The sequence below is a fragment of the Flavobacterium flevense genome (genome assembly GCF_900142775.1).
Taxonomy (GTDB): Bacteria; Bacteroidota; Bacteroidia; order Flavobacteriales; family Flavobacteriaceae; genus Flavobacterium; species Flavobacterium flevense.
In genome coordinates, this window is sequence record NZ_FRCC01000002.1 from 576,713 (window position 1) to 692,055 (window position 115,343).

Consider the following 115,343-nt stretch of genomic DNA (forward strand, 5'->3'; position numbering starts at 1 on the left):
ACTAAATGGTTCGGATTATAAAGTTTTGTTATAGTTTGATAGTCATTTTAGAAACTATAAATAGCGTCCCGATTTGAATAATGCTTTTATAAAAAGCCTTTTAGGACATTTTAGAATGACTTTGATATCTTCGAAGAGAGTGGTTTCTTCGTCCAGAAATTTAAAAATTAAAGCAGGATTTCCATTTTTAAACATCGAAGAAAAAATGCGGGAACCCAATTCGTTTTGTCGGTCCAGAATATCCAACAAGAGCAAGTCGTAGAACCAGAATTTCGTTTTACGGTGGAATTTTCTAAAATCGGTTTCCTTTTGCAGCAAGGCAATCAATCGGGTCGAATGCTTGTCAGAATTTTTAAAAGTATAACCCGTGCTGGCTTTTGTCCATCCGCCCGCTGTACCAATGTTGAGTACGCGTTTGCTATTTTTTTTCCAAAAAGGATAGCAAGTCATAGGGATGCTGCCTTGTTCTTTTTCGATAATTTCATATTGGCTAATGCCAAGTTTCCGAATGTAATTTTCAATTTCGCTTTCGTATTCTTCGTGTTTCAAAAGTTCAGCTGAAAAAAGCGTGTATTCTAACAGCGCTTCGTTTTTAGAAACGGGTAAGATATACATGAATCTTGTATTTCCTTTTTGTTCAACCGAAAAATCCATAAAAACCGCCTGTTCCGGATTGAAAACGGCTTCTGCTGATTTTATGCTCCAGCCAATAAAATGCTGTTGTAAAACAGGAAATTTTGTTTGTTGGACTAATGCTGCTTTATTAAATATACTATTGAAAACCTGATTGCAAGTAAATTGATTATTTTCAGAAGCGACATAAACGTGATTTTCCAGTTCGTTTATATCCGTTACTTTTTCTTTTAAAAAAGTGATGTTTTCTTGTTTCGAAAGCAATTCGAAAACAAAATTGTAAAAATCCAATCCCTGAATTTTATAATACTGATACGGTTGTAAGTCTAAATTTCGATTAAAATCCGAATTGGCAAACAACGCAGAATTCCATTTTTTTGAAACGATAGAATCCCAAACGGAATTTTCTTTTTCCCAAAAACACCAGGTTCTATCGTTTGTTTTTTTCGAATTGTCATCCAACAACAAGATGCTTTTATCTTTAAATTTTCCGGATTGTACCATTTTATACACCGTCATTAAAGCGGCTAAACCGGAACCGGTAAAAATATAATCGAAGTGTTTCATAGGGTGGGAAGCGAATTCTTCTCAAAAGTAACCAATTATTTTATTTTTTGGAGAATGAGAAGTAAGTCCTTCGCATTTAGCAACGAATGCTTTTGGAAAACAATTGAAAAATCAGATTCTAAAATGGTAAGCGTGGGGTAAATTACTTCAGAATCGATAGTTGCCAAGGCTGAGGCGAGTTCATGAACTCCTGTGTTTGGACCTTGTGGTTTGAATTTGAAGCTGTGATTGTTGAAAAAAATGTCTTTTTTGCTTTCTGCGTCTAATGAAATAAAGTAAAAATCAGTGTTTAGAACCTTGATGATTTCAGGGTTTTTAAAAGTCGAATTTTCCATCATTTTGCAGATTTTGCACCAGGAAGTATGGGTAAAAACGACAAAGGGTTTAGGGTTTTTTACGGCTAATTGTTCGGCTTCTTCAAAGGTATGGATTTTCAATTGGGCAAAACCGGAGGGAATCGCCCAAAAGAAAATCAATACTATGTAAAACCATTTTTTCATTATTTCAAAGTATAACGTAATCCAAAAAAGCTTCGAATACCTTGGTTAGGACCATAAACATAACCTGGATCGAAAGTTAAAGCATACGGGTTGTATTTTGGGTCATTGGGATTAGTATTTTGCTGAACATTTCCATTACTGTCATATTCCACATTTTTATCAAAAGGATCGTTTGCTCTTGCAATAATAAACGGATTTCCTTTATTTGGTGTCCAGTTCAACAGGTTTTTTACACCAGCATAAATTTCGATGTTTTTAAATTTATTAAACGTAAACTGAATGTTCTGAATGCTCCATGTAGGCGAATACTCTTTTCTTGGATCTAAGCTGCCTAAAACAGGAAGTCGCATCGGTCCATAGAGGTTTCCGGTATAGTCAACATCAAGGAATAGTTTATTGATTCGGTACGAAATGGCCCAGGTTCCGGTGAATTTTTCCGTTAACATTTGGCGGGTTTTTATTCCGTTTTCGGTTTTGGATACATCCATATAAGTTGCTCCTACAATGACTTTTAGACCGTTTTGAAAAACCATGTCGATATTGGTACTAATTCCTTTAGTAACTGCATATCCATCTAAATTTTTATAAATAATCTGATTTGGATTGGTATCATAATCCGGTATAATCGAATTGGTAAAATGCGTGTACCAAGCCGAAGTTTCCAACCCGATAAAGTTGCCGTTGTTAGTATAAATTTTCTTTAGATAATTCAAATTGGCGTTATAAGAGCGCTCCGGTTTCAATTCTTCCAGCACAATCACATCGCGCGAACCGGTCAATGCAGCGTGTTCTTCGGTAAAGAGATTGACAATCCTGAAACCCGTTCCGGTATTGAATCGCAGAATATTATTATCGTTAATTTTACATTTATAAGCTAACCTCGGAGTAAAGATGGAACCGTGGTTTTTGTTGTAATCATAACGGGCACCCAGCAGCACTTTGTGGTTTTCATGCAATGTTATTTCGTCCTGAACAAACAAACTCGGAATCCAGTTGACATCTTCTTTTACCGTTGCAGGAGTGTTGTCGTTATAATATTGATAACGAAGTGCGGTTCCAAAAAGCAAATCATGAGTATTTATTTTTTTGTCCAAAGTCAGTTGTCCAAAACCAATACGCTGTTTAGCCAGATAAGGCATATTTCCATAAACCGAATTTTGGTCGTGGTCAGTATAAGAAAAGGAGAACAACATTTTTTCTTTTACAGGCAATTCATAAGCACCCAATAATTCCCAGCGTTTGGTATAAATACTTTCGCCATAGACTTCACTGCCGCCACGGTATTTTTTCTCCCATTGCATTTCGCCGCCCCATCGGTCTTCATAGAAAAAACGTCCCGCCATCGAGAGCAGTTTGTTGCTTTTTCGATTAAAATTCCATTTTTGGAAAACCGAAATGCGATCCTGTAAAGTTACATCGGTAAAATTATCGTTGTTATTATCAATTGGGTTGCTGTAATTGAAATAATTAACTCCGGTGAGTACCGAGGCGGTTTTGCTGACGTTTCCTTTGAAACCCAAATCAATATTCATTTCGCCCCAATCAGTAGTAAAGGCATCAGCCGAGAAAAGAGGAGCGTTCTTTGGGTTTTTAGTGATAATATTGATTAAACCACCCACAGCTTCACTTCCATATAAAGAAGAAGCCGGTCCTTTTACAATTTCTATTCGTTCTAATAAAGAATTCGGAATCCCGGATAATCCGTAAACGGTCGAAAGTCCGCTTACAATGGGCATTCCGTCAATTAAAACCAACGTATAAGGACCTTCTAATCCGTTGATATGAATATCTCCGGTGTTGCAGACATTACAGTTCAATTGTGGACGCACGCCGTTGACGTTTTGCAGAGCTTCGAAAATGTTGGCTGTTGGATTTTTTTTGAAGAAAGCAGGCTTGTAAACTTCTACAGGGACAGGACTCTCCAGACGACTCACCGGTTTTAAGGTTCCTGTTACCACCACTTCATCCAGTGTATTGTTTTCTTTTAAATTAAAATCAACGATAATTTCGGTCGAATCAGTTAGCGTAATTTTTCTTGTCTCGCTTTTATAGCCCGTGTACGAAGCTGAAATTTCATATTCACCTAAGGCAATATTTTTCAAAGTGTAAAAGCCATCAGTATCACTCGTGGTAGCTTTTTTGGCTTTTTTTAAACTAATATTAGCCAGTTGTAATGGGTTTCCATCCGACGTAATCTTACCTTTAATGCTTGCTTGAGCGAATAAAAGAGTGGGTAAAAGAAACGAAAAAGATGAAATTAGAACTAAACAAATATATTTTTTCACAACCTTTAAATTAAATTTAGGTAAATCTAAAAATAATATTTGATTAATAAAATGTATTTTTTAAAATAATTCAGAAAAACAATTATTGGAGTGGAAAGAAGCGTAGGATATGAAAAAAGGCATACAAAAATTGTACGCCTTTTTTTTCTTATTTATAGTTATGCATTAATGTCCAGCACTATTTTCATGACCAAAAATGGTAATACGATATGGCGTAGCAGAAGTTTTTATTTTGGTAATAGCCAATGTAGAAAGGCTAACCTGAAGTAATTCTCCGGTAGCTGGAGAAGTGATGTAAGCAAATCGTTCTGTTAATTCCAATTGTGGTTTTTGCGTAGCATCTTCGGCTGTTGCTGAAATAATATTGGCAGTTTTGTCTAATGATAAACTACTTAAATCATAAACTCTCATTTCACCTGAATGTAGCAATACACCCAATTTTTTATGATTATAACTTACTTTGCATTGCATAATTTTAGTGTTTTCAATGATGGGAGTGACACTATTATTAACCACATCAATAAGGAAAGCACCTTTGGCAGCAGTGTATCCTACAAACTTTCCAGCATAAGCAGTTTCTAAAATACTACCAAACCAGGCTGTTCCAAAATCAGCAGGATGCGGAATCAGTTTTTGATTGCCGTTGCTTTCTACCACAAGGATTCCACTTGCTGAACCAAAAACAGCATAAGTTCCGTCAGTTGCATTTCCGTGAATTCCCTGAGTTGCGAGTTTTGCAGCATGAACAGTTTTTCCGGTATGGTCTATAATTTTTACTTTTTCAGGAAGTGTTCCTGCAATAGAATTATCTTTTTCAGTAATAGCATAAGTCCCATTTGAAAAAGTGGCCATTGCACCGTGATGTGCTTTAAGTCCGGCATTGATGGTTGTAAACGCAGCCCCTGGACTATGTACATCTGATTCTTTAGCTACAGATAAAGTACCATCGCCATCATTAAAAGTTACTATTTCGCCTAATTTGCTTTTGAAATGGGTTGGCGAAAGTGATATTCCTGTCAAAGCTCCAAATTTTGGTGTTCCTTTTGTATCCACATGATCGCCGTGGAATTCAAATCCACTGTCGAAAGTTTCGACTGTGTTATCAGCTCTGTGAATAATTCCGGCAAATCGTCCGGATTCTGTTGTGTAAAGTGCCGATTTTGGAAACTTAGCATCAAAAAATGTTGTCGTTCCATCTACTGGATTTACAAGTGAAAGTTCGGTCGTTTTTTCATCCGAAACTAATATTCTCACATATTTGTATTCTTGATTTGTTTCTTCTGAATGGTCATCGTGGTCGTGATCATCATCATTGCTACATGACACGGCAAAAGCAGATAAAGCGAATAAAAATAATAGTTTGTTGAATTTGTTTTTCATAGGTAATGGTTTAAAAATTAATTATTTATTTTGAAAATGGGGCATAAGAAACCCTCAAGACCTTAAAAAAGGCCTTGTAGGGAATAATCGAAATCAGTTGTTTTTTATCGCTATATTCTAAAATAAACAGCTTTATTTTTAAACATATAAGTCACATAAGTCAAAATAAAAACACACTTTGACAAGTTAACAAAAGTGCAAATAAGTTGAAATTATCTTTATAAGTCTATTCCCTTTTACTTAAATGAACTTTTTGTTTTACTTATTTCATTTTTAAACCTACAGCTTATATGACTTATATGTTTTAATAAAGTAATCGACAGAATGCTGTTATTTATAGAATTGAGTCTTTTTATAAAACTGAAATAGAGAAAGTAACCTCGGCATCGGTTGAACCGGCTGCATTAGTAATGTCTCCAGTGGCAACGTTTGCTGCTGATTTATTTGGTTCGTGTCTCAAAGTAATGGTTAAAGTTCCGGAAGCCGCTCCGGTAGTTGCAAAAACAGATTGTAAACCAACAGGTTTTCCGTTTTTATCAAAATTACTAGTCGCAGTTCCGTAAGTAAAAGGATTTAATGTGCCTGTTGTTTGGTAAAAAAGTTGGTGTTCATCTCCTTCTTCTACAATTTCCGGGGTAATATCTTCGGCAGGATTAGCCAGTTCATTTTTAAAAGTGACCGTGCCATTATAGGTTTTGTTTTTTTCGAAAGGACTGGAAACTGTAATTACAGGAGCATTGGCGCCTTCGCCATCTAAATCTTTGTATTGTAAAGTTACAGCCGTTCCACCGCCTACAGGAGTGTAAATTGCCGTAACAGTAGTAATTAATTCTTCTTCATTTACCGGTGGAGGCGGAGTGTCATCATCGTTGCTACAAGAAGAAAAAGTGAGTGCCGCCACAAGTGCAAGAGCGTAAAATTTGAATTGTTTTGAGTGCTGATTTGTTTTCATTTTGTTTGAATTTAAATTAATGATATTGAGGTTTAATAATTGAATTTGAGTTGAATTTGAAAGCTTCGCCCTATTTCATCGGCAAAAAAGCGTTGTCGGTTTAAGTAATCCCGATACGAAACATTGAAAATATTCTGAACAGAAAAGGCAACAGTTGTATTCATTTTTTTGAAAGTATTGAATTTCATTTCCGAATAAAAATGCAACAAATGATAAGCTGGAGGAGGCGTGCTGATATCCACTAAAACCGATTCAAATTCGTTGTCTTTGATGATATTGGTATAAAAATTATTGTCAGGATATCGGTTTTGTTGCAGGACAATTTCACTTTTTAATTCCAGAATAAGTTGGTTCCATTCTTTTTTAGAAAAACGAATCTTGTTGTTTAAATTCAATGGCGGCATATCAATTAAAGGCTCCTTTTTGCTGTTGTCTTTTCCGTTTACATACGCCAATGAAAACGAATGTTGCCAATGATTTGTAATATTCCAATGCGTTTGAACATCAATTCCTAAAAGTAGTGCATCAGTTTGCTGATATTCCCATACAGGAAAAGCACCGCGAATGGTCGTTTCAAAACCAACAGGCTTCAAAAAAATATAATCGTGAATGTGATTGCTATAAGGATTGATTTCGAAAGAAAATTGGTCGAACTTTTTCCGGATGGTTACTGACAATTTAGTTGATTGTTCTTTTTTTAAATTTAAATCACCCAATTCAATTACGCCAGTAGAATGATGCAATCCGTCACTAAAAAACTCTGAAGGATTGGGGTTTCTCGAAGCAAAACTTACATTGGTAAAAATATCCCAACTCTTTTCCAGTTTTTTATGAAAACCGGCACTAGCCGAGATATTATGAAAAGTAAAATTAGGCTTGGTAAGCCATTGCGTTCCATAATCGCCAGCGATAAATTCAGGAAATGTTTCGTTGTAACCTCTTTCGTCCCATCTTGATTTTTGGTAATATTTGGTCGCATCCATTTTCGAAAAATCATAGCGTAAGCCACCATCTACAGAAAAACTATCCGAAAAATTATAGCTGGAAATTGCATAAGCACCAAAATCAATTTTGTCATAATTAGGAATCAACGGGCGAATTCCTGTTGCCGGATTGGCATAATTCTTTTGCGTAGCAGCACTCAATCCTGATTCAAAATTCCAGTCGTGTCCTGATTTTTTGAAATCAATATTCAGCGTATTGGTTTTTAAATCCAAATCTAAAGCCGCAGTATTTTTATAATCGCCTCTTCGTACATCATATTCTAATCTTTTGTTGAATTGAAAAGCATATTGAAACGCTATAAATGCCGATTCGTTGAGATAATAATCGAAATTGAATTTGGCAATATGATGTTGCACATCCTGTTTTGGATTTTGGATAATATACGTAAAATCATTGATTACAGACGGTACTTTATTATTAATTGATTGGTACAAATCATTCACGTTTCCGGTATGCGAAGCACTCAAAATCCCAATTACCGATTTGTAATAACTGTAAAAAGCAGTAGCATTGAATTTTTTTGCAGCATATTTTAAATCTCCCGAAAAATTAGCTTCCCGATTTCCTGTATTGGATAAAACATATGCTGCGGCTTGCTTGTCACCCATGTATTTCAGAGTCGCTAAAGCATTCCAACTCCAGCCCAAATCATTTCCTTTATGAACACTGGAACTTAGCGAGCCACCTTTTCCATTAGCATCATAGTTTACAATAGTTTTCCCAAATAGCGTGTCTTTTTTCACATTTATCGGTTCAATAATCACCAAACCACCAATAGCATCGCCGCCATATTGCAATCCCGAAGCCCCTTTTATCACGGTGATTTTGCCGGCAGCATTCACATCAAAATTGGGTGCGTGTTCCGTTCCCCATTGTTGATCTTCCAGTTTTACATTGTTGTTAATTACAGGAACTCTGCTTCCGTACAATCCGTTTATAATGGGTTTTACTACGGCATTTCCGGTTTTTAAACTCGAAATTCCCGCTACTTCTTTCAGTACATCGCCTAAAGATTTATTGCTGTATTTTTCAATAGTTTCTAACTTGATTTGCTGTTCAGCAACTGATTTAGAATTAGCATTATTTTTTTGCTGAATAACTACTTCGTGCAGTTTAGTTGTGTTTCGCTTCAGTTTAAAATCAATTTCTAAATTGCCTTGTAAATTAATAACGGTGTCAATGGATTGGTATCCAATATGTGAAATATAGATTTTTGTAATTCCATCAGGCAAATTAGTGACACGATAATTTCCTGAAGTATCGCTACTGCTGATTTTTTGACCAATATGGATATGAATATCTGAGAAGCTCACAGGCTCCTGACTTATTATTTTTCCGCTTATGGTGTTTTGCGAATAAAGGCTATTGACAAACAACATAAGCCAGAAAAAAACGAAATTTTTCTTCGACATTATCTTATTTTAAAATATGGAAAAGCGGCTCATTATGGGTCTAATACCGTTTGTTATTTCAAATTAGTCCAATAAAAATTGTTCTAAATGAAATATACAACGGCATTATACCGGAACGATTGAACTAAAAGAGAATCATTTTTTTAGGTATAAAATGAGTAGTTCTTTGAATATTTTAAAATAATGGCGGTGCCCGAAGCGCGAAAAGGCTTCCGGTAAAAAAGGAAAGATGTTGTTTAGTAAATAATGAAGTAAAAGCCTTTATTATGCTGTTTTTACAGAAAGAAAACACATAAAAATCAGTGGTAGTAAAGGAACTGAAACTAAAATCACAAGTGGCACATTTTTCAAAAATGCTGTGATTTTGATTTATTTCGTCTTTGTTATCCGAATGATGATGAGCAATTTTTTCAGCAATTTCTTCAGAATGATGTCCATAAGCATGTACCGCCTGAAACAGTATTGAGAACAATACTGCCATAGACAGAAAAACATTGATTAGGATATATTTTTTTTTCATTCTTGAAAAAGCGATAATTGATGATTTTAAAGAAAAGACAGTTTACTTCCTATTGGCTTTTCTTGTATCTTTGTTTAATGCAATTCAGTTGCAAATATAAAGATCTTATTTTTTTAAATGCAACCTTGTTGCGTTTTATTTTGTAAAAAAATGAAAACTACCCGAAATACCACCGCTAAATCGGCTATTCTGGAATTGATAAAAAATTCAGAAGTAGCGTTGTCGCATGCTGAAATTCAAAAAATGAATCAGGAATTGTGTGACAGAGTAACCATTTACAGGATTTTAGATCGTTTGGTCAATGAAGATGTCATTCATAAAATCGCTACTCCTGACGGAACCATTAAATATGCTGCCTGTAATCATAATCCTCATGAGCATCATCAGCATATTCATAATCATGTACATTTTAGTTGTGAAAAATGCCATTCGGTTACTTGTTTAGATGCTGTGAAACCATCTTATACCATTCCTGAAAATTATTTGGTTAAGGAAGTAAATTTTACGCTATCCGGTTTGTGTCCGGCGTGTGTTGAAAGCATCAGTAAATAAAATTATCGTCAATAAGTTCTTTATTAAGTGCAGCGCCAGCAAAAGAACCTGTTGCGACAGCCATTGCCACAGATCTGGCAGGTGTGTGATTATCACCGCTTGCATAAACTCCGGGCACGGTTGTTTTTTGCATAAAATCTACTTTTAACAAACCTTGTTCGTTGAGTTCACAACCCAGGATTTCAGGCAAAGGACAATGTTGTTCAAAAGCCGGTCGATGGTAAATGGCTTTTACAGCTGTTTTTTCGGAATTTTTAAAAACAATATTTTTGACATTGCCATTTTCATGTTCGAAAGATGCAATTTCGTTTTCAATTATTTCTATGTTGTTTTTTTTCAGTGTTTGCTTTTGTTCCGGTGTTAAAGTCGATTTTCCATTGGTACAAATTTTTAAATCTTTTGTCCAGTTGTAAATTAATTTTGCGTACTCAAAAGCGATTTCTCCATTAGCAATAATAACTGTTCTTTCATTTTTTACTTCATAACCATGACAATAAGGACAATGTAGTATTGAAATTCCCCAGCAATCAGTAAATCCATCTGTTTCCGGAAGTAAATCCTTAACTCCAGTGGCAAACAGGATTTTTTCAGAACTAAAAATTTTTCCTGATTTTGTGGTAATTTTAAATCCCGCATTGCTTTTTTGGGCGGCTGTTGCTAAATCATTATAAAGCTGAACGGTTTTATAAATAGCTAACTGTTTTTTGGCTTTCGCCAAAATTACAGCTGGTTTTTCGCCATCCTGAGTGATAAAATTATGGGAGTGTGGAGTTTGACTGTTGCATGGATAACCACTGTCAATAACTAAAACCTGTCGTAAAGAACGGCCTAAACTCATAGCTGCCGAAAGTCCGCTAAAACTGCCGCCAACAATAATTACTTCAAAATGGGTTTGTTCTGTCATACAATTTTTTTTAGGCTGTAAATATAAACATTTTTTTCTTAAATGCAACATTGTTGCATTTAAGAAAAATTAAAATGTCGTTTGTGTTCCGAAACGATTTGATTTAATTCGAAATTTAGACTTGGCTAAAAAAAAGATTTGATTAATGCGATTTTTCTATATATTTGCGTAATTAGTTTATAATACGATGGGAAAATCACTTGAAGAAGTACATCAGTCCGTTTCGACACAGAATAAAAAATCCGTTTTTAGAAAGATACTTGCCTTTTTTGGCCCTGCCTATCTGGTAAGTGTAGGTTATATGGATCCGGGCAACTGGGCAACGGATATTGCCGGAGGAAGCCAGTTTGGTTATTCCTTGCTTTGGGTTTTATTGATGAGTAATTTAATGGCGCTGCTTTTGCAAAGTTTAAGTGCCCGACTCGGAATTGTTACTCAACGTGATTTGGCACAGGCTTCAAGGGAAACTTATTCTAAACCGGTTAATTATATCCTTTATTTTTTAGCCGAAATTGCCATCGCAGCCTGTGATCTTGCAGAAGTATTAGGAATGGCAATCGGAATTAATTTATTGTTTGATATTCCGTTAATCGAAGGGGTTTTAATCACCGTTTTAGATACTTTTTTATTACTCTTTTTAATCAATAAAGGTATCCGAAAAATGGAAGCTTTTATTATTGTATTGGTGGCTATTATTGGTTTTTCTTTTGTTTTCGAAATGATTTTTGCCCAGCCGGAGCTTGACAAAGTGGTTTATGGATTGATTCCTTCGTTACCCACTGAGGCAGCGTTGTACATTGCTATCGGAATCATTGGAGCTACGGTTATGCCGCACAATTTGTATTTGCATTCCTCATTAGTACAAACCAGAAATTTTGACAGAAGCCCTGCCGGAATCAAGCAGGCATTGAAATACAATTTTATCGATTCTACTATTGCCTTGAATTTGGCTTTTCTGGTAAATGCGGCCATTTTAATTTTGGCAGCAGCCACATTTTACAGGAACGGAATGTTTGAAGTAGCTGAAATTCAGGATGCCCATAAATTTTTACAACCGCTTTTAGGGACTAAATGGGCACCTATTTTATTTGCTGTAGCCTTGATTGCTGCGGGACAAAGTTCGACCATAACAGGAACTTTGGCTGGGCAAATTGTAATGGAAGGTTATTTGAATTTAAGAATCCAACCATGGGTACGAAGAATCATTACCCGATTAATTGCCATTGTTCCCGCCGTAATTGTGATTTTGATTTATGGCGAAAGCGTCACCGGAAAATTACTGATTTTAAGTCAGGTGATTTTGAGTTTACAGCTTGGTTTTGCTATTATTCCGTTGATTCATTTTGTGAGTGATAAAACAAAAATGAAAGGATTTCAGGTTTCCAGAATCACTCAAATTGCTGCCTGGATTATCGCTACGATTATTGTTTCGTTGAATGCTAAATTAGTTTACAACGAAATTACCGGATGGCTTGAAATTTCAGAAAACCCAATTGTACTTTGGCTTACTGTTGTTCCATTGGCTTTTTTCTTTTTAGGATTGTTACTCTATATTGTCTTTAAACCTTTTATTACCAAAGCAAAAACCGATATTCAAAATCACTCGCCACACCATTTGAAACTGCATTTTTCAAAATCAGAAAGTTACTCTAAAAAGAATATTGCGGTTTCAGTTGATTTTTCTTCTGCTGATGAAATTGCATTGAGCAGTGCTTTTGAATTGGGAGGAATGGATGCCAAATATACTTTGATTCACGTGGTGGAAACTGTAGGAGCCATGGTTTATGGTGAAAATATTGATGATCATGAAACTTTAATCGACGAGAAATTGTTGCTGCAATACAAAGAAATGCTTTCGAAAAAAGGATTTAATGTAATGACCGAACTGGGATTTGGTAAGCCTAATAAAGTAATCCCGGAAATTGTAAATAAGGGAGCATTTGATGTTTTAGTAATGGGAACCCATGGTCATACAGGACTCAAAGATTTGATTTTTGGTACAACCGTAGATAAACTCCGTCATAAAATTTCGATACCTTTGTTGATTGTTAAATAAAGTGGCGGAGATACTGAGTTGCTAAGTTTCTGAGGTTTTGTCCTTAGCTTCTTAGCAACTCAGAACCTTAGTAACTTAGAACCTCAAAAAAAATGACTTTTTCAGAAGAAAATTATCTTAAATCCATCTACCATCTTACTGTAGTTTCCAGTTCGGGAGTAAGTACGAATGCTATTGCCGAAGTAATGGAAACCAAAGCTTCGTCAGTTACTGATATGCTTAAAAAGCTGGCCGAGAAAGATCTGGTTCATTATAAAAAATACCAAGGTGTAAGTCTTACCGAAAAAGGAAAACTGGAAGCTAAAATGATTGTTAGAAAACATCGTTTATGGGAAGTTTTTTTAGTAGAGAAGCTTGATTTTTCCTGGGATGAGGTTCATGATATTGCAGAGCAGTTAGAGCATATAAAATCAGAGAAACTGATTAATAAACTGGATGATTTTCTGGGAAATCCTACCGAAGATCCGCATGGTGATCCTATTCCTAATGCACAGGGACTGCTGCCTAAAATAGAAAAACAATTACTTTCAGATTTGGTCGAAAGCCAAAAAGGAATTTGTGTTGGTGTAAAAGATACTTCTTCGGAGTTTTTAAAATATCTGGACAAACAACAAATTGCTCTGGGTTCTACAATCGAAATTATTTCCAAAGAAACTTTCGATCTTTCCCTTCGCATAAAAGTGGATGACAAGCCATTGAATATTTCGAATAAAATAGCCAGTAATCTTTATGTGAAGTTGTTTTAACTAATAATTTTTTAATTTGCGAATTTGCGGTAAAATAATTTTAATGGCAGCCACAGTCATCACCACCGCAGTTTTTATCCTTTTTTTTCTTCTTTAAAAAGAATTTTTTAATGAGGTACATAACGGCTATGCCAAGTGTTATAAAAGCTATAATTTCTTGAAAATCCATATTTTAGATGTTTTAAGATGCTATTTTTTCTAAGGCAATGTAGTTTTGAAAATCTCCATTTTTATCAAACATTGGATAGGCCTCAATTTCACACCAATAGGTTTCGCCATTTTTTTTGTAATTTAAAATCACTTCTTTGAAAGGTTTTAAGTCGTTTATGGCTGCTTTTATTTTTTGTTTCGTTGCATCTGAAGTGGCTTTACCTTGAAATACTACAGGTGATTTTCCAACTATTTCCTGAGGTTGATAACCATTTATTCGTGAAATGTTTTTTGATGCAAATACAATTTTAAAATTGATATCGGTAATTATGAGTTCTCGATTTTCTTTTTGAGATTGTTTGAGGTAGTCTTTTTTAATGTTCCAATTGGATTGAATTTTTTTAAATAGCAAAGCATCAGAAAAATAATCTTTCCTAAATTCAAAAGAATTCATTTGGAATGGTTGTAATTTTAGATTACTGTAAAATTTGGCACAAGCATTTTCGTAATTTCTCATAATACTGTTGTTTTTTGAAAATTCTTTTGAAAGAGAAACTTAGAATAAAGGTACTTTTTATTTTAAGATCTGAAAAGCAATCAAAGCAACTAAATAAGCAAAGGTACTCATGAATATTAATTGTCCTAAAGGCCATTTCCAGCTATTAGTTTCTTTTTTAGTAATGGCAATGGTACTGGCACATTGCATTGCAAAAGCATAAAAGAGCAACAACGAAATTCCGGTAGCAAAGTTAAATACTTTTAAACCTGTCTCGGGATGAATTTCGGCTTGCATTTTGTTTTTAATAGTAGTTTCATTGTCTGATCCTCCTACGCTGTAAATGGTGGCTAATGTACCCACAAATACTTCTCTTGCTGCAAATGAACTAATGATGGCAATCCCTATTTTCCAATCGTATCCTAAAGGGGCAATGACCGGTTCGATACTTTTACCCATGATTCCAATATACGAATTCTCCAGTTTAAAAGAGGCGATTTTGTTTTCAAGTTCTGTGTTTGAAACAGTGTTGTTTTTTTCCTGAGCCGTAATAATACTTTCGGCATTTTGGAACTTTTCTCCCGGACCATAAGAGGCTAAAAACCATAATACAATGGAAATTGCCAAAATAATCTTTCCTGCACCTAGAATAAATGCTTTCGTTTTTTCGATTACATTGATAGCTACATTTTTAAATAATGGCAATTTATAGTTGGGCATTTCGACTACAAAAAACGTTTTACCGCTTATTTTCATCACTTTGTTTAAAACATAGGCCGAAAATATTGCCATCCCAAAACCTAGTAAATACAATAGCATTAAGGTCAAACCCTGAAGGTTCAGGAATCCTAACACACGGTGATTAGGGATTACTAATGCAATAATTATGGCATAAACAGGCAATCGGGCAGAACAGGTTGTGAACGGTGTTACCAGAATGGTTATTAAGCGTTCTTTCCAGTTTTCGATATTTCGGGTGGCCATGATAGCAGGGATTGCACATGCTGTTCCTGAAATTAGTGGCACCACACTTTTTCCTGATAAGCCAAAACGACGCATGATTTTGTCCATAATAAAGACCACACGACTCATATAACCACTTTCTTCCAGTATAGAAATAAAGAGGAATAAGAAAGCAATTTGAGGGATAAAAATCAGAATTCCTCCAATTCCGGGAATAATTCCCTGCGAAATTAAATCGGTTAAAATACCTGCAGGTAAATGCTCCGCTGCCATGGCGCTTAAGGTAGCAAAGCTGCTGTCAATAAAATCCATTGGAATGGAAGACCAGTCAAATATGGATTGGAAAATAACAAAAAGGATCACAAAGAAAATAATGTATCCCCAGAATTTGTGTGTTAAAACACGATCCAGTTTAGAGCGAAAATCTCTGGCTACGCTACTGTCAATACTCAGCCCTTCTTTTAAAACATCATTAATAAACTGATAGCGTTTAATAGTTTCTTTTTGTTGTAAGCGCTTTAATTCAGTATGTGATTTAGTAAACGAACTCTGTATTTCTTTTCGTTCTAAATTTAAAAAGTTCACATCCTGAGTGATGACCAGCCAAAGTTTGTATAATAATTGATCCGGAAACGCATTTTGTAAATTGTTGAAATACTCTTTGTCAATCACTGATGCGTTTAAGCAAGGCTCTGCCGATATGGATTTATAGGTAACAATGAGTTCTTTTAATTCCTCAATTCCTAATGATTTTCTGGAACTTACTAAGGCAATTTTTGTTTTTAATTGTTCTTCAAGAAAAGGGATGTCAAGCGAAATTCCTTTGGATTCCATTCGATCAGCCATATTAATGACTAAAATAGTCGGGATTTCAAGATCTTTAATCTGGGTAAAAAGCAATAAATTTCTCTTTAGATTTTCAACATCAGTAACCACTAATGCAACATCAGGATATAATTTATCGTTTTTATTTAATAATAATTCTATAACTACATTTTCATCAATAGAGCTGGCATTGAGGCTGTAAGTTCCTGGTAAATCCAGAATGTTAGCCTTGATATTATGGGGTAATTTGCAAAAACCAATCTTCTTTTCCACTGTAATTCCAGGGTAGTTTCCTACTTGCTGGTTCAGCCCGGTAAGCTGATTAAAGACAGAAGTTTTACCTACATTAGGATTTCCAATTAATGCTACGTTAATATTTTGAGGAACCATTAAAGTACGATTTTAATAAGTTCTACTTCAATTTCTTTAGCAGTTTCTACTCGAATAGCTACATGAGAACCATTTACATCTAAATATAACGGATCTCCAAAAGGAGCAATTTGAAGTAATTGTACGGTATTGCCCGGCAAGCACCCCATTTCAAGTAACTTTAAAGGAATAATGTCAATATCAAAATCTTTGATAATTGCTTTTTCGTTTTTTCGTAATGAACTTATTGTGGTACGCAAGGCTTATTTAGATTGAATTAATATTGCAAAAATACATAATTATAATACTAAATGGACTTCTAATGATCAGTTTTATGATTTAATTAGAATTTATTTTAAGTAAAAAATATATTTCTGTGTTTTGGGTTTTTGTTATTTAATTTAATTTTCACAAAGAAAGTTAATATCTTCAATTAATCGCTCCATATCTTCTTTTTTAGTGCCGTCATAAAAACCGCGAACACGTTTTTTAGCATCTACTAAAACAAAGTTTTCGGTATGAACCATATCGTATAATTCGCTTGGTTTACCCAGTTTTACAGCTAAATATGATTTTCTGGCCATGGTATAAATTTCTTTTTTATCTCCTGTCACCAGATTCCATTTGCTGTCAACGACACCATGTTCCAGAGCATACGCTTTTAAGGCTGCTACCGTATCCACTTCGGGAAAAACGGTATGTGATAACAACATGACTTTTGGGTTATTGATAATGGCTTTTTGAACATCTACTAAATTGGCTGTCATTTTTGGACAAATAGTACCGCAGGTAGTAAAGAAAAAATCGGCAACATATATTTTTCCTTCATAATCTTTTTGTGTAATGGTTTTTCCATTTTGATTGGTAAACGAAAAATCAGCAATAGTATGGTATTTGCTCACATATTGTATGGTGCTGTCAACTAATTCCGGATTTACATCGGCGGGATTATAAATAGGAAGTGTTTTTTTAGGTTTTAAAGCACCATAAAAAAGAAAAAGAGTAATTGCTGAAAAAACAATAAAGATACCAATGAATATGCGGTATTTGTATAAAACAGATTTCATGAATTTTTTTTGCAAAAATACAAAAACTGTCTTGGAAATCAGGAAGCTTTACTTAATTAATATATTTGTTTTTTTACGGCTTTGTCTTAATGATTTATTGACTAAATACAAGCCAAACAAGGTTACCAGTCCGCCCAATGCAATGGAGATACTAAGTGATTCTCCAAAAATGGCCGACCCTAAAAGTACCGCTACAACAGGATTCATATAAGCATAGATACTGCTCACTTCGGGTGGAAGATGTTGCAGCGAATAAATAAAAACAGTAAAAGTAATTAGGGAACCCACAACCACAAGATATGCTATGGCAAGCCAGGTTTCCAGAGGGATCTCACTTAAACTCACCGAAATGCCTGTAGCACCATTATAAGCAAATAAAAGAATACTGGAAATAAACATTTGGAATCCTAAACTAAAATAAGGATTGTAAGAAGCTGCTTTTTTCTTGGTGTATAAAGTACCAAATGCCCAGGTAATGGTGGCTAAAACGGAGAGGAAAATTCCAAATCTAAAATCGGGAATTAAAAAATCAGCCAGGTATTCATAAAAGATAATGCACACTCCGCCAAAGCTGACAAACACCCCTATTGCTGCTAACTAAGCAATTCTTTCGCCTCTGAAAAAAGAAATAAGCACAATCCAGATAGGGAAAATGGCAGCAATGATAGCACCCAGTCCGCTACTGATATACTTTACACCGGCTGTACTCAAACCGTTGCTCAAAGTAAAATTAAGAATGGCCAGAATAACAATTGTTCTCCATTGTTTTCCCTTAGGCCAGGCCACTTTTGTAAACATAAAAATAAGAATGTAAAGCAATCCCGCAATAAACTGACGAATGGCAGCCATTTGAATTCCGGGAATATAACGAACCCCTTCTTTAGAAGCAATCCAGGTGGTTCCCCAGAAAAAACCAACCCAAATAAGAGCCAGAATGGGTAATCCCACAGCGTTTATTCTGGTTGAAACAGCGGTTTTAAATTTGGTAATCACTATAAATCGAGTTGAGTGAAATGATAATCTAACAGTCTGATTAATTTATCGGATAAAATGGTTTTCCCCACAGATGGAATTTCGTCATTGAATTGTGGCGGAACCAAATTTTCGACAATTGCTTTTTGGGTGTAATACTTTTTTCGGCTGGGATGAAACGGTGCTACTGCATTAAGCGTAGTATCCCAGGTTTGTGTTGCTATAATTTTTTGGATAATTCCAATACAATCCTCCAGATGAATTAAATTAATGGGTGCATCCGGATTAGGAACATTCTCTTTACCGGCTAAAAAGCGGGCAGGATTACGGTCTTCCCCTATTAATCCGCCAAAACGCAGGATGGTAGTTTTGAAATGCGGATTAGCTAACAGTAATTGTTCAATTTCAAGCAATTGTTTGCCGCTTTCGGTAACAGGAGAGGGAGCGGTGTTTTCGTCAACCACCTCATTAGCTTCTCCGTAAACCGCAGTCGAACTGATGAACAGCACATTTTCTACCGTTGATTGTTGGATATAAGGCAGTAGGTTTTCTATTTTTTTAACAAATGAATTGTTGGCTGCATCTGAGTAATCTTTATTTTTTCCTCTTAATTTAGGCGGAATAGCGATGATAAGCGTTTCGCTTCCGTCTAAAAACGGAGTTACGGGAGAGGTAAAGTTTTCCACTTCGAGTGCAATAGGGAAATGGTTAATTCCGGCATTTTCCAGCATTTCTTTTTTACCTGCCGTTGTAGTTGAACCTTTAATTGAGAAACCTTCTTTCAGTAAGGCTTTCGCCAAAGGAAATCCCAGCCATCCGCAACCTAAAATGCTAATTTGTGTCATTTTGCTTTCAATTATTTCAGAGTGCAAAGGTCTATATAATAATTTGGATTTTAGGGGCAAAGAAGCGAGTATTTTTTAAGACACAGATGCTATAAAAAATTATTGGATACAAAAAAACCGCCTCAGTTTTGAGACGGTTTACAGATAATAAAGCTTATCATTCTTATTGTTTTACGAGTGTGAGTTTCATTTCGGCACTTTCCAGTATCACTTTATCATCTGTAATATCACTTTCAAAAGGGAATGGAGTACCATTATCATCTTTAATTACCAGGCTTTTTCCTTTTTTTGTTAAAGCATACGTACCATCATTTATATCGGTTTCTATGTGTCCTGTAACATGTCCGTCTTTAGTAAATGTTAGTTTTCCATTAGCGATGATGTCACCTTTCACAGAATCTACATGAGGTGTTTTTGCTTCAACTTCAGTAATTTTCCAGGAATCAATTAAATCATTTCGTTTTTGATTGCACGAAATGATGAATACAGTTAATAATAAAATGCCAATAAATAGTTTGAATTTTTTCATGATTTTAAATTATTAAGTTATATAATACAAGTTACAAAAAATATTAATTCAAAACTCTTAAAATCAATTATTTGTAATGTGAAAAATATAATTAGAAAAGCAAATATCACTAAAAGAAGGTATTGTTTATGGTAAATGTAAATGATATGTTTGTTAACTATTCTAATATAGTTTTAAATGAAGACAACTATTCTAATTGCCTTTTTAATAATTTCATTAACAGGCTTTTCTCAGCAGCTTACTTATGGCAGTGGAGGTACAGTGTATAATTCTGAAAACACAAAAGTAACATCGGATGGAGTAAGACAACGGTTAAAAAACAATAAAGAGGCTTTATCACTGTATAATTCGGGAAGGAGTAAAAAAACATGGGGGAATATTCTTTTTTATAGCGGTTTAGGACTTATGGCTACAAATGTTATTGTGGGAATGAATACCGATAATACAACTACATCTTATCCGGGGAATGGAAATTATCCATCTGTGAAATCAGAGCGTACTGATATGACTGCTGCAATAATTGGTGGTGCTATGATTGTTGCTTCAATTCCAGTCAAAATAGGGTATCCTAAAAAGATTAAATCAGCATTGGGTTTGTATAACAATAGTTTAACGGATCACTATAAATCACAACCAAGAACAATATTGTTAGCAAGTGTTAATCAAATTGGTTTTAAAATCGAATTTTAAATTTAAAGCAAAATGAAAATACAAAAAATCCTGAAAGTTGTATATGTAAGTATACTGTTTTTGGTTACTGTTTTTATTTGGGAGCAAATGTACTCAGCTCAATTTTTAGAATATGATAAAAATTATGGTGTCCTTTTATCCGTTTTTCTGATTTCTGTTGTTGCGTTCGTTATTTTAACAATTATGTGGTTTAAGGTAAGAGCTTTTATAGAACAAAATTCCTTTGTAACTATTTTATTTGTAGTTATGACTTCGCCGTTAACACTTTTATTTATTATTTATTTTTATCAGGATATATTTGGCAAACTAAAAGTTTGAATGCCAGCATAAAAAAAAACCACGCAATTCGCGTGGTTTTCTATTACTATTTTCTGAAAAATATTAGAATTTGTATCCTACAGAAGCCTGGATTCCAAAACGGTTATTTCCTTCTGGTCCGTAAGCTAAATCCAAGAAGTTATAAATGTATCTTGCCTGAATAAATGCTCCTGAATTAAAGTCATAAGCTAATCCTGAAACAGACGCCACATTGTATTTTCTTAGATTAGTGTTCGCATACATTCCATTTGCTTTAGAGTCAATTATAGCACTTGCCTGAGGACCCACTTCAATTGACAAACCTTTAGTAAGATAGAACTTGGCTAAAACAGGTATAGCAATTTCGCTAATTTCTAAATCGCTGCCGCTTGTGTTTCCGTTTCCATCAAACTTAAAGCTGGAATGAGAATACAAAGCCTCAGCCTGGAATGAAAATTCGTCACACATTTTGAATTCAGCCACTAAACCGGCATGGTATCCTACTTCCGGACGTAAGTCGTGCACTGATGATGCTCCTGTTGCTAACCAATCGTAATTAGCTCCTGCTTTGATTCCTAATTTTACATTTTTTGCTTCCTGAGCATTTGCAAATCCAAATGCAAAAACTGCTGCTAATGATAAAATGATTTTTTTCATGTTTAATTTTTTTTTGACTACACAAAATTAGATAAAACCTTTTGGAGCCCCAGTGTTTTCGGGCTTTTTAACGTTTTCTATAGCTTGTTGGCTCTCAGTGATTTATATAGTCTGCAGAAAAAAAAGTAAACTTCATTTATTGTTTTTTAGTTCATACTAGGCGGTTCAGGAATTTTTATTTTTACTTTCATCTTTTTTAAAACCAATAAATAAGCCGAAAGACAACCTAAAATAATAAACAAACCAATTTCCAACTTAGTGAAAATTTGGTTTCCATTGTGCAGGGTATTGGCTGTTGTAAGTGCTGTTTTTCCTTCGTCAATTTGGATTTGGGCTAATATTTCTAAGGTTTGTAAACTTTTGGTACTCCATTCTGTTATTTTTTGCCTATCCTTATTTTGATTTAGAGTTTCAATTGCTGAACATTGATTCCGGAAAAAAGCGAATTGTCTTTTTTCCTCAGCAGTCAAAACGGTTGCTAAGTACTTCTGGTCTAAAGTTCGGATGCTTTGCAAGCGATCCGTAATCAACTTTTGTTCTTCGGTAGTAAGAGGATCGCTTGCAGCTGCTGATTTTATTTGATGAATAGCATTGGTATACTGAAAAATATAATGACTTACCATTAACCTGTCGTTGTAAATAGCCTGAATGCTTTCATTGGTTTTTTTAGAATTCAGGGCAATGAAATAATTACTTATCAAAAGTAAAATGGTAACAAAAATCAATACGGCTGCCGCTTTTGTTTTTCGATTAATAGTATTTATATCTCTCATAATCAGTTAATTTAATCCCGAAAGATAAACCTTTCTTTCTGATTTAAAAAGAGAATTAAGTAAACAACATAAAAGGAGTTTCTTCCCTTACTTTGTAGTATCAATAACAGTTTCTACGGGAATTGGTTTCTTTCTGTAAACTTTAGGTTCGGCTATTACTGAGGGTGACTGAATGGCAACCGGAGTAGGCTTTATCGTTTTTTTGATCGCTACTGCGTCATTTAGTACAAAAGGGGTTGGCATCATCCAGTCGGCTCTTTGTTCCATAGTAAATAATGGATTTTCCATTAAATCAAAAGAGCTTTCTAATAATTGCATATTAAAAACGGTAGCAGTACTGATATTAAATTCTAAAACCAGCGGCTCATTATCCACCACATAATAACTCAGTAACTTTTTGCCTTCGCGTTTAAATATTTTACTTTTTTGTTCTAAATGGGAAACACCATTGGCTTTAATATTATAAAGTTGCATTTTTTCATTGGCAAAAATATCATAGCGGTTGACTTTTCGATTAGGCGAAATACGAATTTTTAAATAACGCTGATTTTCTGCGATGCTATCGGTAAGAAAATCGATTGTGGGTTGGGCTATATTTTTTAAAGGAGCTGCTGCCGCAAAGGTGAATTGGGAATTGTATTTACTAAAAAGCGGAATGTCTTCAAGACCTTCCAGCAAACCGGGATTTTGACCTAAATATTTTTTAGTCCATACATCTAAATTTTTATCATAGGTAATCCATTGCGCTTTATTAGTATCGGCATTATAAAGATAAACCAGGCTGTTTGATTTTGCTTTTCCTTTTTCATAATTCGAATCAGCGTCTGCTTTAATAAAAAAACCGATAGAAGCTACCAAAAATAGGATGGACCAACTGCCTTTTTGGACAAAATTACCCAGAGTAGGCAAGAGCAGTCCAAAACATAAAGCAGTTAGAATGGCGCTTCCAAATAGTATTTTTAATCCAAGGCCTATTGGAAACATTTGGATAAAAGGAGCAATAATTAATAAGGTTGGAACAGCTAAGATTAAGTTTAAAACCGGAATGTATTTTTGGGTAAGGATATAGAATCCAAACATAAATGTCCCAAAATAAACCGGAATGATTAAAAAACCGGCACCCTCTAAACTAAAAGCAATTGCCATATTGATAAGTAACCAGATAAAAATGGGAGCTACAAAGTCATTAGCACTAATCTTGTTTGGGTAAAAAAAGTGATAAAAGGCAAAGCAAACCGCAATGCTTAAGAGTACAAAAGCGGCAATATAACTATGGCCATTGTAGGTGAAACCGTTTAGTAAATCACTGTATTGCGGATAAATTTGTAACACAATTTTCCAGCCAAAAAAAGTAAGGACTCCAGCCGAAATCAATGCTCCCAGAAAAGGAATGAATCCCTGAAGCATTTTTTGAACGCTTAGAATCCTTTTAGCAATTCCTAAGAAAATAAAAAATATAAAAAGTACAAAAGCAATAATTAACATGGGTATCACCCAGCTAAACGGATAGCTGATAAAACTAAACGGAATGGAGAAATACACATAATCTTCAACAGACTGAGTGGTATTTAAATCGGCATTCGAAAAATAATTCAGTAAGGGCATTAAATAAGATCCCTGATGTGCTAAGGAATTAATATTTAAATGCTCCATATCGTCCTGAGCGGTGTGGTAATTGTAATGGTCGTCAATAAAAGCAAAATTAAAGCCCTGAATATTACCCTGTTCTCTAAAAACAGTTAAATCGGTATCGTTAGGCAACATTTTGTAAATGCTGTACATCAGTGAGTTGGATACCGGAAAAGTAGGGTTTGCAGCGGCAAAATTTTTGACCATTCCTGCATTTCCCTCATTGGTTTCCATTAACATATAACTAGGTCCGGATGTTCCTCTTGCTTCAAAGTTTAAGGCTAAACCAATTTCTTTTGCCCATTTGTGCTGTGTTACAAAAAGCGAGGCGCCATTTAACCCCAGTTCTTCGGCATCCGTAAACAGAATGATAATGTCATTTTTATGTGTTTTTTTATGATGTAAAAAGGCTCGCACACTTTCCAGAATGGTAGCCACACCGGAAGCATCGTCACTGGCTCCGTGTGATGCCGAATGCGGAGCACTGTCATAATGGGAAAGTAATAAAAGTGCTTTTCCCTGCTGACTTCCTTTTATTCGGGCGATTATATTTTTTGATTTGGTTAAATTTCCCCAATCGGTTAAGGTGTAACCATCCTGAAATTGCGTTTCCAGTCCGAGTTTTATTAATTCATAACGCAAATAATTAGCTACTTTGGTATGATTTTCTGAACCTGTATAATGCGGTTGCCGGCTAATTGTTTTTATATGTGCTAAAGCTCTTTTAGTCGAAAACTCTGAGAGCGGTTTATCACTACTTACAGTCCATTGCGGCATAATACTGCAATATATAAAAGCCAGTACGGCTATAAAAAAGAGGACTGAAACAATGGAGGATAAATCTTTTTTCATTTTAGGGTTGATTTGGGATTTGGTGGTTAATTGTCTTTTTTGACAAGGATATACAGATCATTTTCTAATAACATATATCCTTGATCATACAGAAAGTAGTAGGTGTTTCCTGTTTTGGTTTTTAATATATTGGTAAAAAAATCAAAATCAAAACCTTTGCTTAATAGTTTGGTTCGTGTCGTTTTTGATTTTCCATCGGTATTGAGTTCTGTCAGAATGCGATAATTTTTGCGCAATTTATTATTAATATTACGCATAATATTATTACTGTCTTTGTTCATCTTGTTGTTAAAGGCATTGCGACAGCCGTCGCTGCAAAACTTTTTGTCTTCCCGACCAATGATTTTTTCGCCACATTCTAAACAGTTTTTCATATATGTGAAATTTATTTTTGCAGTCTTAAATACCTTAGTTTTTTATTGCTATTTGCATCGATTTCATATTTAACTTCTTCCTTTTTTAATTCGATACAAATCATGACGACGGTCTTTTAAAATTTTGACACTTCCATGTTCGTGCAATTCTTTTAATAAATCTAAATCGACATCCACAATCAAAGTCATTTCGGTATTAGGGGTTGTTTCGGCTTTAACTCCATTACTTGGAAAAGCAAAATCAGAGGGTGTGAACACCGCCGATTGCGCATATTGAATATCCATGTTGTTTACTTTGGGTAAATTCCCCACACAACCCGCAATGGCTACATAGCATTCGTTTTCAATAGCTCTGGCTTGCGCACAATGTTTGACTCTGGTATAGGCATTTTGGGTATCGGTCAAGAAAGGAACAAACAAAATATTCATGCCTTCATCGGCCATTAATCGGGATAATTCCGGAAACTCTACATCATAACAAATAATAACGCCTATTTTTCCGCAATCGGTGTCAAAGGTCTGAATGGCATTTCCTCCTGTTATTCCCCAATGAAAAACTTCGTTTGGCGTAATATGAATTTTTGTGTAGGTTTCATACGTTCCATCTCTTTTGCATAAAAAACCAGAATTATATAAAGTTCCATCAATTAAATGTGGCATACTTCCGGTAATGATATTGATGTTGTACGAAATGGCTAATTCCTGAAATCTTTTTCGAATGGGCTCCGCATATTTTGCTAATTCCCGAATAGCATCTGCCTCCGATAAATGATTGTAATCGGCCATTAAAGGCGCAATAAACAACTCAGGAAAAACAGCAAAATCGCTTCCATAACCCGAAACGGCATCAATAAAAAATTCCGATTGTTCGAATAAAGCTTCTAAATTCCCCAGCGGACGCATTTGCCATTGAATTAATCCTAATCGAATGACACTTTTTGTGGTGTTAATAATTTGCGGACTTTCATCGTAATAAATGTTATTCCACTCTAATAAAACGGCAAATTCTTTGGACTTTTTATCGCCTTCGAGATAATTTTTCATGATACGCATCACGTGAAACTCATTGCTCAGTTGAAACGACAATACGGGATCATGAATTTCCTTTCTTTTTACCTTATCGATATAGCCTTTAGGCGTGAGTTCTTGAGCATATTGACTGTAATTTGGAATTCGTCCTGCAAATACAATGGATTTTAGATTCAATTGTTCGCAAATTTCTTTTCGCGCATCATACAACCTACGCCCTAATCGCAAACCTCTGTATTTGGGTACCACAAAAACATCTATTCCATATAAAACTTCCCCTTTTGGAGTATGTGTCGAAAAGGTATAATTGCCCGTGATTTTTGCATAATCATGGTTTTTTTCGACCAAATCCTCATCTACAATTAAGGACAAAGCCGATCCCACCACGATATCATCCACTAGGATAACCAGCTGACCTTCGGGAAAGATTTTGAGCAATTTTTTAATATCGGTTTCTTTCCAATAATCGTCTACCATTTCCGGATAGGATTCAATCATCGAATTTTTTAATTCTTTGTAGTCTTCTATTTTTAAATTTCGTAGTTCAACTTTATTGATTTCAGCTTGCATAAATGTATTGATTTTCTGCAATGTACAAAAAATACTATCCGTTTACAAACGTTTACAATTATTTACAACCGAAAGTAATTAGATAGCAACCGAATAATTAATAGCAACAGTTGCAACTTTGTACTATCGGAAAGAAACAAACAACTTTCGATACTATATGCCTAAAATCTGAAACGAGTTCAGATACTAATAATTAAATAATTATACGCCATGAATGCATTAAGAAACAAAGTACAGTTGATCGGACATTTAGGAAATGATCCTGAAATCAAAAATTTTGACGGAGGAAAAAAATTAGCCAATTTTACTCTGGCGACAAATGAAAGTTACAAAAATGACAAAGGAGAAAAAGTAGAAGAAACCCAATGGCATCGTTTAGTAGCCTGGGGTAAAACTGCTGAGATTATTGAAAAATATGTAACCAAAGGAAAAGAAATTGCTATTGAAGGCAAGTTAACGCATCGTACTTATGATGATAAAAACGGTGAAAAACGTTATGTAACGGAAGTAGTGGTTACCGAATTACTTTTATTGGGAAGTAAGTAAAACAAAAAGAGTTTAGCTTATTTAAAAGAATGGAATGCTATAAAAAGCAGAAAACCCATCTTGTTTTCAGAACGAGATGGGTTTTTGTATATATAAAATCAGGCAACTTTTTGAATCAAATCAAACAAAGGACAACGTTTGCAACGCTTGCTTTCTGATTTTTTGAATTTTTCACAACAAGAAGATTTGCAGTTTTCCACTTTTTTGATGACAACAAGAGCTTCTTTTTTCTTTTTGTCTTTCTTTTTTTTCTTCTTATCCTTTTCTTTCTCTTTCTTGCCCACTTTGTATCGGTTTAATAACGAGACAAATATAAAACAAAAAATATTATTTTTATATATTCTAAATAAACTTTAACTTTTTTATTTTGGATTTATAGCAACAGAGCTAGTCACTGTTATTTGCTGAATGTCGCGGTCAAATAAGTACAAACCACCTTTATCATCACCAATCAGGTTAATTTTATCCAAAATTGTTTTAGCTGTAGCTTCTTCTTCTATTTGTTCCGAAACATACCATTGTAAGAAATTATGTGTTGCATAATCTTTTTCAGAAAAAGTAATGTGTACCAATTCGTTAATGGAATTTGAAACAAAAATTTCATGTTCGTACAAGGCTTCAAACATTTCTTTGAAAGTAGTGTAAGATGTTTTAGGCGCTTTTAAGTCGGTAATTTGAGCGTGTCCGCCACGTTCATTTACATATTTGATCAATTTAAGCATGTGAGCACGTTCTTCATCAGATTGTGCATACATAAATTGCGAAATCCCTTCTAAACCGCTTACTTCTGCCCAGCAAGCCATGGATAAATACGTTTGAGAGGATTCTGCTTCAATACGGATTTGCTTATTTAATGCTGCTTCTATATTTTTTGATAACATAATGATAAGTTTTTATTTAACGTGACGTAAAGGTACTGAAAAGGCTGTGAAAAATCTTTCAGAGAATCAATTTCATTTCTATTTAATAATAGTTTTAATCTATTTTGTGTCTTCCAAAACTAAAATGAAAACGTACTTTTTTAGAAATCAAAACCATCTGTGAATTTTCGCATCACATATTTTTTTGCTTTTGCATCATAATAGCCTAAAACACAATCGTCTTTAAGCTTAAAGCTGTTGCTTAAAACTATTTTTTTGTTTTTACTTAAAAAATAAGACAATTTATCAAGTGCAAGTGGTGATCGATCACGAGCAACAAGCTCGAGATTTTGATCCAGAATACTCTCAAAATAAGCATATTTAAAATGAAAAATTGGCTCGAAATCTATATCCGAAAATTCGTCATCAAGAAAGCTGTTATAAGATGTATGAGCCTGAAAAAGATTTTCTTTATTTGCTGCCATTGGAATTCCCCCTATAGAAATATAAGTTTTTCTTTTCGTATTATAAACGGTCAGTCCTACATCTAAGTCATTCAGATGCTGTAAAAATCGTTTGGGTTTTTTGATGTCTTTTGGTTTTCTGGAATCTTTTTGAATGAAAAGAGGAATGTTTTTAAAGTCTTGATCACTTTCATTTAAAACACGACTGTTTTTAAGTGTTTCTCCCGAATTAAAATCTTTTATGTCCAATGAAAGTTCAGATTCGCTTGCATTAATCTGATACAGTTTTCCCCGGTGATAAAAGGAATTACTCTTTTTCTTTGCATCCTGAAGAACGGATTGGGGGAAATTCTTTTCAGTTAAATGACCATTTTCCAAATTAAGATCAAATGCCTGCGTATTTTTAGGGGTATAATCTAAGGTGAGAACAATGTGATTATTCTGGATATAAACTTTGCTTTTTTGAGCCGTTTTATCCAATAGATTATAGTCATTAACGTCCATTTTTTCAATTGGATAAGCCTTTGTAAGGCTGTTAAAGTTTTGCATTTTACCATTTTTATCCTGAAAAGTAAAAGAGGATAAATCAAAAACTTTCTTAGCGACTTTAGGTTCCTCAAAACTGTAGACAATCAATGCCTGCATCATGCGATGCTGTGCTAGAATATGAAAAGAATTATTCATTTGGAAAGTTGTTACAACAACATCGGTAGCAGGTAGTTTAGTGCTGTAAAGTGTATGCGTTTTATTTTCTAAATCAAATTTTAAAGTTAAAATAAAAGCTAATGGAGCTTTATTGCCAGGTAAATTAGGCGATAGATAAAGGTTTGGATTTCCATTTTTGCTAAAACTGCATCCGGTTAATTGTACGTCTTCTAAATTTTGCAGCGGAAATACATATTCACTATTTAAAAATAAGGCCCGATTGTATTTTAAAATTGTAATCTTCTCACTGTCCTTGATAAACACAAATACTTCGTGAGTATCTTCATTTTCAACATGTAGAATTTGATTGTTTTTACTGGAGTTTTTATTAGTTGTTGCAGAGACAACGATTTCATCTAGTGATCTTAGACGCTCAAAATTTAATTTATTATCATTTCCTTTAGGATTGTTTAAACTGATGGAATGCGAATTCAATATTGTTTGACAAAACAACATGGATGAGCCAAACAACAACAAAAAAAGGAATAGTTTTTTCATGAGTTTTTACTTTCAAAAATCATTCCAGTTTTTTAGTGTTCTATTTTTTTTAAAATATCCGTAATTTTTTCAATGGCACTAAAGTTTTCGTGTCTCACCTCATGGTCAATTTTTTCATGTGCCCAAGTGGTATGAAAAGGAACATGAGCTGCGTGTCCGCCAATAGCTAATACCGGTAAAACATCTGATTTCAGGGAATTTCCAATCATATAAAATTCGGTTGATTCAATTTCCAGACGCTTAATCAAATCCAGATAATCCTGTTCCTGCTTGTCAGACATGACCTCGATATGATGAAAATATTTTCCTAATCCGGAATTGTGCAATTTACGTCTTTGGTCTAGCAAATCGCCTTTGGTGGCAACCACTAATTTATATTTTCCATACAAAGCTTCCAGCGTTTCTTCGACTCCGTCTAAAAGAACAATTGGTTTGTCTAGTAATTCTTTTCCATATTGAATAATTTTTCCAACAACCTCAACCGGAATCGTATTGTTTGAAATGGTCATAGCCGCTTCAATCATCGAAAGGATATAGGCTTTAATTCCGTAACCATAGATGGCCAGGTTTTTTATTTCAATTCTGAAAAGTTCCTGAGAAATACTTTTGTGCGATAGGTAATCGCTCATTAATTCACAAAATTTTTCTTCTGTTTCCAGAAAATAAGTTTCGTTAACAAATAAGGTATCGTCGGCGTCGAAAGCAATAACTTTAAAAGGCATATAGTTTATTTTAATTTTTTAAACCAAAGAGTTTGATTGTAAAAAGTGATTCGTATTCCTAAAAGTAAAAAAATACCGCCAATAATCATGTGCCAATTTATTTTTTCGTCTAAAAATAACCAAGCCAGGAATGTCGCTAAAACAGCCTGACCTAATAAACTGATAGAAATTCGGGTTGCTCTTAAATGCTGTGTCGCATAACTAATGAGTAACCAGGCGGTAAGTTGGCACACAGCTCCCTGAATAAATAAGACCAGCCAGGCAGTAGTAGAAAAACCGGTAAAAGTTTCCTGGAAAATCCAGCAAATGAATCCCAGAAATAAACTTGCTGCAATTAAAACAATAGTCATAAAGGACAATACCTCTATTTTAGACAAAATATTTTTACTAATTAAGAGATAGTTAGCATATAAAACACCAGATAAAACAGCCAGAAAAAAGGCGGTGTCAAAATGGAACAGGCTAATGGTTTCAAATCCCATAAAAACCACCATTCCAAAAAGTGCTACCACGGTTCCAATCCAAAAATTTACCGCAGCCTTATTTTTTAAAAATAAAAAAGAACCTATTCCTAACCAAACAGGTGATAAATTAGACAATAAAGTGGCTTGTGTAGCAGTCGATTCCTGAATGGCAATATTCCATACAGCAATATCCGTTGCAAAAACAATTCCGCAAATAACAGCCAGAATGAGGTTTTTAAGGCTAGGTAGCTTAAATTTTTTGAAAATAATTACATAAGGAAGCAATAACAATGTTGCTATGAACATTCGATAAAATGCAGAAATCAATCCATTGGTTAAATGCAAACGAACCAGAACCGGAAAGATTGAAATACAGACAATACCTAAAACTAAAGCTAATTGCGGTTTGTTAATTTTCATTTTTTACAGAAAATAGTTTTTGCTAACAATTAGTAGTTCATTCATCTCACTGGTAAAATTATTATTTGTTTAACCGCAGATTCACCGATTATTTTTATTAATCTGTGAATCTGTGGTTAATTTTTTTAATTTATTGTCTCCCCATTCCCAACACCATCGGCATCCGGATTTACAAAAACCAGTTTTCCTTCGGCATTATTTGTCATCAAAATCATTCCCTGACTTTCTACACCGCGGAGGTTTCTTGGAGCCAAATTCACTAAAACAGTAACTCTTTTCCCAATGATATCTTCCGGTTTAAAACTTTCGGCAATTCCTGAAACAATCGTGCGAACATCAATTCCGGTATCTACTTTTAAAATCAAAAGCTTGTTTGCTTTTGGCATTTTTTCTGCTTCCAGAATCGTTCCTACACGCAAATCCATTTTAGCAAAATCCTCAAACTGAATCAACTCTTTTTGCGGTTCTGCTTTTTTGTTTTCGGCAAGGTTAGCTGTTTTGGTCGCTTCCAGTTTGTCTATTTGTTTCTGAATTTCTTCGTCTTCAATTTTTGCAAAAAGCAATTCGGCCTGACCAATTTGGTGACCTGCAGGAAGTAAATCTGAATTATCAGTAACGGTATTCCAGTCAATCTTGTCTTCAATTTTAAGAATACGAGACAATTTAGTTGCTGTAAAAGGTAAGAAAGGCTCACAAAGCGAACTCAAAGCAGCCGCAATTTGCAAAGCCACATACATTTGCGTTTGTACACGTTCCGGATTTTCCTTAATCACTTTCCAAGGCTCTTCATCGGCTAAATACTTATTTCCTAAACGAGCCGCATTCATCATTTCTCCTAAAGCTTCTCTGAATCTATATCTTTCCAGTGAACTAGAAATCACCGCCGGATATGCTTTTAATTCGGCTAAAGTTTGTTCGTCTACTTCCGAAAATTCGTTTGGAGCAGGAACAATTCCTTCGTAATATTTATTGGTTAAAACCACCACACGATTGATGAAATTCCCAAAAATCGCCACTAATTCATTATTGTTTCTGGCTTGAAAATCTTTCCATGTAAAATCATTATCCTTTGTCTCCGGAGCATTTGATGTCAAAGCATAACGCAAAACATCCTGTTGATTTGGGAATTCTTCCAGATATTCATGCAGCCAGACTGCCCAGTTTTTAGAAGTCGATAATTTATTTCCTTCTAAGTTCAGGAACTCATTTGCAGGCACATTATCAGGCAAAATATAACTTCCTTCGGCTTTTAACATCGCCGGGAAAATCACGCAGTGAAAAACAATATTATCTTTCCCGATAAAGTGAACCAATTTTGTTTTTTCGTCTTTCCAATACGGTTCCCAATCTTTTCCTTCTCTCGCAGCCCATTCTTTGGTTGACGAAATGTAACCAATAGGTGCATCAAACCACACATATAATTTTTTTCCTTCGGCACCTTCTACAGGAACATCAATTCCCCAATCCAGGTCACGCGTTACCGCACGAGGCTCCAGTCCGCCATCAATCCAGGATTTTACCTGGCCAAAAACATTTGGTTTCCAGTCGTTTTTATGACCTTCCAGAATCCATTCTCTCAGGAAAGCATCGTATCTGTCCAAAGGTAAAAACCAGTGTTTTGTAGATTTTAAAACAGGAGTTTCTCCCGTAATAGTCGATTTTGGATTAATCAAATCAGTAGCATTCAAAGTCGAACCGCATTTTTCGCATTGGTCGCCATACGCTTCTTCATTACCACATTTTGGACAAGTTCCAATTACGAAACGGTCTGCTAAAAATTGATCTGCTTTGGCATCATACAATTGTTCAGTAACTTCTTCGATAAAATCATCTTTATCATATAATTTTTTAAAGAATTCCGAAGCCGTTTCATGATGAATCTTTGCCGAAGTTCTGGAATAATTATCAAATGCAATTCCAAAATCCAAGAACGATTTACGGATAATTCCATCGTATTTATCGATAACTTCCTGAGGCGTAATGCCTTCTTTTTTAGCTTTCATCGAAATAGCAACGCCGTGTTCATCGCTTCCGCAAACAAACAAAACATCTCTTCCCTGCAAACGCAAATAACGCGAATAAATATCCGCAGGAACATAAACTCCCGCCAAATGCCCAATATGGATGGGTCCGTTAGTATAAGGCAAAGCCGCCGTAATGGTATATCTTTCTGGATTCTGTAGCATAATTCAAATTAATTGGCTGCAAAAATAAGGAATAGAATTTTATTTGGAGCTATTTACAGACAATCTTGTCATTCGACGAAGGAGGAATCTCAACAAGTAACTAACACTACTTAAATTCCTTCTTCGTCGGACTGATAAAATCAATAGTTATCGAAACTTCTCTGTAAGATTATTTTTTATATTTGAAAAGCAAAAAACCGCTATATGAAAGAAACATATTCTGTATTTAGAAAATACCCAACAATATTTCAAGCTAAAGAATTAGAAGATTTATTGAATCAAAACAATATTAGCACCCAACTAACAGACAATATTGCACCTGTTGATGCATCCTTTTCAGGTAGTACTTTACTAAATGAATATGAAATAAAAATCCAATTTGAGGATTTTAAAAAAGCGGAACTAATTCTTGAAAATGAAGCCGAAAATTTAATTGACCAGGTTGATAGTAATCATTATCTATTTGATTTTACAGATGATGAATTGTATGATATTCTTTTAAAAGCAGATGAATGGAGTGAATTTGATTATAAATTAGCTCAAAAAATATTGACTACAAGAGGGAAGTCGATTGACAAGGATTTGCTTAAAGCGTTAAAAAATAAGCGTATAGAAATATTAGCAAAACCCGAAGGCAATCAAAAACCATGGATAATATCCGGCTATATTCTGGCAATACTTGGAGGTTTTCTAGGAATCATAATAGGCTATTCCTTATGGTCTTCAAAAAAATCATTACCAAACGGTCAAGTGGTATTTTCTTATTCGGAACAAGACAGAGCACATGGAAAAATTATTTTTTATACGGGAGTAATAATTCTTCCATTTTATATTTTTTTTAAAATTATAAATTTAATCTAAAACTCGAGTAATATTGACTTTTTAGAGTAAAGCAAAGCATTTTAATGCGGAACTTTTATTTTACTGTACCTTCCCAATTACGTCCGCACTGCGGACGCAATTCAATTTCATAATAAATTTCAGTATGTTTGTAACACATCAATAATTCATTTCAAATGCTTCAAAATCAAACCATAATTCCTGATATAAAAGCAATTATTGCTACTGCTCAAGACAAAGCAATTAGAGCAGTGGACAATGAGCGAACGCTAATGTACTGGACAATAGGTAAACGAATTTTTGGAAGAACAACAAGGAAAAGACCGCGCTGATTATGGAACCTATTTAATCAAATTCCTTGCAGAACAATTGCAACCTGAATATGGCAGTGGTTTTTCATACCGTCAATTAAATCGGTATCGCCAGTTTTACCGCAGCTTCCCAATTGTGTCCGCACTGCGGACACAATTGAGTTGGACTCAATATAAGTTGTTACTTTCGCTAGATAATGAAGATAAAAGAGAATTTTATATTGCCGAAAGTGTAAAGAACAATTGGACATCAAGACAATTGGAACGCCAGATAAATAGTAGTCTTTGGGAGCGTCTTTTGATGAGTAGTGATAGAAAAGATGTTTTGGCTGTAGCTAGAAACGAAAAATTACCATCGGATGCCAGACATATTATAAAAGACCCAATGGTTTTGGAATTTCTGGAGTTAAAACGAGAAGCTTCTTATTATGAAAGAGATTTAGAAACAGCTATTATTACTCATTTACAAGAATTTTTATTGGAGTTGGGAAATGGTTTTGCCTTTATCGCCAGACAAAAACGAATTCATATTGATAGCGATGATTTCTTTGTGGATTTGGTTTTTTACAATCGTTTATTGCAATGTTTTGTAATCATCGAAATCAAAACCGAAAAATTAAACCATCAGGATATTGGTCAGTTGCAAATGTATGTCAACTATTACGACCGAATTGAGAAAAATAATAACGAAAATCCAACAATCGGAATTTTGCTTTGCGCCAATAAAAATGATAGTGTGGTTAAATTTTCATTACCTGAAAACAATAAAAATATCATAGCCAGCCAATACAATTTATACTTACCAACCGAAAAACAATTGTTAGAAGAGGTGAAAAAAGAATTGAAAAATTTTGAAGAAGATAAGAGTCTGGAATAAAAATAGCTTCATTATTTTAAACAAATATCCCATCTGGCTTGTTTGTAGCGAGAACCTAAAAAACAAAGAGTTTACAACCCTTAATATTTACCAAAATTTAGATTTGCTTTATTATTAGGTTATTTTTCTGGCTTGTGTCAAAATAAGACAAAATAGTTGTTTATTTGTTAAAAGTTAATTCTTGTTAAAATGAATAAATTTATTTTGTTTGCGTTGATTTTCAGTGGTGTAATTTTTAAAATACAGGCACAAGAAAAAACAAATCCTATAATTTATTTAGATGGAAATCTGGGTTTTGCCGGAGGTAATTCCAGTGGATTCGTGATTGGAGCCTCTTTGAATTACCAAAAAAAGGAAAATCTATTTACCTTGAGAACTACACAATTTTCAAATTCAAAATTCACATACGTTTCTCCATACTTTCCACTTCCTTATTTAGACACCAAAGAAATCATTACTGAATATGGAGTTCTGGCAGGTAAAAGGTATGTTCATAATAACAAAGCCTGGAGTTTTTCAGTTGGATTAGCATCTGTAGAAAGAGAAATTAAAAAAACAGATGAAAACAATACTTATTATTTTGACAGTACTCATGCACTTGGATTTCCTTTCCAAATAGATATCAATTGGTTTAAAAGAAATAAAGAACCGTATAGAATTTATGGAGTTATACCTGTTACAAAAAACACTAGTTTTGGGAATAGCATTGGGTTTAAGCTTATTGGAAATGTTTCCAAAACTACTTTTATTGGTTTAGGGGTTTCTTTCGGAATCGGATATCATAAAGAATATTAAAACTTTAAATCAAAGCTATTTTGTAGCATCCGTACCTTTATATTTTTGGATAATCTCTTTTATCACTTCCGAGTTGAGTCTAAATCCATTCAATAAAGGATAACCTTCCCAGCGAACAATACCATTAGGATCAATCAAAATACAATGTGGAATTCCTTTAACTTCTAAAGAATTGTACATGTTTCTCTGGGTATCAATAGCACTGTAGTATTCTATTTTTGGAGCAACCAATTCAGCTACTTTTTCTTTGGGCTCATCGCTGATGCCAATAACAACCAAATCATTCTCAAACTCCGTTTTAAAACGATTTAATTCCGGAATAGCTACTTTGCAAGGTCCGCACCAGGTAGCCCAAAAATCAATTAGGACAAATTTGCCTTTTGTCTTAGGTTTTTCTGAAAGCCAATTTTCTACTACTAGTTTGGGAGCTTTTTGATTGATGATTGATTTTGCCCACATTTTTTTCTCTTGCGAAAAAGCATTCACAGCTACTAAAAAGCAAAATGCTAGTACTGATTTTTTCATTATTGGTTTGTTGGTTTATAGTTGTCTTTCAAATATATTGTTTTTTTTCTTACAAATAACACTTTCGGTTGTTCATCTGAAAGTTATTATTTGTTCTAAGGTTTGTTTATCTTTACAACCAGATTTAAATAAAATAAATCATGGCTAAAGGACCTGAAAAAAACACCAAAAACAAGGCTTTGCATACCAAATTATTGAACCGTAAAAAAGCCAAACTTCAAGAAGAAAAAGCGGCAAAAGCAGCACGATTAAAAGCTTTAGTTACCAAAATGAATCAGCAAAAGAAAAAGGATGAATCTAATCCTGAATGATTTTAGCATTGAAAAATCTGCGTTAATTTGCGTAATTTGCGGTTAAAAATAAACGCAACCTCAATTATTTCCCCGAAATTTGCAACCAATCCTTTAAAAACTCAAGAATGGAATTCGGAAGCATCATTATCTCAGAAAACGCAGCCAATAGCGAAAATCCTCAGGACATTATCAACTCAAATATTTCGGTAATTAACCTGATGCGTGAGGAGAAAATTGATGATGATTTGATTCACGAAGACGCTTTAATGAGTTATTATCTGGATTATTACTACTCTCAATATGTGTCGGGAAATTTTGCGCAATTTGTGTATAATTCAGGTTGGAACAAAGAACTGAACGAGTTAATCGAAGAAGGCTTGGAGTTAATTGGTGCCGAAAAACATTTAGAATTATTTCAGGAGAATGCTAAAAAAGTTCGTTTGATGAGCAGTGTCAAAAGAGAAAAATTCTTAAAAGGCAAACTCGAAGGAGTAAATCCTATTCGTGATTTACTGAATAATGACCTCTTTTTCGAATTAGAAGAAAATTTAGCACAATTAAATGCTGATTTTTTGAAAAACCATCCCGATACACAGGTACTTTCGGTAGATGCGATGTTTGAACTTTTAGAAGAATTTGTAGGTCGCGAGATTAAACGGGAATAATTTCGAAATAATTTAACTTTAAACTCAAATAGTTTCCTGCTTTTTAAGAATACTATTAAAATAAGTATATTTTTGTCTCAACTAGAAACAGATAAATAGTCAGAAGAAAAGCCTGAGATAGTTATGGAGACCCTGAATCAATTTTTTAAATTATTTGTGTTGGATATTCGCAACACAATGGGATTATTGTTTTGGGGTAATTTTGCTTTAGCTACGCTGGTTTTTACTTTTCGTTTTGCACTTTTTAGCAAGGAAAATAAAACCCATTTGTTAGTATTTGGTTTTTCTAAAATTTTTCAATCTTTTGCGTGGCTGGCTTTTTTTCTAAGAACAGATACAGTTACGTTTAATCCGGTTAATATTTTAATTACAAACACTTTAGTTTTTACCAGTTATTATCTTGAATCTGTCGCAATGTTAATGATGGTTAAAGACAGTTCTAAAAAAGCTTACCAAATACAGTTCCTGTTATTCATTATTACACTGTTGAGTTTTTATGGCGCTGTGTTTGTTGAAGCCGCAGCTAATATTCGTGTTTCATTAGCATCGATTATTATTTTTACGTTGCTAATTCTTCCTTCTTTACAATTTTTAATGGCAACGCGAAGCAGTTTGTTTAAAAAAATATTAGGTTTTAATTACGTCATATTATTGATAGTGTTAGTTTTCAGAACTTTTTATCCCCTTTTTAAAACTTCAACAACGCTGTATTCAGTTGATCCGACACAAAAAATCATTTTCTTGATTATATTTTTAATGATGATTATCAGTGGAGTGGGTTATTTACTTTTATTACAGGAAGAAAAAGAGATGCAAGTCAAAAAACTGTTAGATGATAAAGACAAATTTTTCTCCATCATTGCCCACGATTTGAGAGGTCCGTTTAATGGGATTATTGGATTGTCAGAATTGTTATTGGAAAATGATAATCAATTGAAGCCGAAAGAAACGAACGAATTTATCCAACTCATTCACCAATCCTCAAAAAATGTCTATTCCTTGTTAGAGAATCTTTTAACCTGGGCACAATCTCAAACGGGGAGTCTTGAATTTAGTCCTAAAAAAATAGAAATCAGTCCAATTATCAACAAAACGATAAGTCTTTTGGACAATATTGCTAAAAGTAAAAATATCCGTATAGAATCTAAAATTAAAAACGAAGAATATGCTTTTGCCGATAAGGATATGCTGGAAACAATTTTTCGCAATCTTATTTCGAATGCTATAAAATTCACCGAAAATAATGGAGAAGTACAACTTTCGATAACAAGAGAAAACAATCAAATTGTATTTTCCGTACAAGATAACGGCATTGGAATTCCGCCCGAAAAAATTACCAATCTATTTGCCATCAACCACAGGAACACCACATCAGGAACCAATGACGAAACAGGAACTGGTTTAGGATTGATGTTGTGTAAGGATTTTGTTAAAAAACATGGTGGCAAAATTTGGGTTGAAAGCGAGATAGGCAAAGGAAGTAATTTCAAGTTTAGTATTCCTGATTCTGTTTAATTTTTGCCTTGGTAATATCCTTTTATTACACAAAGTAACTTAACGAATTTTAAATTAAACTTTGTGAATCTCTGTGTTAATTTCGCGCTACTTTGTGAAATATTTTTTTCCTTAAAACTTTACCCTGTAAGTCTCAAACATTTCCTTAAATTTGCTACCGTTATTAGAAATTTTTATAGTTATAAAAAACAAACTATGTTACAAATTGCATTTATTAGAGAGAATCAGGAAAAAGTAATCCAGGCTTTAGCCAAAAGGAATCTGGACGCTAAATCTACGGTGGAAGAAGTAGTAGAACTTGATGAGCGTCGTCGTGCTACGCAAGTAGAATTAGACAACATCTTAGCTGAATCTAATAAATTATCCAAAGACATTGGTGAAATGATGAAAGCGGGCGAAAAAGCCAAAGCCGCTATTTTAAAAGAAAAAACAGTTAGTAACAAAGAAAAAAGTAAGAAACTGGCAGAAACTGCCGAAGCAATTGCTGCGGAATTAACTGAAAAACTATATACTTTACCTAACCTGCCGGCTGATATTGTTCCGGAAGGAAAATCGGCTGATGACAACCAGAATGTTTTTGAAGCGGGAGAAGTACCTGTTTTACACGAAGGAGCACAACCACACTGGGAGTTGGTAAAAAAATACGACATCATTGATTTCGAATTAGGAAATAAAATCACGGGAGCCGGATTTCCGGTTTACAAAGGAAAAGGAGCGCGTTTACAACGGGCTTTAATCAATTATTTTTTAGATAAAAATACCGCTGCCGGTTACAATGAAGTGCAGGTCCCTCATTTTGTTAACGAAGCTTCGGCTTACGGAACAGGACAATTGCCGGACAAAGAAGGGCAGATGTACCATGACGCTACGGATAATTTATATTTAATCCCAACGGCTGAGGTTCCTGTAACCAACTTGTTTAGAGATGTGATTTTAAACGAAAGTGAATTCCCAATTCTAACTACAGCTTATACACCATGTTTCCGTCGTGAGGCAGGTTCTTATGGAGCACACGTTCGCGGATTGAACCGTTTGCACCAGTTTGACAAAGTGGAAATTGTACGCATCGAGCATCCTGAAAAATCGTATGAAGCTCTGGACGGAATGGTAGAACACGTAAAAGAAATCCTTAACGAGTTGAAATTACCATACCGAATTTTACGTCTTTGTGGTGGTGATATGGGTTTCACATCCGCTTTGACTTATGATTTTGAAGTATTTTCTACCGCTCAGGATCGCTGGTTAGAAATTTCTTCTGTATCTAATTTTGAAACTTTTCAGGCTAATCGTTTGAAATTGCGTTTTAAAGACAAAGAAGGAAAAAACCAATTAGCACATACCTTAAACGGAAGTTCATTGGCCTTGCCAAGAGTTTTAGCTGGAATTATTGAAAACTACCAAACTCCGGAAGGTATTGTAATCCCTGAGGTTTTACGTCCGTATTGCGGATTTGATATTATAAACTAACTTTCGTTTGTTTTCATTTACCGCAAATTCGCAAATTATTTTTTTAAGTTAAGTAAAAATAAAATTTGCGAATTTGCGGTTAAATAATTTTGAACTAAATTGTGTTCGGCGAAAAAAAATCGAATAATGAAAAAACTCTTTTTACATATTTTTCTGTTTTTTTCATTGATTTGTTTTTCGCAAAACGAACAATTAGCGCAGTATTATTACGATAAAGGAGATTTTGAAAAAGCCAAAATCAGTTACGAGGAATTATTAGAGAATGTTCCTCAAAATTTGCAATATTTTCTTAGAACCATTGACTGTTACCAGCAATTACAACAATTTGATGTTGCCGAAAAAGCCATTCAAAACCGACTCGCCAAATACAATCAGGGCAGTCTTTTAGTCGAATTAGGATATAATTTCCAATTGCAAAAAAACGATCTGAAAGCTAAAAGTTATTATGATCAGGCGATAGAACGCATTCGTAAAAATCCCAATGAAGTATATGGAATTGCTAATTCTTTGGAACGGAAAGTACAATTAGAATATGCTTTAAAAGCTTATCAGACAGCAACAGAAATCCAGCCCAATTATAATTTTAATTACCAGCAGGGTTTGTTGTACGGGCAATTAGGCAATTTTGAAAAAATGATTGAAACGTTTTTGGAGGAGGCTTATGCCAATCCTCAGAATTCCATTATTATTCAAAATCAGTTGTCCCGTTTTATGACCGATGAAGCCGATGCAAGTTTTAGTAATGCTTTGCGGAAAGCACTTATTTTAAGAGTTCAGAAAGCTCAGGATTTATTCTGGAATCACTATTTAAGTTGGTTTTATGTACAACAAAAGGAGTTTTCGAAAGCCTTTATTCAGGAAAAAGCCATTTATAAACGCAATCCTGAGTCGCTTTCTACTATTTTGAATTTGGCCAACTTAGCCATTGAAGAGGAAGACCAGGAAGTAGCAAGAGAAATTTTGACTTTTGTAATTGAAAACACCAAAGATTTAGGATTATTAGTTCAGGCACATTCCTATTTGACCGAACTTAAAATTAAAAATGCTGCTGAAAAAGATTATGCAACCATCAATGCCGAAATTGAGGCATTATTGAAAGAGTATGAAATCAGTCCTTTTACCTTATCTTTGCAGCTGATTCAGGCGCATTTTGTGGCTTTTAATCTCAAGAAACCAGAGCAGGGAAGAGCGATTGTAAAAAAAGCTCTGGAGTTGCAACTCAATAATTATGAAGTGGCTCAGGCCAAAATGGAACTGGCGGATATTTTGCTTTTCGAACAAAAATTTAATCAGGCATTGTTGTATTATTCCCAAATTGAAACGGATTTAAAGAATGATGCCGTAGCTCATGAAGCCAGTTTAAAAGCTGCCAAAACCAGCTATTTCAAAGGTGATTTTGCTTGGGCATTGAAACAATTTAAAGAATTGAAATCGGCAAACACACAGTTGATTGCTAATGATGCTTTAGAATATTTTTTATTAATAAATGATAACACGGTAGCTGATTCTACCCAAACCGCTTTGAAGGCTTTTGCAAAGGGCGATTATCTGTTGTATCAAAACAGGAATCAGGAAGCTATTACGCAATTTCAGTTGGTTTTAAACACCTTTAAAGGAGATGAAATTGAAGCCGTTACGCAATTGCGACTGGGGAAAACTTATGAAAAAACAGCCGAATATAATTTGGCTTTAAGCCAATACCAATCAATAATTGACCATCACAGCGATGGAATTTATATAGATGAAGCTCTGTTTTTTTCGGCAGAAATTTATAGCAAAAGATTAAACGAACCTGAAAAGGCAAAAGCGCTGTACGAGAAGATTATTTTTAATCATCAGGACAGTATTTATTTTGTAGAAGCCAGAAAGAAATTTAGGGAATTAAGAGGAGATAAGAATCTTTAGAATGGCAATATCAATGACAATAACAATTGCAAAAAGGTTAGATTTTTATAATAATTGACAATATTAATTCTATTCCAGCTCCCTTTGGAGAGGGTTGGGGTGAGGAAAACTTTTAAAAATGATAATATACAACATAACTACTAACATACACGAAAGCGTTCACGACCAATGGATGATCTGGATGCAACACAAGCACATCCCGGAAATGCTGGCAACAGGTAAATTTACATCAGCCCGAATGGTTCGTGTTTTGATTGAAGAAGAAATGGGAGGAACTACGTATTCCATTCAATATACTACAGACAGTAAAACAACTTTAGAAAAATATTATAAGGAAGATCAGGCACGTTTTCAGGCAGAAGCAATGAAGTTATTTGCCGATAAAATGTTGTCTTTCAGAACAGAATTAGAATTAGTTTCCGAGTTTTTTCAGAATAATTAAAACCAATACTTCTGATTTGTAAGCAGAAAGGTTCACTTTTAAGACTGAACCGAAAGTTATTTCTGATTATTAGTTCAAAAAAGGAGTGGGTTAATGAACTGTTCTAATTACTAAAAAGCAATTTGTTATTAATTAATGGTTTTTTTTAATACCTTTGTACTAACAGTACACACCACGCTACAGTTTTTAGTGATAAAGACAGCGTCCCAGGGTGTGTCTTTTGCTTTAAAGATGTTTCTGTTTTTAATTTTTTGATTTCATTATGTTCGAAAAAATGCCTTTTACTATTCAAGAACAAATTGAAAGATTAGAAACAAGAGGTTTATTAATCACTTCTGAGGATAACGCCACACATTATTTATCTCATATCAGCTATTATAGACTTGGAGAATATTGGCACTCCATGCAATCTGACAAAAATAATCATCTTTTTAAAGAGAATAGTAAATTTAAAGATGTTATAGCTCTTTATCAATTTGATAGTGAACTTAGAATGTTATTATTTGATATTATCGAAAAAATTGAAATAAGTTTACGAACAAAACTGATTTATCATTTATCTCATGAATTCAGTCCTTGGTGGTTTCAAAATTTTGATTTATTTATAGATAGTAAAGCCTTAGTAAAAACACTTTCGAGTTTAGAAGAGGAATTGGAAAGAACAAAAGAAACGACCATAAAAAATCATTTTAAAAACCACAAAGATGATTTACGATTTCCTCCTGCCTGGAAATCTTTGGAGCAAACAAGTTTTGGTTCTTTATCAAAGTTATATGGTAATTTAAAAAATACCGTAAAATCGAAAGATATAATTGCCAAAGAATTTGGAGTAGTCAATCATACATTTTTGCCAAGTTGGCTACAATCTATTGCGCAAATTAGAAATTATTGTGCACATCATTCCAGATTATGGAATAAAAATTTACCGGGAAATCCAAAACTACTGCCTAATCCACCATTCAATTGGGTTGAGGACGTACCCAAACAGAATGAGAAATTATATGTTCATCTTTGCATTATGAAATATTTATTAGATAGAATTCAACCTGAAAATAATTTTAGAAAAAGATTATCGAAGCTTTTCATAAAATATCCAAATATTGATTCTAATGCTTTGGGAATGAAACCCAACTGGGAAGAAGAAAATCTTTGGAAATAATTTTCAGTTTTTGAATTCTCAACATAAACTTAAAAATACGAGATCGCTTCGTGCCTCGCAACAACAACATGGATAAAGTAAAAGCTAAAAAACACCTCGGACAACATTTCTTAAAAGACGAAAGTATTGCTAAAGCCATTGCTGATACACTCAGTTTAGAAGGCTATCAGGATGTATTGGAAATAGGGCCGGGAATGGGAGTTTTGACTAAATATATGCTGGATAAAGCCATCACAACTTATGTGATTGAAATTGATACCGAATCAGTGACTTATTTAGAGGCAAATTATCCAAAATTACATGGAAAAATCATTTCTCAGGATTTTTTGAAATACAATGTCAATGAAGTTTTCGAAAACAAGCAATTTGCTATCATTGGAAATTTTCCATACAACATTTCGACCCAAATTGTATTTAGAGTTTTAGAAATGAGAGACCAAATTCCGGAGTTTTCGGGCATGTTTCAAAAAGAAGTGGCAGAACGTATTTGCGAGAAAAAAGGAAGTAAGGCGTACGGAATATTATCTGTCTTAGCGCAGGCTTTTTATGATACGGAATATTTATTTACTGTTGATGAAAACGTATTTAATCCGCCACCAAAGGTGAAATCGGGTGTGATGCGCATGCGTCGAAAAGAAGATTACAGCTTGCCTTGTAGTGTGAAATTGTTTTTTACCGTGGTAAAAACTGCTTTTCAACAACGCCGTAAAACGTTACGTAACAGTTTAAAAACACTCAATTTATCGGATAATTTAAGAGAAGATAGTATCTTTGACCTCCGTCCGGAACAGTTGGACGTGGCACAATTTATCGAACTTACTCAAAAAATAGAAGCCGATGGAGTTTAAAATCAGCAAGGAATTAATACAAGAAGTTAAGGAACTTATTGAGGTAAAAAACGACCATAAACTGGAAGTTATCCTCAATGATATCCACCATGCTGATATTGCGGAAATTCTGGACGAACTTGATTTTGACGATGCAACTTATATTTTTAAGGTTTTAGATAGTGATAAAACGGCAGAAATTCTTCTGGAATTAGAAGATGATTTGCGTGAGAATATATTAAGCAGGCTTTCGCCAAAAGAAATCGCAGAAGAGTTAGACGAACTTGAAACTAATGATGCTGCCGATATTATTGCTGAACTTTCGCAAGAAATTAAAGCAGAAGTAATCTCCGAATTACAAGATGTTGAACACGCTAAGGATATTGTAGATTTACTTCGTTATAAAGAAGATACTGCGGGTGGAATCATGCATAAGGAATTGGTGAAGGTCAATGAAAACTGGAACGTACTCACCTGTGTAAAAGAAATGCGTATTCAGGCCGAGAATATTTCCCGTGTACATTCTATATATGTAGTGGATGATGAAGATCGGTTAAAAGGGCGCTTGTCGTTAAAAGACTTACTGACTACTTCTACCAAAACAGCTATTAGCGACGTTTACATTCGAAAACTCAATTATGTAAATGTTGATGCCGAAGATGTTGAAGTAGCCCGTATCATGCAAAAATACGATTTAGAGGCTATTCCGGTAGTAGATGAGCTGGGACGCTTAGTGGGAAGAATTACCATTGATGACATCGTAGACGTAATCAAGGACGAAGCCGATCAGGATTACCAGTTGGCGGCGGGTATCTCACAAGACGTTGAGGCCGATGACAGCATCATGGAATTGACTAAAGCACGTTTGCCGTGGTTAGTTTTAGCATTATTAGGTGGATTTATAACCGTGAGAGTCTTGGGATTGTTTGAAGGTGCGATGTTAGAACACGGAAACCTGTTCTTTTTTACCCCATTAATTGCAGCGATGGCAGGAAATGTTGGAGTACAATCTTCGGCAATTATTGTTCAGGGTCTGGCCAATGATACCTTGAGCGGTTCGTTGTTTAACCGATTGATTAAAGAAGTTTCGCTGAGTTTACTAAATGGGATTATCCTGGCCAGTATTTTATTCGTTGGGAGTCATTTTTTTCTGGATGTAGAAATGGTAATAGGTCTTATTGTGACTATTGCTCTGGTTTCTGTAATTGTAATCGCGTCCTTAATCGGGACATTTATTCCTTTGTTATTAGATAAATTCGGGATTGATCCGGCTCTTGCAACGGGACCTTTTATTACAACAAGTAACGATATCTGCGGAATCTTAATTTATTTTTCGATTGCCAAAATGATTTTAGGTTTTTAAAAATTAGAAGATAATATAATAAAGAATATATGAATATACATATCATAGGAGGAGGGAATTTAGGAGCAGCTATTGCATTAGGAATGGCTAAATTTTCTACTGAACATCAGGTTACTGTAACAAGAAGAAACACTGCAAGCATTTTATATTTAGAAAAATTAGGCGTCAGCGTTTCTTCGGATAATAAACATAACATACAACAGGCTGATATTATTATTTTAACCATTAAACCTTATCAGGTAGATACTGTTTTAGCGGAGATTCTTCCTGTTATTTCAAATAAAATAATTGCTTCGGGAGTAAGCGGATTGTCTATTGAAGCGCTTCAGAGTAAAATTGGCGAAGACCATCAGGCCATTCGAATTATGCCTAACATTGCGGCACAATACGGCGCTTCGGCAACTTGTATTTCTTTCAATGAAAAACATGCAGAACAAGGAGAAAAATTAGTAACTATCTTTAAAGATTTAGGAACAGCTCCGGTAATTGACGAAAAATTAATGGATGCCGCTACTGTTTTAGCCGCAAGCGGAACTGCTTTTGCTTTGCGTTACATCAGAGCCTCCATGCAGGCAGGTATCGAAATAGGATTTGACTGGAAAACAGCATTGGCTATTTCGGCACAAACGGTAAAAGGAGCTGCTGAGATGGTTATGGAAGAACAAATTCATCCGGAACAATTAATTGACAGAGTAACTACTCCTCAGGGTTGTACTATTGCCGGATTGAGCGAAATGGAATCACACGGATTCAGTTCCTCATTAATCCGCGGAATAAAAGCAGCGGTTAAGAAAATTAAAGGGGTTTAAATTTCTGTTCTAAAATACAAAAAGGGCTTCCCCATAATTTTCGGGAAGCCCTTTTTTTGGAATAAAACTAAAAGGCAATTATTTATTTTTTCTTTTTCTTCAAAGCCATATCATTGTCATCCATGTCCTGACCAAAATCAGGCATACCGTCTTTAGTCCATTTTAATACTCTGGCTCTGGTATGACGGTTAGGATCAGACAAGGCATCTCCTTTAATTTTTTCATAATCACGGGCATGGTAAATCATAACATCTGTTTTGCCATCTTCGGCAACGGTAAAGCTGTTGTGTCCCGGACCGTAGCGTTTGAATTTTTCATTCGTAAAGAAAACCGGTTTGTCCAGTTTGTTCCAGGATTTTGGATTCAGTAAATCAGCATCTTCTTTAGCCCAAAGCAAACCCAGACAATAAGTAGCATCAGTAGCACTGGCAGAAAAAGTTAAAAACACTTTTCCGTTTCTGATTAATACCGCCGGGCCTTCATTTACCTTATAAGTATGCATTTCCCAATCATAATCTGGTTGACTAATTACAACCTGCTTGTTGTCAACAGTAGTTGGGCTTGTCATTTTTGCAAGATACAAACTGGTGTTTACCACATTTCCGGGACCTCTGTCTACCCAAATAAGGTAACGTTGCCCGTTATGCTCAAAAGTAGTAGCATCTAAAGCAAAGACATCTTTGTTTGTTACAATCTGACCTTCTTCTTTCCATTCTCCTTTGGTTGGATCTTCAGAAGGATTTGATAAAGCATACATGCGTATTTTCCATCTGTCTTCAGCTGATCCTGCTGCAAAATAAATATACCATTTGCCATCAATCCGATGGAGTTCCGGAGCCCAAATATGATTTCCCATTTCGCCTTTACTGTGTTTACGCCATACTACAACCGGCTTGGCTTCTTTAATTCCGTTAATGGTTTTAGAACTGCGAATTTCAATACGGTCATATTCCGGAGCCGTGGCAATAAAATAATAAGTACCATCTGCGGTTTTGGTAACAAAGGGATCAGCCCGTTGTAATGCTAAAGGATTATCGAACTGATTCTTTTTTAGCTTTTGCGAATGTACATTTATTCCAATAAGGATAAAGCAGCCTAACAAGGTTTGACGAAAGAGGTTTGTGATGGTATTCATTGTTTCTTATCTATTGTTTTTTAAATGTAAAAAATACATTTGTTGCAAATATATAAATATTTAATATTTCTTTTTAATTTTTAAGAATAACTTCATCGGATGTATTTTAGGCTTTAAAATTTGTAAATAAAATAACATAATGCATTGATATTCATGTATTTTATCTATTAAATTTGCTTTACATCGAATAATGGCACAGTTGTTTTTAATTCTGTAAAAATAGCTGTAATTTTATAAACAGCATACCCAGTCTACACATAACTTTTCTTGTTAATGATTTAATTTTTAACTATTTAAAAAATATATTATTATGAAAAAGTTATTCAACATGTTTTATGACAAGATTTCCCGATTCTTATTCGGAGATGAAAAAGTAATCAGATATTAATTAAAAGTATCCGTAAAAAAACAGCGTATGTAAAAAACTACTTTAGGTTTGATTAATTCAACACGAGACCATTTCTAAGTTTATCTAAATTTAGAAATGGTTTTTTGTATTTTTGGAGTCTCAATTTAAAAACAAATATGAATATAAAAATTCTTCACTTAGACAGTAATAATCCCGTTTTAATGCAGCAATTGCAGGAATTAGGTTTTGAAAATCACGAAGATTTTACTTCGTCTAAAGAAGTTATCGAATCAAAAATTCAGGATTACCATGGAATCGTAATTCGCAGCCGCTTTAAAATTGACAAAACATTTTTAGATAAGGCTACAAATTTGCAATTTATTGCTCGTGTAGGTGCCGGTTTAGAAAGTATTGATTGTGATTATGCAGCTTCTAAAAATATTGAATTAATTGCCGCTCCTGAAGGAAACAGAAATGCAGTTGCCGAACATACTCTGGGAATGATTTTGTCGCTTTTTAATAATCTGAACCCTGCCGACAGGGAAATTCGTTCCGGGCATTGGAACAGAGAAAGCAATCGTGGTCATGAACTGGACGGAAAAACGGTAGGTATTATTGGTTACGGCAATATGGGAAAATGGTTTGCCAAAAAATTAAGAGGTTTTGATGTGGAGGTGCTTTGTTATGATATCAAAGAAAATGTGGGTGATGTTCATGCAAAACAGGTTTCATTAGCCGAATTACAGCAAAAAACAGATGTTTTGAGTTTGCATCTTCCGTGGACACCGGAAACCGATAAAATGGTTAATACTGAATATATCAACGCTTTTGCAAAACCGTTTTGGATTTTTAATACTTCGAGAGGAAAAAATATTGTAACAGCCGATCTGGTAACGGCTTTGCAGTCCGGTAAAGTTTTAGGTGCCGGATTAGACGTTTTAGAATATGAAAAACTTTCATTTGAAACTTTATTTCAGGATAAAAATACGCCGGAAGCTTTTCAGTATTTATTAGAAGCAGATAATGTATTATTATCGCCTCATGTGGCGGGCTGGACATTTGAAAGTCACAAACGATTAGCGCAGGTTATTGTAGATAAGATTAAAAAACTATATTTTAATTAAATCATCAGTACTACTTTTCTGTAAAAATGTATATATTAGTAGCCTAAATCCTAAAGTAGGATTAACTAACTAAAAAAATATTAATTATGATTGAATGGTACAAAAAAGTAGTTTTCGAAAACTATGCAAATTTTAGTGGCAGAGCCAGAAGAAGCGAATATTGGTATTTCGTATTGGCTAATATAATTATTGGTATAATTTTAAGTGTATTAGATAATGTTTTAGGGTTAAAAGTAGGGACTTCTAATTCTGGAATTTTAGGAGGTTTATATAATTTGGCTGTGTTTATACCTGGTTTAGCTGTCTCAGTAAGAAGACTTCATGATATTGGTAAAAGCGGTAAGCTGTTATTGCTTTTTTATGGAATAATGATAATTTTAGTTATAGTGATGGTAGTTTCCGGATTTTCGGTATTAATGTCAGGAGGTTCAATGAGTTCTCTTGGAATTGCTTTTTTTGCTCCACTTTTAGTTGTATTGGCGATGTCAATATGGATGTTGGTACTTTTTTGTACTGAGGGAGAGCAAGGTCCAAATAAATATGGATCTGATCCTAAAAATGATGCTGCTGAAATTAATGAAATAGGGACTTCTCAATTATAGTTGATTTTTTATCAGCTAATTCCAATTGATTTAAAAACTAATTCCTAATTTTATAGTATGATAATCAATTAAATGGATGATTATGGAAAATTCAAAATACGAACACTGGAACAATCCGCAACCGTATCCGGAGGATAATAAAAAGTTAGCCGCTGGTTTGTTAGCGATACTTTTGGGTCCTTTTGGAATTCATAAATTTTTATTGGGGTATACTAAACAAGGAATTATTTGGCTGTTTCTAAGTCTGATTACTTTTGGGACTCTTACCGGATTATTAGGACTTATTGAAGGTATTATTTATTTAACCAAATCCGATGAGGAATTTTACAGAACCTATCAGCTAGGGCGAAAACCCTGGTTTTAAATAAAAAAAAGTCCCGAAATTATCGGGATTTTTTACTTTATAATCATTCCTATATGCTCAAGCCATCTTTATTTCTCTTTTAAAAACACAAAAGAAATATAAATATATTCTTATTATGTAAAAAGGAAAAACAAAGATACTTTTTGCAAAAAGGACATAAAATATTTTTAAAAATATAATTTTAATAGACTTTCATTATCCAATTGTCAATTTTAATACGTAAGGTTTTTTTCTTACTTAATATAACTATTTTTGCTTTTTAATATTACTATTCCATAGTAAAAACACAAAAAAGTAAACTTAATGAAAAAAATTATTACCATTTTATCTATAGTCCTTGTTATTTCATGCACTTCAGATGCAGAAAAAATGAATGACACAACTGCTTCTTTTGTTATTAATGTAACTACAGATAATAATACTGTAACTGTAGATCAAAATTTAACCCTAACTATTACAAGTCCTGAACACTTAAAAGGAATCGAGTTATCTAATGACAACTTTGTAACTTCTTCTTCTGTATACCCTGGTGGTGGTATAGGTAAAACTTTAACATTAAACTATAGATTTACAAATGTTGGTGGAAAAACCCTTTATTTTAAAGGTGTTAAAGAAGACAATACAACTAGCGAAATAAAATCAATTACTTTTAATGTAGTCAAAGGGAATAGCGTAAAAATTCTTAGTCTAAAAATTAATTCTTTCGATAGAATGAATACTTCTTGGGATCTTGAATACAGCAATACTGACCCAAATCGTTTGGCTGATGTTTGTTTTGGTATCACTAAACTTAACTTTAATAGCCCATTTGAAAGCACATTAAATCAAAAACTTTGGTATAAATCAGAAGTAAAAGAAAACCAAGGTGATTTAACTTGGAACTTATCAAATCTAAATTTATATCTTAATCCGGATAACAGCTTTAATTTTGAATTAGTCGATATTGACAATAATAATGTAGGTCAGGATTTAACAAAGAGTCCTCCCTATATACAATTTTCACTAGCTTCTTACAAACAAACAAAACCAAACACTGTTACGCTAACTTATCCTGATAATAATTTAGAGTTTATTCTCGAATTAGAATGGCCTAATTAAATAACTTATCAGAACAAATAGAATAACAATAACAAGTATTAATTACCAAGAAAAGAGATACTTACAGATTTAAACATAAAAAAGTCTCTGAATTTTCAGAGACTTTTTTGTTATATAGGATATTCTCCTTTTTCATTAAATTTTCGTTCCAGTTCGGCCTGGAATTCTTCCATAACCGGTTTCATAGTGCTTTCCGGAATATCGGCAATTCTAATATACATCAGACCATCCACGGCGTTATTGAATAAAGGATCTACATTAAAAGCTACCACTTTTGCATTTTGCTTAATGTATTTTTTTATCAATACCGGCAAACGTAATATACCCGGCTCCAGTTCATCAATGATTTTATCAAATTTATTCAAATCAGCTTCAGTTTCATTGAATATAAAATCTTTGTCGGCATCCTTTAGTTTTACTTTGTAAGCTTTTTTAGGATGAATATATTGCGCAATATAAGGATCATAATAATTGGATTTCATGAATTCAATCATCAGCGATTTTGAAAAATCCGAAAACTGATTGCTGATACTCACCCCGCCTAAAAGGTATTTATGTTCCGGAAAACGCAATGTAGTATGGATAATTCCTTTCCAGAGAAGAAATAACGGCATTGGTTTTTGCTGGTATTCCTTGATGATAAAGGCACGTCCCATTTCAATGGATTGGTGCATCATTTCATGCAATTCAGGTTCAAATCGGAACAGTTCGTTGAGGTAAAAGCCTTCGATGCCACTTTTAGGATAAATTTCTGAACCCAATCCCATTCTGTAGGCACCGGCAATTCTTTTAGCCTCTTCATCCCATAAAAATAAGTGGTGGTAATATTGGTCAAATTTATCCAAATCAATAGATTCATTTGTTCCTTCGCCCACTTCTCTGAAAGTAATTTCACGTAAGCGTCCTATTTCATGTAAAATACTTGGAATCTTGTTTGCCCCTGCAAAGAAAACTTCATAGTTTTTACTTTGTAGCAATCGGCAATCAGTATCTCTTAAAGCTTTTACTTCCGAAATGATTTTTTCCTCATTAGCCGGACCTGCAATTTCTTTAGGATTACGGGAGATTTTTAAATTAGAAGGAGTTAGTAACTTGCTTTCTTTTTCAAAAGGATTAGCAAGCATATAGGTTTTTTTTCTTAAAAATTCTGAGTAGGATTCAATAGTGTCATATTCATTTTGCTCAGCCACCGAAATAGGTTTACCAATTCTCACTTTAATCACGCGGTTCTTTTGACTAAAAAGCTCCGAAGGCAATTTAGCAGTTCGCAATGTGCCGCTTATTTTAGACAGAATGTAAAAAAGACGACTGTTTTTAGCATGAAAATAAATAGGTACCACAGGAACCTGTGCTTTTCTGATTACTTTTATGGCACCTTCTTCCCAGGGTTTATCCACCACAAGTTGTCCGTCTTTATAACTGGAAACTTCGCCGGCAGGGAACATTCCCAAGGGTTTTCCGTCACTTAAATGCCGAAGGGTTTCTTTAATTCCTAAAACACTTGATTTTGCATCCTTATGATTTTCAAAAGGATTGACGGGCATAATATATTGTTTTAAAGGATTTATTCGATGCAACAGAAAATTAGCAATGATTTTGAAATTAGGCTCTTTTTCCAGCATTAATTTCAACAGCAAGATACCGTCAATTCCTCCTAACGGATGATTTGAAATAGTAATATAAGCACCATCTTTAGGTAATCGTTTAAAATCTTCTTCTGGAATTTCAAATTTAATTTGTAAATCGTCGACAACTCCGTTTAAAAAATCAATTTCTTTTAAATGTTTATTGCGATTGTATACTTTATTGAGTGTAGAAATTTTAAGCACTTTCATTAATAACCAACCGGAAAAAGTCCCTAAGACCCCGTATTTCTCAACATTAATTGCTTTAGCAACTTCTTTGGCGGTAACTAAACCCATTTACTTTTATTTTTTTGAGCGAAAAACAAAGATAGAAAAAAACTCCATTATCCGGCTATGAGCTTCATTTGATTTTATTTTTTTTGTGCCATAAGCGCATTATTTTTTAGTATTTTTGAAAACCTATAAAACAAATTTAAATGAGAATTGTATCGTATAATGTGAATGGAATTCGGTCAGCAATTTCAAAAGGATTTATCAGTTGGTTAGAACAGTCAAAACCAGATGTGGTTTGTCTTCAGGAAATTAAGGCTACACCGGATCAACTTCCGTTACTGGATTTTGAATTAGCGGGTTATCCCTATCATTACTGGTTTCCGGCAACTAAAAAAGGCTATAGTGGTGTTGCTATTTTGTCAAAAATAAAACCTAATAATGTGGTTTATGGCACGGGGATTGAGCACATGGACTTCGAAGGACGAACAGTTCGTGTAGATTTTGATGATTTTTCGGTGATGAGTCTCTACCTGCCATCAGGAACTAATATTGAACGATTAAGCCATAAATTTATGTTTATGGATGATTTTCAAAATTATATAACTAATTTAAAAAACGAGATTCCAAATCTTATTATTTGTGGGGATTATAATATTTGTCATGAAGCAATTGATATTCATGATCCCATCAGGAATGCTAAAGTTTCAGGTTTCCTTCCGGAAGAGCGTGCCTGGCTTGATGCTTTTATGAAAAACGGATTTGTTGACAGTTTCCGTCATTTAAACAAAGAACCGGGACATTATTCCTGGTGGACGGTGCGTGTAAAAACCGCAAGAACGGATAATAAAGGCTGGAGAATTGATTATTGTTTAGTGAGCGAACCCTTAAAAGACAGAATCAAAAAAGCACTTATTTTGCCTGAAGCAAAACATTCAGACCATTGTCCTATTCTTGTAGATATTGAATAAAATCAATGGTAATATCAATTACAATAGCAATGGCAATGTGAAAAAATAATTTTCATTCCAATAAAATTAAACAAAAATGATAAAAAAAATTTCCTTAGGCTTATTAGTTTTAGCTCTTTCAACTTCTTGTGTTTCTAAAAAAATATATGGTGATTTAGAGAATAAGTATACTGATTTAAAGAAAGAAAACAGAAGCTTGTCCGATGAAAACGAGAGCCTTTTAAAAGCTAAAAATAAATTAGAATCAGACAAAGACGCTTTAGAAAAGAGTCTGGATAAAATAAAATCAGAGCGTGATAAACTAACTGCAGATCAAAAAGCCCTGAATGAAAAAATGGACCGTTTACAGGATTCTTACAAAGCTTTAGAAAAAAACAGTAATGAAGCGTTACAGGATAACCTGAAAAAAAATCGTGATTTACTGGCTGAATTAGAAGCAAAGGAAAAAGCATTATCAATTGAACAGGAACGTTTGAATAAAAATGCAGAACGTTTGAAAGAACTGGAAGATAAGATTGCTGCTAAGGAAGCGACTATGCGAAAACTGAAAGAAACCTTATCCAATGCTTTAAACGGATTTGAAGGTAAAGGACTGACAGTGGAGCAAAAAAACGGGAAAGTATATGTGTCCATGGAGAACAAATTGCTTTTTAATTCAGGAAGCTGGTCAGTAGGTTCTGAAGGAAAAAAAGCAGTTGTTGAATTAGGAAAAGTATTAGGAGATAATCCGGATATTGCCGTGCTTATTGAAGGACATACTGATAATGACCCTTATGGAGGTTCAGGTCCTATTGCTGATAACTGGGATTTATCCACTAAAAGAGCTACTGCAATTGTTGCAATTTTAAGCGAAAACAGAGCTATTAATAAAAAGAATCTGACTGCTGCCGGAAGAGGAGAATTCTCTCCATTAGCCACAAATGATACAGCTGAAGGAAAAGCGAAAAATCGTAGAATCGAGATTATCCTAACGCCAAGATTAGACGAAATTGCCGAAATGTTAAACGAAATTGATTAAATTTTTTTCATAATCGAAAGTCGTAAAGTTATAAAGTAAGCAGCTTTATAACTTTACGACTTTTGGTTTATAATTTTAGACTATGAAATACACTGTTTTGCCTGATACGGATATAAAAGTGAGTAAAATATGCCTGGGAACCATGACTTTTGGACAACAAAATACCGAAGCTGATGGTCATGCTCAAATGGATTATGCTGTTGCAAATGGGATCAATTTTTTTGATACTGCCGAAATGTATTCCGTTCCTGCACGTGAAGAAACCTATGGAAGTACTGAAAAAATCCTTGGAACCTGGTTAAAAAAATCGGGAAAGAGAGACGAAATTGTTTTAGCTTCAAAAATTGCCGGACCCAATCCTAATTTTGGCTACATGCGTGAAAAAAATGATTTTTCGCCTAAGAGTTTAAAATATGCATTAGACAAGAGTTTGCAACGTTTACAAACCGATTATATTGATTTGTACCAATTGCACTGGCCGGAACGGAAAACCAATTTTTTTGGAAAAAGAGGTTTTGTTGTAGAAAATGATGCCTGGGAAGATAATATCCAGTTGGTTTTAGAAACTATGGATGGTTTTGTGAAAGAAGGCAAAATCAAACACATCGGACTTTCGAATGAAACACCTTGGGGGATAATGCGTTTTCTGGAAGAAAGCAAATATCATAATTTACCAAAAATTAAAACGGTTCAAAACCCATATTCTTTATTAAATCGCCAGTTTGAAGTAGGTTCAGCCGAAATTTGTATCAGAGAAAACATAGGATTATTTGCTTATTCGCCAATGGCTTTTGGGGTGCTTTCAGGTAAATTTTTAACCGGTGAAAGTCATCCAAATGCCCGAATTAAACTATTCCCGCAATTTTCAAGATACAATAGCCCACAAAGTACCGAGGCCACCAGACAATATGTTACCATTGCTGAAAAGCATGGTTTGTCAGCAGCTCAAATGGCTTTGGCTTTTGTAAACCAACAAGCTTTTGTGACCAGTAATATTATTGGAGCCACTACTTTGGAACAATTAAAAGAAAACATTGCTTCTATTGATGTGGTTCTTTCTGAGGAAATTATCAACGAAATAAATGCAGTACATGCTGCCATTCCTGATCCTGCACCTTAGTCTTAATTAACCACGAAGTTCACAAAGGGCACAAGGTTATAATAAACCATTAAGGTATTAAGTTTAGTTAAGAGTTCTTCTGTTTTGTATTATTTATGTACAACTTTGCGAACTTAGCGGTTGAGTATCAGATGCTAAACCTCCTTAATTCCTTAATGGTTTGAAAAAGTAAACCGCAAATTCACATTGAAAATCTGTGAATCTGCGGTTTATTTTTTTTAAAGAATACTAATAATGACTCTTAGAATTTTACTTCAAAAAATCTTAGCGATCTTTAGTGCCTTCTCTGTGAACTTTGTGTTTAACTATTAAAACTCAAACTCATCACTCACTTTCAAGGAATCAATTGCTGTTGTATCTTTTATTTTTATGCGAAGTAAGGATTTAGCCGGACCGGTTAAAATAGTGGGTTCCTTTTTAAAAATGGTATCATCGGCGGTAAGCAATCCTCTTCGGATCATTAAATTGGTCAAAAAAGAAACTTGCTGTACTGCTGATTCTCTAAAATTTCCTTCGTCATTAAATTGGTACATAAACTTTTTCGGACTCGGAATAATCCGGGCCAGGAAAAGACATTCGTTGAACGTCAAATCGGCGGGGGTTTTCTGGAAATAAAACTGACTCGCTTCGCCAATTCCGTACACGTTTGGCCCCCATTCGATAATATTAAAATAAACTTCCAGCATGCGTTCTTTGCTCACAATTCGATTGTTTTCTAAGATGTAAACCAATAGAATTTCTTCCAGTTTTCGGGATAAAGTTTTTTCTCTTGTTAAAAAAACATTTTTGATTAACTGCATGCTGATGGTACTGGCACCCCGGGAAAATTTCTTTGTTTTGATGTTTTTTATAATCGACTGCTTGAAAGCTTCATTGATAAAACCGCGATGGGAAAAGAACGAAGGATCTTCGGTAGTTAAAACACATTTTTGTAAATAAGGCGAGATTTGGTCCAAAGGTGTAAAATTAGGATTAGCCATTCCTACAAGAACCGGACGTTGCAATACATTATTGATGATAGCGCGATATATGAATTCGCCATTTAATTTATTCAGATTAGCTTCGCCGTATTTGGTAATTTTTAAATTTTCTTTCTTCAGATTACTGTCAAAAACTAAATCATTGGGTTTGTTTTTATTGTATTCAAAATTTAGATGATAATCGAAAGTGCCTTCGGCTTCCATGCCTTCAAAATGCGTAAACAAACCCTCCGGAAGCGAACTGATGAAATCCTGCGCTTTCATTTTAGGAATATCCACTTTGAGTTTATAAATCGTGTCTTCCTCGGTTTCGTAAGCTAGATAAGGATGGAATTTCACTTTGTTAAACTGCACAGTTGAACTGCTGTCAACAGAAATAAAATCAGAACCTAAAAGCAGGCGGTAATCAAAACGCGCATTTTTAATCAACACATCTTTTCGGGCAATTTTAGCATGATTAATTTTTAAATTAGCAATCGAAGTAAAGCCGTCAATATGAAGTTCGCCGCCACTTTTATCAATATTTTCGATGTTTAATCGAATAGAATCAAAACTGGAAATGAGATTGTAGCGTTCATCAAAATAAGGAACCTTTATGGCTCCGGTATCCATGTTGAAGAATCGGAGATCGGCTTTTTGATTTCTGGGATCAGCAAAACCTTTTATTTGCCAGCGTTGGGCAAAAGTATTTGTTTTTACATGAATTGAAGTTTCCAGTTCTTTGTTTAATAATACTAATTTTTTGATGTCGATGGTTGCTTTTTTTCCATTATCGTCCAGTTTAAATTTCAGATTTTCGACTTCCATATCGGTTGGAATTAAATTCAGCACTTTCGAAATAATCCGGTAAGCAAAAGAGGCATAATCTTTCTTGTTTGTACTGTTTTCTTCGCTTTTATTTCTTTTTAAGAAAGCAGCAAAATTTTTGATATTCCCTTTTTTAGTAAGTTGGATATAACCATTTTTAATTTCTAAAGTTCCTAATTGTACATCGCCCAGCAGCAAACGCCAAATGTTGACAGAAGTTCTCATTTTTTGGATTCGGAACAAAGTGTCGGCATTTTTTGGAACTAAAGTAATATCAGTGAGATTAACACCTGAAAGTCCTTCAAAACCTGCTTTTTTGACTACAAACTCACTGTTGTAATCGGTTTTTATTTTTTTTGCTGTTTTTGCAATAGCTTGTTGGAGAAGGGTTTCTCTAAAACAAAAAACACTAATTATTGCAATTAAAATAACAGCAATAAGTATTTTCAGAATTAAAAATATTTTTTGTTTTTGGGTTTTCATCAATGGAAGCGCATTTTGGGAATGGGCTAAAATAATAACTTTTTTTATTCCATTGATATTCTTTATCTAAAGTTTAATATTAGTCTAAGAGATAAAGAAGTCCGATGCCTTTAAAAGATCAAGTGCTTTTTTGTAAGAAGTTTTTTTGTTACGTTTTAAAAATGTGTTCAGATTAGTATAAATTGCAATTCATTATGCTTAATTGCAGTTCGTCGGAAAAATGTTTTTTCAAATGGCTTGGTTTAGTTCATTTGCTAAATAATTAAACCAACTCACAAATTATGAAAAAACTTATCGCATTAATCCTTATTCTGGTCATCACCAGTTTTGTTGTTGTTTCTAAAAATGATACGTTTTTAAATATGGAATTATCCTTTAATAAAAATGGAAATCCAAATGATATAGTATATGTGAAACCTCCAGATTTTAAGTCTGAAAAATACAAATGGGAGTATATTAAAGAACGATTGTTTGATGGAGAGACAGAAAACGTCTATAAGATAAAAGAGCCAATTCTAATTTCGCTGGAGAATGCAACTCAACAGGATAGTATTATCATTAAGGAAATAATACAGGAATTACAAATTATTATTCCAAATAAAACTATCGATTTTTTCACAAGCTTTGTTGGGAAACCAATTGAATCTGTTCTAAAAAACAATTTTAATACCTTGTTTAAAGGAATTCCAGTTTACAGTTTGATGGGGTCTACAATAGCAATGGAGTTTGATCAAGAATTAAATCATAGCGTTACAATAGAAGCTCAAGGACTTAATGCCGTTAAAGTACCCAATGATATAGGAAATATTTCTAGTTCTCATTTTTTTCGAGATCAAGTTTTAAATGACAGAAATAGTCCATATTACATTTTTATTGATATCAATAAAGTACTTTCGCTTGAGGAGAGGAAATTATATATTAAATATGAGTTTTTAAGATCACTTTGTTTTGTTAGAGATGAAAAAGTATTAAATGAAGAGTCGTCAGTAAACAATATTTTTAATTCAATAAAACATAAACCTGAAAATTCAAAATTTACAGATGCTGACAAATTTTTACTGCAAAAATTATACTCGGATGATTTTATAGAACAATTCAAAGATTATATGTATGCCAATTATCCATGGCGTTATGCCAGTAGTTTTGTCAATAAAAAAGAACACGAATTTAAAGTTTGGAGCATTATTATTGGTGTAGGTGTTTTGGTATTTGTTTTAATGTTCAGTTTTTTTCAAAATAGAAAATTCAAGTATTCTTATCTCAATTATTGGTTTCCCGTTTTCTTGATACTACTGCACTTTATACATCTTGTCAATATTCATGAGTTTTTAACAAAGTTTAATTCGGTTATTGGTTGGAACAGCCACATTTTTTTTCAAATAGCACTAGCTTTTGTGTTTTCAATCATAATTTCCTTTAATTTATGGGGAATAGAGAAAATCAGCATTAAAGAAAATCAGATTTTCAGCTATCAATTGTTGTTGAAAGTAATTTTTACATTTGTTTCTTTTATATCACCACTTACTTTAATTTTTTTAGAATCAGATAGAAAAGGATTTCTTGAATTTATTTTACCCTATATTTTATTTTCAGCAGGATTAGCAATTGGTAGAGGACTATTGTTATATTTAAACCATTTCTCAGCATCTTTGGTCAAAGAAAAAGACGTAGAATTGAGTCGATTGAAAGAAGCCAAAGCTGAAGCCGAAGTCAAAGTCTTGCAGTCGCAAATTAATCCGCATTTTTTGTATAATGCTTTAAATTCTATCGCCAGTTTAGCGCATACGGATGCTGATAAAACCGAAAAAATGGCTTTGTCCTTGTCGGATTTGTTTCGACACAGTATTAATCGAAAAGGAGCAAAAGTAAATACTTTGGGCGATGAATTGAGTTTGGTTCGAAACTATTTAGAGATTGAACAAATCCGTTTTGGTGACCGTTTGAGTTTTAATATTGATATCGAACCTGATTTATTGACGGTGGAGATTCCAATGTTTATTTTACAGCCTTTAGTAGAAAATGCCATAAAACACGGTATTTCGAAAATAGAAGGACAAGGCCAAATTATCTTGAAAGTAAGTAAGAAAGACAATGGTATTTTGATTTCAGTTCAGGATAATGGCCCCGATTTTCCCGAAGGATTAGTGAGTGGTCATGGTTTACAAACCGTGTATGATTTGTTGCGATTCAGTTACGGTGACAAAGCAGAAATGAGTTGGCACAATCAGCCGCAAAAAGAAATTACAATTCAGATATACAATATGATTTAATGAAAAGTCAAGCTTACACCACATTAATTATAGATGACGAACCACCGGCAAGAGCCCGTTTGCAAAAATTACTGGAACATTTTCCGGAAACTTTTCGGGTACTTGATGAAGCTAAAAACGGGATAGAAGCTGTGGAAAAAATCAATCAATTGCAACCTGATGTTATCTTTTTAGATATTGAAATGCCAGGGCTGAATGGTTTTGAATTATTAGAGCGTTTAGAGAAAATACCGATTGTGATTTTTTGTACCGCTTTCGACCAATATTCTTTGAAAGCCTTTGAAACTAATAGTATTGATTATTTATTGAAACCCGTGCGATTGGAACGTTTGCAACAAACGGTGGAAAAGTTGAGTAATTTCAAAAACAACCTTTCTTCGGCAACTATCATGTCGGTTTTAAAAGAATTTTACAGTCAGAAAGAAGAAAAAAAGATGACTTCAATAACGGTTAAAAAAGGAGAGAAGCTCATTTTTATAAAACTGGATGAAGTAACTCATTTTGAAGCTGATGAAAAATACGTGACGGTTTATACCAACAAAGAAAATCATTTGATTGAACAATCGCTCTCCCAATTAGAACTGAAATTGCCTGAGGAATTTATACGAGTACATCGCGCTGTGATTGTAAATAAGAATCTGGTGCTGGATGTTCAAAAGTACTTTAATAGTCGTTTTGTGATTACGTTGAATAACAATAGAAAAACCAGTATTACTTCCGGAAGAAGTTATAATTTACAGATCAAAAATTGGATGGATATTTAGGGAATTAAGCCTTTTCTTGTTGTTTTGGAAATAATAATTTTTTGAATTGACTCCAGCTTCAGCTGGAGTTAAAAAGGATTCTATGTAATTTAAAGGCTTTAGCCGAAACTTTGGCTAAAGCCTTTAAATTATTCTTTATTTAAATCCCCCAGCTGAAGCTGGAGGCAATTTATTGTTTGTCTATTTTTCACTTTCTATCCAAAAAGCATACTTGCTACATCTTCAATTTTAGCGACTAATTCAATTTTTATCCCGGTATTTTTCAAGGCGATTTTATTGTATTTAGATACAAAAATGGTGGTGAAGCCTAATTTTTCTGCTTCCTGAATACGCTGATCCACTCGGTTTACAGGACGGATTTCACCTGAAAGACCAACTTCTCCGGCAAAACAAAAACCTTTGTTTACGGCTATATCTTCATTCGATGATAAAATAGCAGCTACAACAGCCAAATCGATCGCAGGATCATCTACCGAAATTCCTCCGGTGATGTTCAGGAAAACGTCTTTGGCGCCAAGCCTGAAACCGGCTCTTTTTTCTAAAACCGCCAGAATCATATTCAGCCTTTTGGCATTGTAGCCGGTGGTACTGCGTTGTGGTGTTCCATAAACTGCGGTGCTGACTAAGGATTGAATTTCAATCATCAGCGGACGCATACCTTCTAATGTGGTGGCAATTGCGGTTCCTGATAATTCTTCGTCTTTGTGCGAAATCAATATTTCGGACGGATTGGAAACTTCTCTTAATCCGCTGCCCAGCATTTCGTAAATCCCGATTTCGGCAGTAGAACCAAAACGGTTTTTTAGGGAACGTAGGATTCGATACACGTGATTACGGTCGCCTTCAAATTGCAAAACGGTATCTACCATGTGTTCCAGAATTTTTGGTCCGGCAATGTTTCCGTCTTTGGTAATATGACCAATCAAAATCACAGGAATATTGGTTTCTTTGGCAAATTTAATCAGCTCAGCAGTGGTTTCTCTGATTTGAGAAATACTTCCCGCAGTCGATTCGATATAATCGGTATGCAAGGTTTGAATCGAATCGATAATTACAATTTCGGGTTCAATGGCTTCAATTTGTTTGAAGATGTTTTGCGTTTTAGTTTCCGTCAGAATGTAGCAATTATCGCTGCTTGGCGTAATTCTTTCGGCACGCATTTTTATTTGTTTCTGGCTTTCCTCGCCTGAAACATATAAGGTTTTATAAGGTAGTTTTAGTGAAATTTGGAGTAAAAGCGTACTTTTTCCAATTCCGGGTTCACCGCCTAAAAGAGTGAGCGAACCGGGTACAATTCCGCCACCCAACACACGATTTAATTCGGCATCCGTAGTATCCATTCGGATTTCCTGAGTCGAATCAATTTCGGTAATTCGTAATGGTTTTGGCGCGCGGTTGCTTGGAGTAGGTTCGCTTTTCCAGGCTACTTTGTCTTGTTTCTGAATAATTTCTTCGGCAATGGTATTCCATTCTTTACAGGCGTTACATTGGCCTTGCCATTTAGCATAAGAGGTTCCGCAGTTTTGGCAGAAAAAAGAGGTTTTAACTTTTGACATTATTTTTTAACAGTTAAGCTTTTCATATCATCGTACTTATTGTACATCATTTCTTTGGTCAAATCGCCTATTTCTTCCAGTTGTGAGGCGCGTTGGTATTTGTTGGCGGCTTTTTTGGCATCGCCTGTTTTTTCATACATCAAACCCAATTCGTAATCAGCAAGCATGGCTTTTGGATAATTTTTATTGGCTAATTGGGCTAATTGTTCTAATTCTGCATAAGCTTTGTTTTTTAAAATTGCAGCTTCAATAGCTTTGAAATCATTAATTCGAATAGGAATATTTAAGCCTAGTTTTTGGGTAGTGTTGTCGTATTTCTTAGTCAGATAATCTACATAACCCGATGGCAGCACCACTATTTTTTCTGAAAATTCAGTAGAAGAAATAGGTTTGTAACTATCGAAAATTTGGTACAAAGCATTTGGAATCGAATATAAAACTAATGAATAATGAGATGCATTCCTGAAATTATCGAATTTATAGTTGACTAACGGATTAGTTATTGATTTTAAACTATTATCCAGTGTCTCTACCGGTTCACGTAATTGTTTGATATCACCATCGGCTGAGGATTGATAGTAGAAAATAGTTTTTTTAGCATTGGTTAAGCTTGTTGCTATTTGGTTTTCCATACCCGGGGCAAGTTCCGGACTTAATGAAATATAAGCATTGAAAAAGGGGTTTTCTTTATACAGAAAGAAATTTAAAAAACCCGCTGTGGTGTCATGTCCTGCTATAATTCGAAAAGGAGCTGCTCTGTATTTTTTTTCGATAAAAGGCATGAGTTCTTCACCAATAAAATTATAAAAAGCGGCGGATCTTTTTGTGGGCATACCTTCGGCTTCATCAAAACCACAATCGTCCATGCGGCTGTTTTTTTGATTGATTCCTATAATTATGGTTTCAGGTAAATCATCCCAATATTCGCCATATTTTAAAGCGCCCTGAAAAGAATTGAATAAATATTGTCCGTCTAATAACAACAATACAGGATATCTTTTGGTGGGATTGGTTTCGTAAGAAGATGGTAAGCTAACAATAATTTCTCTGGTTGTTCCCAGTTTTTCGGATTTGATTAATTCCGTTTTTTGAGCAAATAATGAAATGGAAAAGAAAAATAAAAGTAGTAGTTGTTTCATAATTTGGGCTTTTTAAAATTCGATTTTAAATATACTACTTTTTAATCAAAGAAAAATTAGGGCTATAAAAACAAGAAGCGCTTCTATGGAGAGAAACGCTTCGGATATTGAATGTTTTAGATGTTTTTTAAGTTAATGAATTGTCATTTTCATTAGGGAAAATAATCCAGGGCTGGAAAGTTTTAGCTTCTTCGAAATCTATGGTTGCGTAAGAAATGATAATGATAATATCATCCCGTTGCACCTTTCTGGCCGCTGGCCCGTTAAGGGTAATTTCACCGGAATTTCTTTTTCCTTTTATGGCGTAAGTGTCAAAACGTTCTCCATTGTTGATGTTAACAATAGAAACTTTCTCTCCTTCAATAATATTTGAAGCTTCTAATAAGGTTTCATCGATGGTGATACTGCCTATGTAATTTAGATCGGCACCTGTTACTTTTACCCGATGAATTTTTGATTTTAATACTTGAATTTGCATGGCACAAAAGTAAATTATTTTAGTGAAATGGTATCAATCAATCGGATATTATTAACAAATATGGCTATAAATGCACGATAATTTTTATCTTTTATTTTTTCGTCACAAGGAATAAGTGTTTCCTCATCAGCGATTTCAAAATACTCTAAGTCAAAATTTGTGTTGGCATCAAAAACCTCTTTTACCCATTGTTTCACCGCTTTACAGCTTGATGTTTTGAATTTTTCTTTAGCCTGAAGTAAGGTTTGATAGATGATAGCTGCCTGCTCTCTTTCGGAATCTGATAAGCGTTCATTTCGGGAACTCATTGCCAGACCATTGGCTTCTCTGTAGATTTCGCAGCCAATAATAGTGACGTCCAAATGGTTTTTGCTGACCATTTTTTTTACAATTTGCAATTGTTGAAAATCTTTTTGTCCAAAATAAGCATTGGTTGGGGAAACAATTTCAAATAATCGTTTTACTATGGTTCCTACGCCGTTAAAATGACCGGGACGGAATTTGCCTTCCATTTGATTTTCCAGTCCGTCAAAATCAAAACTCTGTGATACTACTTTTCCTTCGTAAATATCATTGACTGAAGGGGCATAGACCATTATATTTGGATTTAATTCAAAAATTTTTTGAGTATCTTTTTCTAAAGTTCTCGGATATTTTTCTAAATCCTCGGGGTTATTAAATTGAGTAGGATTAACAAAAATGCTAACCACAGTATGTGTGTTTTCTGCCAGTGATTGTTGCATTAACGAGAGGTGTCCCTGATGTAGTGCACCCATTGTTGGGACAAAGCCAATAGTGGAATCAGACGATTTAACAGAATGTATAAATTCGATTAAAGCTGCTTTTCCATAGAAAATAGGCATGGTTATTTTATTAAAATTAAATGCAAACATAATATATTAGTTAATAACTGCATAAAATTTCGTAATTTTGCGTGGTTTTTATTACCAACATAACTAACTAAATTACAATATGAAAGATAAGAGGATATTATATGTATCATCTGAAGTGGTGCCCTATCTGGCTGAAAATGAGGTTTCTTTAATGTCTTATGATGTTCCTAAAATGGTAAATGATCAAGGGGGACAGATTAGAATTTTTATGCCAAGATATGGAAATATTAATGAAAGAAGACACCAATTGCATGAAGTAATTAGATTATCTGGAATGAATTTGGTAGTAAATGATTTAGATATGCCTTTGATTATTAAGGTAGCATCAATTCCTAAAGAAAGAATTCAGGTTTATTTTATTGATAATGATGAATATTTTAAGCGAAAAGCCACTTTTGCTGATGAAGACGGGGTTATGTATCCTGATAATGATGAGCGTGCTATCTTTTTTGCAAAAGGAGTTGTTGAGACCGTAAAAAAACTAAACTGGGTTCCTGATATTATTCATGTTCATGGCTGGATGGCAGCAATGTTACCTGTCTATATGAAACATTTTTATAAAAATGAAGCCTTATTTTCAGAGACTAAAATAGTTACTTCAGTATATGGGCAATCTTTTGACGGCACTCTGGATGTTGAAATGATTAATAAAGTAAAGCTTGATGGCGTACCTCAGGAACAAGTTGAGATGCTGGCAACGCCTGATTATGAGAATATTATTAAGGCAACGGTAATGCATTCTGACGCTGTAATTGTGGCATCGCCAAATGTTAGTCCAAGTTTAACAAAATTTATTGAAACTTCGGGAAAACCTTTTTTACCTTTCGTCCCTAAAGATGCTTTCGCAGAAGCGTATAGCAATTTTTATAAAGAAATGCTTTAACCTCACTTTTATTTAAATATGCATAATAATTCTTTTTTTAAGATAATTCTAATAGCAATATCGGTCGTTTTTTTTACATCCTGTGATAAAGATTTTAATTCTATTGGAGGTGATTTAGTAGGTAATGATCATTTTGGTTTGGAAAGTAAGACTTTTAATGTACTTGCTTACAATCAAAAAATTAATGCAGTACAATCCAGTAATTTACCTGTAAATGCTTTGGGTGTTTATGAAGATGCAATTTTTGGAACTACAACAGCCAGTTTTGTTACTCAGCTTACTTTGGCTTCTGTGAATCCGGTTATTGGGAATAACGTTCAGGTTGACAGTGTGATTTTGTCTGTTCCTTATTTTTACACTCAGCTGCCTAATCCGGATTTAGAATCAGGAGAGAATCTTTATAGATTAGATTCTATTTATGGAAACAAGGATTTGGGTAAAATTAAACTTAATATTTATGAAAACGGTTATTTTATGAGGGATTTAGATCCTGCGACCGGTTTTTTAGAAGTACAAAGATATTATACTAATCAGGCATCTGATTTTGAGACTCTCAAAGGTTCTGTTGTTTTGAATGATGCTGCTGATGTTTCTCAAAACACCGCTTTTTTCTTTAGCCCAAAAGCGGTTAAAGAAAAAACAACAACTAATGGTGAAGCAACCACAACTCAATCGGTTCCGGCTATGCGACTGGCATTAAATAAAAGCTATTTTAAAACAAAAATTATTGATGCTGCTGCCTCAGGCAAATTAGTTACTAATGATGTTTTTAAAAATTATTTTAGAGGTTTGTACTTTAAAGTAGAAAAATCAGATTCAAATCTGGGTGTTTTGTCTATGATGAACTTTAAAGCGGGAAAAATTATTGTATATTACAAAGAAGATTCTTCGACAGATAATACCGTTAAAGTTTCTAAATCTATTCAGCTTAATCTTACCGGAAACACTGTTAATTTATTGTCTAATGATGTAACAAATGCAACTGCTTACACAAATGCAGCCGCTAATCCAAACACTACAACTGGAGACGAAAAACTGTATTTAAAAGGTGGAGAAGGAGCAATGGCAGTATTAGAGCTTTTTGAAAAAACAGATCTTTTAGGATATGATGCTAACGGAAATGTAACAGGACCTAATGGTGTTTATGATGAGTTAGATGAGTTAAGACGTAAAGATCCGGTAACAGGAAAAAGTCTCTTGATAAATGAAGCTAATTTAGTTTTTCATGTTGATGGAGCTGCAATGGGATCCAATAAGATTCCAAACAGAGTTTATTTATATGATTTAACTAATAATACCGTAATTGCAGATTATGCTTTTGATCAAACAAGAGTACTTACTGATAAGACTGGGCATTTGATTTACGGTGGTCTTTTGAATCCTGTTAATACTGAGGACAAAACGTATAAATTCAGAATTACCAATCATATCAGAACTCTGATTCAAAATGCTGATTCTACTAATGTTAAATTAGGAGTTGTAGTTACTGAGGATATTAACAATACTGGAATGAATAAGTTGCGAGTGCCTTTACAGCCGGGAACAACTTTAACTAAAGCGCCTCAGGCTTCAGTAATGAATCCTTTAGGAGTAGTGCTTCATGGAGCTAATTCTTCAGTGCCGGCAGATAAAAAATTAAAATTAGAGATTTATTACACAAAACCGAATTAATAAATAAATTATATGTGTGGAATAGTTGGTTATATAGGCCATAGAGAAGCTTATCCTATTGTCATCAAAGGTTTAAAACGATTGGAGTATCGTGGATATGACAGTGCCGGTGTAATGATTTATGACGAAACAATTAAAGTTTGCAAAACCAAAGGTAAAGTAGTACAGCTTGAAGAGCTTGCTCAGAAAGAAATTGATACAAAAGGAACAATTGGAATAGGTCATACAAGATGGGCTACTCATGGAGTTCCTAATGATGTAAACTCGCATCCTCATCTTTCAAACTCAGGAGAGTTAGCTATCGTGCATAACGGAATTATAGAAAATTATGCACCATTAAAAGAAGAGTTAATCAAGCGTGGTTATGTTTTTCATTCAGATACTGATACGGAAGTTTTGGTAAACCTGATTGAAGAAGTGCAGAAAAAAGAAAAAATAAAGTTAGGAAAGGCAGTTCAACTGGCTCTTAATCAGGTAGTAGGTGCCTATGCAATTGCTGTTTTTGACAGTAAGAAACCTGATGAAATTATAGCGGCTCGTTTGGGAAGTCCTTTGGCAATTGGGGTAGGAGAAGGTGAATATTTTATCGCTTCTGATGCTTCTCCGTTTATCGAATATACTTCTAATGCTGTTTATCTTGAAGATGGAGAGATGGCTAATATTAATTTGAATAAATCAATTAAGATTAGAAAAATCAAAGATGACAGTTTAGTGGATCCTTATATTCAGGAACTTCAAATGAATTTGGAGCAAATTGAAAAAGGAGGATTTGACCATTTTATGTTAAAAGAGATTTTTGAGCAGCCTAATGTTATCAAAGATACTTACAGAGGAAGATTACATGCTGATAAAGGGATTATCCAAATGTCAGGTGTGGAAGATCATCTAGAAAAATTCTTAAATGCCGACAGAATTATTATTGTTGCTTGTGGAACTTCATGGCATGCAGGTTTAGTTGCTGAATATATTATTGAGGAATTTGCCCGCGTTTCGGTAGAAGTAGAATATGCCTCTGAATTTAGATACAGAAACCCAATTATAAAAAGTACTGATGTAGTTATCGCTATTTCACAATCAGGTGAAACGGCCGATACTATGGCGGCAATTAAATTGGCTAAAGAGCAGGGTGCTTTTGTATTTGGAGTTTGTAATGTAGTTGGTTCTTCTATTTCGAGAGAGTCTCATGCAGGTGCTTATACCCATGCAGGACCGGAAATTGGTGTGGCTTCAACTAAAGCTTTTACAACCCAAATTACTGTTTTGACCATGTTAGCTTTGCGTTTAGCGAAAGCTAAAGGAACGTTATCTCATTCTGATTTCCACAGGTATTTATTAGAATTAGAATTGATTCCTGAAAAAGTAAAAGAAGCGTTAGGAACTATTGACAGAGCTAAAGAAATTGCAGCTGCGTTCAAGGATGCTCCTAATTGCCTGTATTTAGGACGTGGTTATAATTTCCCGGTAGCTCTAGAAGGTGCTTTGAAATTAAAAGAGATATCCTATATTCATGCAGAAGGTTATCCGGCTGCCGAAATGAAACACGGACCAATTGCTTTGATTGATGAGCAAATGCCGGTTGTGGTAATTGCTCCTAAGCAAGGTCATTATGATAAAATAGTAAGTAATATTCAGGAAATTAAGTCCAGAAGCGGAAAAATTATTGCTGTAGTGACTAAAGGAGATACTCAGGTTAGAGAATTGGCAGATTATGTTATCGAAATTCCGGAAACATCGGATGCTTTATCACCTTTAATTACAACAATTCCGTTGCAGTTGTTGTCTTATTATATTGCTGTTTACAGAGATTGTAATGTGGATCAGCCTCGTAATCTGGCTAAATCAGTGACAGTAGAATAAAAAAAATATTTCAGTTTATATGAAAAGCAAGGCTCACGCCTTGCTTTTTTTGTTTTAGATAGTGACGCAATTAGTAAAAATTGAATTTTCCGACATATTTTTTGTTAAATAATTATTTTTTTTGCTTAAATTTAAAGTGTTGAAAATATTCTTCCTATTTCAATAATGTTCTTAATAAAGTTGATTGTTTTTAAAAAGCCCCAAACTAAATAAAACTTAATCATATGAAAGCGTATTTGTTTTTTTTACCATTGTTTTTTTGCAGCATCATTTATGCTCAAAATACTGTTCAGGGTGTTGTGGTTGAAAGTAATAATCAACCTATTATTGGTGCAAATGTGAAAGCAACTGCTGATTCCGGAGGAACTGTAACTGACAGTGACGGAAAATTTGTTTTGGATACCAACAATACACCGCCTTATGAAATAGAAATTAGCAGTGTGGGATTTGTATCCCAACGAATTATGGTTACTTCAAAAAAACAACAGATCAATATAGTTTTGCAGGAAGAACAAAATATGCTGAATGAAATTGTCGTATCTGCTTCCAGAACGCCCGAAAGAGTTTTTGAATCACCCGTTACTATTGAAAGAATGGGAATTAGTGAGGTTAAAAAAACGGCGTCCCCAACTTTTTATGATGGTTTAGAGAATTTGAAAGAAGTTCAGATGAATACCAGCAGTTTGTCTTTTAAATCCATCAATACCCGTGGTTTTGCTACTGTGGCTAATTCCCGTTTTTTACAATTGGTTGACGGCATGGACAATGCATCACCTTTGTTGAATTTTGTTTTAGGAAACATGATTGGTGTTTCTGAAATCGATGTGCAAAGTGTGGAGTTGTTGCCCGGTGCTTCTTCGGCATTATACGGAGCGAATGCTTTCAATGGAATTTTGTTTATGAATAGTAAAAGCCCGTTTCTGTATGAAGGAATATCGGCTTATGCTAAATATGGTCAAACCAGCCAAAAAGCTGCTGGTACCAACGATTATATTGATTATGGAGTTAGAATGGCAAAAGCCTTTAGCCGACACATAGCCGGAAAAGCTAACTTTACTTATATGCGGGGTACGGATTGGTTTGCTACCAATTATGATGATAAAACCAATATTGGCAGAGATCGTTCACATCAAAATTATGACGGAATTAATGTATATGGAGATGAAGTTTCTACTAATATTTATACGGTAGGACAAACATTGGTGGCTAATAATTTGCTTCCTTCTAATTTAGCCGCATTATTGCCTAATGAAAATGTTTCCAGAACAGGTTATAATGAAACAGACTTAACCGATAACAGAGCAAGTAATACTAAAATTGATCTTTCGTTACACATTCGACCTTTTGGAGATGAAAAGTTAGAAGTAATTCTGCAAAGTAAATTTGGTTTCGGTAATGCCGTTTATCAAGGGGCTAATCGGTATTATTTGAATAACTTTTTTATGCAACAACATAAAATAGAATTTAAGGGGAAGAATTTTTTCCTGAGAGGTTATACCACATCTGAAAACGGAGGTGATTCTTATGATATGCAATTCACAGGAATCAATATCAACAGAATGTGGAAATCAGATAATAATTGGTTTGGACAATATGCAGGTGCTTACTCTCAGGCTTTTGCAGGTTTATTTGGTCCTTCTTATGCCGGTAATGCCAGTGCCTCCCATGCTTTTGCCCGTGCTGCAGCCGAAACTGGAAGATTAATACCGGGTACACCGGCTTTTCAGAATGCTTTTAATCAGGTGACTGCTAATCCGGATGTGTTATCCGGTTCAAAATTGGTAGATAATTCTAGGATATATCATTCTGATGCGAATTATAATTTTAAAGATTTGATATCGTTTGCTGAAATTCAGGTAGGTGGTTCGTACCGTAAGTATCAATTAAATTCCTTTGGAAGAATTTATACCGATGCTATTGGAGCCATTAATTATGATGAATACGGATTGTATACGCAGTTGCAAAAGAAATTTTTAGAAGAACGACTAAAATTTACAGGATCTATCCGTTATGATAAATCTCAAAATTTCAAAGGAAGTTATTCGCCAAGGATTTCTTTAGTCTATGCTGCCGGCGAGTCCAGAACACATAATTTCAGAGCTTCTTTTCAAACAGGCTTTAGAAATCCTACTACCCAGGATCAGTACATTGGTTTTAATGTAGGGAATGCTGTTTTGATAGGTTCAGCTCCGGATAATTTATTGCGATATTCTGAAACAAGAGCTGTTGCTAATGGGACTCCTGCTGTAGGGCAATTGTATGCAGGCGGTGCTTCGGTAACAATGACCGGGGAAAACGCTTATAATAATTCCTATACGGCATCTTCTGTAATGGCCTTTGCGGCTTTTGCGGCAGCTAATCCCGGAAACACGCCCGGAGCAGCAGCTTTATTGCGAAAAACAGATGTGAATTATGTAAAACCAGAAGAGGTAAAAGCATTAGAGGTGGGGTATCGTTCCAGAATTAATGATGTTAATATCGATATTAATGCCTATTATAATGTTTATAATAATTTTATTGGAAATGCTAATGCGATAGCACCTTTATATGGTCAGGCATCTAATACTTTTGATTTTGCGACAGGAGCGCCTACATATGCTACAAATCCTCAGGTGCAGTCTCTGCATGCGTTGGCTAATGGTAATTTTAGGATTTATCAATTGTATACCAATGCGGATGTTGAAATAAAGTCCTTCGGGTTTGGAATAGGACTTTCCAGAAAAGTATATAAAGATTTTGAACTAGGAGCCAATTATAATTATGCTGAGTTTAATTTTGATCAAGCTAAGGATCCAAGTTTTGAAGCTGGTTTTAATACCCCTAAACACAGGGTGAAAGTTTCTTTTGGGAACGAAAAATTATTTGAAAACTTTGGTTTCAATATCAGCGGAAGATGGAATAGTGACTATTTGTGGCAATCTTCTATGGTGGATGGAATGGTTGACGGAGCAACTGTTGTCGATGCTCAGATTAATTATAATATTCCGTCACTTAAATCGACCTTAAAAATAGGAGGTGCTAATATTGGAGGGAAAGAATATGCACAGGTTTTGGGAGCCGGTTTAATTGGACAAATGTATTTTGTTTCCTGGACCGTAAATCCATAGAAAAATCATTTTAAAAAAGTTTTGGAGAGTGTTTTAAAAGCCTTTTTAAGACTCAGTTTTATTTTTTTATGTTTTTTAAATAAAATTGTTGATTTTTTATTTTAAAAAATTATCTTTGCGCTCTGAAAAAACACCTAAATCATTGAATTTTGATGAGGTAAGTTTCATAAACCTAAATAGCTGTTTAATAAATACATAAGTAATGTCTAAAGTAATAGGAAAAGTTGCCCAAATCATTGGCCCAGTAGTTGACGTTGTTTTCAACGGTAAGGATGTTGAACTTCCAAAAATTTATGATTCATTAGAAATCAATAAAAAAGATGGTACTAAATTAATCCTTGAGGTACAATCTCACATTGGAGAAAATACAGTTCGTACCATTTCGATGGATTCAACTGATGGTTTGAGCAGAGGATATGAGGTAGTAGGAACAGGTAATCCTATTCAGATGCCGATTGGAGCAGATGTTTACGGACGTTTATTCAACGTAGTTGGAGATGCTATTGATGGTTTGCCAGAATTGCCTAAAACAGGAGAAAACGGAATGTCAATTCACCGTCAGGCTCCAAAATTTGAAGATTTATCTACATCTTCTGAAGTTTTATTCACAGGTATTAAAGTAATCGATTTGATTGAGCCTTATGCAAAAGGGGGTAAAATTGGATTGTTTGGTGGTGCCGGAGTTGGTAAAACAGTATTGATTCAGGAGTTGATTAACAATATTGCAAAAGGTCACGGTGGACTTTCAGTATTCGCAGGAGTAGGTGAAAGAACACGTGAAGGAAATGACTTGCTTCGTGAGATGTTAGAGTCAGGAATTATTAAATACGGTGAGGAATTCATGCACTCTATGGAAAATGGAGGATGGGATTTGTCTAAAGTAGATTTACCAGGAATGAGAGAGTCTAAAGCTACTTTCGTTTTCGGACAAATGAATGAGCCACCGGGAGCTCGTGCACGTGTGGCACTTTCCGGATTATCTATCGCTGAGTATTTCCGTGATGGAGCTGGATCTGATCAAGGAAAAGACGTATTGTTCTTCGTTGATAATATCTTCCGTTTTACACAAGCAGGTTCTGAGGTATCGGCACTTTTAGGTCGTATGCCATCTGCGGTAGGTTACCAACCAACATTGGCAACTGAGATGGGAGCTATGCAAGAGCGTATTACTTCTACAAACAAAGGATCTATTACATCTGTACAAGCGGTTTACGTTCCTGCGGATGATTTAACTGACCCTGCACCGGCAACAACGTTTGCTCACTTAGATGCAACTACTGTATTGTCTCGTAAAATTGCTGAGTTAGGTATTTATCCTGCGGTAGATCCATTGGATTCTACTTCAAGAATTTTAACTCCACACATTTTAGGAAATGAGCACTACGACTGTGCACAAAGAGTAAAAGAGATTCTTCAAAAATACAAACAATTACAAGATATCATCGCAATCTTAGGTATGGAAGAGTTATCTGAAGAAGATAAATTATCTGTATCTAGAGCACGTCGTGTACAACGTTTCTTGTCTCAACCGTTCCACGTTGCTGAGCAATTTACAGGTATTCCGGGTGTATTAGTTGATATTAAAGATACTATCAAAGGATTTAATATGATTATTGACGGTGAATTAGATCACTTGCCAGAATCAGCTTTCAACCTTAAAGGAACTATCGAAGAAGCTATCGAAGCTGGAGAGAAAATGTTAGCAGAAGCATAATATAAGCTGGAAGCCAGAAGTTAGAAGTCAGAAGCTAGAAGCTAGAAGTAGGAAGTTAGAAGTAAATTGTTCTTCATTTTTCCCTTCTCTTTCTTCTTCCCTCTTCCAACTCCCAACTCCCATCTTCTAACTTAAAAAAATATGATTTTAGAAATAGTATCACCAGAGGCATCTTTGTTTAAAGGAGAAGTAACATCAGTATCTGTTCCAGGTGTAGATGGAAGTTTTCAAATTTTAAACAATCACGCCCCAATAGTTTCCTTACTTCAAAAAGGGACTGTAAAAATTACAGCACCAAGTTTTAGTTTTAGCAAAGAAGCAGCAAAATTGTTCTCGAAAATAGACGATCAAAATTATGCTTTAGCTATCTCTTCAGGGACTATTGAAATGAAAGACAATAAAGTAATTGTTTTAGCCGACTAAGACAATTTATATTTATAAAAAAAAAAGCCAGACAGCAATGTTTGGCTTTTTTTTTGAAGCTTATCCAGCTGTCCACTCTATCTTTGCCTGCCTAAAGAAGGCACGCAAAGGATGCCGTTTCCATCTGGGCTAAAAATCAGAACTTTTAAGAACTTTAAACTCAAATTCATAACTTTGCTTTTATGAAATTACCGGAAAATCTTTCTAAGAAACTCGAAATTCGTAAGCAAAATAATGCACTCAGGCAATTACCTGAGCATACTAATTTAGTCGATTTTACCTCAAACGATTATATTGGGTTTTCTAACAGCAAGCTTATTTTTGATGCTGCTCATCAATATTTGGTTAAGAATGCTATATTCTATAATGGAGCCACAGGTTCGCGATTAATATCAGGAAATCATCAAGTGTATCAGGAAGCAGAAAACTATATTGCTCAGTTTCATCAGGCAGCGTCTGCATTGATTTTTAATTCCGGTTATGATGCCAATGTGGGTTTTTTTAGTTCGGTGCCTCAAAAAGGCGATTTGATACTTTATGATGAGCTTTGTCATGCTTCTATCAGAGACGGAATCCAATTGTCTTACGCAAAAGCGTATAAATTCAATCATAATGATTTTGAAGATTTAGAAAAACGACTTCGACAGGCTCAGTCTGACAACTTAATTAAAGAAATATATATAGTTACTGAAACCGTTTTTTCGATGGATGGTGATTGTCCCAATATGGAAGAATTGATTGCTGTTTCTGAAAAATATGGTTGTTATTTAGTCGTTGATGAAGCGCATGCTTTAGGAGTTTTTGGGAGTAACGGACAGGGTTTGATTCAGGAATTTGAAGCACAAGACAAAGTTTTTGCCCGAATTATGACTTTTGGAAAAGGATTGGGTTGTCATGGAGCAGCGATATTAGGAAGTCTTGAGTTAAGAGCGTATTTGGTTAATTTTGCTCGCAGTTTTATTTATACTACAGGACTTTCTCCCCATTCTGTTGCTACAATTTTAGTGGGGTATCAGAATTTAGAAAAAGAAAACAAGAATATTAAGTTGCTGCGTGAGAATATCATTCATTTCAATCAGCAAAAGAATTTGTTAGGCTTAAAGCCAATTTTCGTTCGAAGTAAATCATCTATTCAATCGGTTATTATTCCTGAAAATGAAAAAGTAAAAGCCATTGCAAACCAACTTCAGGAGAAAGGGTTTGACGTAAAAGCTATTCTTTCACCAACTGTTCCGGAAGGTCAGGAAAGATTGCGTTTTTGTTTGCATTCATATAATACAAAAGATGAAATCACAGAAGTGTTGGGATTATTGAGTAACTTTATTTTTTAAGCCCACTGATAAAACAGATTTTACCGATTAACACAGATTAATTATGTCAAACTTGCTTCATAAAGGAATTACAGATTCTATTTTAAAAACTTATTATGATGTTTATAATCATTTAGGGTATGGCTTTTTGGAGAAAGTGTATCAGAATGCCATGTATTTTGAGTTAAAGTCTTTAGGCTATAAAGTTGAAGCACAAAAACCTATAAAAGTCTTTTTTAAAAATTTATTGGTTGGTGAATATTATGCAGATTTATTAGTTGAAGATAATGTAATAGTTGAACTAAAAGCTTGTGAATTACTTATGAATGCTCACTTTGCCCAATTAATGAATTACCTTAAGGCAACAGAAATTGAAGTTGGTTTAGTATTAAATTTTGGAGAAGATCCAGAATTTAAACGTATTATATATACAAACGACAGAAAACATAAAAAATAAAAATCCGTGATAATCTGTTAAATCAGCAAAATCCGAGGGCTATCTTTCTTATAAATCGTGAACAGATTCAAAGAAATTAGTATCGGAAATCTTTGTGAACTTTGCGCATTCTTTGCGAACTTTGTGGTTAAACAAAATCTATGAAATTATTTATAACAGGAATTGGTACCGATGTAGGCAAAACGATTGCATCAGCCATTATAACCGAAGCATTAGAAGCCGATTATTGGAAACCTATCCAGGCGGGAGATTTAGACACTTCGGATAGTCATAAAATAAAAGCATATTTGTCAAATGATAAGACAGTAATTCATTCTAACAGCTATGCTTTAAACACAGCTGCGAGTCCACATTTGGCAGCCGAATTGGATAAAATTGTTATTGATTTAGAAAAAATCATAGAACCAGTTACTGAAAATCATCTTGTGATTGAAGGAGCAGGAGGACTTTTTGTTCCGTTGAATAATCAGGATTGCGTGATTGATTTAATTAAGCCCCATTATAAAGTAATTGTAATTTCTCGTCATTATTTGGGGAGTATCAATCATACTTTGTTAACCATTGAAGCATTGCAGAACAGAAATATTACTATTGCAGGAATTCTGTTTAATGGTGATGAAAACAAAGCTACAGAATCTATTATTTTGAATAAAACAGGAATTAAATGTATTGGGAGAATTAATCAGGAACCGTATTTTGATCAAAATGTAATTCGGGAATATGCCGATTTGTTTCGGGAGAATCTTTTAAATTTATAGAGAATAGAAAAAAGAACAAAGAGAATAGACTTTCTTATCTTTGTCTGAAATCACAGTGTATAGTCATTATTCTATACTCTATTTTTTATATTCAAAAAATGACTTTAACAGAAAAAGACAGCCAATACCTTTGGCATCCTTATACCCAACATAAAACCGCTCAAACACCAATTGCTATTACAAAAGGTGAAGGTGCTTTATTGTGGGACGAAAATAGTAAAGAATACATTGACGCCATTGCTTCCTGGTGGGTGAATCCGTTTGGGCATTCCAACAGATTTATAGCCGATGCTGTTTACAAGCAATTAACGACTTTAGAACATGTACTTTTTGGCGGATTTACGCACGAACCAGCAGTAAAAGTTGCCGAAAAACTGATGGAAATTTTACCAGCAAATCAGCAAAAAATATTCTTTTCTGATAATGGTTCGACTTCGGTAGAAGTGGCTATCAAAGTAGCTTTGCAATATTTTTTCAATAAAGGTGAAAAACGAACAACGATTATTGCTTTCGAAAATGCATTTCACGGCGATACATTTGCAGCAATGGCAGCAAGTGGAATTTCATTTTATACACAGGCTTTTCAAGGAATGTTTATTGATGTAGTACGAATTCCTGTTCCTGTTAAAGGTGAGGAACAAGCGAGTTTTGATGCCTTGAAAAAAGTAATTCAGCAATACAATTGTGCCGGATTTATCTTTGAACCGCTGGTGCAGGGAGCAGCCGGAATGGTGATGTATGAAGCGGAAGCTTTAAATGAGTTAATCCAAATTTGTGCAGCAAATAATGTTTTAACCATTGCCGATGAAGTGATGACAGGTTTTGGAAAAACCGGAAAAACCTTTGCGATGGATTATGTGGAGCAAAAACCGGATATGATGTGTTTGTCTAAAGCCTTGACAGGCGGAACCATTCCGATGGCGATTACCACTTTTACACAGGAAATATTTGAAGCCTTTTATGATGATGATATCAATAAAGCCTTGTTTCACGGACATACTTTCACGGCCAATCCCACAGGTTGTGCGGCAGCATTAGCCAGTTTTGAGTTATTACAAACTCCTGAAATGCAAGCCAATTTGGTTCGGGTAAACGCCAGTCATTTGGCTTTTCAAGAACATATTAAGAATCATTCAAAGGTAACCACTACACGGGTTTTAGGAACTATTTTTGCATTGGAAATAAAGAAAGAAAACGAAGAGAGTTATTACGGAACTATGCGTACGAAATTGTATAATTTCTTTATCGAAAACGGAATTATTTTACGTCCTGTAGGGAATATTGTTTATATTTTGCCCCCTTATATCATCACGGATGAGCAATTGCAAAAAGTGTATGAAGTAGTCGAAAATGCATTAGAAATAATTTAATTAGGCCACAGATTTGACGGATTAAACCGATTTACACAGATTATGAATAAATAAACCGTGAAAATCTGTTAAAATCAGTGTCATCCGTGTGCCATTTTTTACTGATTGATGTGCATTACAAAAAACTTCACGACCTTTGCGGTAAAATAAATAGCCTTGTCAACACTTATTTCGATCACAGCTCTTGCATCCCTTTCTCCATTAGGAAATGACCCGAAAACCATTTGGGAAAATTATCTTTCTGAAAACCATTTTTTTTCAAAAAGACATTTGGATAATCAGGAAACCTGGTGTGCTTCTTTGGATGAAAATTCACAGCAAATAGTGGCTGAATTGCAAGCCTCTGATATTAAATACAAGTCACTGGACAAATCAGTTTTGTATGCTATGGCGGCTTCACGTATGGCGGTTGAAAATGCCGGATGGAAATCCGATTCGGTTTTCGGAATCAATATTGGTTCTTCGCGTGGTGCAACCGATTTATTCGAAAAGCATTTTCAGGAATATTTAGAAACTGGGAAAGCGCAAACTTTGGCTTCGCCAACCACCACTTTGGGAAATATTTCTTCATGGGTTGGTCACGATTTGCAAAGTACTGGACCTGAAATCTCGCATTCTATAACTTGTTCTACGGCCTTGCATGCGCTTTTAAACGGCGTGGCCTGGCTACGTGCCGGAATGGTGGATAAGTTCCTTATTGGCGGAAGTGAAGCACCATTAACTGATTTTACCATTGCGCAAATGCGTGCCTTAAAAATCTATTCTAACAGTGAAGAAGCATATCCAAATCAGGCGCTGAATCTGGATAAAAAATTGAATTCAATGATTCTCGGTGAAGGAGCTTCGGTTTGTTGTCTCGAAATGGGCAAAAAAGACAACGCTTTGGCTTTTATTGAAGGTATAGGTTATGCTACGGAGATTTTGGAACATAATATTTCAATTTCAGCAGAAGCCACTTGTTTTCAAAAATCGATGAAAATGGCTTTAGAAAACACTAATTTAGAAGAGGTAGATGCCGTCGTGATGCATGCTCCGGGAACTAAAGCAGGTGATTTAACGGAGTATAAGGCGATTCAGAAAATCTTCGGTGAAAACCTTCCGTTATTAACTACTAATAAATGGAAAATTGGACACACTTTTGGAGCTTCGGGAATGTTGAGTGTGGAATTAGCCGTGTTGATGTTGCAAAAAAAGCAGTTTATCGGAGTGCCTTTTGCGAAAGCGCAACAACAAACAAAATCTATCCAAAAAGTATTGGTTAATGCCGTAGGTTTTGGTGGAAATGCGGTGAGTGTATTGTTGTCTGTTCCTCTCCCAACCCCTCCAAAGGAGAGGAGACTGTGACTTAGAAATTTCTTGGGGTTAAATAGGGTATGTATATAAACTTTGATGTTTGGCTTATATGAACTTCGTTGTCGATATTTTCCTTAAATAAGCTTATATTACTTATATGTTTAAGAAAAAAAGCTCGAATATACTGATCACTGATCACTGATCACTATTTTCTAATTCCCGGACTTTTTCATAAACTAAGTTGCTCTCAAATCCCCGACGGAGCATATAATCACAAAATTTCTTTCTTTTTTTAAGCGAATTACGTTCGTGTATTGCTTCCCATTGTCTGTTGGCCAGCGAGTCAAAAGTTTCCAGATATTCATCGGGACTGATTTCTTTTAGTGCAATGTTGATTAAGGTTTGATTAATGCCTCTGAATTTTAATTCATTCGTAATTCTGATTTTTCCCCAATGTTTGATACGATGTTTTCCTCGCGCAAAACTACAGGCAAAGCGTTCTTCGTTTAGGAAGTTCTCACTGATAAGATGGGCTATTATCTGGTCAATTTCATCAGAATCCATTTTCATACTTCGCAATTTTTGCACTACTTCTTCGTGGCAACGGTCCTGATAGGCACAATAATGTTCTGTTTTTTGTATGGCTTCTTTGATTGTCAATACATCTTTCATTTATAATCCCAAATTGAGGTTCAGATTCTTGGTCATAAAGGTACTTAATTCTTTAAAAGACTCCCGATTTATTATTTGATTAGCACTGTTTTTTGTAAATAAAAGCTGATTGTCGGTTAAAAATGTAGGTTGACGAGCTGGTTTTATAGTCTGATTTTTAATGATTTAATTTAAATGAATTTTTGAAAATAAGGGTTAAGTGAAATTTTATACTCGGGATATATGAGGGCGTTTTTAACTAAGAAAATATTTTTTGTAGTGCTGTTTTTATTTGTTTTTTCTACAAAAATGATGGGACAAGCTGTTACATCAGGAACAGCTTATATTTGGTCAACAGCTACCACATGGACACCTGCGGTTGTGCCGGTTAATACTACTGATGTTGCTGTTAATCATCCGCTCACACTTGATCAGGATTTAACAATTACAACAGGAAATTATACTTTTAATCATGATGTAACTGATCAACCGGGAGGAACAAATTATAATTTTTCAACAATTAGTGCTGTAGGAAGTTTGACTGTAGCTTCAGGAACTACCACTATAGGAGGAATTACCAGTATAGAAGGCGGAGCATCCAATTTTACATTGACTGTAAAATCCGGTGCTACTTTGATACTAGGTACTGTTGGTTCTGTTTCGGATAATTTTTTAATAGGGAATAAAGTAACTATTAATATCGAATTTGGAGGGTCATTAATTGTTTATGGAAATATAGTAAATAGTAACAGCAGTGGTAGTGTAACTGTTAACGGATTATTACAAGTATTTGGTAATTATAGTACAAATAATGGAAATATTGATATTTCAGGAGCTACAGGCCAGTTTTATACAACCGGATCTATGTCAACACAAGGTTCATCAGATATTTATGGTTCCGGAAATGAGTGTGCTTCTAATTGTTCCGGAACCTCGTTAGGCTGTGGATCCAGTGGGAACTCTTATACTGCCATAATCACACCTCAAAGTCAAACGGTTTGTTCTGGTGGTGCCATAAGTAGTATGACTTTTACAACTAATGCGCCTTCTCCCACCTATCAATGGCAGTATAGTATGACAGCTGGAGGAACTTTTACGTCTATTTCAGGAGAAACTTTAGATACTTATACTCCTGCGTCTCTGACTGCGACAAGATGGTATAGGGTAAAATATACGTCATCTGCTTGTAGTGGTGATCAATATTCGGCGCCGGTTCCTGTGTATGTTTCCGCATCTACTTATAGACAGTCGACCGCAGGACAAACGTTATGCGGCGGGAGTTTTGGTCCCATTTCTGTATCTGCTTTTGGGACAGCTTTGACTTATCAGTGGTATACTAATACCAGTGCTGTTAATTCTGGAGGAACTCCCATTACGGGAGCAGTTTCAAATATTTATACCCCTTCAAGTACTACTAGTGGTACAAACTACTACTATTGTGTAATAAATAGTTCTTGCGGAACTCCTTTTACAACTGCTGTTTCAGGAGCGTTTTCTATGAGCCTGAATAGTGTAACAGCAGCTTCACTATCTCCTGCACCTTGTATAAATACAGCTATGACGAGTATTACACATACTACAGCAGGGGCAACAGGAATAGGTTCAGCTACAGGATTGCCTACAGGAGTATCCGCATTGTGGTCTTTCGGTACAATTACCATAAGCGGAACACCTACACAATCAGGAACATTTAATTATAGTATTCCATTAACCGGAGGTTGCGGGAATCTAAATGCTACAGGAACCATCACCGTAAATCCTGTTCCTGTTATTACTACTCAACCCGTTAACCAATTAGATTGTGAAGGCAGCTTTGTTAATTTTAAAGTGGTGGCTTCCGGTATAGGATTAACGTATGTCTGGCAATATAAAAGACCCGCAGATGCCGGATTTGTAACGCTTACCGGCAGTGAAACCAATACGACTTATCCTGCTGCAGGCGAAATAAGAATAGGAAATGTGAGCAGTGCACAATATCCTAATGGAACCCAATTTAAAGTAATAGTATCTAATGGTAATTGTAGTGTAACCTCAACTGTGGCAACACTCACAGTGAATGAAATTACTAATATTACCGGAGGCACTAATGTTACTCAGTGTTTTGGAACAAACTATTCTTATACCGTTACGACTTCAAATCCCGCCAATGTAGTTTCTTATCGTTGGAAAAAATCAGTGATTTCAGGAGATTGGGATGAAATTAGCGATGGAGGAGCTTACTCAGGAGCAGTAACTCCTACCTTAACAATAACGGCTGGAACACCAACTGAATCAGCCGAATACCGTGTTTATATTACTTTCAAGTCTTCGGGGGCTGATTGTAATGTGACAAGTGCAACCAGAACCAGAAAAATTACTTTTTTACCATTATTGACAACTCCGCTAACCACCATTGTACAACCCACATGTATAAGCAATACAGGAACTATTACAGTAACCATACAAAGTGCATCAGATACTTATAGCTTTGATAATGGATTCAGTTTTCAAGCCAGTAATGTGAAATCGGGCTTGGCTACGGGAAATTATAATGTGATTATAAAAAATGTAGCGGGTTGTATTTCTCCAACTACTACTTGTGTGATAATCAGCGATACTTCCACATGGGACGGAACCACCTGGCTCAACGGAACTCCGGATGCTTCCAGAGGAATTGTTTTTCAGCAAAATTATACTTCAACAGCTGACATTGATGCCTGCTCTTGTGAGGTTACAAACGGCGCTAATGTGGTTATTAATTCAGCACATACTTTAAAGGTGACTAATGCTGTAACAGTTGTTAGTGGTTCTCTGACTTTTGAAAATAATGCCAGTCTGGTTCAGATTAATGATGCGGCTATCAATTCAGGAAATATTAATTATAAACGCTATACTGCTCCGGTAAGAAGATATGATTTTACCTATTGGTCGTCACCGGTTGCCGGTCAAACATTGAAAAACTTGTCGCCTAATACTTTAGGAGATAAATATTATGGGTATAATTCCATTGCAGGTGCCTGGGTGATTTATTATAATGGTGCTGCTATTATGCAGCCCGGTAATGGGTATCTTATCAGAGCGCCGCAAACCTTCAGCATAACATCCGCTACAATTGATACCAATCCGGTGTTTTCAGGTGTTCCAAATAATGGAATAGTGAGTTTGCCAATAACTGCAAGTAAAACCTATCTTCTGGGGAATCCTTATGCATCGGCTATTAATGCGGATACTTTTTTAGATACAAATGCTGCGGTATTAGAAGGAACACTATATTTCTGGACACATAATTCTCCTCCAAATAGTGCTGTTGCCGGTGATGCTATTTATAATTATACTTCGGATGATTATGCAACTTATAACAGAACAGGAGGAGTAGGAACTCGCATTTCTACTGCTGACCCGGCTTATCCGGGAGGAATTGTTCCTACGGGGAAAATTGCATCTGGTCAGGGATTTTTTGCACCTGCAAGCACTGCGGGAGGAAATTTAGTTTTCAATAATGGGATGCGGGTTTCTGGCGGTGCATCAGGAATAAATAATTCGCAGTTTTTTAAAATGAATACTGCATCAAAAGCTGTTACAACAACTGTAACAGCAGATAAAAGCCGTATCTGGTTAAATTTGACTAATAATCAGGGAGCTTTTAAACAAACTTTAATTGGATATCTGACTGGAGCAACAAATAATTATGATGCTGGGTATGATGGCGTGACTTATGATGGGAATCAATATGTTGATTTTTATAGTGTAAATCAACAGCTGCATTTAACTATTCAGGGGCGGGCTTTGCCTTTTGAAAAACAGGATACAGTGGCTTTAGGTTATAAATCAGCTATTAAAGGCGAGTTCCAAATCAGTCTTGATCATACCGATGGGCTATTGGATTTTCAGCAAGTATTTCTTGAAGATAAAGAGTTGGATTTGCAATATGATTTAAAAAAAGAACCGTATTCGTTTACAACCGAAAAAGGAACTTTCAATAATCGTTTTGTATTGCGTTATGAAACTAAAAATGAGGCTGGAAAAATAATGGCAAAAGAGCCAATAGCAGAGGATTTTAATTTTGTTTCAGTGCTTAACAAGGAAATAAAGCTTAGTTCTTCGGAAGGACTTATTTCTACAATTAGTTTATATGATGTTTCCGGAAAGCTCGTTTATCAAAAAGAAGCTCTCGCCACTAATCATTTTGTTATACAAAATTTGAACTTCGCGCATCAGGTATTATTAGTCAATGTAGTTTTAGATAATGGACAAACTTTTGTAAGAAAAATTATTTATTGAAATAATTTAATTTTTTAAGGTTATTCTCCCGATTGCGAAAGTAATCGGGATTTTTTTTACAGATAAGTTACCAGGTTTTGTTGTTTTTTTAGTTTCGAATACACGAATTTTCGGAATCCTTCGAGGTATGAATTTTAAGAAAAACATCGAATTTTTTTCAAAAACCTTAAAATTTAATCTGCTAATCAGCGGTTAAATCTTCTTTTTTTATTCCAAATTTTATTTCGTTTCCTAAAACTATTTTTTAAATAAAAACGTACATAAAAAAGTGAGCAAATTTTGAAGCTTTTTAATTGCTGAATCCTTATGAGATAAAGGTTTAGCTTAAAAAATGCACTTTAACGACTAAACAAGTACATAAACGTTTTTAGTTTTTTGAAAAAGAAATAACATTTAATCTTGCGCTGTAATTCATTTTTATGAATTGAATGTTAAAGTTTTATAAGCTTGCCCGCCCCAAATAAATATTTTATATGATTCCAAACTTTACTTTAAATAGATTTTTAATTTTTTTTCTTTTTTTCTTTCATGTTGTGGTTTTTGCAGCGACAAAAACTTATACAGGTGCTAATAATGGTAATTGGAGTACTGCAAGTAATTGGTCTCCAAGTGGGGTTCCCAATGGGACTGATGATGTTATAATTCCATCTGGAAAAATAGTGGTTCTTGATGTTTTGTCTGTTGCAGCTAATAGTATAACTGTTTCGGGAGTGATTGAAATTCCTGCTGACAGCAATATTAGTATTAATTCTTTATTAATAGTTGTTTCCTCTCCATCTGGAAGCATTTTTTTCAATAAAAAATCTATTATTACATTACCTCAAAATGTAGCTTTATATCTTCAAAATGGCTCAAAAAGTTTAGATACTTCGGATAATGGAGTTTGTAGTAATAATACAGAAATACATGTGGGAACAACTAACTATGCTGTTTGTACAGGAGGAGGTGCTTTGTATTCATTTGATCAAGTTGAGAGTGCTGGAGGTATTAATGTTGTAACTGCAGGGGTAATAGGAGTTGCACAAAATATTTGTGGTGGTACTGCTCCAAATACTCTAACATCAGCAACAGCTGCTACTGGTTCAGGAACAATTACCTATCAATGGCAAGCTACTGATTCAACAGGTAGTTATGTTACAATTACTTCAGCAATATCAGAAAATTATTTACCGCCTGTTTTAAATGCCACTACAAGTTATAGAAGAAGAACAGTTTCTGTAATTAATGGACAAACTTTTTATTCTCAATATACTTCATCTGTTACGATTACAATAACCAGTACTACTGCTGCTCCAACAGGAACAGCGTCTCAATCTTTTTGCGCAAGTAATAATCCAACCGTAGCCAATTTAACTGCTACAGGAACAGGAATAAAATGGTATGCAGCTTCAAGTGGAGGTGCTGCTCTTGCAACAAATACAGTTTTAACAAATGGAACACATTATTATGCGTCTCAAACTTTAAATGGTTGTGAGAGTGCATCAAGATTGGATGTAACTGTAACGGTAAATGCTTTGCCAACATTATCAGGAGCTTCACAGGCTTCACCAGTTTGTGCTGGTTCTGGAGCTACCGTAAATTTAACGGGTATGTTGCCAAATAGTACTTCTACAATTAGTTATACTATTAATGGAAGTACACAAGCACCAATTACAGGAGTTGTTGCTAATGCTTCGGGAATAGCAAGTTTTACAAGTGCTATTTTAACGATTGTTAATAACAATCAGTATTTACAAATTACTGGAGTAACAACAACTGGTGTGACACCAAGTTGTACGTCAAATATTTATGTTGGTTTTAATTTACAAGTAACATCATCTTCTACTCCAACTAATATCAGAGGAGATAATGAAAGTTGTAATGGTTACATTGCGAGATGGGATGGTTCAGCTACAAATTTTTATATAGATGTGGCTACAACAAGTACTTTTGATTCAGGGACTATTGTTCCATCTTATGATAATGCAAACTTAGGTAATGTTGGTAGTGTGAATTTAACTGGATTATTACCAAATACTACTTATTATTTTAGAGTTAGAGCTTCTGGAAGTTGTGGATTTAGTGGTTATTCTTCTGTTGGGAGTTTTACGACTTTGTCTATAGCTACCCCAACAAATGTAAGGTCAGATAATGTTAATTGGTGTACTTCTACAATAAGATGGGATGGTTCAGCTACAAAATTCTTTATTGATGTTGCAACTAGCAATACATTTTCTGCTGGAACTATGCTTTCTGCCTATAATAATCTGGATGTAGGAAATGTAAATAGTCTTATTTTGTCTGGGTTATTACCAAATACTATGTATTATTTCAGAGTTCGACGTATGGAAACTTGTGGTTTGAGTGGAAATTCTGCTGTGAGTAATTTTACTACTATGGCTATTTCGTCACCCACAGCTAATGCTGGATATGCTAGTTGTAATGATTGGGTAGCACAATGGAATGGAGTTTATGATACTAGTGGAAATGAAGCCGATGGATATTATTTAGATGTAGCAATTGATAATGGTTTTACGAACTATGTTAGTGGGTATCAAGATTTGTATGTAGGGAAAACCAATGCTTACACTATAACAGGGCTCGCTCGTGGCGGTGTTTATTATTTTAGGATAAGAGCAAATACAAGTTGTGGAGTTGGAAGTAATTCAAATGTAGTTACTTTTACAGAAATAGGTAATTGGTCTTCGAATCCTGGAACTATAACAGGTGGTGCGAATTCAATATGTGTGGGTAGTACTGCTACATTTATAAAAGATGAAAATACTTGGCCTTCTACAGGTACTTGGTCAGTTTTTAATCAAACAGGAAGTGCAAGTATTACTCAATCTGGAGTTGTTACTGGTGTTAGTGTGGGGACTGTTAAAGTTGTTTTTACTACTTATAATGGTGGTTGTGGAACGTCAACATCTAGAGATTTAACAGTTACACCAGGCAGTGTTGTAGGTACGGCTTCATCAAGTCCTAATTTATGTATTGGCGAAACAATGATTGATGTTACACATACTACTACAGGAGCTACAGGCATTGGAATGGCTACTGATTTACCAGCTGGAGTATATGCATCATGGTCTTCGAATACGATTACGATTAGTGGAACACCGACTGCTTCTGGTACTTTTAATTATAGTATTCCATTAACTGGTGGTTGTTCAGGTATAAATGCGACAGGTACAATCATAGTAACATCTCTTCCTACTCCAACAGCTGAAACGCCAACCAACCCTAGTTGTAAAGTACCAACAGGAAGTGTAATTTTAAATAATTTACCTAGTTCAGGTACTATTGTTCAAACAGGGGAACGTAATGATTCAATTGAGATTTTAGGCGGAGGGTCACAAACAATAACAGGGCTTCATCCGGGTACTTATTATTTTGCTGTTACTAATGGAAGTTGTACTTCAGCAACAGTTACTGTTGTTATTCTTGAACCTGAAACCAATACTTGGTCTTCAAGTGGATGGAGTGATGGAACTCCTACGATCAATCAAAGATTAGTGTTTGGTACAGATTATACAAACGCTAATGATGTTGATTTGTTAGGCTGTTCTTGTCAGGTTACAGGATCGGCCGTAGTTACCATAAAATCTGGACGTACTTTAAAAATTGAAAATGGAGTGGAGGTTCAACCAAACGCTACATTAATTTTTGAGAATAATGCCAGCTTAGTTCAAATTAATGATGCTGCTGTAAATTCAGGAAATATCAATTATAAACGCCATACTGCTCCCGTTAAACGTTATGATTTTACCTATTGGGCTTCACCTGTTGCAGGACAAACAATGAAAGCTTTATCCCCTGGTACTTTAGGAGATAAATATTATAGCTATAATCCAACTAGTGGTTGGAAAATTGAATATAACGGAGCACTTACGATGGAAGCAGGTAAAGGTTATATTATTAGAGCTCCACAAACATTTAGTATTACTGTGCCTGCAATTGATACTAATCCGGTTTTTGTTGGGGTGCCAAATAATGGATTAGTATCATTTTCAATAGCAGCTAATCAAACACATCTTTTAGGGAATCCTTATCCATCAGCAATAGATGCCGATAAATTTATAGCTGCAAATTCAACTTCATTAGAAGGAACACTTTATTTCTGGACTCATAATACATCACCAAGTAAAGATATTGCCGGCGATGCTATTTATAATTATACCACTAATGATTATATTACTTATAATAAAACAGGAGGTGTAAATGTTGCTACAGGTAAAATAGCGGCAGGGCAAGGATTTTTTGCTCCGGCAAGTGCTGCTGGAGGAACAATAGTATTTAATAATGCTATGAGATATACAGAAGGACAACCTAATTATGATAATTCAAATTTTTTGAAAATTAATAGTACTTCTAAAACAGTGACAACGACTACTGCGACAGAAAAAAATCGTGTTTGGTTGAATTTAACTAATTCAGAAGGGGCTTTCAAACAAACTTTGTTAGGTTATATTACGGGAGCGACTAATGGTTATGATGCTGGTTATGACGGCATGAGTTATGATGGAAATCAATTTGTTGATTTTTACAGTGTCAATAATGCCGTGAATTTATCTATTCAGGGACGTGCGTTACCTTTTGTTAAACAAGACAGTGTTGTTTTAGGATATAAATCGACTATCAAAGGGGAATTTAAAATTAGCATCGATCGTACTGATGGCGCTTTGGCAACACAGAATATCTTTTTAGAAGATAAAGATTTAAAAGTACTTCATGATCTTAAACAGGGAGCTTATACTTTTAATACTGAAAAAGGAATTTTCAATAATCGGTTTGTATTGCGTTATGTTGACAAAAATGCTGTTGAACCAGTAGTTGAAACCCCGGTAGTTGAGACACCAGTTATTGATAGCTCAGTAACGGTTTCTGTAAAACAAGACCAAATTACGGTAAGTTCATCAGAAGATTTGATTTCAAAAATCATTATTTATGATATTGCAGGAAAAATAATTTATCAAAAAGAGGATGTATCTGCCAATGATTTTATGATACAAAATTTACTGTCCAGTAAACAAGTTCTTTTAGTAACTCTGGTTCTTGAAAACGGTAAAACAACTTCAACAAAAATAGTTTATTAGTGTAGAATTTATTTTTTTTAAAGGTATCCCGATTGCGTAAGTAGTCGGGATTTTTTATGACTGCTATTTTCTAAGTTTTCAAATACTTTTTCTTCGTAATTTATGAAATTGTGGCTTGTGAATTAGTTCTTTATGAATTGAATAGTTTTCAAATGTAGTTTTTCACTTTGTTTAATTGTTAAAAAATGTATTTTAACAGTAAAAAACTTCATTTAAACGATTTTTTTAATAATTTTATCTCAGATTTTTAGACCCCCTAAAAAATTGTGTTCACCTGATATATTTGGTATCGGGCGGCTATATAATTTTTTAAATATGGGGCTATGAATAAAAATTACTTTACTTCTATTAAACCAATAAACACAATTAAAACCTGCTGTTTTTTATTGGTAATTTGCTTTTCAATTTCCATTTCGACCTATAGTCAAACTACAAAAACCTTAACTACATCAGGTGAATTAGAAATTCCTGCCGGAGTTACAAGTTTATCTGTACAAACATGGGGTGCAGGCGGTGGAGGTGGTGGTTCTAATGAATTGTTAACACTTCTTAGTCTTGGATCGGCTGGAGGTGGTGGTGGGGGCGGTGCTTATAACCAAGGGAATGTTTCTGTCACTGCAATTCCAACTAATGCTAAAATTTCTTACATTATTGGTCAAGGAGGAGCTGGTGGAAGTTATGGGAGTGCTACACTTAATGGTTTGGCTGGAGGACAAACTACTTTTTCTACTATTGCAGCTAATGGAGGGCAAGGCGGAGGTGGAGGTACTTTGTTAGTTCGGGCAGGTGTAGGGGGTACAGGTGGCTTAGGTGGTTTTAAAAATGGAGGAAATGGTAGTTCGGCTTATTTAGTTGCAATTAATCTTAATCCATTAAATTTACAAATAGGAGTTAACAGAAGTGGTGGGGGTGGAGGAAGTGCCGGAACCGCTCTTAATGGTAATAACGCATCTGGTCTTACAGGAGGAATGGCTGTAGCTGGTGGAGCTGCAGGAGGGAATGGTAGTGAGAAACAATTGTTATTAAGTTTGGTTGCTTCTCCAAATGTTCCAGGTTCTCCAGGTGGTTTCCCTGGAGGAGGTGGTGGTGGTGCAACTGGTGGAGGATTGGTTAATGGATTGTTAAATGGAATTCTTGGAGGTAGTAGTTCTGATGTTAGCAATGGAGGAAAAGGTGGAGACGGTCAAATAAAAGTCACTTATACTTGTCCTGTTTATAGTATCTCGAATCTTACTGCCGATGCTGCTTGTGTTCAGACATCTGCTATTCATTTGATTGGTAATTTACCTATAGGAACTTATACAGTAACTTATAATAGAAGTGCTCCGGCAGCAACCGGACTTACAGCTAATATGGTAGTTGAGACAGCAGGGACTGGTACTATTAATGTTGTCGGTTTGCCTGTTGCCGGTTCAAGTACAATTACTATCACAGAACTTAAATCAGTAGATTGTGTGAGTAGTGTGAATGCATCAATTACTTTTGACAGAGCTGTAAAACCAACAACTGGAACAATAACTCACCCTACTTGTGCGGAGCCCAAAGGAACTGTTGTCTTAGACAATTTAGTAATTGGAGGGACTATTCATCAAACAGGAGTTGCAAATACCAGTTATCCCATAACTTCAAATCCTCAAACAATCACAGGTCTTGATTCCGGAAATTATAATTTTGTTGTTTCCAATGGTATTTGTAGTTCTCAAACAGTCTCTGATATAACTTCTGTAACTATTGATAATCCACCGCCTGTAAGAACATGGAACGGAACCTGGGACGGAATTCCCACGATAGAAAATAAAGTGATTTTTGCAGAAAGCTATAATGAAGATCCGGAAAATTTAGATGAAAATGTGAATATCGAAGCCTGTTCCTGCGAAGTGAATTCAGGAGCTCATGTTACTTTTAAAACAGGGCGCTATTTGAAACTAAGAAATGAAGTAATAGTTAATCCGGCTGGGTCGTTAACTTTTGAAAATAATACCAGTTTAGTTCAGCTAAACGATGCTGCTGAAAACTCAGGTGAGATTACCTATAAAAGACATACAAAACCCGTAAAAAGATATGATTTTACTTATTGGTCATCACCGGTTGAAGAGGAGTTTTTGAAGGATGTATCACCACTTACTTTAGGAGATAAATACTATAGTTTTAATCCCGTTTCAGGTTGGCAAATTCATTATAACGGAAATCAGGAGATGTACCCCGGAGAAGGTTATATCATAAGAGCACCTCAAAGTTTCAGTATAACTGATCCTACTATTGATGAAACACCAAAGTTCACAGGCAAGCCTAATAACGGTGAAGTCAAAAAGAATTTAACCGCTGGACTGGTTTATCTGATAGGAAATCCCTATCCTTCGGCTATTAGTGCCGATGCTTTTTTGTCTGAAAATGATAGTAAATTAGAAGGAACGCTTTATTTCTGGACTCATAATTCGCCGCCAAGTATCAACGTTGACGGAGATGCTATTTATAATTATACTGCTAATGATTATGCGACTTATAATCTTACAGGAGGGATTAGTACGGCCATTAATGATGATGATCCTAATGATCCGGATGATAATTTTAATAATGCAACACCAAATGGAAATATTGCGGCTGCTCAAGCCTTTTTTGCACCGGCAAGTGAAATGGGAGGTGAAATTGTTTTTAATAACAGCATGCGTCTTTTAGATGGTGAAGTAATGGATGATGGAGAAGAGTATGATGAGGTAAGAGATAATTCTCAGTTTTTTAAATTAGAAACTACATCAAAAACTACTAATGAAATAGAGAAAAATCGGGTGTGGTTGAATTTGTCTAATGCGGAAGGTGCTTTTAAGCAAACATTAGTGGGTTACATTAGCGGAGCGACAAATGATTATGAGGGGAAATTTGATGGAATAAGTTATGACGGAAATCAATATCTGGACTTTTATAGTGTTAATCAGGCACTAAATTTAGCTATTCAGGGCCGTGCACTACCTTTTCAACAGAAAGACAGTGTAGTTTTAGGTTATAAATCAACTATTGCAGGTGATTTTAAAATCAGTATTGATCATGCTGATGGAGTTTTGGCTTCGCAAAAAGTTTTCTTAGAAGATAAAGTTTTGCAAGTGCTACATGATTTGAAAAATCCTTACTCTTTTACTACCGAAAAAGGAATTTTCAATGATCGGTTTGTATTGCGGTATGAAGATAAAAACGCTTTGGTTGAAACGGTTAGTGATAGTGCTGTTGAAGGAGTTGTTATCTCGAATAAGAACAAAACCATCACTATTGCTACTACAGATGAAATCATCAAAACCATTTACATTTATGATTTTTCGGGAAGATTAGTGTATTCAGATACGGAAGTTAATTTAGAAACTGTAACTATTCGTAATGTATCAGGTACTCATCAAATTTTGATTGTCACAGTAGTATTAGAAAATGGTAAAAAAGCAGTGAAGAAAATAATCTATTAACGCATTTTATAAGTATAAAAAAAATCCATTAGCGTCTGACTAATGGATTTTTTTGTATTTCAGAAAAGATATTTATTTACCTTTAATAGATGCTTCAACATTACGTTCAATAGTGTGTCCGGGACGAGACCATTTTGGTTTTTCACCTAACGGAACAAATTGAGAATCGGCAGCTTCTACTGTTTGCGGTTGTGAAACCTTAGTAAAAGGTTTTTGCGGATTCAAACCTAATATTTCAAACATTTTCATGTCTTCGTTTACATCCGGATTTGGTGTTGTTAAAAGTTTATCACCTGCAAAGATCGAATTGGCACCTGCAAAAAAGCACATTGCTTGTCCTTCACGGCTCATATTTGTTCTTCCAGCTGAAAGGCGAACCTGAGTTTCCGGCATGACAATTCGGGTAGTGGCTACCATTCGAATCATTTCCCATATTTCAACTGGTTTTTCTTCTTCCATTGGTGTTCCTTCAACAGCAACAAGTGCATTAATCGGCACTGATTCCGGTTGAGGGTTTAAAGTAGAAAGAGCTACTAACATTCCTGCTCTGTCTTCGATACTTTCCCCCATCCCAATAATTCCTCCGCTACAAACAGTCACATTCGTTTTACGAACATTTTCTATCGTTTCTAAACGGTCTTCAAAACCTCGGGTAGAAATAACATCTTTATAATATTCTTCAGAAGTATCCAGATTATGATTGTAAGCATATAAACCTGCTTCAGCTAATCGTTGTGCCTGATTTTCGGTAATCATACCTAAAGTACAACAAACTTCCATATCCAGTTTATTAATGGTACGAACCATTTCTAAAACCTGGTCAAATTCAGGTCCGTCTTTTACATTTCTCCAGGCTGCTCCCATACATACACGGGAAGAACCTGTAGATTTAGCACGCAAAGCCTGAGCTTTAACCTGACTCACGCTCATTAAATCATTTCCTTCAACGCCTGTGTTATAACGTGCTGCCTGAGGACAATAACCACAATCTTCCGGACATCCTCCTGTTTTAATTGATAATAATGTCGATACCTGAACCACATTTGGGTCATGGTGTTCTCTATGAATTGAAGCTGCTTCGAAAAGCAAATCCATCATCGGTTTATTATATATAGCAATAATTTCTTCTTTTGTCCAATCGTGTTTTGTAATACTCATTGTATTGTATTTTTTGATGCGTCAAAAGTAGTCAAATTGTTCAAAATAGCAATGCAATAGCTTTAAAAAGGGATGAGCAGTACATTAGTCAGCTGAAAATCGATTGTTCCAATACAACATTAGCAATAGCGTTACAATTACTGAGGAAGCGACTCCTTCAAATAATAAAGAAATCGAATAGGCATCTATGGAAGGATTTCCGCCAAACAGGAATGTTTCCGACAGCGATTGTGCAAATGCGTCTCCGCCTTGCAGATAACTATAAATTACTAAAGCAATAATACTTAAAACTACGCCAATTACAGAAGTAAACATGGCAGAAACGGCATTAGAAACAAATTGCTTATTTCCTTTTTCCAGATTTTGTTTAATGGTTCTGTTAACGCCATAAAAAACAAATAGGATGTTTAAAAACCTCAGGTAAAAAAGATGAGCTAAGCCTAATAGTTCCATTAACAAAAAGTAAATACTTACAGCAATGAAAATAATAAATCCGTTGATGATTTCTTGATGCAGTTTCATTTTATTCGAATTAAAATTGAAAATAAAAGAACCGGAAACCTAAATGTAAGTATTTCGATTTCTAATCAGATGGGTATTTTCTTTTCCAGAATAGCAATAATGAAAAGCTAACAATCATTACTGAAACTATTGCTTCAATCAGTAGGGAAAAAACATAAGTCATTACAGTAGCTTCTCCCGGATACAGTAAAGTGTAAGATAAACTTTCAATAAATTCATCACCTCCTTTAGAATAAATATAAGCAGTTAGCCCCATAAGGCTTAAAAACACACCAATAAATCCGGTAATGAATGCGGAAACAGCATTTTTACCAAAATTATTTTTTCCCTCCTTATAATTAGATTGTAAGGTTTTGTTGACGCCGTAAAAGACAAACAAAATATTGAATAATCTTAAGTAAAATACGTCAGTCAGTTGGAGTACTTCTATTAATGCAAAATAAAGAGCAATACCAATAAAAATAATTACTCCATTGTATAATTCTTTAGCTATTTTCATACGTTTTAATTTTTAAGTTAAAAAAATTATTTGATAGTAATTGTGGATTGTCTATCAAATTTACGCAAAAAAAGTAGGAATTATTTAAAAACAGAAAGGTTTTTTTACTTAATGCTTAAAGGTTTTCGATGTAAGAAAGTGTCTGAATTTTGTCTTTTTCAATCTGTTCTTTTAATAATAACAGCGAATCAAATTTTTCTTCACTCCGTATCCGTTGGTATATGGCAACGGTAATTTTTTGGTCATATAAATCGCCTGCAAAATTTAAATAATGAATTTCAACAGATAATTGTTCCTCGCCAACAGTTGGGTTATGACCAATATTCATCATGCCAAATACGGTTTGATTGTTGATCTCACTCGATACAACATACACTCCTTTGGACGGAATAAGTTTGTAATCTTCTTCAATTTTCAGATTAGCGGTGGGGAAACCAATTGTTCTTCCCAGCTGTTTACCTTTAATAACGGTTCCTGTTAAAAAATACTGGTATCCCAGGTATTTATTGGCTAAAAGCATTTCGCCTTCCTGAATAGCATTTCTGATTTTTGTAGAACTTACCGAGATAGCATTGATTTCCTGAGCCGATATTTGTTCTACTTCAAAGCCGTATTTTTCTCCAAATTCAATAAGATTGTTGATATCGGCAGTTCTGTTTCTTCCAAAACGATGATCGTAACCAATGATTATTTTATGAATTTTAAATTGTTCTACAAGCACAGTTCGTACAAAATCTTCTGCAGTTAATCTGGAGAAAATTTCATCAAAAGGGTGAATGACAAGATTTTGAATTCCTAATTGTTCTAAAAGCAGTATTTTTTCAGACATAGTATTCAGAAGTTTTATTTCTGAACGTTCCTGTAAAATCATTCGGGGGTGTGGAAAAAAAGTAAGAACAAGGCTCTCATACTTTTCATCCTGAGTATTCTGAATTACTTTTTCCAGTATTTTTTTATGCCCAATATGTACTCCGTCAAAGGTGCCTAAAGTAAGGATAGTTTTTTTGGGAGAACTGAAATCTTTTATAGAATGAAAAATCTTCAAAGTAAATATTTTATAATAGTGCAAATTTATACTATCTAATTTAAATTTGATACTCTGCTTATTCTATTTTTGAGGATTTATGCTCTTTGTAACAAAAAACCAAATTTAATTTAAGTATTGCGTTTGTTTTGGCTGTTTAATTAAGACAGGAAGTTGAATATTTTAGTTTAAATACTTTATTTTTGAAACTTAAATTTAAGCTAATCATGAAAATAAATAGTCTGCTCCTCTTTTTTTTATTGTGGTTTTCAGTGACTCATGCCCAGGAAAAAAAAACATGGACAAGAATTAGTCCGTCGGCTACAGAAAAATTGGGTGGAAAATCAGATTCAAAATCTGCTGTTTTATTTCGATTAGACGAAGAAACTTTAAAAACGAAGCTTAAAAGCGTACAGGATACCAAGCTTCCGGATACTTCGATGGAGATTACAATTCCGAATTCGAATGGTGATTTAGAAAAATTTACTATTCACGAAGATTCTAATTTTGAACCGGAACTTCAGGCAAAATATCCTGATATTCGTTCTTATTCCGGTACTGGAATTACAGATGCATCGGCTGTTTTAAACTTTAGTATGTCGCCATCAGGGATTCAAACCATGATTACCAGAAAAGGGAATCAGGTGGAGTTTATAGAAAAAGATACAGCAAATAAAGCGGTATATGTCGTTTTTGATTCGGAAAGCAAACTTAAGGAAAGACTTCCTTTTAGTTGTACCACTGCTGAAGAGTCTGGTGTAACTAAAAAGAATGCTCAAAATGCTAAGTTGGTTTCCAGTGATAAAAAATTTAGAACTTTACGCTTAGCCTTGTCTTGTACCGGAGAATACGCTGTTTATCATGGAGGCACCATAAACGGAGCATTAGCTGCTATGAATGCAACTATGACAAGAGTAAATGCTGTTTTTGCAAGAGATCTGGCTGTCAAATTGCTTCTTATAGCGACCAATAATCAGCTAATATATACGAATGCTGCTACTGATCCTTACTCAGCAGCGGAGGCAGGAGTAGGTAATGAGGATACTGCCGGAGTCTGGAGTTCTGAATTACAAAATAATTTAAACTCCGTTATTGGGAGTGCTAATTATGACATAGGGCATTTGTTTGGTGCAACTGGTGGTGGTGGAAATGCAGGCTGTATTGGCTGTGTTTGCGAAGCTGCTAAAGGAAGTGCTTATACTTCTCCGTCTAATGCAAGACCGGAAGGAGATAGTTTTGATATTGATTTTGTAGCTCATGAAATGGGACATCAGTTAGGAGCTAATCATGTTTTTTCTTACGAGATAGAAAATACCGGAGTAAGTGTGGAGCCGGGAAGTGGTTCTACCATTATGGGATATGCCGGAATTACTACTGATTATGATGTAGAACAACGTTCGGATGCTTATTTTTCGTTTGCAAGCATCAGTCAAATTCAAACTAATTTAGCTACTAAAACATGTCCTGTAATCACTGCTATTAGTGGTAATACGCCAACAGTAAATGCAGGAGCGGATTATACTATTCCAAAAGAAACGGCTTTTGTTTTAAAAGGAACGGGAGGTTCTTCGGCTGCTGTGACGTATGTTTGGGAGCAAAATGATTCGGCTACATCTGCCGATGGAGATTCGAGTGTGGCTTTAAGTACAAAAACTAACGGGCCGCTTTTTCGCTCTTTTCCCCCTGTAAGTGCTCCAGTACGCTACATGCCCAGTCTTGAAAATGTTTTGGCCGGAAGATTGACCTCCAGATGGGAATCGGTTGCTGCGGTTTCCAGAACCCTTCATTTTGTTTTAACAGCCAGAGATAATGCCGCAGAAGGTTTGGCTCAGACGCTTTCGGATGAAATGGTGGTGAATGTAAATGCGGCAACAGGACCTTTTGAAATTACGTCTCAAAACACAGAGGATTTAAGTTGGTTTCAGAATACACAAAAAATAATTGAATGGAATGTGAATGGAACAAATGCTTTGCCGGGTTCGTCCAAAGTAAATATTAAACTTTCAACAGATAATGGAGTTACTTTTCCTGTTACTCTTGCTTCCGCTGTAGTTAATGATGGTTCGGAGACTATTACCGTGCCGAATGTTTCTTCGCAATTTTGCAGAATTTTGATAGAACCCACAGAGAATATTTATTATGCTGTTAACAGTAAAACATTCACAATTGGATATACCACTGAATCGGATTGTCAGACTTTCAATATTCAGGGTGCTCCTTTTGCCATTCCTGAATCCGGAAGCTTTGCTACTAAAGTGATAACAGTCCCTGCTACAGATTCTTTTGTAACCGGTGTAACGGTGGATATAGATGTTTCTCACAGTTATTTTTCGGATGTACAGATGGAATTACTGAGTCCGCAAGGAACGGTGGTTAAATTGTTTTATAATGGCTGCAGCAGTACTAACGGGCAATTGTTATTGCGTTATGATGATGCAGGATCTGATTTGGTTTGTGGAAATGCGACTTTGCAAACCGTAGCTCCTTTGGGTGTTTTGGGGGATTTTATAGGCGAAAATGCAACAGGGAACTGGACGCTTCGTTATAGGGATATTTTTACTAGTGATACCGGAACGATTAATTCGGCATCGATTGCTATTTGCACCCAAAAATATACCTTAATTCCATTCGAAGAAATAAATAAGGATTTAATAGTAAGTTCAAAGAATAATGATGGTAATTTTAATGTGAAATATATTAGTACTTCTGCTGCTAGTGAAATCCAGATTTTAGTTTTTGATAGTACCGGAAAAAGATTGTTTGATACTAAATACCCCAATAACGGCGACTTTAGTCAGGATATTCAATTGTTATGGAAGCCTCAGGCGGGAGTTTATTTTGTACACATGATTGATGGCGGTGTAAAGAAAACAGCTAAAATTATAATTAAGTAATTAAAAGTGTTTGTAATAAAAAAGCAGGAAAACAAATTGTGTTTTCCTGCTTTTTTATTTTCCGTTAAAAGTAGTCATGGTGTTTTCTAATCCGGCGGTTCCAAAAGATTTAATAATTTCAGAAGCTGTTTCCAGTCGCTCCGGGAGAGCTTCATTTTCGGCTGCATTCCATTCTCCTAAAACATAGTCTACTTGTCGGCCTTTTTTAAATTCGTCACTAATGCCAAAACGAAAACGGGTATATTGATTGGTGTTTAAAACCAGATTGATGTTTTTTAAGCCGTTATGACCACCATCGCTGCCTTTAGGTTTGACGCGGATGGTGCCAAAAGATAAGTTTAGATCGTCGGTGATGACAAAGATGTTTTCTAGAGGGATGTTTTCTTTTTCCATCCAGTATTGTACCGCTTTTCCACTTAGATTCATGTAAGTGTTGGGTTTTAAGAGTAGAAAAGTCCTTCCTTTGAATTTGTATTCGGCTAGTGAACCCAGCTTTACAGTTTGGAAATCAAGTCCTTCTTTTCGGGCTAAATAATCCAATACTTTAAAACCGATATTGTGACGTGTGTTTACATATTCGGCACCAATATTGCCTAGCCCTACAATTAGAAATTTCTTCATAGTATCTGTTTTGTCTGCTGTTTTTTTGGGTAAAAATAGCTGATTGATCCATTTTAACATGCTGCAAAAATAAGTATAAATTTTAATTACAATGTCAATTACAATGTCAATGTTAATTTGAATAATCTATTGAGCATGATGTTGATCGCTTCTGTTTTGTACATTGCAATTGTAATTGGTTTTTTGTCATTGATATTGTTTCAAAAAAAAAGCACCAATCTTTCGATTGATGCTTTTAAGTATGATTGAAAAAAGATTATTTTTTCTTTCCTTTTGCAGGTGCTTTTGCTGCTTTTGCTGCTTCCTGAGCTGCTTTCATAGCCGCACGAGACATCTTCACCTGACAAATAACTGTGTTGTCCGGGTGCATGATTTTAAAATCAGGAGTAGGTACTTTAGTTACATATAACTTGTTACCCATGTCAAGCGGAGTGATATCAGCTTCAACAAAATCAGGAAGATTTTTAGGTAAAGCTTTAACTTTTAATTTACGGTTGTTGATACGTAAATCTCCACCAGCCATAACTCCTTTAGAGTTACCAGTGATTTTTACAGGAACTTCAATAGTGATTTCTTTGTCATCATACAATTGAAAAAAGTCAATGTGTAAGATTCTTTCAGAAACCGGGTGAACCTGAATGTCTTGTAAAATAGCATTGAATGATTTTCCGTTAGCTAATTCAATCACAACTGTGTGTGCGTTTGGAGTGTAAACCAAGCTTTTGAATGCTTTTTCTTCTGCTGAAAAATGAACTGGTTGATCTCCTCCGTATAACACGCAAGGAACCGCTCCAGCATTACGTAAGGCTTTAGTAGCAACTTTGCCCACGCTTTCTCTTTCTGATCCTTTAATTGTAATCGATTTCATTTTAAATATTTATATAGTTATTAATTAAACTCTTTTTTAGTTCCAAGTACTGGACTTAGACTGTTTATTTTGTAGTGAGATTGCTTCGTTCCTCGCAATGACTACATGATAAACTTCCCACTAATGGAATTGTTGTGTTGTACCATTTGCATTACTTCGGCAAAAAGTGGTGCACAACTCACGACTCTAATTTTCTTTGATTCTTTCTTTAATGGGATAGAATCCGTAACAATTAATTCGCTTAGTTTTGATTCTTCTATTCTTTCATAAGCTTTGCCAGATAAAATAGCGTGTGTACATATAGCTCTAACGCTTAATGCACCTCTTTCTATCATTAGGTCAGCGGCTTTCGCCAATGTTCCTCCTGTGTCAATCATGTCATCAACCAGAATTACATTTCTGCCTTTTACTTCACCAATTAATTCCATGGTGTCGATAACATTTGCTTCTTTCCTTTGTTTGTAACAAATAACCACATCCGACTCTAAGAATTTAGAATAAGCATACGCTCTTTTAGAACCTCCCATATCAGGAGAAGCAATGGTTAAATTTTCTAACTTAAGGCTTTCTACGTATGGTAAAAATATAGTGGAAGCAAAAAGATGATCTACCGGTTTTTCAAAGAATCCCTGAATTTGATCTGCATGTAAATCCATGGTCATGATTCTTGTTGCTCCTGCAGCTTCCAGCATTTTAGCAATTAGTTTTGCTCCAATCGGAACTCGGGGTTTGTCTTTTCTGTCTTGTCTTGCCCAGCCAAAGTAAGGCATAACTGCAGTAATGTGTCTGGCTGAAGCGCGTTTTGCAGCATCAATCATTAATAATAACTCCATCAAATTATCCGTATTTGGAAAAGTAGAGCAAACAATAAAAACGCGTAAACCTCTTATGGATTCTTCGTAAGAAGGCTGAAATTCCCCGTCACTATAGTGTGACATTGACACTTTACCTAATGGAATACCGTATTCTTTCGAAATTTTTTCAGCTAGATAGACACTTTGTGAACAAGCAAAAATTTTAGCTTCCGGTTCTTTTTGTGACATTTAATTTGTTGTTTTTATTCCGCTGCGCTCTATATAATTCGGCTTTGTCTTTTTTCTAAAGCTAAACATGTATAAATGCCTCGGGTGGAGTTAGTTAGTATATGCTGTTTTTAACGAGCTGCAAATTTAGAAAATTAATTTGACTGTGAAAGTAAAATTTTCAGATTTTTTCTTAGAATCTTTCATAATATTTTTTACATTTGCACCGTGTTAAAGGAAAGACTTTTAGTCTTAGGATTAGATTTTCTTTATTGCGTTGAGACAATTGTTTTTGTCTCTGTCTGCTAAGCCCGGATGGCGGAATTGGTAGACGCGCTGGTCTCAAACACCTGTGGGAAACCGTGCCGGTTCGACTCCGGCTCCGGGTACAAAAGCCTCTTCGAAAGAAGGGGCTTTTTTTGTTTTATCTTTTTTTTGGGCAAATAGTAGATCCGTAAACAGTCTTCGTCCGGGCGTTTTATTTGGAATAGAAAAACAAAACAATATTTATTTCCAGAATTGATTTTTTGGGTTATTTCTGTTCTAAAAGCCCATTTTTAGTCATTAATGCCAATTTGCCCCCGTTATTTTATCTTAATACCCCTCATCTCTTTTGTAGTGATGTTTAAATTTGTAGTTTAGATATTTGTTGATTATTTGGCTTTATATTTTGAGTTAAAGTATTTTTTTTGAGTATTTTTTTTCAATAGTGTATATAAAATGAATTTTGAATAAGACTTCTAAAATTTTAAATTTTAAAACCCAAGTAATATAAAGAGAATTAAATGAAAAATGTTGTACTGTCGCTTGCTCTGTTTTTAAGTTTGCAAATTAATTTTGCTCAGACTAATGAATGGGAAAATCCTCAAGTTTTAGATAGAGTAAAAGAATCCGGAAGAAGTTCCTTTTTATTATTTAGTAATGAAGCGGAGTTGAAAACGAACAATCCTCAAAAATCAGAATTGTATCAAAGTTTAAATGGAAACTGGAAATTTAATATTGTTAAAAATCCTTCGCAGCGACCAATGGATTTTTTTGCAGCTAACTTAGATGAGAGCAACTGGAAAAATATTCAAGTGCCTTCAAACTGGGAGATTGAAGGTTATGATATTCCTATATATACTAATATTACGTACCCATTTCCTAAAAATCCTCCTTTTATAGGTGGCGATTATAATCCTGTGGCAAGTTATAGACGTAATTTTACTGTTTCGGATTCTTGGGATGACAAAGAAATTATACTTCATTTTGCTTCCATTACAGGTTATGCCCGAGTTTTTTTGAATGGAAAAGAAGTAGGAATGACTAAGGCTTCTAAAACTCCAGCCGAATTTAATATTACTTCTTTCCTGAAAAAAGGAGAGAATTTAATTGCTGTTCAGGTATTTCGCTGGCATGATGGAAGCTATTTAGAAGATCAGGATTTCTGGAGATTAAGCGGCATCGAGCGTGATGTTTATTTACAGGCTATGCCTAAAACTACGGTTTGGGATTATTTTGTGAAAAGTGAATTGGACAATCAATACAAAAATGGAATTTTTAATCTGGATGTAACCTTTAAATCTTTCGAAAATAATAAAATAAAAAATCCAGCTGTAAAAGTGGATTTGTTTGATGATGAAGGTAAAGTTGTTTTTTCAGAAAGTAAAAAAGTAAACACTAAAGAGCCAAAAATCAGCTTTCAGAAAACCATAGAAAATGTAAAGCAATGGAATGCTGAAACACCTAATTTGTACCAATATACCATTACTTTACTCGATAATAAAGGGAAAGTACTGGAGATTATTTCTAAAAAAACAGGTTTTAGAAAAGTAGAAATTAAAGATGCTCAATTATTAGTTAATGGCAAAGCCGTTTTAGTAAAAGGAGTCAATATTCATGAACACAGTGATACTAAAGGGCATGTTCCTGATGCTGAATTAATGGTGAAAGACCTGCAGTTAATGAAGGAATACAATATTAATGCTATCAGAATGTGTCATTATCCACATGATCCTCAATTTTATGATTTATGTGACGAATATGGTTTTTATGTAGTTGATGAGGCCAATATAGAAACGCATGGAATGGGAGCAGAGTGGCAAGGTGGGTTTGACCAGTCAAAACATCCTGCTTATTTGCCGGAGTGGGCGCCAGCTCATTTGGACAGAATTAAAAGAATGTTTGCAGTAGATAAAAATCATCCGTCAATTATTGTTTGGTCGTTAGGGAATGAATGTGGAAACGGGACTGTTTTTTATGATGCTTACGATTGGTTAAAACAAGTAGATTCTACTCGTCCGGTTCAGTTTGAACAGGCGGGAGAAAATAGAAATACTGACATTGTAGCTCCTATGTATCCTAGTATTAAGAGCATGAAAGAATATGCAGCAGCCGATAAAAAACGTCCATACATTATGTGTGAGTATTCGCACGCTATGGGAAATAGTAGCGGGAATTTTCAGGAATATTGGGATATTATTAGCAGCAGTAAGCACATGCAAGGTGGTTTTATTTGGGATTGGGTTGATCAGGGATTGAAAACTAAGAATGAAAAAGGAATTACTTTTTGGGCTTACGGAGGAGATTTAGGTGGAGAAAAATTGCAAAATGACGAAAATTTTTGTGCTAATGGTTTAGTGAGTGCCAATAGAATTCCGCATCCAGGCTTGTTTGAAGTTAAAAAAGTGTATCAAAACATTCAATTTCAGTTGGATGATAAAGCTAATTTAGCAGTAACGAATCATTTTAATTTCACCAATCTTTCTAATTATATTTTTAAATGGGAATTGATTAAAAATGGCGAAAAAGTAAAGTCGGGAGAATTTAATTTGGATGTAAATCCTGAAGAAACTAAAAAAGTAGCTTTAGACTTAGGTTCGATTGAAGATTATTCAGAATGTTATGTGAATGTATTTGCTTTATCAAAATACGAAGCTCCTTTAGTTGCTAAAGGACATGAATTTGCCAGAGAACAATTTGCAATAGGTAAAGGCAATTATTTTAAAAATAATGCCATGGCTTCAAAAAGTCCTGCTAAGTTGAAGTATTCTGAAAAAAACAAAGTGCTTTCTTTTGAAACTGCAGCAGTTACCGGAGAATTTGATTTGCAAAAAGGAGAAATTGTAAAGTATGCATTGAAAAATGATACTAATACTATAATTTCAAATTTCCCAACGCCTTATTTCTGGCGTGCACCAACGGATAACGATTTTGGAAGTAAAATGCAAAACAAATTGGTTGTTTGGAGAGAAGCTCATAAAAATCCAACTGTGGTAAGTGTCAATTTAGATAAAAAATCTTCAGAAGGTTTGCTTGTAAAAGTGGCTTATCAATTAGAGAAAGTTGGCGTTCCTTACACGGTAGATTATTTGATTCAGAATGATGGTTCGGTAAAAATTACTGCGTCTATTGATATGGCGGGGAAAGAATTGCCTGAGTTGCCTCGTTTTGGAATGCGTTTAAAACTAAACGGAACTTATGATAATTTGAATTTCTACGGAAGAGGACCTTGGGAGAATTATTCTGACAGAAACACGGCTTCGTTTATGGGAACTTATTCAGATAAAGTAATTAATCAATATACCAGAAATTATATTCGTCCGCAGGAGTCGGGCTATAAAACCGATGTTCGATGGGTGACTTTGAAAAATGATAAGGGGCAAGGATTGAAAATTGAAGGGCAGCAGCCTATTGGTTTTAGTGCATTAAATATTCCAACAGAAGATTTGGATCCCGGTAAATCTAAATCGCAACGCCATCCTTCTGATTTGGATTTAGATTCTAAAGAAGCGGTTTATCTGCATTTAGATTATAAACAAAGAGGTGTTGGAGGTGATGATAGTTGGGGAAGTTTGCCGCATAATGCGTATCGATTATTGGATAAAAAATATACTTATTCGTATATAATTTCATTAGTTAATTAATTTAGTGGTTTTTTTTGTGTGTTTATTTAGAGAACCTATGATATTTATTCATAGGTTTTTCTACTTTTAGGGTTTAAACCACCCGCTCTTTTTATCGCTGATGTAAAAGGATCTTTGAGCGAAACCTGATATTTGAATAAAATATTCCTAACCAACTAACCAAAGTGTATTTTGATAAATAGAATGCTACTGTTTTTAATGCTTTTGATCTCTTTTGCGATTAATTCGCAGCGTGTACCTAAGCTCCCTGTTTCAGGTTATAGCCAGGAGAAGTATGATATTGGGTACATTGGTATTGAAAACGGATTAGCTAATAATGCAGTAACTTCTGTTTATAAAGACAAGCGGGGTTTAATGTGGTTTGGTACTTATGATGGGATAAGCAGGTTTGATGGGTATAATTTTTCTAATTACAGGAATGAACCTAATGATCCCAATTCATTGATCAATAACAGAATTGTTAGTATTTGCGGGACACAAAATGAGATTTGGATTGGAACCAAAAATGGTATCAGTGTTTATAGTTATTTAACAAATCAATTTAGTAAAAGATATTGTTTAAATCCAAAAACGTCTAAGAAGGAACTTATTGATGTAGCAATTAATGCTATTAAAGATTATAAATCAAATATATATATTGCCAGTGCCGGTAAAGGGTTGATTTTTTGTTCAGGGAAGGAACAAAAAATGAGTACGATTCCGCTGTATGTAAATGGTAAATTGCAGTGGGATTATCATGTTCAGGGAATTGATTTTGATCCATCAGGTAATTTATGGGCCTTTGTTCAGGGAGTTGGAATTGTGATTATGGAACCTTCGGCAAAGAAATTATCAGTTGTTTATTCGGATGTTTTAAGTGGTGGCTGTGTTTTTTATGATGGGTTTTCTAATTTTTGGGTAGCTATAGAAGGTGGATTAATGAAGTACAATACGGTTGCTAAAACACCTCGTATTTATTATAATCCAGAGGTTCAAAATCCCATTTCCGATTTAATGTATAAACCAGATACTAAGGAACTCTGGATGGCTACTAATGGAAATGGAGTTGTTAGGTATAAGTTTGCTTCGGATACGTTTTCTTTGGTAAACAATAGTTTAGGTGAAGAAAAATTAAACAGTAACGCTATTTCCTCCCTATGTTTAGATAGCGAAAATCGGGTTTGGATAGGTACTTTAAGAGGAGGTGTAAATAGGGTGGAGAGTAGAAAAACTCCTTTTACAACTATTTCAAAAAACGAAAAATTGTCCAATACGTTACCTAGTAATTTTATTCTTTCGTTTTGTGAACAAGACAGTAATCACCTCTGGATAGGTACTGATGGTGCCGGAGCCAGTTTATGGGATAAAAAGAGCAATGTATTTACTAATTATTCTTTTAATCCGGACAATCCTAATTCGCTGGCAAATAATTTTGTTGCCACTATTGTAAAGGATGAAAAAGGAGTTTGGTTTGGAACTTATGGAGGAGGCGTTTCTCTTTTTAATTCCAAGACTCGAAATTTTAAGCGATACCAACTTTTTAATCTAAAATATAATATTGTTCAAAGGAATATCTGGGTACTTTTTAAAAGTAAAGAAGGTGTATTGTGGGCTGGGTCTCCTGATGAAGAAGGCTTGTATCGTTATAATAATGCTACTGATCAATTTGACTTTGTTGATGCTAAAATCAGTGGAATTGTTTCCATGACTGAGGATTTACAAGGTAATCTTTGGTTAGGGAACTTTACCACATTGATTAAACTTAATCCCAAAACATTAAAACGCCAGGAAATTGATGTAAAATATCCTGTGCGGTCTATCGTTTCCATCTCTGCAATTAAAATGCTTGTAGGTACCGAAGGTGGAGGTTTAATGATTTTTAATCCTCAAACTTTAGAGAGAAAATTTTTAACTCAGGCAGATGGAATTCCTAACAATTCAGTTCTTAATATAGTTCGGGATAATAAAGGAGCCTATTGGTGTAGTACTTACAATGGAATTTTTGTATACCATACCAATAATGAAAAAATAAGCAGTTATCATGATGCTGACGGACTTCAAAGCAATCAGTTTAATTACAATGCGGCGCTCAAACTTTCTACGGGGGAAATCGTTTTTGGAGGAATTAAAGGCTTTAATGTTATTGATACCAAAATAAATAGCCAAATTCACGACTTTCCAAAACTAATAATTACTTCGATAAAAGTAAATAATAATGCTTTAGAACAATCTGGTGTAACTGTTTTTGGGATTGATAAATTAAAACTTTCATATGATGAGTCGATGCTCAATATTGAATTTGCAGCATTAGAATACAGCTTGCCTGAAAAAATTTCCTATGCTTATTTTCTAGAAGGATGGGATTCCCAATGGCATTATGTTGATAACATAAGAACGGCTAATTATTCCCGGTTAACCGAAGGAAATTATGTCTTGAAAATCAAATCTACAAATGCAGAAGGGATTTGGAATTCTAAAACCCTTACATTACCTATTACAATTTTGCCTCCATGGTATAGAAGTAATTTAGCCTATTTTCTATACGTATTAGTAATTGCTTTTGTGATTTATATTGTTGATAAATACCAAAGAAAACAAGCCCAACTTAAATATGAAGTACAGCTTTCTCAAAATTTAGCTAAACAGGAAAAAGAATTAAATGAAAAAAAACTCACCTTTTTCACGAATATTTCTCATGAATTTAGGTCGCCTTTAACCATGATTATAAATCCTTTGAAGGATATAATTTATGGAGATAAACAACAAATAGATTCTAGTGCTATAGAAATGGTGTATAGCAATTCGAGAAGATTGCTAAGTCTGGTAGATCAGTTGTTGCTTTTTAGAAAAACAGAAACCGAGACCGGAAAACTTAAAATCGCAAAAATTGATATTGTAGAACTTGCTAAAGAAGTTTTTAGCTGTTTTGTACATCATGCCAAAACGAAAAAAATAGATTATAGTTTTAGTATTTCGGAAGAAAAGGTCTTTGTGTATGTAGACAGGGAAAAAATGGAAATGGCCTTGTTTAATTTAGTTTCGAATGCTTTAAAATTCACAGAAAAAGAAAATGGAGCTGTTGCAGTTAATTTACGTTGTTTAGATCACGAATTGATTATAAATGTAGTTGATAATGGTGAGGGAGTTTCGGATGATGATAAAGAGAAAATATTTAATTTGTTTTATCAATCCAGTCGAAATATTAAAAACAACCGAAAAGGATTTGGTATTGGTCTTTATTTGGTCAAACAGTTTGTTAATCAACATCATGGAGAAGTACGCTGTTATGATAATGAAAAAGGAGGTGCTACATTTGAAATTAAATTGCTTTTAGGAAAAGAACATTTTGGCGATATAGAAATACGGGAAGATTTAAGTGACAGAACTTTATTTTTAGAAGAAGCTCTAAAAGATAAAGTAATACAGGAAAATGTATTAGAAACAATTGAAGATTCAGAAATTGATAATGATTTAGTAAAGGATGCCAAAAGTATTTTGGTAGTAGATGATAATCAGCACATCAGAAATTATTTAAAACAAATATTAGCTTCAAAATATCGGATTACTGCGGTAGAAAGTGCCGAAGCTGCATTGGCTGTCATTAGAAAAATACAGCCTGATTTAATTATTTCGGATGTGGTTATGGGCGATATGAATGGTGTGGCTTTTTGTAAACATATAAAAACAGATGAGGAGCTGAAACACATTCCTATAATATTGCTAACAGGAGGAGGAACATCTGAAGACGTAAAACTCAAAGGAGCCGAAGTAGGAGCTGATGATTATATTACAAAACCATTTGATAATGATTATTTGTTAGCCCGAATTAACGGAATCCTAACCCGCCGTGATAGTGAGCAGAATTATTTGCTTAATTCCGTTACAAAAAATGTTGCAAGTCCAAAATTGTCAGACGAGGATAAAAAACTAATCGATAGAATTGTGGAGATAATAGATGCCAATTTAGATGTCGAAAGTTTTAATGTAAAAGATTTGGCAATTGAGTTAGGAATGAGTCATTCCTTGGTTTATAAAAAAATCAAAAAAATTACAGGAAAGTCAGTTTCAGAATTTACAAGAAGTGTCCGTTTAAGAAAAGTGGCCACCTTGTTAATTACAACCGATTTGCAGATAAGTCAGGCAGCTGCATTGGCAGGTTTTGGGGATATAAAATATTTTAGAAAACAGTTTCAACAGTTTTATAATATGAATCCTTCTGATTTTAAGAAAAAATATCAAAATATAAAGGATAATAAATATATATTGAATGAAAGTTTCTGGAAATCAACATAAATTATAAGTTAAACAAATAAAAATTTAGATAAATTAATATGAATAATTATTTTAAAAAGGCTGTTTTATTGGGGTTGGTATATTTTGTGGCTCTTAATAGTGTACAATCACAATCAAAAAAACTGCAAAAAGATTCGCCTGAAAAAGTAAGAGCATTTTTTGTTTCTTCATTGGTGAAAATTGGAGATCCTGTTCTGGTGGCATTAAGCAAAAATGAATTAAAAAAGAACATGCCTGTAGAAAAATCACCAGGTGCCTGGGACGATAGAAAACATGTTACTTATCTCGAAGCTTTTGGCCGATTATTGTCAGGAATGGCTCCTTGGTTAGAACTTGGTGCTGATGAAACTCCTGAAGGGAAATTAAGAGCAAAATATATCGATTTAGCTCAAAAATCCATTCATAATGCGACTGATCCTAATGCCGCGGATTTTATGAATTTTGTAAATGACAGACAACCTCTGGTTGATGCTGCTTTTTTTGCACAAGCTTTACTTCGTGCACCAAAACAACTCTGGGAGCCGCTTGATGCAGTGACTAAAGAGAATGTTATTAAAGCTTTGAAATCATCCCGGGTTATTAAACCGTATCAAAGTAATTGGTTGCTTTTTGCCGCTATGGTAGAAGCAGCAATAATTAAATTTGATAAAGATGAAGATAAAGAGCGTTTGAGTTATGCTTTAGATCAACATAAAAAATGGTATTTAGGCGATGGAACTTATGGTGACGGTCCTGATTTTCATTGGGATTATTACAATAGTTTTGTGATTCATCCGATGCAATTGGATATTTTTAAAACGCTTAATGAAACAAGTGATAATTATAAAACCGATTTTAAAACGGAATTGGAAAGGGCTAAACGTTATGCAGCTATTCAGGAACGCTTAATTTCTCCCGATGGGACTTATCCTCCTATTGGTCGATCATTAGCATATCGATTTGGAGCTTTTCAACTTTTATCGCAAATTGCACTTTGGAAAGAATTACCAAAAGAAGTTACTCCGGCTCAAGTGCGTTCGGCATTATATACCATGATTCATAATCAATTGAATGCAGCAGGAACTTTTGATGAAAATGGCTGGCTTCAAATAGGTTTTTATGGTCACCAGCCTAATATTGGCGAAGGCTATATTTCCACAGGTAGTTTGTATCTGTGTTCAGAAGCATTTTTGGTTTTGGGTCTCCCAGCTACCGATTCTTTTTGGAGTGCTCCTTATCAGCCTTGGACCCAAAAGAAAATTTGGTCAGGACAAGAAATCCCAATTGATCATGCTTTAAAATAAAAAATACCAATAATCTAATATATTTATTATGAATTTTAAAAACTCATTTTTTGTTCTAATTACTGCGGTTTCTCTAGTGGTTGTTAGTTGTAAAAGTACCGCTCTAAAACAAAAAAGCGCTATTAAAGAATCTAAAAAAGAAGTAATTGCTATTATTGATAAAGTTAACAATCGTTGGCAAGATACCCATCCTGAATTGGGGAATGCGTTCTGGAATGTAGCGGCTTATCATACCGGGAATATGGAAGCTTATAAGGCGACTAAAAACAAAAAATATTTGGATTATTCGAATGCCTGGGCGGAGAAAAATCAATGGATGGGAGCCAAATCTACAAATAAATCCGAATGGAAATACAATTATGGAGAAACCGATAAGCATGTGCTGTTTGGTGACTGGCAAATTTGTTTTCAAACCTATATTGATCTGTACAATTTTACAGGAAAGAAAGATACTCATAAAATTGCTCGTGCCCGGGAGGTTATGGAATACCAAATGAGTACTGTTGCTACTGATTATTGGTGGTGGGTTGATGGCTTGTATATGGTAATGCCGGTGATGACCAAGTTGTATCATGTGACTGGCAACGAAATGTATTTAGAAAAACTGCATACTTATTTAACACATGCTAATGGTATTATGTATGACGAGGAATCGAAATTGTATTTTCGTGATGCTAAATATGTCTATCCGAAACATAAAAGTGCCAACGGTAAAAAAGATTTTTGGGCAAGAGGAGACGGATGGATTTTTGCTGGCTACGCCAAAATTATTCAGGATTTACCAAAGAATGCGAAACACAAACAAGAATATATCAATCGTTTTAAAGATATGGCTGAGTCATTGGCGGCAGCCCAACAAAAAGGAGGCTATTGGACAAGAAGTATCTTAGATCCGGAACATGCTCCGGGACCCGAAACCAGCGGAACGGCATTTTTTACTTATGGTTTTTTATGGGGAATTAATAACGGAATTTTAGATAAAGCAACTTATTTGCCTGTTGTGGAGAAATCATGGAATTATCTGATTCATTTTGCTCTTCAGGCAGACGGTACAGTAGGCTACGTTCAGCCGATAGGTGAAAAAGCAATTCCGGGTCAGGTAGTTGATAAAAACTCCACTGCTGATTTTGGTGTGGGTGCTTTTTTATTAGCTGCATCCGAGATGTCTCGTTTTGTAAAATGATTTAGTTACGGTTTTAAAAATAAAAGTTAAAAAAACGGTCTTGTTTCAAATGAAATGAGACCGTTTTTTTAACTTTTATTTGGCATTCTCCTAATTTTAAAAGTTTTTTATCGTAGTTTACTTTCTTAATTGTTTGATTATTGTATAAAATTATTATTATTTTTTTAATACACGTGTAAAAAAAACCGTTTTTTTGTTTTAATTTCTGATTTACCCCCCTTTTTATATCAAAATACCCCTCTTCTGACTTATGCGCTTGTGTTAGATTTGTAATGTGAATTATATGTTAAATAGTGGTTAAGGTAAATTTAATGAGAACATTGAATAGCTTGAAACGATTTAAGAAATAATTGGAGTGTTTTAATTAGATGTATTAAATAATGTTGTCAAAAAACATATAGGGAACTACTCTCTTTTTTTTAAGTGTTAAATAAACATTTATTTTATTTAACTATGTAATATATTTTTCAAATCATACTAACTAAATTCTAAAATTTTAACTATATGAAATAACCTTTAAAAAAAAAACACTAACAAGTTTATCTGTGAGAGTATATTAGAAGCAGATAAAAAATTTAACTAACCATTAAAATTAAAACCATACATGACAAACTTTATTAAAATAAAGAAAAAAACTCATAGTGTTTTAGAGTTTGATTTAAAAAAGAAACTGACAGCATTGTTAATTTTACTTTCTTTATCTCAGATTCAGGCACATGAATTTAAAGTTACAAGTGTAACAAAACTAAAAGTAGCCCAACAACAAAGAACAATTAGCGGGCAGGTAACAGATGAAAATAATTTGCCAATTCCAGGAGCGACAGTAGTTGTTAAAGGAACCCAAAATGCAGTAATGACTGATTTGGATGGAAAATTTACTTTAAAAATTAACGAAGGAGACAAAATATTAGTAGTTTCTTTTGTTGGTTATGAGCCAACAGAAACTCTAATTTTAACAAAGTCAGTTTTCGAAATCAATATTAAACCTAGTTTAGAGGGTTTGAAGGAAGTTGTGGTTGTAGGTTTTGGAACTCAGAAAAAAGCCAGTATGGTGAGTTCAATCACAACAATTAATCCTAAAGAATTAAAAGGACCTACCAGCAACTTAACCAATATGCTTGCAGGAAGAATTGCAGGTATGGTAGCTTACCAAAGAAGTGGAGAACCAGGTCGTGATAATGCAAACTTTTTTATTCGTGGTTTGGGTTCATTTGGCTCAGGAGCTTCAAATCCTTTAATCTTAATTGATGGTATTGAATCTACTACAACTGATATGGCACGTTTGCAACCCGATGATATTGATGCTTTTTCGGTGCTTAAGGATGCTGCTGCTGCTGCAGTTTATGGTGCTCGTGGAGCCAATGGAGTGGTATTAATTACTACTAAAATGGGTAAAGATGGTATTACTAAATTTAATTTCAGGACAGAAACCAGAATGTCTTCTAATTCCAGGAATTTTAAATTTGCTGATAACATTACTTATATGAAATTAGCTAATGAGGCGGTAAGAACTCGTAATCCTTTGCTTGGAGATGTATATAATCAAAATA

The 115,343-nt window shown here is 34.6% G+C and carries 92 protein-coding genes and 1 tRNA gene (1 of these 93 cut by a window edge); 50 read left to right on the forward strand and 43 right to left on the reverse strand.

All coding sequences use genetic code 11. From position 1 onward, the window contains the following. Positions 1 to 54: 54 nt before the first annotated feature. The 7 genes from BUB89_RS05600 to BUB89_RS05630 form a co-directional block, all read right to left on the reverse strand. Positions 55 to 1,200, reverse strand: a complete 1,146-nt coding sequence (locus BUB89_RS05600) for a lycopene cyclase family protein (protein ID WP_073242776.1) — start codon at positions 1,198 to 1,200, stop codon at positions 55 to 57. A 35-nt stretch (positions 1,201 to 1,235) separates the two neighbouring features. After that, positions 1,236 to 1,700, reverse strand: coding sequence for a thioredoxin family protein (locus tag BUB89_RS05605; RefSeq protein ID WP_073242778.1), 465 nt, complete (start codon positions 1,698 to 1,700; stop codon positions 1,236 to 1,238). Beyond that, positions 1,700 to 3,985, reverse strand: a complete 2,286-nt coding sequence (locus BUB89_RS05610) for a TonB-dependent receptor (protein WP_073242780.1) — start codon at positions 3,983 to 3,985, stop codon at positions 1,700 to 1,702. Before BUB89_RS05610 ends, BUB89_RS05605 begins: the two co-directional genes overlap by 1 nt. Before the next feature lie 165 nt (positions 3,986 to 4,150). Further along, complete coding sequence (locus BUB89_RS05615; RefSeq protein ID WP_073242782.1) at positions 4,151 to 5,365, reverse strand: hypothetical protein; 1,215 nt, start codon at positions 5,363 to 5,365, stop codon at positions 4,151 to 4,153. Between the two features lie 352 nt (positions 5,366 to 5,717). Next, positions 5,718 to 6,317: a hypothetical protein gene (locus BUB89_RS05620; RefSeq protein WP_073242784.1), complete on the reverse strand. Its 600-nt coding sequence runs from the start codon at positions 6,315 to 6,317 to the stop codon at positions 5,718 to 5,720. A gap of 32 nt (positions 6,318 to 6,349) precedes the next feature. Further along, positions 6,350 to 8,734 (reverse strand): TonB-dependent receptor domain-containing protein, encoded by a 2,385-nt coding sequence (locus BUB89_RS05625; RefSeq protein WP_073242786.1) that lies wholly within the window; start codon positions 8,732 to 8,734, stop codon positions 6,350 to 6,352. Between the two features lie 175 nt (positions 8,735 to 8,909). Then, a complete protein-coding gene (locus tag BUB89_RS05630; RefSeq protein ID WP_073242788.1) occupies positions 8,910 to 9,254 on the reverse strand; it encodes a hypothetical protein in 345 nt (114 codons plus the stop codon). A gap of 150 nt (positions 9,255 to 9,404) precedes the next feature. On the opposite strand from BUB89_RS05630, the gene BUB89_RS05635 reads away from it, so the two are divergent. After that, complete coding sequence (locus tag BUB89_RS05635; RefSeq protein WP_073242790.1) at positions 9,405 to 9,806, forward strand: Fur family transcriptional regulator; 402 nt, start codon at positions 9,405 to 9,407, stop codon at positions 9,804 to 9,806. On the opposite strand, the gene BUB89_RS05640 is transcribed toward BUB89_RS05635, so the two are convergent. Continuing rightward, the gene (locus BUB89_RS05640; protein WP_073243048.1) at positions 9,796 to 10,710 is read right to left on the reverse strand and encodes an NAD(P)/FAD-dependent oxidoreductase; all 915 of its coding nucleotides are present in this window, start codon (positions 10,708 to 10,710) and stop codon (positions 9,796 to 9,798) included. The two genes, BUB89_RS05635 and BUB89_RS05640, sit on opposite strands and share 11 nt — an antisense overlap. 187 nt (positions 10,711 to 10,897) lie before the next feature. Here BUB89_RS05640 and BUB89_RS05645 point away from each other — a divergent pair, with 187 nt between their 5' ends. Continuing rightward, on the forward strand, positions 10,898 to 12,766 hold the full coding sequence (locus BUB89_RS05645) for an Nramp family divalent metal transporter (RefSeq protein WP_073242792.1): 1,869 nt from the start codon (positions 10,898 to 10,900) through the stop codon (positions 12,764 to 12,766). 92 nt (positions 12,767 to 12,858) lie between these two features. Further along, the gene (locus BUB89_RS05650; RefSeq protein ID WP_073242794.1) at positions 12,859 to 13,512 is read left to right on the forward strand and encodes a metal-dependent transcriptional regulator; all 654 of its coding nucleotides are present in this window, start codon (positions 12,859 to 12,861) and stop codon (positions 13,510 to 13,512) included. Between the two features lie 40 nt (positions 13,513 to 13,552). Here BUB89_RS05650 and BUB89_RS17980 read toward each other — a convergent pair whose 3' ends face one another. The 9 genes from BUB89_RS17980 to BUB89_RS05685 all read right to left on the reverse strand — a co-directional run bounded on the left by BUB89_RS17980 (position 13,553) and on the right by BUB89_RS05685 (position 19,728). Then, a complete protein-coding gene (locus BUB89_RS17980; RefSeq protein WP_141384367.1) occupies positions 13,553 to 13,681 on the reverse strand; it encodes a FeoB-associated Cys-rich membrane protein in 129 nt (42 codons plus the stop codon). A gap of 12 nt (positions 13,682 to 13,693) precedes the next feature. Next, complete coding sequence (locus BUB89_RS05655; RefSeq protein WP_073242796.1) at positions 13,694 to 14,179, reverse strand: PAS domain-containing protein; 486 nt, start codon at positions 14,177 to 14,179, stop codon at positions 13,694 to 13,696. 57 nt (positions 14,180 to 14,236) lie between these two features. Then, entirely contained in the window at positions 14,237 to 16,336 is a 2,100-nt protein-coding gene (gene feoB, locus BUB89_RS05660; RefSeq protein ID WP_073242798.1) for a ferrous iron transport protein B, read from the reverse strand. Beyond that, entirely contained in the window at positions 16,336 to 16,575 is a 240-nt protein-coding gene (locus BUB89_RS05665; RefSeq protein WP_073242800.1) for a FeoA family protein, read from the reverse strand. Before BUB89_RS05665 ends, feoB begins: the two co-directional genes overlap by 1 nt. Positions 16,576 to 16,716: 141 nt before the next feature. Next, positions 16,717 to 17,382: an SCO family protein gene (locus tag BUB89_RS05670; RefSeq protein WP_073242802.1), complete on the reverse strand. Its 666-nt coding sequence runs from the start codon at positions 17,380 to 17,382 to the stop codon at positions 16,717 to 16,719. A gap of 48 nt (positions 17,383 to 17,430) precedes the next feature. After that, on the reverse strand, positions 17,431 to 17,943 hold the full coding sequence (locus BUB89_RS18330) for a DMT family transporter (protein ID WP_317048473.1): 513 nt from the start codon (positions 17,941 to 17,943) through the stop codon (positions 17,431 to 17,433). A 36-nt stretch (positions 17,944 to 17,979) separates the two neighbouring features. Further along, positions 17,980 to 18,375 carry an EamA family transporter gene (locus tag BUB89_RS18335; protein WP_307723312.1) on the reverse strand — a complete coding sequence of 132 codons (396 nt, stop codon included), beginning with the start codon at positions 18,373 to 18,375 and terminating at the stop codon, positions 17,980 to 17,982. Beyond that, positions 18,375 to 19,199 carry an NAD-dependent epimerase/dehydratase family protein gene (locus BUB89_RS05680; protein ID WP_073242804.1) on the reverse strand — a complete coding sequence of 275 codons (825 nt, stop codon included), beginning with the start codon at positions 19,197 to 19,199 and terminating at the stop codon, positions 18,375 to 18,377. Before BUB89_RS05680 ends, BUB89_RS18335 begins: the two co-directional genes overlap by 1 nt. Before the next feature lie 163 nt (positions 19,200 to 19,362). Further along, positions 19,363 to 19,728 (reverse strand): hypothetical protein, encoded by a 366-nt coding sequence (locus BUB89_RS05685; RefSeq protein ID WP_073242806.1) that lies wholly within the window; start codon positions 19,726 to 19,728, stop codon positions 19,363 to 19,365. A 177-nt stretch (positions 19,729 to 19,905) separates the two neighbouring features. Here BUB89_RS05685 and BUB89_RS05690 point away from each other — a divergent pair, with 177 nt between their 5' ends. Together BUB89_RS05690 and BUB89_RS05695 are read left to right on the forward strand one after the other, a co-directional pair. Further along, entirely contained in the window at positions 19,906 to 20,418 is a 513-nt protein-coding gene (locus tag BUB89_RS05690) for a hypothetical protein (RefSeq protein WP_073242808.1), read from the forward strand. Positions 20,419 to 20,430: 12 nt separating this feature from the next. Beyond that, complete coding sequence (locus tag BUB89_RS05695; protein WP_073242810.1) at positions 20,431 to 20,736, forward strand: hypothetical protein; 306 nt, start codon at positions 20,431 to 20,433, stop codon at positions 20,734 to 20,736. A gap of 63 nt (positions 20,737 to 20,799) precedes the next feature. Here the strand turns inward: BUB89_RS05695 and BUB89_RS05700 are convergent, their stop codons facing one another. The 5 genes from BUB89_RS05700 to BUB89_RS05720 all read right to left on the reverse strand — a co-directional run bounded on the left by BUB89_RS05700 (position 20,800) and on the right by BUB89_RS05720 (position 26,599). After that, entirely contained in the window at positions 20,800 to 21,372 is a 573-nt protein-coding gene (locus BUB89_RS05700; RefSeq protein ID WP_073242812.1) for a porin family protein, read from the reverse strand. 146 nt (positions 21,373 to 21,518) lie between these two features. After that, on the reverse strand, positions 21,519 to 22,145 hold the full coding sequence (locus BUB89_RS05705; RefSeq protein ID WP_073242814.1) for an MCP four helix bundle domain-containing protein: 627 nt from the start codon (positions 22,143 to 22,145) through the stop codon (positions 21,519 to 21,521). An 87-nt stretch (positions 22,146 to 22,232) separates the two neighbouring features. Then, positions 22,233 to 24,626 (reverse strand): M20/M25/M40 family metallo-hydrolase, encoded by a 2,394-nt coding sequence (locus BUB89_RS05710; protein ID WP_083552524.1) that lies wholly within the window; start codon positions 24,624 to 24,626, stop codon positions 22,233 to 22,235. Between the two features lie 26 nt (positions 24,627 to 24,652). Then, positions 24,653 to 25,000, reverse strand: coding sequence for a hypothetical protein (locus tag BUB89_RS05715; protein ID WP_073242816.1), 348 nt, complete (start codon positions 24,998 to 25,000; stop codon positions 24,653 to 24,655). 69 nt (positions 25,001 to 25,069) lie between these two features. Next, positions 25,070 to 26,599: a carbon-nitrogen hydrolase family protein gene (locus BUB89_RS05720; protein ID WP_073242818.1), complete on the reverse strand. Its 1,530-nt coding sequence runs from the start codon at positions 26,597 to 26,599 to the stop codon at positions 25,070 to 25,072. Between the two features lie 210 nt (positions 26,600 to 26,809). Between BUB89_RS05720 and BUB89_RS05725 the strand changes: the two genes are divergently transcribed. Continuing rightward, positions 26,810 to 27,145: a single-stranded DNA-binding protein gene (locus BUB89_RS05725; RefSeq protein ID WP_073242820.1), complete on the forward strand. Its 336-nt coding sequence runs from the start codon at positions 26,810 to 26,812 to the stop codon at positions 27,143 to 27,145. Between the two features lie 362 nt (positions 27,146 to 27,507). Here the strand turns inward: BUB89_RS05725 and BUB89_RS05735 are convergent, their stop codons facing one another. From BUB89_RS05735 to metG, 5 genes are all read right to left on the reverse strand, one after another. Continuing rightward, positions 27,508 to 28,026: a ferritin gene (locus BUB89_RS05735; protein WP_073242824.1), complete on the reverse strand. Its 519-nt coding sequence runs from the start codon at positions 28,024 to 28,026 to the stop codon at positions 27,508 to 27,510. Positions 28,027 to 28,166: 140 nt separating this feature from the next. Beyond that, positions 28,167 to 29,672 (reverse strand): hypothetical protein, encoded by a 1,506-nt coding sequence (locus BUB89_RS05740; RefSeq protein ID WP_141384369.1) that lies wholly within the window; start codon positions 29,670 to 29,672, stop codon positions 28,167 to 28,169. A gap of 32 nt (positions 29,673 to 29,704) precedes the next feature. Then, positions 29,705 to 30,394, reverse strand: coding sequence for an HAD family hydrolase (locus BUB89_RS05745; protein ID WP_073242828.1), 690 nt, complete (start codon positions 30,392 to 30,394; stop codon positions 29,705 to 29,707). A gap of 5 nt (positions 30,395 to 30,399) precedes the next feature. Then, the gene (locus tag BUB89_RS05750) at positions 30,400 to 31,278 is read right to left on the reverse strand and encodes a DMT family transporter (RefSeq protein ID WP_073242830.1); all 879 of its coding nucleotides are present in this window, start codon (positions 31,276 to 31,278) and stop codon (positions 30,400 to 30,402) included. Positions 31,279 to 31,403: 125 nt separating this feature from the next. Further along, positions 31,404 to 33,464, reverse strand: a complete 2,061-nt coding sequence (metG, locus tag BUB89_RS05755; RefSeq protein ID WP_073242832.1) for a methionine--tRNA ligase — start codon at positions 33,462 to 33,464, stop codon at positions 31,404 to 31,406. A 204-nt stretch (positions 33,465 to 33,668) separates the two neighbouring features. Between metG and BUB89_RS05760 the strand changes: the two genes are divergently transcribed. The 4 genes from BUB89_RS05760 to BUB89_RS05770 all read left to right on the forward strand — a co-directional run bounded on the left by BUB89_RS05760 (position 33,669) and on the right by BUB89_RS05770 (position 36,287). Further along, entirely contained in the window at positions 33,669 to 34,325 is a 657-nt protein-coding gene (locus BUB89_RS05760; protein WP_073242834.1) for a hypothetical protein, read from the forward strand. A gap of 155 nt (positions 34,326 to 34,480) precedes the next feature. Further along, complete coding sequence (locus BUB89_RS18200) at positions 34,481 to 34,636, forward strand: DUF1016 N-terminal domain-containing protein (protein ID WP_234982538.1); 156 nt, start codon at positions 34,481 to 34,483, stop codon at positions 34,634 to 34,636. Next, on the forward strand, positions 34,605 to 35,492 hold the full coding sequence (locus BUB89_RS05765) for a PDDEXK nuclease domain-containing protein (RefSeq protein ID WP_234982540.1): 888 nt from the start codon (positions 34,605 to 34,607) through the stop codon (positions 35,490 to 35,492). Before BUB89_RS18200 ends, BUB89_RS05765 begins: the two co-directional genes overlap by 32 nt. A 189-nt stretch (positions 35,493 to 35,681) precedes the next feature. Then, complete coding sequence (locus BUB89_RS05770; protein ID WP_073242836.1) at positions 35,682 to 36,287, forward strand: hypothetical protein; 606 nt, start codon at positions 35,682 to 35,684, stop codon at positions 36,285 to 36,287. A 15-nt stretch (positions 36,288 to 36,302) separates the two neighbouring features. Here BUB89_RS05770 and BUB89_RS05775 read toward each other — a convergent pair whose 3' ends face one another. Beyond that, on the reverse strand, positions 36,303 to 36,812 hold the full coding sequence (locus BUB89_RS05775) for a TlpA family protein disulfide reductase (RefSeq protein WP_073242838.1): 510 nt from the start codon (positions 36,810 to 36,812) through the stop codon (positions 36,303 to 36,305). A gap of 140 nt (positions 36,813 to 36,952) precedes the next feature. Here BUB89_RS05775 and BUB89_RS18145 point away from each other — a divergent pair, with 140 nt between their 5' ends. The 10 genes from BUB89_RS18145 (at position 36,953) to proC (ending at position 47,257) form a co-directional block, all read left to right on the forward strand. Then, entirely contained in the window at positions 36,953 to 37,123 is a 171-nt protein-coding gene (locus BUB89_RS18145) for a hypothetical protein (protein WP_170215505.1), read from the forward strand. Between the two features lie 107 nt (positions 37,124 to 37,230). Next, positions 37,231 to 37,770 carry a DMP19 family protein gene (locus BUB89_RS05780; RefSeq protein WP_073242839.1) on the forward strand — a complete coding sequence of 180 codons (540 nt, stop codon included), beginning with the start codon at positions 37,231 to 37,233 and terminating at the stop codon, positions 37,768 to 37,770. 159 nt (positions 37,771 to 37,929) lie between these two features. Then, positions 37,930 to 39,285 carry a sensor histidine kinase gene (locus BUB89_RS05785; protein ID WP_159434567.1) on the forward strand — a complete coding sequence of 452 codons (1,356 nt, stop codon included), beginning with the start codon at positions 37,930 to 37,932 and terminating at the stop codon, positions 39,283 to 39,285. A 195-nt stretch (positions 39,286 to 39,480) separates the two neighbouring features. After that, positions 39,481 to 40,752: a serine--tRNA ligase gene (serS, locus tag BUB89_RS05790; protein WP_073242843.1), complete on the forward strand. Its 1,272-nt coding sequence runs from the start codon at positions 39,481 to 39,483 to the stop codon at positions 40,750 to 40,752. A 126-nt stretch (positions 40,753 to 40,878) separates the two neighbouring features. Then, complete coding sequence (locus BUB89_RS05795) at positions 40,879 to 42,657, forward strand: tetratricopeptide repeat protein (protein WP_073242845.1); 1,779 nt, start codon at positions 40,879 to 40,881, stop codon at positions 42,655 to 42,657. 118 nt (positions 42,658 to 42,775) lie between these two features. Next, on the forward strand, positions 42,776 to 43,099 hold the full coding sequence (locus BUB89_RS05800) for a DUF4286 family protein (protein ID WP_073242847.1): 324 nt from the start codon (positions 42,776 to 42,778) through the stop codon (positions 43,097 to 43,099). 274 nt (positions 43,100 to 43,373) lie between these two features. Beyond that, entirely contained in the window at positions 43,374 to 44,258 is an 885-nt protein-coding gene (locus tag BUB89_RS05805; RefSeq protein WP_234982542.1) for an Abi family protein, read from the forward strand. A 68-nt stretch (positions 44,259 to 44,326) separates the two neighbouring features. Next, positions 44,327 to 45,106 (forward strand): 16S rRNA (adenine(1518)-N(6)/adenine(1519)-N(6))-dimethyltransferase RsmA, encoded by a 780-nt coding sequence (gene rsmA, locus BUB89_RS05810; RefSeq protein ID WP_073242851.1) that lies wholly within the window; start codon positions 44,327 to 44,329, stop codon positions 45,104 to 45,106. Next, positions 45,096 to 46,448, forward strand: coding sequence for a magnesium transporter (mgtE, locus tag BUB89_RS05815; RefSeq protein ID WP_073242853.1), 1,353 nt, complete (start codon positions 45,096 to 45,098; stop codon positions 46,446 to 46,448). The genes rsmA and mgtE overlap by 11 nt, the downstream gene beginning before the upstream one ends. A 29-nt stretch (positions 46,449 to 46,477) precedes the next feature. Then, positions 46,478 to 47,257 carry a pyrroline-5-carboxylate reductase gene (proC, locus tag BUB89_RS05820; protein ID WP_073242855.1) on the forward strand — a complete coding sequence of 260 codons (780 nt, stop codon included), beginning with the start codon at positions 46,478 to 46,480 and terminating at the stop codon, positions 47,255 to 47,257. An 82-nt stretch (positions 47,258 to 47,339) separates the two neighbouring features. Here the strand turns inward: proC and BUB89_RS05825 are convergent, their stop codons facing one another. After that, positions 47,340 to 48,392 carry a glycoside hydrolase family 43 protein gene (locus BUB89_RS05825; RefSeq protein WP_073242857.1) on the reverse strand — a complete coding sequence of 351 codons (1,053 nt, stop codon included), beginning with the start codon at positions 48,390 to 48,392 and terminating at the stop codon, positions 47,340 to 47,342. 525 nt (positions 48,393 to 48,917) lie between these two features. On the opposite strand from BUB89_RS05825, the gene BUB89_RS05830 reads away from it, so the two are divergent. From BUB89_RS05830 to BUB89_RS05845, 4 genes are all read left to right on the forward strand, one after another. Further along, on the forward strand, positions 48,918 to 49,865 hold the full coding sequence (locus BUB89_RS05830; RefSeq protein ID WP_073242859.1) for a 2-hydroxyacid dehydrogenase: 948 nt from the start codon (positions 48,918 to 48,920) through the stop codon (positions 49,863 to 49,865). An 86-nt stretch (positions 49,866 to 49,951) separates the two neighbouring features. After that, complete coding sequence (locus BUB89_RS05835) at positions 49,952 to 50,467, forward strand: DUF805 domain-containing protein (protein ID WP_073242861.1); 516 nt, start codon at positions 49,952 to 49,954, stop codon at positions 50,465 to 50,467. A gap of 82 nt (positions 50,468 to 50,549) precedes the next feature. Beyond that, positions 50,550 to 50,831, forward strand: coding sequence for a TM2 domain-containing protein (locus tag BUB89_RS05840; protein WP_073243052.1), 282 nt, complete (start codon positions 50,550 to 50,552; stop codon positions 50,829 to 50,831). 303 nt (positions 50,832 to 51,134) lie between these two features. After that, positions 51,135 to 51,929: a hypothetical protein gene (locus tag BUB89_RS05845; protein ID WP_073242864.1), complete on the forward strand. Its 795-nt coding sequence runs from the start codon at positions 51,135 to 51,137 to the stop codon at positions 51,927 to 51,929. Positions 51,930 to 52,039: 110 nt separating this feature from the next. Here BUB89_RS05845 and BUB89_RS05850 read toward each other — a convergent pair whose 3' ends face one another. Beyond that, the gene (locus BUB89_RS05850; protein WP_073242867.1) at positions 52,040 to 53,851 is read right to left on the reverse strand and encodes a GNAT family N-acyltransferase; all 1,812 of its coding nucleotides are present in this window, start codon (positions 53,849 to 53,851) and stop codon (positions 52,040 to 52,042) included. Between the two features lie 140 nt (positions 53,852 to 53,991). Between BUB89_RS05850 and BUB89_RS05855 the strand changes: the two genes are divergently transcribed. The 3 genes from BUB89_RS05855 to BUB89_RS05865 all read left to right on the forward strand — a co-directional run bounded on the left by BUB89_RS05855 (position 53,992) and on the right by BUB89_RS05865 (position 56,894). Continuing rightward, positions 53,992 to 54,756, forward strand: coding sequence for an exodeoxyribonuclease III (locus tag BUB89_RS05855; protein ID WP_073242869.1), 765 nt, complete (start codon positions 53,992 to 53,994; stop codon positions 54,754 to 54,756). 76 nt (positions 54,757 to 54,832) lie between these two features. After that, the gene (locus tag BUB89_RS05860) at positions 54,833 to 55,774 is read left to right on the forward strand and encodes an OmpA/MotB family protein (protein WP_073242870.1); all 942 of its coding nucleotides are present in this window, start codon (positions 54,833 to 54,835) and stop codon (positions 55,772 to 55,774) included. A gap of 82 nt (positions 55,775 to 55,856) precedes the next feature. After that, positions 55,857 to 56,894, forward strand: a complete 1,038-nt coding sequence (locus BUB89_RS05865) for an NADP(H)-dependent aldo-keto reductase (protein WP_073242872.1) — start codon at positions 55,857 to 55,859, stop codon at positions 56,892 to 56,894. 308 nt (positions 56,895 to 57,202) lie between these two features. Here BUB89_RS05865 and BUB89_RS05870 read toward each other — a convergent pair whose 3' ends face one another. Continuing rightward, entirely contained in the window at positions 57,203 to 59,164 is a 1,962-nt protein-coding gene (locus BUB89_RS05870; RefSeq protein WP_073242874.1) for a transglycosylase domain-containing protein, read from the reverse strand. Positions 59,165 to 59,445: 281 nt separating this feature from the next. Here BUB89_RS05870 and BUB89_RS05875 point away from each other — a divergent pair, with 281 nt between their 5' ends. Both BUB89_RS05875 and BUB89_RS05880 read left to right on the forward strand, forming a co-directional pair. Further along, the gene (locus tag BUB89_RS05875; protein ID WP_073242876.1) at positions 59,446 to 61,434 is read left to right on the forward strand and encodes a sensor histidine kinase; all 1,989 of its coding nucleotides are present in this window, start codon (positions 59,446 to 59,448) and stop codon (positions 61,432 to 61,434) included. Further along, positions 61,434 to 62,198, forward strand: a complete 765-nt coding sequence (locus BUB89_RS05880; RefSeq protein ID WP_073243054.1) for a LytR/AlgR family response regulator transcription factor — start codon at positions 61,434 to 61,436, stop codon at positions 62,196 to 62,198. Before BUB89_RS05875 ends, BUB89_RS05880 begins: the two co-directional genes overlap by 1 nt. Before the next feature lie 194 nt (positions 62,199 to 62,392). On the opposite strand, the gene radA is transcribed toward BUB89_RS05880, so the two are convergent. The 4 genes from radA to panC form a co-directional block, all read right to left on the reverse strand. After that, positions 62,393 to 63,754, reverse strand: a complete 1,362-nt coding sequence (radA, locus tag BUB89_RS05885; RefSeq protein ID WP_073242878.1) for a DNA repair protein RadA — start codon at positions 63,752 to 63,754, stop codon at positions 62,393 to 62,395. Further along, positions 63,754 to 64,893 (reverse strand): alpha/beta hydrolase, encoded by a 1,140-nt coding sequence (locus BUB89_RS05890; RefSeq protein WP_073242880.1) that lies wholly within the window; start codon positions 64,891 to 64,893, stop codon positions 63,754 to 63,756. Before BUB89_RS05890 ends, radA begins: the two co-directional genes overlap by 1 nt. Before the next feature lie 127 nt (positions 64,894 to 65,020). Further along, positions 65,021 to 65,371, reverse strand: a complete 351-nt coding sequence (panD, locus tag BUB89_RS05895) for an aspartate 1-decarboxylase (RefSeq protein ID WP_073242882.1) — start codon at positions 65,369 to 65,371, stop codon at positions 65,021 to 65,023. Between the two features lie 14 nt (positions 65,372 to 65,385). Further along, on the reverse strand, positions 65,386 to 66,264 hold the full coding sequence (gene panC, locus BUB89_RS05900; RefSeq protein ID WP_073242884.1) for a pantoate--beta-alanine ligase: 879 nt from the start codon (positions 66,262 to 66,264) through the stop codon (positions 65,386 to 65,388). Positions 66,265 to 66,343: 79 nt separating this feature from the next. Here panC and BUB89_RS05905 point away from each other — a divergent pair, with 79 nt between their 5' ends. The 11 genes from BUB89_RS05905 to BUB89_RS05955 all read left to right on the forward strand — a co-directional run bounded on the left by BUB89_RS05905 (position 66,344) and on the right by BUB89_RS05955 (position 81,158). Next, a complete protein-coding gene (locus BUB89_RS05905; protein ID WP_073242886.1) occupies positions 66,344 to 67,147 on the forward strand; it encodes a glycogen/starch synthase in 804 nt (267 codons plus the stop codon). 18 nt (positions 67,148 to 67,165) lie between these two features. Then, positions 67,166 to 68,818, forward strand: coding sequence for a BamH family beta-barrel-assembly machinery protein (locus BUB89_RS05910; protein WP_073242888.1), 1,653 nt, complete (start codon positions 67,166 to 67,168; stop codon positions 68,816 to 68,818). A 12-nt stretch (positions 68,819 to 68,830) separates the two neighbouring features. Continuing rightward, the gene (glmS, locus tag BUB89_RS05915; protein WP_073242890.1) at positions 68,831 to 70,675 is read left to right on the forward strand and encodes a glutamine--fructose-6-phosphate transaminase (isomerizing); all 1,845 of its coding nucleotides are present in this window, start codon (positions 68,831 to 68,833) and stop codon (positions 70,673 to 70,675) included. A gap of 224 nt (positions 70,676 to 70,899) precedes the next feature. Next, positions 70,900 to 73,782, forward strand: coding sequence for a TonB-dependent receptor domain-containing protein (locus BUB89_RS05920; protein ID WP_073242892.1), 2,883 nt, complete (start codon positions 70,900 to 70,902; stop codon positions 73,780 to 73,782). 202 nt (positions 73,783 to 73,984) lie between these two features. Continuing rightward, positions 73,985 to 75,496 carry a F0F1 ATP synthase subunit beta gene (gene atpD / locus BUB89_RS05925; RefSeq protein WP_073242894.1) on the forward strand — a complete coding sequence of 504 codons (1,512 nt, stop codon included), beginning with the start codon at positions 73,985 to 73,987 and terminating at the stop codon, positions 75,494 to 75,496. Positions 75,497 to 75,637: 141 nt separating this feature from the next. Then, the gene (locus BUB89_RS05930; RefSeq protein ID WP_073242896.1) at positions 75,638 to 75,919 is read left to right on the forward strand and encodes a F0F1 ATP synthase subunit delta/epsilon; all 282 of its coding nucleotides are present in this window, start codon (positions 75,638 to 75,640) and stop codon (positions 75,917 to 75,919) included. A 182-nt stretch (positions 75,920 to 76,101) separates the two neighbouring features. Continuing rightward, a complete protein-coding gene (locus BUB89_RS05935; RefSeq protein WP_073242898.1) occupies positions 76,102 to 77,250 on the forward strand; it encodes an aminotransferase class I/II-fold pyridoxal phosphate-dependent enzyme in 1,149 nt (382 codons plus the stop codon). A gap of 43 nt (positions 77,251 to 77,293) precedes the next feature. Beyond that, the gene (locus tag BUB89_RS05940) at positions 77,294 to 77,686 is read left to right on the forward strand and encodes a GxxExxY protein (RefSeq protein ID WP_073242900.1); all 393 of its coding nucleotides are present in this window, start codon (positions 77,294 to 77,296) and stop codon (positions 77,684 to 77,686) included. Positions 77,687 to 77,826: 140 nt separating this feature from the next. Further along, positions 77,827 to 78,444, forward strand: a complete 618-nt coding sequence (gene bioD, locus BUB89_RS05945) for a dethiobiotin synthase (RefSeq protein WP_073242902.1) — start codon at positions 77,827 to 77,829, stop codon at positions 78,442 to 78,444. 98 nt (positions 78,445 to 78,542) lie between these two features. Further along, positions 78,543 to 79,814 carry an adenosylmethionine--8-amino-7-oxononanoate transaminase gene (gene bioA / locus BUB89_RS05950; protein WP_073242903.1) on the forward strand — a complete coding sequence of 424 codons (1,272 nt, stop codon included), beginning with the start codon at positions 78,543 to 78,545 and terminating at the stop codon, positions 79,812 to 79,814. A 156-nt stretch (positions 79,815 to 79,970) separates the two neighbouring features. Beyond that, positions 79,971 to 81,158 (forward strand): beta-ketoacyl synthase N-terminal-like domain-containing protein, encoded by a 1,188-nt coding sequence (locus BUB89_RS05955; protein WP_073242906.1) that lies wholly within the window; start codon positions 79,971 to 79,973, stop codon positions 81,156 to 81,158. Positions 81,159 to 81,302: 144 nt separating this feature from the next. Here BUB89_RS05955 and BUB89_RS05960 read toward each other — a convergent pair whose 3' ends face one another. Further along, the gene (locus BUB89_RS05960; protein WP_073242908.1) at positions 81,303 to 81,779 is read right to left on the reverse strand and encodes a regulatory protein RecX; all 477 of its coding nucleotides are present in this window, start codon (positions 81,777 to 81,779) and stop codon (positions 81,303 to 81,305) included. Positions 81,780 to 82,067: 288 nt separating this feature from the next. Between BUB89_RS05960 and BUB89_RS17795 the strand changes: the two genes are divergently transcribed. The 3 genes from BUB89_RS17795 (at position 82,068) to BUB89_RS05975 (ending at position 94,542) form a co-directional block, all read left to right on the forward strand. After that, positions 82,068 to 86,018, forward strand: a complete 3,951-nt coding sequence (locus BUB89_RS17795) for a T9SS sorting signal type C domain-containing protein (RefSeq protein ID WP_159434568.1) — start codon at positions 82,068 to 82,070, stop codon at positions 86,016 to 86,018. Between the two features lie 473 nt (positions 86,019 to 86,491). Then, complete coding sequence (locus tag BUB89_RS05970) at positions 86,492 to 91,093, forward strand: fibronectin type III domain-containing protein (protein ID WP_073242910.1); 4,602 nt, start codon at positions 86,492 to 86,494, stop codon at positions 91,091 to 91,093. Between the two features lie 323 nt (positions 91,094 to 91,416). Next, complete coding sequence (locus BUB89_RS05975; RefSeq protein WP_083552538.1) at positions 91,417 to 94,542, forward strand: glycine-rich domain-containing protein; 3,126 nt, start codon at positions 91,417 to 91,419, stop codon at positions 94,540 to 94,542. A gap of 72 nt (positions 94,543 to 94,614) precedes the next feature. Here BUB89_RS05975 and bioB read toward each other — a convergent pair whose 3' ends face one another. From bioB to BUB89_RS05995, 4 genes are all read right to left on the reverse strand, one after another. Continuing rightward, a complete protein-coding gene (bioB, locus tag BUB89_RS05980; protein WP_073242912.1) occupies positions 94,615 to 95,700 on the reverse strand; it encodes a biotin synthase BioB in 1,086 nt (361 codons plus the stop codon). A gap of 84 nt (positions 95,701 to 95,784) precedes the next feature. Beyond that, positions 95,785 to 96,222: a hypothetical protein gene (locus BUB89_RS05985; RefSeq protein ID WP_073242914.1), complete on the reverse strand. Its 438-nt coding sequence runs from the start codon at positions 96,220 to 96,222 to the stop codon at positions 95,785 to 95,787. A gap of 61 nt (positions 96,223 to 96,283) precedes the next feature. Next, the gene (locus tag BUB89_RS05990) at positions 96,284 to 96,721 is read right to left on the reverse strand and encodes a hypothetical protein (protein ID WP_073242916.1); all 438 of its coding nucleotides are present in this window, start codon (positions 96,719 to 96,721) and stop codon (positions 96,284 to 96,286) included. A 115-nt stretch (positions 96,722 to 96,836) separates the two neighbouring features. Further along, positions 96,837 to 97,766, reverse strand: coding sequence for a bifunctional riboflavin kinase/FAD synthetase (locus BUB89_RS05995; protein WP_073242918.1), 930 nt, complete (start codon positions 97,764 to 97,766; stop codon positions 96,837 to 96,839). Positions 97,767 to 97,972: 206 nt separating this feature from the next. Here BUB89_RS05995 and BUB89_RS06000 point away from each other — a divergent pair, with 206 nt between their 5' ends. Further along, positions 97,973 to 100,639, forward strand: coding sequence for a reprolysin-like metallopeptidase (locus BUB89_RS06000; protein WP_073242920.1), 2,667 nt, complete (start codon positions 97,973 to 97,975; stop codon positions 100,637 to 100,639). Between the two features lie 54 nt (positions 100,640 to 100,693). Here the strand turns inward: BUB89_RS06000 and pth are convergent, their stop codons facing one another. The 3 genes from pth to BUB89_RS06015 all read right to left on the reverse strand — a co-directional run bounded on the left by pth (position 100,694) and on the right by BUB89_RS06015 (position 103,171). Beyond that, a complete protein-coding gene (gene pth, locus BUB89_RS06005; protein WP_073242922.1) occupies positions 100,694 to 101,320 on the reverse strand; it encodes an aminoacyl-tRNA hydrolase in 627 nt (208 codons plus the stop codon). 196 nt (positions 101,321 to 101,516) lie between these two features. Then, positions 101,517 to 102,128, reverse strand: coding sequence for a 50S ribosomal protein L25/general stress protein Ctc (locus BUB89_RS06010; RefSeq protein WP_073242924.1), 612 nt, complete (start codon positions 102,126 to 102,128; stop codon positions 101,517 to 101,519). Positions 102,129 to 102,229: 101 nt separating this feature from the next. Beyond that, complete coding sequence (locus tag BUB89_RS06015; protein ID WP_073242926.1) at positions 102,230 to 103,171, reverse strand: ribose-phosphate pyrophosphokinase; 942 nt, start codon at positions 103,169 to 103,171, stop codon at positions 102,230 to 102,232. Between the two features lie 288 nt (positions 103,172 to 103,459). Between BUB89_RS06015 and BUB89_RS06020 the strand changes: the two genes are divergently transcribed. From BUB89_RS06020 to BUB89_RS06045, 6 genes are all read left to right on the forward strand, one after another. Next, positions 103,460 to 103,539: transfer RNA gene (locus BUB89_RS06020), tRNA-Leu, on the forward strand. A 396-nt stretch (positions 103,540 to 103,935) separates the two neighbouring features. Then, complete coding sequence (locus BUB89_RS06025; protein ID WP_073242928.1) at positions 103,936 to 107,055, forward strand: beta-galactosidase, LacZ type; 3,120 nt, start codon at positions 103,936 to 103,938, stop codon at positions 107,053 to 107,055. Between the two features lie 183 nt (positions 107,056 to 107,238). Then, positions 107,239 to 111,327 (forward strand): hybrid sensor histidine kinase/response regulator transcription factor, encoded by a 4,089-nt coding sequence (locus tag BUB89_RS06030; RefSeq protein WP_083552542.1) that lies wholly within the window; start codon positions 107,239 to 107,241, stop codon positions 111,325 to 111,327. A gap of 38 nt (positions 111,328 to 111,365) precedes the next feature. After that, positions 111,366 to 112,610 carry a DUF2264 domain-containing protein gene (locus BUB89_RS06035; protein WP_073242932.1) on the forward strand — a complete coding sequence of 415 codons (1,245 nt, stop codon included), beginning with the start codon at positions 111,366 to 111,368 and terminating at the stop codon, positions 112,608 to 112,610. A 28-nt stretch (positions 112,611 to 112,638) separates the two neighbouring features. Beyond that, positions 112,639 to 113,793: a glycoside hydrolase family 88/105 protein gene (locus tag BUB89_RS06040; RefSeq protein WP_083552545.1), complete on the forward strand. Its 1,155-nt coding sequence runs from the start codon at positions 112,639 to 112,641 to the stop codon at positions 113,791 to 113,793. Between the two features lie 604 nt (positions 113,794 to 114,397). Next, positions 114,398 to 115,343: the 5' end (the start) of a SusC/RagA family TonB-linked outer membrane protein gene (locus BUB89_RS06045; protein ID WP_083552548.1), read on the forward strand. It continues 2,321 nt past the right edge of the window; the window shows 946 of its 3,267 coding nt (coding positions 1–946); it begins with the start codon at positions 114,398 to 114,400; its stop codon lies beyond the right edge, outside the window.

Excerpts from the sequence above, each read along its gene's own strand:
- BUB89_RS05600 (WP_073242776.1), bottom strand. The coding sequence starts at position 1,200 with ATGAAACACTTCGATTATATTTTTACCGGTTCCGGTTTAGCCGCTTTA.
- BUB89_RS05605 (WP_073242778.1), bottom strand. The coding sequence starts at position 1,700 with ATGAAAAAATGGTTTTACATAGTATTGATTTTCTTTTGGGCGATTCCC.
- BUB89_RS05615 (WP_073242782.1), bottom strand. The coding sequence starts at position 5,365 with ATGAAAAACAAATTCAACAAACTATTATTTTTATTCGCTTTATCTGCT.
- BUB89_RS05620 (WP_073242784.1), bottom strand. The coding sequence starts at position 6,317 with ATGAAAACAAATCAGCACTCAAAACAATTCAAATTTTACGCTCTTGCA.
- BUB89_RS05625 (WP_073242786.1), bottom strand. The coding sequence starts at position 8,734 with ATGTCGAAGAAAAATTTCGTTTTTTTCTGGCTTATGTTGTTTGTCAAT.
- BUB89_RS05630 (WP_073242788.1), bottom strand. The coding sequence starts at position 9,254 with ATGAAAAAAAAATATATCCTAATCAATGTTTTTCTGTCTATGGCAGTA.
- BUB89_RS05635 (WP_073242790.1), top strand. The coding sequence starts at position 9,405 with ATGAAAACTACCCGAAATACCACCGCTAAATCGGCTATTCTGGAATTG.
- BUB89_RS05640 (WP_073243048.1), bottom strand. The coding sequence starts at position 10,710 with ATGACAGAACAAACCCATTTTGAAGTAATTATTGTTGGCGGCAGTTTT.
- BUB89_RS05645 (WP_073242792.1), top strand. The coding sequence starts at position 10,898 with ATGGGAAAATCACTTGAAGAAGTACATCAGTCCGTTTCGACACAGAAT.
- BUB89_RS05650 (WP_073242794.1), top strand. The coding sequence starts at position 12,859 with ATGACTTTTTCAGAAGAAAATTATCTTAAATCCATCTACCATCTTACT.
- BUB89_RS17980 (WP_141384367.1), bottom strand. The coding sequence starts at position 13,681 with ATGGATTTTCAAGAAATTATAGCTTTTATAACACTTGGCATAGCCGTT.
- BUB89_RS05655 (WP_073242796.1), bottom strand. The coding sequence starts at position 14,179 with ATGAGAAATTACGAAAATGCTTGTGCCAAATTTTACAGTAATCTAAAA.
- feoB (WP_073242798.1), bottom strand. The coding sequence starts at position 16,336 with ATGGTTCCTCAAAATATTAACGTAGCATTAATTGGAAATCCTAATGTA.
- BUB89_RS05670 (WP_073242802.1), bottom strand. The coding sequence starts at position 17,382 with ATGAAATCTGTTTTATACAAATACCGCATATTCATTGGTATCTTTATT.
- BUB89_RS05680 (WP_073242804.1), bottom strand. The coding sequence starts at position 19,199 with ATGACACAAATTAGCATTTTAGGTTGCGGATGGCTGGGATTTCCTTTG.
- BUB89_RS05685 (WP_073242806.1), bottom strand. The coding sequence starts at position 19,728 with ATGAAAAAATTCAAACTATTTATTGGCATTTTATTATTAACTGTATTC.
- BUB89_RS05690 (WP_073242808.1), top strand. The coding sequence starts at position 19,906 with ATGAAGACAACTATTCTAATTGCCTTTTTAATAATTTCATTAACAGGC.
- BUB89_RS05695 (WP_073242810.1), top strand. The coding sequence starts at position 20,431 with ATGAAAATACAAAAAATCCTGAAAGTTGTATATGTAAGTATACTGTTT.
- BUB89_RS05700 (WP_073242812.1), bottom strand. The coding sequence starts at position 21,372 with ATGAAAAAAATCATTTTATCATTAGCAGCAGTTTTTGCATTTGGATTT.
- BUB89_RS05705 (WP_073242814.1), bottom strand. The coding sequence starts at position 22,145 with ATGAGAGATATAAATACTATTAATCGAAAAACAAAAGCGGCAGCCGTA.
- BUB89_RS05710 (WP_083552524.1), bottom strand. The coding sequence starts at position 24,626 with ATGAAAAAAGATTTATCCTCCATTGTTTCAGTCCTCTTTTTTATAGCC.
- BUB89_RS05715 (WP_073242816.1), bottom strand. The coding sequence starts at position 25,000 with ATGAAAAACTGTTTAGAATGTGGCGAAAAAATCATTGGTCGGGAAGAC.
- BUB89_RS05720 (WP_073242818.1), bottom strand. The coding sequence starts at position 26,599 with ATGCAAGCTGAAATCAATAAAGTTGAACTACGAAATTTAAAAATAGAA.
- BUB89_RS05725 (WP_073242820.1), top strand. The coding sequence starts at position 26,810 with ATGAATGCATTAAGAAACAAAGTACAGTTGATCGGACATTTAGGAAAT.
- BUB89_RS05735 (WP_073242824.1), bottom strand. The coding sequence starts at position 28,026 with ATGTTATCAAAAAATATAGAAGCAGCATTAAATAAGCAAATCCGTATT.
- BUB89_RS05740 (WP_141384369.1), bottom strand. The coding sequence starts at position 29,672 with ATGAAAAAACTATTCCTTTTTTTGTTGTTGTTTGGCTCATCCATGTTG.
- BUB89_RS05745 (WP_073242828.1), bottom strand. The coding sequence starts at position 30,394 with ATGCCTTTTAAAGTTATTGCTTTCGACGCCGACGATACCTTATTTGTT.
- BUB89_RS05750 (WP_073242830.1), bottom strand. The coding sequence starts at position 31,278 with ATGAAAATTAACAAACCGCAATTAGCTTTAGTTTTAGGTATTGTCTGT.
- metG (WP_073242832.1), bottom strand. The coding sequence starts at position 33,464 with ATGCTACAGAATCCAGAAAGATATACCATTACGGCGGCTTTGCCTTAT.
- BUB89_RS05760 (WP_073242834.1), top strand. The coding sequence starts at position 33,669 with ATGAAAGAAACATATTCTGTATTTAGAAAATACCCAACAATATTTCAA.
- BUB89_RS18200 (WP_234982538.1), top strand. The coding sequence starts at position 34,481 with ATGCTTCAAAATCAAACCATAATTCCTGATATAAAAGCAATTATTGCT.
- BUB89_RS05770 (WP_073242836.1), top strand. The coding sequence starts at position 35,682 with ATGAATAAATTTATTTTGTTTGCGTTGATTTTCAGTGGTGTAATTTTT.
- BUB89_RS05775 (WP_073242838.1), bottom strand. The coding sequence starts at position 36,812 with ATGAAAAAATCAGTACTAGCATTTTGCTTTTTAGTAGCTGTGAATGCT.
- BUB89_RS18145 (WP_170215505.1), top strand. The coding sequence starts at position 36,953 with ATGGCTAAAGGACCTGAAAAAAACACCAAAAACAAGGCTTTGCATACC.
- BUB89_RS05780 (WP_073242839.1), top strand. The coding sequence starts at position 37,231 with ATGGAATTCGGAAGCATCATTATCTCAGAAAACGCAGCCAATAGCGAA.
- serS (WP_073242843.1), top strand. The coding sequence starts at position 39,481 with ATGTTACAAATTGCATTTATTAGAGAGAATCAGGAAAAAGTAATCCAG.
- BUB89_RS05795 (WP_073242845.1), top strand. The coding sequence starts at position 40,879 with ATGAAAAAACTCTTTTTACATATTTTTCTGTTTTTTTCATTGATTTGT.
- BUB89_RS05800 (WP_073242847.1), top strand. The coding sequence starts at position 42,776 with ATGATAATATACAACATAACTACTAACATACACGAAAGCGTTCACGAC.
- BUB89_RS05805 (WP_234982542.1), top strand. The coding sequence starts at position 43,374 with ATGCCTTTTACTATTCAAGAACAAATTGAAAGATTAGAAACAAGAGGT.
- rsmA (WP_073242851.1), top strand. The coding sequence starts at position 44,327 with ATGGATAAAGTAAAAGCTAAAAAACACCTCGGACAACATTTCTTAAAA.
- mgtE (WP_073242853.1), top strand. The coding sequence starts at position 45,096 with ATGGAGTTTAAAATCAGCAAGGAATTAATACAAGAAGTTAAGGAACTT.
- proC (WP_073242855.1), top strand. The coding sequence starts at position 46,478 with ATGAATATACATATCATAGGAGGAGGGAATTTAGGAGCAGCTATTGCA.
- BUB89_RS05825 (WP_073242857.1), bottom strand. The coding sequence starts at position 48,392 with ATGAATACCATCACAAACCTCTTTCGTCAAACCTTGTTAGGCTGCTTT.
- BUB89_RS05830 (WP_073242859.1), top strand. The coding sequence starts at position 48,918 with ATGAATATAAAAATTCTTCACTTAGACAGTAATAATCCCGTTTTAATG.
- BUB89_RS05835 (WP_073242861.1), top strand. The coding sequence starts at position 49,952 with ATGATTGAATGGTACAAAAAAGTAGTTTTCGAAAACTATGCAAATTTT.
- BUB89_RS05840 (WP_073243052.1), top strand. The coding sequence starts at position 50,550 with ATGGAAAATTCAAAATACGAACACTGGAACAATCCGCAACCGTATCCG.
- BUB89_RS05845 (WP_073242864.1), top strand. The coding sequence starts at position 51,135 with ATGAAAAAAATTATTACCATTTTATCTATAGTCCTTGTTATTTCATGC.
- BUB89_RS05850 (WP_073242867.1), bottom strand. The coding sequence starts at position 53,851 with ATGGGTTTAGTTACCGCCAAAGAAGTTGCTAAAGCAATTAATGTTGAG.
- BUB89_RS05855 (WP_073242869.1), top strand. The coding sequence starts at position 53,992 with ATGAGAATTGTATCGTATAATGTGAATGGAATTCGGTCAGCAATTTCA.
- BUB89_RS05860 (WP_073242870.1), top strand. The coding sequence starts at position 54,833 with ATGATAAAAAAAATTTCCTTAGGCTTATTAGTTTTAGCTCTTTCAACT.
- BUB89_RS05865 (WP_073242872.1), top strand. The coding sequence starts at position 55,857 with ATGAAATACACTGTTTTGCCTGATACGGATATAAAAGTGAGTAAAATA.
- BUB89_RS05870 (WP_073242874.1), bottom strand. The coding sequence starts at position 59,164 with ATGAAAACCCAAAAACAAAAAATATTTTTAATTCTGAAAATACTTATT.
- BUB89_RS05875 (WP_073242876.1), top strand. The coding sequence starts at position 59,446 with ATGAAAAAACTTATCGCATTAATCCTTATTCTGGTCATCACCAGTTTT.
- BUB89_RS05880 (WP_073243054.1), top strand. The coding sequence starts at position 61,434 with ATGAAAAGTCAAGCTTACACCACATTAATTATAGATGACGAACCACCG.
- radA (WP_073242878.1), bottom strand. The coding sequence starts at position 63,754 with ATGTCAAAAGTTAAAACCTCTTTTTTCTGCCAAAACTGCGGAACCTCT.
- BUB89_RS05890 (WP_073242880.1), bottom strand. The coding sequence starts at position 64,893 with ATGAAACAACTACTACTTTTATTTTTCTTTTCCATTTCATTATTTGCT.
- panD (WP_073242882.1), bottom strand. The coding sequence starts at position 65,371 with ATGCAAATTCAAGTATTAAAATCAAAAATTCATCGGGTAAAAGTAACA.
- panC (WP_073242884.1), bottom strand. The coding sequence starts at position 66,264 with ATGTTTGCATTTAATTTTAATAAAATAACCATGCCTATTTTCTATGGA.
- BUB89_RS05905 (WP_073242886.1), top strand. The coding sequence starts at position 66,344 with ATGAAAGATAAGAGGATATTATATGTATCATCTGAAGTGGTGCCCTAT.
- BUB89_RS05910 (WP_073242888.1), top strand. The coding sequence starts at position 67,166 with ATGCATAATAATTCTTTTTTTAAGATAATTCTAATAGCAATATCGGTC.
- glmS (WP_073242890.1), top strand. The coding sequence starts at position 68,831 with ATGTGTGGAATAGTTGGTTATATAGGCCATAGAGAAGCTTATCCTATT.
- BUB89_RS05920 (WP_073242892.1), top strand. The coding sequence starts at position 70,900 with ATGAAAGCGTATTTGTTTTTTTTACCATTGTTTTTTTGCAGCATCATT.
- atpD (WP_073242894.1), top strand. The coding sequence starts at position 73,985 with ATGTCTAAAGTAATAGGAAAAGTTGCCCAAATCATTGGCCCAGTAGTT.
- BUB89_RS05930 (WP_073242896.1), top strand. The coding sequence starts at position 75,638 with ATGATTTTAGAAATAGTATCACCAGAGGCATCTTTGTTTAAAGGAGAA.
- BUB89_RS05935 (WP_073242898.1), top strand. The coding sequence starts at position 76,102 with ATGAAATTACCGGAAAATCTTTCTAAGAAACTCGAAATTCGTAAGCAA.
- BUB89_RS05940 (WP_073242900.1), top strand. The coding sequence starts at position 77,294 with ATGTCAAACTTGCTTCATAAAGGAATTACAGATTCTATTTTAAAAACT.
- bioD (WP_073242902.1), top strand. The coding sequence starts at position 77,827 with ATGAAATTATTTATAACAGGAATTGGTACCGATGTAGGCAAAACGATT.
- bioA (WP_073242903.1), top strand. The coding sequence starts at position 78,543 with ATGACTTTAACAGAAAAAGACAGCCAATACCTTTGGCATCCTTATACC.
- BUB89_RS05960 (WP_073242908.1), bottom strand. The coding sequence starts at position 81,779 with ATGAAAGATGTATTGACAATCAAAGAAGCCATACAAAAAACAGAACAT.
- BUB89_RS17795 (WP_159434568.1), top strand. The coding sequence starts at position 82,068 with ATGATGGGACAAGCTGTTACATCAGGAACAGCTTATATTTGGTCAACA.
- BUB89_RS05970 (WP_073242910.1), top strand. The coding sequence starts at position 86,492 with ATGATTCCAAACTTTACTTTAAATAGATTTTTAATTTTTTTTCTTTTT.
- BUB89_RS05975 (WP_083552538.1), top strand. The coding sequence starts at position 91,417 with ATGAATAAAAATTACTTTACTTCTATTAAACCAATAAACACAATTAAA.
- bioB (WP_073242912.1), bottom strand. The coding sequence starts at position 95,700 with ATGAGTATTACAAAACACGATTGGACAAAAGAAGAAATTATTGCTATA.
- BUB89_RS05985 (WP_073242914.1), bottom strand. The coding sequence starts at position 96,222 with ATGAAACTGCATCAAGAAATCATCAACGGATTTATTATTTTCATTGCT.
- BUB89_RS05990 (WP_073242916.1), bottom strand. The coding sequence starts at position 96,721 with ATGAAAATAGCTAAAGAATTATACAATGGAGTAATTATTTTTATTGGT.
- BUB89_RS06000 (WP_073242920.1), top strand. The coding sequence starts at position 97,973 with ATGAAAATAAATAGTCTGCTCCTCTTTTTTTTATTGTGGTTTTCAGTG.
- pth (WP_073242922.1), bottom strand. The coding sequence starts at position 101,320 with ATGTTAAAATGGATCAATCAGCTATTTTTACCCAAAAAAACAGCAGAC.
- BUB89_RS06010 (WP_073242924.1), bottom strand. The coding sequence starts at position 102,128 with ATGAAATCGATTACAATTAAAGGATCAGAAAGAGAAAGCGTGGGCAAA.
- BUB89_RS06015 (WP_073242926.1), bottom strand. The coding sequence starts at position 103,171 with ATGTCACAAAAAGAACCGGAAGCTAAAATTTTTGCTTGTTCACAAAGT.
- BUB89_RS06025 (WP_073242928.1), top strand. The coding sequence starts at position 103,936 with ATGAAAAATGTTGTACTGTCGCTTGCTCTGTTTTTAAGTTTGCAAATT.
- BUB89_RS06030 (WP_083552542.1), top strand. The coding sequence starts at position 107,239 with ATGCTACTGTTTTTAATGCTTTTGATCTCTTTTGCGATTAATTCGCAG.
- BUB89_RS06035 (WP_073242932.1), top strand. The coding sequence starts at position 111,366 with ATGAATAATTATTTTAAAAAGGCTGTTTTATTGGGGTTGGTATATTTT.
- BUB89_RS06040 (WP_083552545.1), top strand. The coding sequence starts at position 112,639 with ATGAATTTTAAAAACTCATTTTTTGTTCTAATTACTGCGGTTTCTCTA.